Below are 115,343 nucleotides of genomic sequence, written 5' to 3'. Positions count from 1 at the left end.
TAACTCTATAGTGGCGGCAAGGGCGGGCAAGGATATTATATCCTCACTAGTTTCAGGCCTGCTTACAATAGGTCCGCGCTTTGGCGGCGCGATAGACGGCGCGGCGCAAAACTTTAAACGCGCGGTTGAGGCCGGGCTTACGCCTGAGCAGTTTGTTAAAGAAATGAAAGATAAAAACACCGCTATCCCGGGCATAGGCCACAGAGTAAAAAGCGTGACCAACCCCGATATGCGTGTAACGCTGCTTAAAAACTTTGTGCGTAAGAATTTTAAAAAGTCGCCTACGCTGGACTTTGCGCTTGAGGTGGAAAAGCTGACCACGCAAAAAAAGAATAATCTTATTTTAAACGTGGACGGCTGCATAGGCGTGTGTTTTGTTGACCTGTTAAAAAACTGTAAAGAGTTTAACGCCGAGGAGGCCGACCAGGTTATAGAGCTGGGCTGCCTTAACGCCTTGTTTGTGGTGGCCAGGTCAATAGGGCTGTTCGGCCATATATTTGACCAGAAACGGCTGAAACAGGGCCTGTACCGTGTACCCTACGAAGATATAGCGTACATGACAGAAGATTAAAAAATCCCCCGCTAAGGCGGGGGATTTTTTGCATAGGCCAAAAGACCTACACGCGCTTAGGCCTTTAGACCCTTTTTTACAACGGTATAAATAAATAAACTTTAGTATATGAAAAAATTACTTTTAACAATTTTATGCGCTTTAACCGCTGTTTCTATTTTTTCGCAAACGCTTGAGCAGCGTTACCAGGCTAAAAAGAAAAAACGCAGCTTTTCCGTTTCTGTGGAGGCTTCGCAAACATTCAATATCCCCAACGTGGCCGAGGAGCGCTATTATGCCGAAGGGGCGGAAACCGATATGTTTTGGGCGTTGCAAGAACTTAGAGCCGGCGGCACTCTTGCCAACGCGCCGTATATGGACAGAATGGGGTTTGTTACACGCATGACCGAAACCGTTACCGGAGAGAGTGAAGACGGCAGTATGACATGGTCTTTTAGAACAAATAAATACAGTAAAGAAGCTTGGAAAAAGGTAGCCGCAGAATTTAAAAATGTTAAAGGCCCCCAGTACTACAATAGCATGTCCTCGTTATCTTCACAAGATTTAGACCTTATATTGCAAATAGCTAACCGTCTTGAAGTTGTGCTTGACTATGATAAAGTAAAAAACGCCGCTTTAACGGCCGACCTTTTCAGCGTTAAAAACGGCGACAGGGCGGGGCTAAGGCAAGCTGTTAAAAATATATCGGACTATCATAAAGACGATTACAAATTTTTAAGTTTCTTTTCCGCGTTGGAAGACAGTATGTATGATATTGTGTATAGAGACGGCCCGCAGAAAGGTAAAGATTCTTACGACGTTTTTGGCGTTATAGATAAAGTACAGCTTATCGGTGAGGGGTCCCATTACGTGTGCCGCCACATAACGCGTTTTACGCAAGAGCTTATTATGGAAAGCGGCAGGTTTAAAAATATTTATATACACGGCCGCTCTAACCATACCGAAACTTTGGTAAAAATGAATGACGGTAATATTAACAATCTTTCCACCGCTACCTTACGCACCCCTTACCTTAACATGGCCGCCACGTATGACGCCAGGGGCCAGCAGCACATAACCAACTATATATATGACAACAAAGGCAAGCCTTTAATGTATTTTGAAAGCGAGTTCGGCCAATTGGTAAGACGCGCTTTTAATCATGACGAATACGACCCGTTGTCCTGCGGACAGGTGCCCAACAACATGGTTGTACGCGTGAATAACGCGGCGCTGCTGGTTGGTAAAACCAATGGATCGGAATTGGACACATATATTTTTGTGCTGGACGCTAAAAAAGCCGGTAAAAATTATTCCTACACAGCGGGCGGCTTTGCCGCTTACACCAAAAACGCCCAGGCGCAGACAGGGCGCAGCGCGGGTGTAAAATTAAGCGGCAGTTACAAAACGCCCGACATAAAATTTAACGATAAATTTAAAGCCGGGGTAGAAGCGCGTGGCGAGGGGATGTTTCAGGCAGGTAAAATTTTAGACGGCGAACAAGACCTTACTGACGCTAATATGATGGTTGAAATCAAACCTGTGGCCGAAATAGCAAACGTATGCGGCGGCAAGCTGGGCCTGGAGATTGCGGGCCAGTTTTACCCCGGGGTTAAAGACGTCGCCATTCAGGATAATGTTAACACCGTTGCGCTAAACTCTGCCTGGGCGGGCGCGAACTATGAGACCGAAAAAAATAATACCAAATTGTTTTCCAAGCTTATTGTAGGCACCGTGGCCAGGAGCGCTTTTGTACACGGCAGCGCGGGCGCGCAAAAAAAGCTGGATAATGATGACGAACTGTTGGTTATGATAGGCTACGTCAGCCCGGTTGGCAAATATGACCCTATTTTAGACCCTGTGGGCAAAGTATACGGCAAAGCAAGCTATAACAGTAAAAAGATTGAAGTAGACCTTGGCCTTTACAGAAACCTTGTTTTTTATGACACTATAAACAAGCCAAATAAGCTGCCGCAAATTACTATTTCTTCAAGATTTAATTTCTAGTTAACCATCCCCCCGCTTAGTGGGGGGATGGTTTTTTAACCTAATTAATACAGGCTGCTATTAACCGCTAAAAATGGGTATTTTATTTGATTGACTTCCACCATTTTATTCAATAGAATACCAGCATAAGACAGTTATTATAATAATCATTTAAAAGGGTTTATATGAGGATACAAACATTAGCCGATACTAGTATTGTAACCGTGCTTAATACTTTTAACGAGGCTTTTTCCGACTATGTTGTGCCTATGTGCGTGTCGCAGGAGCAGCTGGAGCAGCGCATTGTGGGCGACAGTATTGATTTTAATCTTTCCGCGGGCGCTTTTATTGAGGGCGAACTGGCGGGCTTTGTGCTGTTTGGCTTTGATATTATAAACGGTAATAAAGTTGCTTATAACGCTGTAACGGGCGTTATTCCAAGCGCCAGGGGCCAGCGGTTAACCACGCAGATTTATGAGCATATGATGCCGGTTTTAAGAACCTCCGGCGTTAAAAAAATAATGCTTGAAGTAATATCAACCAACGGCGCGGCAATCAAAATTTATAATGACCTCGGTTTTGGCACGGTAAGAAAACTGCTTTGTTATAAAGGCGTTTTAAATGTGGCTGGCCCGCACAACCTATATACCGTGGCAGAATTTGATAAGCACGACTGGACGCAGTTAAAATCTTTTTGGGATTGGGCACCATCATGGCAAAACAGCGTGACCTCGGTAGAAAAATCCAGAGATAATAATATTTTTGTGGGGGTGTACGACGGGGACGCATTGATAGGCTACTTGGTTTATAACAAAGTAATGCGCCGCGTTAACCAGTTTGCCGTTGACAAAGGCTACCGTAACAAAGGCGCGGCGGCGCTGCTGCTTAACTATATTAAAGATAATTATTCGCCTGAAATATCAATAACAAATGTAGACGGGGATTCTTGGAATACGGCTGAATTTTTACTGCATATGGGGCTGGAGGAATATGTAACCCAGCAGGAAATGAGCTTGCATTTATAAAAAATTAGGGTAATAACTGTAAGAAGTAAAAATTATAAAATATTTTACCGCCCGGTAAAATTTTGTATAATAAAAATATGAAAAAAATGTTACTTTTTGCCGTTGCTGGCGCGTTAATTTTGGTTGTGGGTTTTTTTGTATTTTCAACAGTTATGTTTGTGTATGTTGAGAATAAATTTAAACCTATCACACCAATAGGCACCATATATAATACCGCCACCTACCCCGATAAACGTTTTGACACTGTTCTTATGGTGCACCAGGTTAACAGCCCCCGCCGCGCCGCTTTTAAAGAGAAAACATTTAACGGCTTTGAGCTGGATATTATTACTGACGGAAACGGCAAGGTTTCTGTGGCGCATGACGACAGGCAGCTAAAGCACGACTACAAGCTGGAAGATATTTTTGCCGCTATGCAAGAGCCGCAAACACATTTATTTTGGTTCGACGTAAAAAATGAATTAACACAGCAGGATATAGACGCTATTTTGGCCGCCGCCGCTAAGTTTAACATACCCAAAAGCAATATGCTTTTTGAACGTACCGGCGGTGAAACATTAACCTTGCTTAACAAAAACGGTCTGCTTACCATGTACCAGATAATAGACTCTTTTGACAAAGACGGCGGAGACCCCGCCCGCAGAGAAGAAATTAACGCCGAGATGCAGGCCGAAATTGAAAAGTATAAACCCTTTGCCATTGTAGCCAGCTTGGGTAAATACCCTTACCTTAGAACATATTTTCCTAATATGAAAAAGGCTATACACTACAGCACCACCAAACGCCCCAGTATTAAAAAAATACTTATAGAGCGTAAAATGTTAAAAGACCCGAAAGCGGAGTTTTTTATGGTGGATGAGTACACCTACATTCCTTTGTAGCTTGTGGCTTCTATTCCTTATTGCACGGCATGCTAAGCTTCCAATTTTGGCGGATTTTGAATTTTTTCCAACCTCACCGTACAATTAAGTACTTGGTCGGCCGGAAGAAAATTCAAAATCCGCCAAAATTGGAAGCGACGTATAAATGAAGATTCTACACACTTCCGTTGTGGTTGCTATAGTGGCATAATTATTTACTATTACTTCTGTTCTAAAGGGCCTATGCATAAAATAGGTCTAAAGGCCCTTTCGTCCTGCATTATATAAACATAAAATTTTAGTATGAAAAAATATTTAATATTAATTTTAATGCTTTTATCTTTTATTCCCGCCAACGCCAAGCTTGTGCATAACGCCGCGTGGGTCACGCTGCTTACCAATATTGACTGGCCTACCAAAACTGGCCTAAGCGTAGAAGCGCAAAAAGCGGAGTTTATAAAAATACTTGATACCTTGCAGGCCACAGGCATAAGCACGGTAGTCTTACAGGTGCGCCCGTGTGCCGACAGAATATGGGAGTCAAAACTACCGGACGCCGAACCTTGGAGCCGCTACCTCACAGGCACCCAGGGCAAACACCCCGGTTACGACCCGTTAAAATTTGCCATAGATGAAGCGCACAAAAGGGGCATGGAACTGCACGCTTCATTCAATCCTTTTAGAGTTGGCACAGACAAAAAAGCGCCGCTCGCGGACGGCCACCCCGCCAAAAAAGCAGGCTGGTCAGTTATCTACGGCGACCAAATTTTTTATGACCCTGCCATAGACGCTGTAAGAGCGCACAGCGTTAAAGTAATAAACGAAGTTATACAAAATTACAATATAGACGCCGTGCACTTAGACGACTATTTTTATCCGTACCCTGTTAATGACCCTGCCACAAAAAAGGTATTGCCCTTTAACGATAAATACGGCGGCAAAAGAGACGCAGCCACAGATAATTTAAGACGTTCCCACATGACCTCATTTGTAAAAAGCCTTAAAGCCGCTATCGATACGCAAAACGCCAAAAAAACGACGGGCAAACCCAGAATACAGTTTGGCATAAGCCCCTTTGCCATTTGGAAAAACGGTACGGACCACCCCACCGGCAAAAACACTTTTGCCAGCTATGACGGCATGTTCGCTGATACAAAACTTTGGATAGAAAGCGGCCTGTTAGATTATGTTACCCCGCAAATATATTGGCACCACGCGCACAAAGCGGTTGATTTCCCCGCGGTGCTTAAATGGTGGGAAAATCTTATTAAGGCGCACAACGCCAAAGGCGGTAAAAAAGTTTCGCTTTACATCGGCTTAGCGGGGTTTAGGCACGGTACTGAAACCTGGGGCGGAAGCAAGCAGGAAATAGGCACCCAAATCGACAGGTGCAAAAATTCCCCTACGGTAGACGGCTGTATGATTTACAGCACCAAGCAACTTATGGACACAACCAATACACTCAGGCAAGAGGTGCGCACACGCTTTAAACCGTTAAAATAATTAGTTAATATCGGCACTAACCGATATTGTTACCATACTTTGAGCAGAGCGGCCCATATCATCAACAGCTTTTACGGTGAATGTGCCGCTTTTTGGTTTTATAAATAGGGTCTGGTTTTCTTTAGACTCGCCCATAAACTGCCCGCCCACAAACCAAAATACTTTACCTGCGTCGGCGTCAAGGTCCGCTTTTAGCGGGATAATAGGTTTATCGCTTTCATTGTCTTTGTATGTATAAATAACATCTTTCGTAGGCAGCAGAATTTCCGGCGCGTTGCCGGAGGCAGCCGCTTCCTCTATAGTGCAGCCCGATAAGTAGCGGGGCACGGCGCGGCGTATTATGCCCGCCTCTTTAAAAAGTGTTTCAATTTCAGATGGCCAAAACTCATATACTTCCGCCTTAGTGGTCACCGGGTCGTAGCGGCAGGCGCGCAGGCCGGTGGCTTTATCTATCAATATTTCTCTATGTATGTCAGATACTTTTATTGGGGAAACGCCCGGGATAAAATAGGATTTAAACGTGGCGGGGCAGTATTTTCCGGGCAAGTCCCCCGTGCCTTTGCATACGTCAACCTGCGTTATTTTTAGGCCGTCGGCGCTCAAAGGGCGGTAGTTAAAGCCGGGCTTATTTTTCTCCACGGTTTTTACTATGTCAAAAAATAAAGGTAATGCCGCCTGGCGGCCAAGAAAATAGTTGTTGCCCTCTCCGCTAAAATTGCCCGCCCATACCACAAGCGCGTAATCTTCAAATACTCCCGCAGTCCAGGCATCTTTGTAAGATGATGAAGTGCCTGTCTTAAAATAAACGGGAAAGTCTTTGCTCACGCTAAGCCTTAGTTTTTTATACGGGCGGGTATTGTTTTTTAACATATCCAGCGCGATAAAAGCAGCCTCCGGCGTTAGCAGTTGTTTGGGTTTGGAAGGGGGGGCGGTTTTGGTAAATTTAGGCTCACGGTACTCACCTTTATTGGCAAGGGCGGCGTAAAGGGCGGAAAGTTCTAAGGGCGATATTTCAAACGTACCCAGCGCAAGCCCCGTTGAATAATAATTACCGTTCTTCAGGCCCTTTACGCCGCCATCACGCAAGGTGTTAACAAAGTTATCATACCCGGTTTGCCTCAGCAGTTCTATGGCAGGTATATTGCGCGAGCGTGTAAGCGCGTCGGCAGCCAGTATCGGGCCCGCAAACATACGGTCGGAGTTTTCCGGCGAGTAAATGCCAAAACTTTTTTTAGTGTCTTTTAGTAATGTAGCCGGGTGTATGATGCCTTGTTCAAGCGCCTGCGCGTAAATATATGTTTTAAGCGTGGACCCTGCCAAACGCTGCGCGGCAAAACCGTTTACCTGACCCGCTATCTCGTCGTTCCAAAAATCGGCCGAGCCTACGGCCGCTTCCACTTGCATAGTTTTATAATTAAGCAGTACCACACTGGCATTTTTAAGGCCATGCGCTTTACTGCGTGATATAAACAGTTTTACGTCGTTTTCCAGCAATTGCTGCGTAGGCAGGTTTATGGTGGTAAACACCTCGGGCGTGTGCTCGCGCTGTAATAAATAATTAATAACATGCGGCACTAAAAACGGCAGAGTAGCCGGTGTTTTTACGGCCATGGGCATATTGAAAAAAGACTCAAGTTTTTTATCTTGCGGGTACTTTTTTATCCATTTGTTAAACAGTTTGTTGCGTGCCGCCTGCATGTTGGCAAAACCGTTTTTTAGGGCGGGGTTGCGTTTGTTTGGATTTTGGGGGATAACGGTGAGTGTTAGCGTTTGCAGTAAAGTAGAGTCCTGCACTCTGGTGCCAAAATATATTAAGCTGGCCGCGCCCACGCCCTCAATATTGTAGGAATAGGGCGCAAGGTTAAAGTAAGTTTCAAGTATTTGCTTTTTGGTATATCTAAACTCCAGCCACAGGGCGCAGAAAATTTGTTTTATTTTGCCGGGTATTAAAGTTGTATCCAGGTTGTAAACCATGCGGGCGGTTTGCATTGTTATGGTGCTGGCGCCCATACGGCGGGATTTTTTAATATAGGTTGTAAAAAAGCTTCTGGCCAGCGCCAGCGGGTTAACGCCGTAGTGCAGGTAGTACCACTTATCCTCATACATCATAAGCGCATGGCGCATATCGGCGGGGATATCCTTGTACGGCACAAACAGGCGGTATTTATCGTCGTGCGACAGTGTAAGGCGCAGCAGTGTGCCGTCGTCAGCGTAAAAAGCTTGTGAGAATGTGTAGCGTGAAAGCGGCGTTTTGCCGGAAAATAAATTAAAAATATTCGCGCTTTGGCTAAGCAGTATTATAAGCAGTAATAGCGCCGAAAGCAAAACGTAAATATTTTTAATTTTTCTCATGGGGTTATACGAACGGGGCACGCGTTGCCGCGTGCCCCGTAAATGTTAGTTAGCGGGTTTTACGGTTAATTTGCCGGCGGCAACATTACCGTAAATCTCTTTATCATACATGGCGACGGCGTGCAGCATAGGCACCGTGTAATCGCCGGAGGCTATTACTTTAACCTTATATCTTATTTCAGATATATTTTTATTAGCGCTTGTGTAAATTAAAGCGCGGTCTTCTCTTATGTCATAGTAATCTGTGTTGCCGGTAAGCGAGCCTGATACTATTTCAAACGCGCCGGGCAGTAAGTCCGTTATGGCAATATTGCTGGCGTATTCTGTTGTGCCGCTGGTTTTTATTTTTATGCTTACCGTAATGTCCTGGCCTACAGTAATATCTTTAGCGGGGTTGCCCTGCTCGTCCAGATATTCACGCACTATATCAAGGCCTTTAGACAGCGACTCATCAGCCGGTTTTTTGTCAAAACCCTGCGTGGTGAGTATGTAGTACAGGCCAAGCGGGCCAAGTTCGCTGTCCTCAATTGTAAGAGCGTTAATCTTAGCGTTAAGGTCCGCTTTCGGGAAGCCGTCTTTGGTAAGAGCGATATTTTCTTTTTCTTTACCTGTAACGCCGCTTAATTTTATTTTAGCGTCGTTATCCGCCGTGGCTTCTGAGTAAGCGGTTAAGGCCATAATGGTGTTGGCGCCTGAGAGCGTGTTGTAGTTATTTTCTATCACGGCGCTTACTAACGCTTTTATTATGCCTGAGTTTTTACTAAGCAGTTCCGGGAAGTGCTTGCCAACCAGGTACATATATTTGGCGTTGCGTATAGAAGAACTGTCGTAGTCTGAATAGAAAATATATTTTGTGCCCTCAGGCTTGAAGGAGTTAATTATATTTTTAGCTTTGGCCTCGTCTTTAAGTAAAGCGTAAGACGCGGCTATGTACGCGCCCGTCAGCGTTTCCTGCCAGTTCTTTTGGTTTTTGCCAAGGTACTCCTCTGTGCGTAAGAGGTAGTTGGTAACAACTTTACCGTTTCTGGCAAGCAGGTAGTTGGAGTAGGCAATAGCCTCGGCATTGGCGGCGGAGGTAGGATATTTGCTGGCGTAGTCGTCCAAGCGGCTAAGGCCTTTGCTAAGCAGGTTAGCGTCCACATTGTAGCCAAGCGCTTTAGCGTCAGTTAACATGTGCATGGTGTAAATGGTAACTGTTTGGTTCTCGCTGTTAGACGTGTCCCACACGCCAAAACCGCCGTAGTTAAGCTGGCGTTTTTTAAGGCGTTCCTGCACAATAGCAAAGCTTTGCTCGGTAGCTTTTCTGTCTACAATATTATTTTGCGCCAAGGCCAAGAACGGGAACACTTGGCTTGTAATTTGCTCCGTACAGCCGTGCGGGTATTGCCTGAAATAATTGGCAAGACCTTTGGCCACTACCAGCGGACTGTTTGATATATAAATATTACGTTCCGCGCCAAAGTCGTACATATCACGCTGGAAGTTATTTATTTGCGACGGTGTTTTAGTTACGTTATCCGTTTTAAGCACGGTAGCGTAAACACTTGCGGGGCGCACGCTGAGCGTGGCGTCGGCCGAGATAATGTCCTTAGGGTTTTGGTGCGTGGCTGTGTAAGTAAGCGTGGCGGAACCAAGGTTATCTAGGGCGCGTACTTTAAACCTAACAGTCTCTGAGCTGCCGTAAGGTATTGTTAAATCAAGCATTTTGTCGCCAAGTATCTCAAGGTGTTTAGATACGCTAAGCGCAATGGTTATCTTGCCATCCGCAGAATCTTTTTTGTTATTAGATACTCTTATGTTAGCGTCAAACACGTCACCCGGCGCGGCTGTAAACGGGTTGCCGGGCATAAGTATAACAGGCGCGCGTGATACCGTGGCCGTACTGGCCGCGCCCGCCGCGCCGCTGCTGGCGGCAACCGCCATTACTTTAAGCTCGCCGTTAAAATATGACGGTACTTTATATTTGTATGTGCGGGTGGTGCTGTCTGCCGTCATAACGCCGGACCAAAACACTACGGGCTTATCGCGCTTTCTGGCAAAGGGGTTAAGGCCGGTGTCTAGCATTTCTTTGCTGTAGGCCAGTTCTTCATCATCGCCGCCTGTGGCGCTGATGGCTTTAACCATTTTAAAGTCTGGCAGTATAAGGTCAATAATCTGGCGTGTTTTTACTTCTAACGCCATCTTTTTAAAGAAGTGGTTTAAAGGCTGCGGCAGCCTGTAGCCAGCCACCTGTAAAATACCCTCATTAACGCCGTACACAACTATTTTGGACGGTTTGTCTGTAGAGTATTTAACCTCCAGCTCGTCGCCGGGTTTAACCAGCGTTGGGGCGTCAAGGTTAATTTTAACTATCCTTTTATTTCTGGTTACGTAAAACGGTATTACGGCGTAAGAGTGCGGCGCGGCAAAAATTTCTTTAGAGTCAATGTCTCTGATAAAAGAAATATTTACGTATCCGTTGCCCTCAAAATCCGCCGGTACTCTTATACTTTGCTGTGAGCTGGTGGAAGTTGTGGTAAACCATTTTTGCGCGAACACTTTTTCACGCTCGATAGTAATAAGGCCCGAGCCTGTGTAAGGCGTGATAATATTAAGCGTAATATCGCTGCCCGGTTCTACCTCTTCACGTTCTATTGTTACCAGCAGTTCGGCATCCTTTTCAAGCGAGTACGTTAAGTTGGCGCTGCCCGCTACAAAGAAGTTTACTTTGCTTAGTTTTTGGTTAAACTCGTCGTACACTTCTAAAATATATTTGCCGGGCTCATTGGTGGGCAAAGTAACCGCCGCGCCTTTTGCGCTTACGTTAAGCGTGCCTGTACCAACCTCAACCTCTTTGGTAATTGACTGGTATTTATAGGTGCCGTTGTACTGCTTAATTAATGTGGAAACATACTGCACCTGTATTGTTTTTGTTTTAAGTTTAGACAGTTCAATTTGGTTAAGGTCAGCGTCCACAGCTACAAAATCTACGGTAGCTTTAGAATCTCTTTTTAAATAATTTAAGTTTGCCGTACTCTTAGAGCCAAGCAAATAGCGGTTGGGGGAAATTAACATAGCGTCAGAGCTGTACACGCTGGCGCCGCTTTCTTGCTCAAAGCCCTCGGCGTTAAGCGTAATGCGGTATGTGCCGCCCGCGTAGTCTTTAAGGTTAATATCTTTTTTGACGGTGCCCTTTTCGTCGGCAGTTGTGTCAAATAGAGATATTTTGCCGCTTTGCGGCGCGGCGTTAACCGTTCTGTAAGGGTCGTTAAAAGTGTAGTCTTTATATTTGTTGAAATAAAAGCCCACGGGGTTAATACTGAGGTCTGCCTTTATGCGATTGCCGGCGGCCGGGGTGCCAAAAAGGTTTTCCAGCTTTACCTGCGCCGTTAAACCCTCTAAAGGCTGCCAGCCCTTTTTATCGCCGCCTAAAATTTGCGTTGTTATGCGCAGTTTATCTTCCTGAAATTCTTCCACACGGAAGCTGGTGTTGCCAAGTGACACCGGGCGTTTTGCGTTGGTAACATCGTAAAAATAAGCGTAGTACGTGCCTGTGGGTGAGCTGGGCTCTGTAGCAATAGTAAAGTCCGCAAAGCCTTCCGCGTTTAAGCTTACCATGCGCTCAAAAATATTTTTTGATTTGGCGTCTGTCACCGTTATTTTTACGGGTACGCCCGCTAAGGACTTCCAGTCCGGCGTTTTTACTATGGCGCCTATATTTATACTGTCGCCGGGGCGGTAAATGCCGCGGTCTGTAAATAAGAAAGCGCTGAGGCCCTTTTCTTTATAAGAAGAATAGTACACGCCGGAGGTGTCAAAGCGGGAATAGTTGACGCTGCGGTCATAGGAATCCACAGGCATAAAAGATACGTCGCCGCCAAGCGTGGCTACAAAAGCTACGGGTTCTTTTTCATCATCAAATAAGCCCAAAGAGGGGAAGTCAACGTAGCCTTGTTCGCCGGTGTATTTTTTAAATAAAGGCAGGCCGTTGCGCCCTATAACTTCCACCTGCGCCCCTGCTACAGGCGCGCCTGTGGTAATATTCATGACGTAAGTTCTGATATTGCCGTCTATATCTTTTTTGGTAAGTAAACCTAAGTTTGTTACAAGCAAAAACCTGTTGAAAGAGCTTGTCATTGTATTTTGTGTTTTGGGATTGTATCCGTAAGCTTTTATAAGGAACAGGCCTGTTTTACCTGTTTTTAAAAACTTATCCATATTGAGCGAGGAATAGTCCGCCTTGTTTTGGCTTTTGTTTATAGATATAAAATCCATAAACATTTCAGAGATATCGTTCTCGTTAAAGTAATAAGAGTTTTTAAAGTACGGGTCTTGAAAATTGCCGCCTGTTTGTGATACAAAATGGTTTATTTTACCCGGCAGCACACGGGCGATTTCTACATTTATACCGTCCACGCCGCGGCTGACAAATGACAACTGCTTGCTGCCGCTAAGCGCCAGCAAACTGCCCGCGCCAACAATTTTAACTTCTTTGGGGTACGACGGCAGCCTTGTAATAATAGAGTTAATATCTTTAATTTTAAAACCGCTGGATGAGGTAAGCGGCGCGTCCACCCTTACATAAAGGTAGCGGGTGTAGTAGGAATCATTGTCGGGCACGTGGTAGCGGAAAGTGTGCAGTTTGTCATACTTGGCGGATGTTGGCAAAGCTTCCAGTTTAACTTCTTGTAACTGGGCAAGTATGGCGGGCGTGATGTCGGCGGGTATCCAGTCGTCATAGGACCTGTAGGAGCCCACGGCAACAATTTTGCGGCAAATTTGCTGGCCCACCGTGCATTCGTTCTCGCCGTCGCAGTCTTCTTGTGTGAGGTTAACGCAGGCGGTTTCTGTTTCCTGTTTGTCGGCCGGTTTGCGGTTTTTTTTATTTTTGTTTGTTACGGGTAAAAGGTAGGCTTTTACTTTGCCTTTTATAGCGTCTTCACTCACAGCGTCTGTAAAGTTAACAAAAAGTACTTGCTGCGGGTCGTCTTTAGCGTCGCGCACTATGTCTGATGAAACGCCTTCTAAACGGAAAAATTTGGAGCTGGAAGGTATGTCTAAAGTTTTTTCTATGGCGTCAGCTGTACTTAATTTGCTAAGCGCCAATACGGCAAGCTGGGGCGCCTCCGTTATTTTAACAGGTACCGATACTATGCTTGCCGCTCTTTTAAATTCGTCATAAACTATTTCGTAAGCAAGGTCTTTTTTGTCCAGTTTTAGTGATATTGTTTTTTCAAATTCCTCAGGTATTACGGGGTAGGAAAAGTTGAGCTCTGCAAGTACTTTATATATTTTAGGGTCCGTAGGGTCCTGGTACAGGCGGTAGGATTTAATTGTTCTTGTAAAAGCGGGAGTGTTAAAAGTAAACTCGTATTTGTCCAGTTTTAACGGGTTTTCTTTTTCAGATGTATTTACAATTTCTTTAGGTAATTTTACCGTATATTTTTGGTTTGCCGTCCAGTCTTTTTGCGGGGTGAACCTAAGGCTGCGGCTGCCGGCCCACTTCCACTCGCCTTGAAGGGCGGGGGTTGTAGATATTTTAGCTAAATTTTTATTATCTTTTTCTGACTGGAAGGATATGTCAGCATTAAAATTTATATATAAATTATCCGGCTTGCCCATGGTTTGTTTACCGTCGGAATCAGTATAAACTCTGGTGGGGTTTAAGGATGAAACCGTGTATGATACTGTAAAGGGTTGCGGTTTGGGCGCTTTAGTGGTTTTGGGCATGGAATTTAATATTACTTTAAGCACCGTACTGGCGGCTATTAAAACTAAAATTAAAATTATGGCGTAAACCATAGGGGTTTTTTTAATACTGGCTTTTAAGTTCTGGACGATTTTGTTCATGCGGCACTCCGGTTTTATGGATATATGACATTATTATTACAGCATTTTTTAGCCCTGTTGCCAAATAATGTATATAATAATCATATGACACTTACTAAACAACAAAAAATAGCTATAAAAATAACCCTTTCAATTGTGGGCCTGCCGCTGATGGCGGTGGTTTTCTTTTGGGCGTTTATACTGGCGGCTTTTGGCGGCGATAATTTTTATATTTTTACAGTTTTGGCTATGGCGCCGCTGACAGCTATCGCTTACCTTATGCTTTTGTTTTATAAGAGGGGCCGCGTGGCCACAGCGTTAATTTACGGCGGGCTTATTATTATATGCGCGGGTGTATTGGGCACACATGAGTATCTTGAACACAAATATTTCAGCACGCCGCGGCTTTCCGTGCAGGATTTTGACTTAAAAGACTACAGGCCTTTTGAAGGGGCAAAGGTTGCCGTGCTTGACGGTGTGCCCACAATTAAATTTGATAAAGACTGGCCTAAACTGGACGGCGCTACTGCCATGTACCCGATATATTCAGCCTTTGCCCAGGCTTTATACCCCAAGGATAAAGTGCTAAGCATGAGGCCCGTAACAACCCGAAGCCGCTACAATAACGGCGAGCTGGTAGAGTGCAGCAACACGCCCTACGCATATAAATCTTTAATAAAAGGGCAAACAGATATTATTTTTGTGGCGGGTCCATCGGAAAGCCAGCTTAAAGAAGCGCGTGACGCTGGCGTAACTTTTAACCTTACCCCAATAGGCAAAGAGGCTTTTGTATTTTTTGTTAATATCCAAAACCCTGTGGACAACCTTACCTTACAGCAGGTAAAAGATATTTACGCCGGACGCATTACAAACTGGCGTGAGGTTGGCGGGCCTAAGCAGCGTATAAGAGCGTTCCAGCGGCCTGAGAACAGCGGCAGCCAAACCGCCCTTGAAAACCTGATGAAAGGCGATAAAATAATGAAAGCCCCTACCGAGGACCGCCCGCCGGCATGGGCGGCATAATAAAAGAAGTGGCCGAGTACAGGAATTTTGAAAGCGCGGTAGGCTTCTCCTTCCGTTTCTTCTTAACCAGTATGGTGGCCGATGATAAAGTAAAAATGCTTAAGATTAACGGCGTTTACCCTTCTGAAACTAATGTAAAGAACGGCGTTTACCCGCTGTCGGCGGAGTTTTACGCGGTGACTACCGATAAGCTGGCCAACCCAAACGCGGATAAACTGATTAACTGGATACTCTCGCCGCAAGGCCAAGAGCTTGTGCGTAAATCAGGCTACACACCTATTAAGTAACTTATTATTTTGATAAACCCCCTCTAAATGCAGAGGGGGTTTTATTTTTAAGTAAGGACTTGACAAAAGCTTATTTATTTATAATACTAGTAATAGTTACTATTACTGATAAGGTGAGTTATGAGATACTCCAAACAAAGAGAAATAATTTTAGAAGCTTTAAAAGCCAACGCCGTGCACCCAACGGCGGACCATATTTACGGCCTGCTTAAACCAACCAACCCGGAGCTTAGCCTGGGTACGGTTTACAGAAATTTAAAACAACTTTCGGGGGAAGGAACGATAAGACGCATCAGCGGCTTGGGTAATAGTGAGCACTTCGATCATAACACATATGAACACGCGCATTTTATATGCGAGGAGTGCTCTACAATTTACGACATTGATTTGCCCGCCAACTTCGCGGCAGTAGTGAAAGAGGCGGCAAAGCAAGGTCTTAATATAAAGTCGGGCGAGTTTGTAGCCCGCGGTATTTGTAAGAATTGCGAAGAAAAAAAGAGGAGCTAACTATGAAAGAACTGAAAGGAACAAAAACGGAAAAAAATCTTCAAATAGCGTTTGCCGGTGAGTCACAGGCAAGAATGAAATATGGCTACTACGCCAAAAAAGCTAAGGAAGAGGGCTATATTCAGATAGCTAAAATTTTTAAAGAAACAGCCAAAAATGAGCGCGAGCACGCCAAGTTATGGTTTAAACTGCTGCACGGCGGGGATATCCCGGCAACATTAGCCAACTTAGAAGACGCCGCCAACGGCGAAAACTACGAGTGGACAGATATGTACGCCAATATGGCTAAAGACGCCAAAGAAGAAGGCTTTAACGACATTGCTTTCCTCTTTGAGAAAGTAGCCAAAATTGAAAAGGAACATGAGGAAAGATACAGAACATTGTTCAAAAATATTGAAGACGGCAAAGTGTTTAAACGCGACGGTAAAGAAGTATGGCAGTGCATAAACTGCGGCTTTACCTGCGAAACGCCGGCCGCGCCCGAAGTATGCCCTGTTTGCAAATACTCCAAGGCCTACTTTGAAATAAGAAAGATTAACTATTAAGTTTATTATGGAACTTAGTTAAAAGCCCCGCAATTATTTGCGGGGCTTTTTGTATGTAAAACTTTTATCTCCCGCGGCCGCCGCCACCGCCTCTGCCGCCGCCTGACCTTCCACCGCCGCCGCTGCCGCGCCCGCTGCTCCACCCGCCGGAGCTGGAACCGGAACTTCTGTTTTGCGCGTTTATATAGGAGCTTCTTGCTTTGCGCAGCGATGAGTATATGCCGTATGAAACAAGGCCTCTGCCTACATTTTTACCAATGCCGCGCCTGTTTACAACTTCTTGCACTTCGGCTGATTTTAAGATGGGCTCAAAGTGTTTATGCCATTTGCTTTCCATGTCCAGCGCTATTGCGTAGGGCAGGTAGTCGCAGTAAACCTCGGCGTTGGCGCGCAGGTCTGACTCTCTTATTCTGCCGCCCTCGCCAATTTCAAGGTAGTGTGCAAAGCAGTCTAAATCATACTTTACGTCCCACCCTGCAAGAGTGTATTTGGGCAGTGTATTCATAAATATAACCGCCGCAAAAACGTATACTATAAAAAATATTACCGGCGGATCTACAACAACGTAGCTGTTGGAAAAAGAGCTTAAAAACGCTAAAATAATACCCATTACTATAGCAACTAAAATCTGCATAGAATATGTTGTAAATACAGAGGTAAAAAGCTGTTTGTTTTCTTTGGTTTTGTAGTCAGCTTCTATAGCGTTATTAACCCTTTCAAAAGTCGGCCAGGATTTTTCTGCTATATCAAGCTCAATATTTTGCTTGAACATGATATTAAGAGCGGCCTTTTCATCGCTGCTGAGCATGGGTGCGTCGGGGTTTTTAAGTGTTATTTTTTTGTCAAAAATTTCCACGGCGCCTTTAACGGCCAGGCTGGTTATTATGGTGGATAATGTTGTCATGTCTGCGCATCTTTTGGCTATAAAGCGTGTGTAGCCCGCGCTCATGCCTGGCGGCGGTTCGTAGGCGGCTATTATGGGGCGCTGCTTATACGGGCGCCATATTTTCTTGTGCGCTATGCGGAAGTAAATAATAGAACATATCAGGAGTAGAAACGCCAACGCGCCTTTTATATTTGCCATTAACAGCATTGTGGATTTTTCTTTAAAAGACGGTTCCTTTATTATGCCTTTATAAAACGGTATTGCTACCGTAAGGCCGGAACCGGGTGGCAGCGGCTGCGTGGCCTGAAAAGATAAACTGCCTGTTCTTAAGTAATTGCCGTGGGTATTGCCGCGCGGGCCTGTGTAGACGGATATATCACGTTCTATAACCTCCGCCCCCTCAGGTAATTTTATTGATACCGCGGCGTTTTTTATACTAAAATTCCACGCGTTGCCGGTTACGTTAAAGTAAAGTTCGTCAAAATCCTTATGAAAACCTACCGTGTTTGTAACGGTGTAGTTTAGCACGTATGTGTGCATGCCTTTAGAGATATAATCGTCGTCGCCAAAGTTAACCGCTATAAACGCGCCTTCGCGTTCTATAAAAAACGGGTGGCGTGCGCCGTCCATGGTAAGCGAATTTATTTTATATTTTAAGCCGCCGTCCATAAGGCGGCTGTGTTTATATTTTAGAGGTAAGTCTCTTATGATGCCGCGCCTTATGTTAACGTGTTCAACGTTTAGTTTAATGGTTTCGGTCACATTGGCGCTGCCGTCAGTATTTACTTTAATGTCAGACTGGAACGTTTGTATATATTCCTGCGCGGACAGAGCTGTAGATATAAACAGCGTTAAAATAAGAGCTAATTTCCTCATTATTTCTCCATGGCTTTTTGTTTTAAGTTTTGCGGCATTTTTTCTATGGCGTAACGCAGGGCGGTGCGCGGCATAACGGCCTTGTGTTTTATAACATAATTAAAAACTTCTTTTTGGTGCGCCTGGCTGGCGGCCTTTAACATCCAGCCGTAGCCCTTTTGCACCATGTCGTCGGGGTCTGTAAGCAGGGTATCGGCTATTTCAAATATATCGGGCAGGAACAAACCCTTTCTGGCGGGTAAAATAAGAGTAACGGCTGCGCCGCGTTTTACCCAGCGGTTTTTGCTTTTGGCCCAGGTTTTTAAGTTTGTTATGTAGTGCGGGTATTTTTCCAGCAGGTCAGCCACTGTGTGGTTGCACAGTGTGTCGCAGGTGGCCCAGTTAGTCACGTATTTTTTAACCCAGCGGGCAAAGGTTTTAAAGTCTTTTTCTTCGTATTTATCTTTGGCGTAGTAAGACCAGTTGCAAGCGATAAAGGCCTCTTCCATGTAACCGCTTTGCCAAAGCTTTTCACATAGTTTGAAAATTGTGTTTTTGTTTAGGTTTTTAAGATGTTCTTTGTAGTATTTGCGGGACAGCAGGGTTACGGCGGATATTTTAACCCCGTATATTTTTATTTCTTCTTTAAAAAAGTTCTGCGCGCCGGCTATTGTTTTAGCGTCTGTCATGCTCTTAAGGTCTGCGCGCAGGCTTCTTAGAGTGTCTTCCATAACAATATTATATACAAAACGGCGGCAAATTAATATAGCAATACCCTCTACCTTTTAGGAAAAGTGAGGTAAGCCTGCCGAGCGTGTTAACTAGTTATTACCCTCTCCCTTTTAGGAAAAGTGAGGTAAGCCTGCCGAGCGTGTTAACTAGTTATTACCCTCTCCCTTTTAGGGGAGAGGGCGTGAGCAAAGCGAGCGGGTGAGGGTGATGTACACAAATATTCTGTTGTAAGGTTTATGTTGAAAAACTTATTGTATAAAACCAGTAATACCCTCACCTGCTTTTTTGCATGCTGCTGCGCAGCAAACAACGCAAAAAAACTTCCTCTGCATCTTTATATATGCATGCTACGCTATCCCCTAAGAGGGAGAGGAAATCTTAAATATAGGGACTTTTTATGTTACAAGTGAATAAGTTTTTCTTTTTCGTGCAGCGTTTTGTGTGAGTCAAACGCTTTAAAGTACGCTATAGCTTTTTCTAAGTTAGTCAACAGCGAACAATTGCACTTAACAGCCATTTTTCTTATAAGCGCGTTATACTCAAGCTCGCCAAGCTCCAAACTTTTGTGTACGTTAATTACAAAGTCTACTTTGCGCTCTTTAATAATATCCAGCGGGCTGGTGCCGTGGTGGTAACGCACTGCGGTAGCTTTGTAGCCGTGCTGGTTAAGGTAATCCGCCGTGCCTTTTGTGGCGTAAACAGGCAGGCCGAAGGCATAGACTTGTTTAATAACTTCCATGAATTTGATTTTATCTTTTTCACGCCCGGTGCTTAGCAAAATGCCTTTTTTGGGGCTGTTGATGTGGGTGGACTCCATGGCCAGCAGCATAGCCTCGTTAAAGTTGGCGCCTATGCAGCCAACCTCGCCGGTGGAGGCCATTTCTACGCCTAGCACAGGGTCCGCCCCGTCAAGACGCTGGAAGCTGAACATACTTGCCTTAACACCCGTAAAAGGTATTTCTGACTCGTCCACATAAATCTTGCTAACCTTCTCGCCGTTCATTACTTTGCAGGCAATCTCGGCCAGGTTCTGGCCAGATACCTTGGTGATAAACGGGAAAGAGCGTGAGGCGCGCGCGTTACATTCTATAACCTTAACGTCATTATCTTTGGCTATAAACTGTATGTTGAAAGGGCCGTTAAGGTTAAGCCCTTTGGCAATTTTACGCACTATGTCTCTGATAGAATTTGCTGTTTTGGTGTAGATTTTTTCAGCGGGGAAAACCATGGTAGCGTCGCCGCTGTGCACGCCGGCGTTTTCAACGTGTTCGGAGATGAACGATACCACAACTTCGCCGTTTTTGGCCACGCCGTCGCACTCAATTTCTCTGGCGTCCTGTATAAACTGTGAGAGCACCACAGGGTAGTCCGCCGAAATGTCTTTAGTAAGCGACAGGTAATGGTCAAGTGACTTTTGGTCGCTTGCTACGTTCATAAGTGTGCCCGAAAGCACGAAACTCGGGCGTATGAGCACCGGGAAGCCGACCGTCTTAATAAACGCGTCCACCTCACGCCTGGAGGCGGCGGAAGTCCATTTAGGCTGGTCTATATTTAAGGCGTCCAGTATGGCGGAAAACTTTGTTCTGTTCTCGGCTTTTTCTACTGTATCATAGCTGTGGCCCAATATGTTAACGCCCACACTGCTTAGATATGGGGTAAGGTTATTGGGATTTTGCCCGCCCATGCACGCCACTACGCCTTTGGGGGACTCTATGTCTATAATATCCATAACACGCTCAAAAGACAGCTCTTCAAAATACAAGCGGTCAGAGGTGTTAAAGTCAGTTGACACTGTTTCGGGGTTGCAGTTGATAATAATACTGTCGTCTTTTTGCTGTTTAAAATACCTGCTGGTCATGACGGAGCACCAGTCAAACTCCAAGCTGCTGCCTATACGGTAAGAGCCCGAGCCCAGCGTGACAACGCTTTTGCCTTTTTTAGGCGTGCTTATGTCATTGTGCGTGCCGTCGTATGTAAGGTAAAGGTAGTTGGACTTGGTGGCATACTCGGCAGACGTGGTGTCAATCTGTTTGACAACAGGAGTAACGCCGCGTTTTTTACGCAGGTTTCTTAGGCCCAGTGATAAAGCGTTAATTTCTTTAACGGTAAATTTCTGCTTGGGCATTACTGTTGTAAGAAAAACTTTTGTCAGCTGGTAGTCAGAAAACCCTCTGCTTTTTAAACGCCTTAGGTATTCGTTATCAGCGGCTGAGAAGTGTTTTTCTATATCTTTAGCCGTAAGTTTCTTTGGCACTTTAGCGCCTTTGAAAAATGTTCTTAACTCGCCCTCAAGTTTGGCCAAGTAAAAAAGATGGCTTAAAAACCAGGGTTCAATTTTACTTTTGTTGTGCACTTCCTTGGCGGAGTAACCCCTTTTAAAAAGTTCGTATATGGCGAATATTCTTAGGTTTGTAGGGTTAGAAAGTTCTTTAAGCAGTTCTTTGTCGGGGGAGCCCGTAAAAATATCTTTAGTTATGCCTTCTTCGTCTTCCTGCACCATGCGAAGGGCCTTTTGGGTAACCTCGCAAAAGTTTCTGCCTATGGACATTACTTCGCCAACTGACTTCATTTGCGTGCCAAGCTCCTTGGATACGCCGCTGAATTTTTTAAGGTCCCAGCGGGGTACTTTTAGGGTGACATAGTCTAAAGACGGCTCATAAAAAGCTGATGTTGTCTGCGTAACGGGGTTTTTAAGTTCCAACAGTTCAAACCCGCACACCACTTTGGCCGCCACAAACGCTATCGGGTAGCCTGTAGCCTTACTGGCTAAAGCGCTGGAGCGTGAAAGGCGGGCGTTAATTTCAATAACATAATATTCCAGCGTAAAAGGAGAGAGCGCGAACTGTACGTTACACTCGCCCACTACGCCTATGCTTTTAACAATGTTAAGCGCGGCGTCGCGCAGCATATTATTTTCTTTATTATTAAGCGTTTGGCACGGCGCTATAACTATAGAGTCGCCGGTATGTATGCCCATAGGGTCAAAGTTTTCCATATTACAAATGGTAATACAGTTGCCGCGTGAGTCACGCATAACTTCATACTCAATCTCTTTCCAGCCGTGGAGAGACTTTTCTATCAAAATCTGCGGGCTGGATGTGAGCGCGGAAAGGGCTAATTTTTCCAGCTGTTCCGGTGTTTCGGCCAAGCCGCTGCCCAGGCCGCCAAGCGCGTAGGCGCTGCGGGTAATAACTGGGTAGCCTATTTGCTTGGCTATTTTTAAAGCGTCGGCCACTGTCTCCACCGCTTTGCTTGGGGGGGTGGGTACCGCAATCTCCGCCATGCGTTTAGAAAATAAATCTCTGTCTTCAGACATTTCTAAAGACGGCACCTGTGTGCCTAAAACTTTAACGCCGTACTTTTTAAGTATGCCTTTATTTTCTAATTCTATTACGCAATTAAGCGATGTTTGCCCGCCAAAGCCCGCTATTATGGCTGCGGGGCGTTCGGCCTTAATTATCTTTTCTATCCAAAAGGGCGTAACGGGGTAAAGATAAACTTTTTTATTTGGCGCGGGGTTTGTCTGCACAGAGGCTATGTTGGGGTTAAGTACTATAACCTCCAGCCCTTCCTCTTCCAAGGCTTTTATAGCCTGAGAGCCTGAATAGTCAAACTCGCCCGCCTGGCCTATGGAAAGCGCGCCCGAACCAAGCAGCAGCACCTTTTGTTTTTTACCTTTTTTAGGTTGTAAGAAGTTTAAGATAGGCATATTATTTTTTACCCCTTTTTTAACTAGACCGATAAAGTCCTTAAGTATCCAGGCGGTGTCGTTAGGGCCGCCGGAGGCTTCCGGGTGGAATTGTGTGGACATAAAAGGTTTGGTTTTATGTTTTAAACCTTCTACGCTAAGGTCGTTAGCGTTTTCAAACCAAATAACCCAGTCTTTAGGTAAATGTTTTTTGTCTACCTCAAAGCTGTGATTTTGGCTGGTTATAAAAGCTTTTTTGGTTTTAACGTCAAACACAGGCTGGTTAAGGCTGCGGTGGCCGCGGGTAAGTTTTTTGGTTTTGGCGCCGGCGGCAAGTGCCAGTATTTGGTGGCCCAGGCATATGCCAAGCACCGGGGTTTTGCCTTTAAGCAGGCCTTTTACGCGGGCTATAACGTCGCCGGTATTAGCGGGGTCGCCGGGGCCGTTGCTAAGCACCCAGCCGTCTGTTTTAACTTTGGTTAAATCTGTATCCCACGGGTAAACCGTGACGGTGCAGCCCTGTTCAACAAGCAGGCGGATAATGTTGCGCTTTACACCAAAGTCGAGCAGCGCTATATTTGTTTTGCCTTTGCCAAGTTTAACGGGTTCTTTGACTGAGACTGACGGCATAAGATTGTATTTGGAAGGGTTAACAAAGTCCGTCTTTTTAAAATGCTTAAGAAAGTCAAACTTTGTATTGTTATACTCCGCTTTGCCCTCGGGCACGATGCGGCCGAACAGTGGGCCCTTGGAGTCGCGTATCATTTGTACCAGGTAGCGTGTGTCTACGCCCGCTATGCCGGGCACGCCGTTCTCGACCATCCAGGTTTGCAGGTTTTTGCCTTTTTCGTAGTGAAAACAGTCGTCAAACGTGTCTGACACTATTATGCCCTGCGTTTTTATACTTTCGCTTTCGTGGCCCGTAGTACTAAAAAAATCCCCTTCCGAAAGGGAGGGGATGCCGTAGTTTCCAATTAATGAAAAACTAAAAACTAAAATTTGTCCGAGATAAGAAGGGTCTGTCATGGCCTCGCTGTAGGCCAGCATACCGGTGGAAAAAACCATCTCACCGCTTACAGCAGCCGGGGCTCCTATAAGGCGTCCTTCCATCTTTATCCCGTTAGAAAGTTCTAACGTGGCTTTTTTATATTCTTTTTTAAGTTGTTTTTTCATAAGAAAAGATGTTTAAGTACTTATTACCTTAAACTTCCATATCTTAACAAATTTTTTACTATGTTGTAAAATTAACGTCTGGAAGATATTTTTAATTCGCTTCGCGTCCCGGCTATTTCGCTCTCTGCGTTCGCTCGGGTTTCAATAAGCGGAAAGGAATTTCTTCGGCCTTTGGCAAAATTTTGACTTTCTTATTTTCACCACACCCACCGTGTTGCCCGCACCAAGTGTGGTGAAAATAAGAAAGTCAAAATTTTACTCAAAATCCTGTGAAATTCAGTAACACAACAGCATTTATAAAGACAACGGCACTTATAACGGCATAAAAATTCTTACATAAAAAAACACCGGGGAGTGTGTGGCCCCGGTGTTGTGTGTGTGGTAGTCTTAACTTAATTACTTTCCGGCTCTCGCAACATTTATTTGTGCAACTTCAAGACCTGCGAAAATATTGTATTTAACCTTTTCATTGGCTTGCGCGTGCGCTTTCTCAACGCTTACAAAGATGTCTTTGATTTGTGTGTGTTTTACAATTAAGGCCGAGTGGTTTTTGTTGCCTGCTTCCGCGCGGTACGCGTTAAGTAAAGCGTGGTAAGCGGGGATAGCGGGGTTGGGGTTGGCCAAGCGGTCGGCCAATTTTGCGGCTGTGTTTAACGGGGCCGCTTCCTTTTCCGCTAAGAATAAAGCAACGTCTACTCTGCCGTCGGCAATCGCTCTTTCAAAGGCGGTTACTTTGCTTTGGGTGTCTTTGGTTGTGGTAAGAAATTTTTTGTAATTTCTGTAGGCGTCTGAAGTTACTGTGGAGTTAGCGGGCGCTCTGTCCTGGTAGCCGGCGTAGTGGATTCTTACATTTTTTTCTTCTTGTTTTAAATAGGCTGCTGTAAGAGCTTCTGCGGTGCCTCTATTTTTGGCTACGTGGAATAATGTCTGGCCTTTGTCATTTTTTGCGGTCGCTATATTAATAGAAGATAATATATCACCAAAGGCGGCGCCTGACGCTGCGCGTTCAAATGCTGTTTCAACGTTTCCTGCGAAAACGCTTGCGGCAACTAATGTTGCGGCTACTGCTGTCACTGTTTTAGCTATGATGTTTCTCATGTTTTGCTCCTCTGCGTTTTTAGTATATAAAGTAAAATTTAATTAACTTCATAGTTATATTATCCCATTTGATTTTACGTCGTGCAATAAAAAAGAGTGCCTAAAAAAAAGTCCTACGTTTTTATGTGTTTTTTATTTATTTTTAATTAAAAAGCCCCAGTTGTTAACCGGGGCTTTTTGCTATTGTTTGTAGTAAAGTATGTCCTCTCCCGTGAATGGCTCCCCGGAGCCTTTCATCATTGTTTTAAAGAACCTCGCGCCTTTTACAAGCACGTTTTCATTATTTTTTACACTTTCCTTTTTAGTGAAAACCTTTTTTATTTCAGGTTTATCCGCCAGGTCAGACGCTTTGCGGTTATAGTCATCTTTCATATTAATCTTGTCTGCGTACTTATTTACCAGCGCTTCATATACGGGCACGGTGTCCGCGCCTACTCTAAAGGATATATAGGCCGCCTCATGCAGCGGGTATACCTCATATTTGGCGTAAAATAAAGCAAGGTCAAACTTTTTGTTGGTTATAGCCTTCTGGTAAGGTGTAAGTGCGCTAAAGCTGGGTGATGATATTAAAGATTGCATTTCTTTAACGTCCGCAATAATCTTGTCTTTATACTTCTGCCCGGGTCTTGCGGGTCTTTTGCCCAAAAGTTCTGTATGTTTTTTGGCCAATTTTTCCGCTGTGTACGCGTTTGGCACCATGTGGTAGAGACTTTCCCCAAGTTTATTTTTTGTCCCAATGTTCTCCAGCGTAACGCTGTTGATAAAGTTGTCTCCGCCTTGCTTAGCAAGGGCAAACAACTGGTCTGTCGAGTTGGCGTATGACGCCGCGGCGGTAAGTAGCGTTATGCAAAGCGCCGCCAGTATCCCTTTTATTTTTTTCATTTTATTACCTCTTGGTTTTATGGATTACGTAAAATTGTTTACAGTTGTTGTATAGGGGGGAAATGCTGTTGTGATGCTTGTTGTATATATATTATTATCCCATTTTAGCCGCCGCCCTACAATAAAAAAGAGTGCCCAAAAAAAAGACCTATGTTTTTAGGTTTAATAATAAAATTAAATGACAGCAAATATTAAACTTTGCTATAGTTTATTTGTGCATAGACAGAATTGCACACTATAATGGAGAAGCTTTATTATGAATAAACAAGATTTACGTTTTTTATCAATACAATTTGCAATTTTTTTAAAGGAACCAGTAGAAGATAATATTTTGAAATTGGGTAATGATATGGAATCTTTGCTTAAAAAAGCTTTTGCTAAACACAATTTTATAGGTACAGTGCCTCCTGATGATAAAGATGCGCAGCCGCAGTATAAACAACTGTTATTTTTACAAAATACTGGAATAGATGATATTGATTCTATAAGATTAAGAGTTGCTAGCAGAAGAATTAATCTTGCAATAATAAAGAATGATGCTACGGTTAATACAAAGGAATTGGCGGAGTACTCTGAGCCAATTTCAGAGTTTATTATAAGTTTGGGAAATTGTATAGGTGGTTTCAATACAATTGAAAAAATGGGTAGTATTGTTGACTATATGGTATTTACAGATACTCCTGTAGAATATTTAAATCAAGGGATATTAAAAGGCAAGTTTAACAAGCCTGTTAAAGAACTTAAAACAAGCCGGGAATTTGATAGCCCGCGCAGGGAGAAGTATAGTGAGATAATGCGTGTGTGGGAAGCTTCGTACACTCCTGTAAGAAGCGCTGAAAAAAAGGAAAAAATACGCAATCTGGGTATACAGAAAGAACTTGTTTGTCCACCCAAAACTACGCAATTGTTTAGAGAAGAAAATATATTAAATTTTACACAGGAAAGTTTAGCATTCTTTAATACGCAAAACATTGTTGAGGATATAAATTTATATGCAGAATAATAGTGAGGCCGTAGATCTTTATCCCGATACTGCTAATGCTGGGGGCAGCGTTGCTTCTGCGCCGGACCCGGGCGCAGAGAAGGCGCTTGATAAGACGCATGTTGATCAGCTCTCTGGTAAAATAACTGAAACAAATAATAAGATTAATGACCTTTCTGGAACACTGTTTAAGACTAAACGTGAAATTGTAAAATTTAGAAGCTCTACAATACAAGGTTTGGGTATATTTGTAGCTTTTATAACTTTTATATCTGCCAACGTTACCATATTCCCAAAAGTAACTTCGGTTACGCAAGGTATTGTTTTTATGTTTTTAATGCTTTGCGCTATGATAATATTTCTATATTTTCTTGGTCTTGTTTTACATAGAAAAACTATGGTTTTAAAAACCAAAAGTATCATAATTCTTATTTTAGTTGCTGCTGGCGTAGGAACGGTTGGAGCATTGGCTTTTTTCTTTTTAGAAAAGAAATTTGTAAACACTTTTGAAACCTCAAAATTAGAAGAGCTTGTAAAAGAAAGGGTGGATAAAAAAATAGACGGTGAACTGGATAATATAGTTGCCGCGGTTGTTGAGCAATATAATATGCAAAACGATGCTAAAACACAATTTATTGTTAATAAAAGAAATGCAGAATTAGGCATTGTTATTGGCGATTCTGTTAAAAAAGAGTTTGAAAAAAGGGATTTGCAGATAAGTCAGGGCAGGCCGCGCTTAACAGTAAAAACCTCACCAAATAAATAAAATCACTACCTCCTTCTAGAAAACTCGCACCCGCAGTAGGTTTGATTATATATATTGTCTTCTTTTACAAGGGCGCGTCTTCTTTCTTCCAGGCCGTTTTTGCGCCAGTTGGTATTGTCGTAAGGTACGCCAAGTTCGGCGGCAATTTCCGCCGCTATCATGTTAACATCTTCCAAATTTTTATATTTTGACACGCCAAGCACGCTGGTAAACGTGTCAAACCCGTTTGCTTTTGCGTACGCCGCCGCGCGGGCCAGGCGGTAGCGGAAGCACTTGCGGCATCTTTCCCCGCGCTCAGGTTCGTTCTCCAGTCCTTTTATATACTCCAGCCAGGCGCCGTTATCATAATCTAAGTCTATAAACGGCACGCTGTACTTTTGGCACAGGCGCATGTTTTCCTGCTTACGTTTTTCATATTCTGTCTGCGGCATAATGTTGGGGTTATAAAACAGTACAGTAAAGTCTTTATTATCTTTATAAAGGCTTTCTATTACAGCGCATGAGCACGGCGCACAGCAGGAAAGTAAAAGTGTTTTAGGCATGTTCTTTTTTATGTTCCGCCCTTACTCTTTTAGGCAGACCCAGCACTATGGCGCCCAGCACCGCTATACCTAAGAAGTACGGGTAATATAAATATTTCATAATTTGTATCGGCGAAATAGCCGCCAGCGCCGCCGCCATAAGCAGCTGCGCGCCGTACGGTATTATGCCTTGCACAAAGCAGGAGGTTATGTCTAGCAAGCTTGCGCTGCGGTTGGCGGGTATTTTAAATTTTACCGCTATATCTTTTGCTATAGGCCCCGCCATTACCAGCGCTATTGTATTATTTGCCGTGCACAGGTTGGCAAAGCCCACCAGGCCCGCTATGCTTAGCTCCGCGCCTTTTTTAGACTGTATATGTTTGGTAAGTTTATTTATTATCCACTCTATACCGCCGTTGGCGCGTATAGCCTCAAACATACCGCCCGCTAGTAACGTTACTATAATAAGCTCGCCCATGCCCAAAATGCCTTCGCCCATGGCGCCCGTCCAGCCCCACAGGTTAAACGCGCCCGTAAGCACGCCTATCAGGCCCGCCAGTATTGTGCCTGTTAAAAGTACCAGCATCACATTCACGCCCATAATTGCTATTGCAAGCACCACAATGTAGGGTATAACTTTCAGCCATTCTATATTTTCAACAGTGTATGGCGTAAGCGAGTTTTTTGCCATAAAAAAGTAAATAATTGTTGTAAGTATTGCAAATGGCACAACTATGCGGAAGTTAGTTTTAAATTTATCTATCATCTTACACCCCTGCGTACGGGTAGCCACAATAGTTGTGTCTGATATAAAAGACAGATTGTCGCCAAACATGGCCCCGCCTACTACGGTTGCCGTCATAAAGGGTATGCTGATATCTGTTTTTGCCGCAATACCCACAGCCACGGGTACCAGCGCCACAATTGTACCAACGGACGTACCTACAGACATAGATATAAAACACGCCGCTATAAACAGTCCCGGCGCCAGCAGTGAAGGGGGCAGCGCCGCTAAAATAAGGTTAACCGTAGCGTTTACGGACCCCATATTTTTGGTTGTCTGCGCGAAGGCGCCCGCCATTATAAAAATAAGCACCATCAGCATAATATTATGGTTAGCCGCGCCTTGGCAAAAAACTTCTACCTTATCATTAATATGTTTGCCTCTTATCATTACTATAGCCACAACGCTGGCTATAAGGAACGCTACTGTTATAGGCATTTTGTAAAAATCGCCCGCTATTATTGAAACCGCAAGATAAGAAAATAAAAATACCGCCAGCGGCGCCAGCGCCCAAAAGTTTGGTTTAGGGGTAGAGTTTTCTGTCATAAAAATCCTTTATAAATGTTATATTCTTATATTATATAAATTAGCCGGGCCCGCTAGAATATTTTTTGATAAGCATTTATTACCGTAGAGGTGGAGCTTGTCTCCGCCCGCTGTCACCCGGCGCACTTTATTTTATGGGGTAGACATGAAGATAAAACCGCCTTTACACTCAGAAGTAGAAGCTCTTACAGGTAAAAAGCTTTACCCGTTGTGGCAAAGCGTAACCGCCTTTATGGAGGCTAACTATAAACTGGCGCCTGAGTGGCACACAGGGGGAAAAGCCGGCGTGTATGAACTTAAGTTTAAAAGCGGCGGCAAAACCGTGTGCTCGCTTTTCGCGCGTGAAAAGGGTATTGGTTTTATGGTTATATACGGCGCGGCCGAGCGGGCCAAGTTTGAGGCCGCAAGCGGCTTTCCGCCAGAAGTAACCGCCGCATACAACGCCGCAAAAACCTACCACGACGGCAAATGGATAATGTTCCCGCTGGACGCACCCGCCCAGGTGCCCGTATACCAAAAGCTTATACTTATAAAGAAAAATCCAAATAAAAAATAATACTTTACGGGTAAATAATGCTTGATATGTCAATGCTTGATATATCAAGCATTATTTTTTATAATTTACTTATGTTAACAAAAGAATTGCAAGATTATATAAAGCGCTTTAGACTGTTTAATGCGCAAACCACTTCGCAGCAGCGCTTTATACATGTGCTGGCGCTTATTTATAATAAGCTGGAAAAGCGGCTTAACACAAGCATGCTGGCCTTTGGTCTTACAACGCCGCAGTTTAATATTTTGGCAGTGCTGGCGCGAAGTGACGCCGCGTATATGACCCAGGTGGAAATAAGCAAAAGAATGTTTGTTACCCAGGGCAGCATTACACGTCTTATAGACAGGCTTTACCAAGACGGCCTTATAACCAGAACGGAAGACAAAAAAGACAGGCGTAACAAACTTATAAAACTTACAGTTAAAGGTAAAAAACTTTATGGCAAAATTTGGCCCGCGTATAATAAGGTTATTAACGATGCGCTGGACAATATAGCGGACAGTAAAATTGATGAGTCCAGCGAAGCGCTTATAGCTTGGCTTTATAAGATAGACAACGGGGGCAAAAATGCGTAAATGTGTTTTATTGTTATTAATGGCGTTAACGCCTTTGCTTAACGCCAAAGACTACAGCTTTGAGGCCGCCTTTGCCCGCGCCCTTACGGTGGACGAGCAGGTGCTCTCCGCCGCCAAAGAAGTGGAAAAATACCAGGCCGAACGTAACGCCGCCTATGGTTTGTATATGCCAAAAATAGGCGTAAAGGGCAGTTACACTTTTATTAATGACCCTATTGTCATAGACTTAAATGATGTAAGAAGCACTATACAGCCTATTTACGATTACCTTGGTATTGGGGTTACTTTGCCTGACTTTAGCATGCAGGTGCAGGACGACAGGTTTTTTAAGGCCAACGCATTTGCCTCGCTGCCGCTTTTTACGGGCGGCAAAATACGCGCGGCAAACCTGGCGGCCGTATCTTCCTTGGAGGAAAGCCTGGCACGTTACGAGGGGATAAAAAATAATCTTTTAGTTGACGTCAGTCAAAAATACTTTGGCGCACTACTCGCGCGTGAGGTGGTAAAAGTAAGAAAAGAGTTTTTAGGCAGCGCTAAAGAGCACGCTGGCAACAGCGCAAAAATGTTTAAAGCGGGCACAATATCTAAGGTAGAAAAAATGTCGGCCGATATTACGCTATCACAGGCGCAAAGAGATTATGATTCCGCCGTGAACGACGCTTCTTTAGCTGAAACACTGCTAAAAAACCTGCTTTCTGAGGGGGAGGAGATACAGTTTACCTCCGGCATGTTTGTATGTGAAGATGTTGAACCGCTGGATTACTTTCAGGTTTCCGCCCGCCAGTCTAACAGCAGCCTTAAAGTACTGGACGCTAAAGTAAAAATGACTGACGCTAACGTAAAAGCGCAAACCTCGCCTTTTATGCCTACGGTATATTTGTTTGGCTCGCGCGAGCTTTACGAGAATGACCTTACCCTGCTTGACCCGGACTATTCTTACGGCGTAGGGTTTGAGTGGAATTTGTTTGAAGGCGGCAGCAGTTATAACAAAAGCAAAGCCGCGCGCCGCCAGCGCGAAAGCGTGGTTCTGCTTAAAGAAAAACAGGTAAAAGATATCAATACCGCCGTTGAGTATTATTATAAAAAAATGCAAAACGCCGTGTATAAATATACCTCAGTACAAAGCGAAGTTTTGTTCGCGCAGGAATTTTTGCGCGCGCGTGAGGTCAGTTTTAGGGCGGGCGTGGGCACTTCTTTAGAGGTTAACATGGCCAGGTCTCAAAAGCTTAAAAGCGACGTGGATAACCTTAACGCGCAGTATGAGTTTGTAGTGTCGCTAGCCACAATTTTAAATCTTACAGGGGACGTAAAAAGCTTTGACCGTTACAAGGCCAACGCACAGAGGAATAACAAATGAAAATAAATTTAAAATCCAGACAAACACAGGTAAGTATAGTGCTTGTAGCACTGTTTTTAATACTGGTGTTAATACAAGTTTTGCCAAGCAAAGTTTTGTTACAGGGCGAGGTTGTTATCAGGCAAATAAGCGTATCGCCAAGAATAGCCGGCCGTGTGGAAGAAGTGCTTTCTCGCGAAGGTGATTTTGTAGAAAAGGGCGCGGTTATAGCCAAAATAGACTCGCCAGATATTATAGCCAAATCACAACAGGCCCGTGGCGCGGCAGCGGCGGCGGCAGCGCAAAAAGCCAAGGCCGAAAAGGGCAGCCGTGAAGAAGAAATTGCAGCCGCTTACCACCTGTGGCAAAAGGCCGCCGCCGGCGAGGATTTAGCGCAAAAAACTTATAACAGAGTTAAAGAACTTTTTGACGAAGGCGTAGTATCGGCGCAAAAGTTAGACGAAGCCTCCGCCCAGCACGCAAGCGCCTTGCGTGATAAAAACGCCGCCAAATCCCGCTACGATATGGCGCTTAAAGGCGCCAGAGACGAGGATAAAGCGGCAGCCACCGCCACCAGCCTGCAAGCCGCAGGCGCGGTGAGCGAGGTTGACTATTACGTGGACGAAACCACGGTAACCGCGCCGATAAAGGGCGAAATTTCAAGCGTGGTGGTAGAACGAGGTGAGCTTGTTGCCCCGGGCCTAAGCATAGTAACTATGCTTGACCTTGACGACGTGTGGATAACATTTAACATACGTGAAGACCTGTTAAAAAACCTAAGCATGGGTAAAGAAATAGAAGTAAAAATACCCGCCATTGATAATAAAAAGCATAAATTTAAAATTACCTATATATCAAAACTGGGCGACTTTGCCATATGGAGCGCTACCAAAACCAGGGGAGAGTTTGACCTTAAAACATTTGAGGTCCGCGCCAAGCCGGTGGACGCTATGCCAAACCTGCGCCAAGGCATGACGGTTATATTTAAAACCAAAAAATAACTATGGGTAAAATAGGTTATATAGTAAGACGAGAGCTGGACTTTATCTTCCGCAGCAGGAAGGTAATGGCGTTTTACTGTATAATTTTCCCGCTTATTATTTTTGGGTTATTGGTTGCCATTTTTTCGGCCAAAGTTATTGTAGAAGTGCCTATAGCGGTTGTAGACAACAGCAAGTCCTACGCCTCAAGAGAGCTTATAAGAACGCTGGATGCCAGCCACACCTTAAACGTAAAATACCACCCTCTAGACCATAAAGAAGCGGAAAAACTGCTGGAAAGGGGCCAAGCCTACGCCGTTATAAATATAGAACATAACTTTGAGCGTGATTTGCTTAACCTAAAAGGCGCAAACGTGGGCGCTTTTATTAATAACCAGTACATGCTTGTAAGCGGCAACGCAAGCAAGGCTATACTTGCGGCGGTGGATGATTTTTCGGCCAAATATAAAACCAAGCTGTACTTAAATTATCAGGTGCCGCAGTACGCTATGGAGGCTTACATGTCGCCCCTTTCCGTCAGCGAGAACACGCTTTTTAACCCTTACATGAACTATATTTATTTTTTGGTATTAGGCGCGGTGCCCGCCATACTGCAAATGTTTGTGGTGCTAAGTATAGTTTATTCTCTGCTGAGTGAACTTAAGACAGGCCGCGCCAAAGAAATACGCCGCATAATAGCGCAAAACCCGTTAAGGATTGTTAATGCCAAAATTTTTGTTTACATGCTTTTATACATGTGCGTGCTTACCGTCATGCTTATTACGCTTTTACTGTTTTTTGACTTGCCGCTTAACGGCCATATTTTAATAGTGTTTGCCGGCGGCGCGGCGTTTTTGCTTATGACGGCCACGACAGGCGTGCTGATAGCGGGTTGTACTAATAGTCTTAGAATGGGGCTTAGCTCGGCCGCTGTTTACTCGGCCCCGGCGTTTGCTTATTACGGCGTAAGTTTCCCCGTGGAGGCTATGCCGATGTTTGCCAGAGTATGGGCAGAAATTTTGCCCGGCACGCATTACAACAGAATATTGGTTAACGAGATTCTGCGCGGCGCAAACACCTGGGGCAGCGTTAAAGAAATTTTGTTTATGTTTGCCGTCAGCATGCTGTTTTTATATTTAGGCAGCAAGCTTTACAGCCGCTGGACGGCGGACGAAAAACACTGGGGGCCTAAAATATAATGAAAGAAATTTTAAGGCTTGTTTACAAAGAACTGCGCGCCATAATAAAAGACAAGGGTATTGTGCTGCTTGTTATAGGAGGGCCTATTTTGTATTCCTTCTTTTACCCTTTCCCGTATAAGGCCGACATTGTGCGTAATGTGCCAGTCGCCGTGGTGGACCAGGACAAAACTTATAATTCCCGCTCTCTCATACGCATGCTTGACTCTGCCGAAGAGCTGAGCGTAACTACCGCTTACCCCACGCTTGAGGCGGCCTACCAAGCGCTGACTGAGAGGCAAATTTACGGCATAGTTTACCTTGAGAAAGATTTTGAAAAAAATATCCTCAAACAACGCCCGCAGAAAGTAAAGCTTTATACAGACGGCAGTTATATTATCTACTACAAGCAGGTTACGGCCGCGCTTACCCGTGTGGTTAAAACAATGTCTGCGGGTGTGGAAATAAAAAAACTGCAGTCAAAGGGTACCGGCAAATCAGCCTACCGTTTACGCGCACCCGTAAGTTTGGTAAGTAAAAATCTTTACAACCCCGTGGGCGGCTATACCGGTTATATTGTGCCGGTGGTGTTTATCGCTATTATACACCAGGTGCTTATTATGGGCATAGGCATGCGCGCGGGCACATTGCGTGAGAACAGGCGCAAATACACAGGCGGCGTAAGGCCTTGGCATGTGCTGGTAAGCAAGGTGCTGGCGTACGGCGCGCTGGGCCTGTTTTACTACTTTTTCTTTTTTATTGTCATGTATAACTATTGGGGCCTGCCCGGCGGACGGCAAACGCTGACATTTTTTATTTATTATACGCCATTTATAATTTCTACCACGCTGCTTGGCGTGGCTTTATCGGGGTTGTTTAAAGAGAGAGAGGGGAGCATGATGTTTATTATAGTTACCTCGCTGCCTATAGTTTTTATGTCGGGTATTGTGTGGCCCGTTTATCTTATGCCTTGGTTTATAAAAGTTATGCGCCTGCTGTTCCCTTTGACATATGGTGCTACGGGTATTATAAGGGTATTTATTATGGACGCGCCTTTAAGCGTAGTAGCCGGTGATTTTGCCTGCATGGGCGCGTTAATTTTACTGTATGGTTATTTTGCCTATAAAGTTATCAAAAAACGCTTCCCCTACAAGACATAAATACCCGTTACAAAACGCTGTTTGTTATGTATAATTTCTTCAACGATATTTTTGGAGATAAAAATGAGTGACGATAAGGAGTCTGTTAAGGCGCCTTTTTTTAAGGCCCTAAAAGCGTTTGCCAAGACAAATGCCGATATGTGGAGCACGCCCGGCCACGCCGGCGGCAAGGGGTATAATGTAAACACTCTGGGTAAAGAGTTTTACGAGTTTTTTGGTAAAAACATCTTCCGAGCGGACATTTCCAGCAGCGTAGTATCCATGGGCACTATTTTAGACCACGAGGGCGTGGCGGAAGACGCCGAGAAGCAGGCCGCCAAAGTATTTGGCGCGGACACGACATTTTTTGTACTTAACGGTACCTCTACGGCTAATAAGGTGGTATTCTTCAGCTCGGTCGCGCCGGGCGATGTGGTGCTTGTCGGGCGTAACTGCCATAAGTCTATTATCCACTCTATTATTTTAAACGAATGTATACCCGTTTACCTTAAACCCGCGCAAAACTCCTACGGCCTTATCGGCCCCATACCGCAAAGCGAGTTTACGGCCGAAGCTATACGCCAAAAAATAAAAGATAACCCTTTAGTTACCAATAAACGCGCCAAAAAAGTGCAGCTTACGGTTATCACAAACTCCACCTACGACGGCCTTATCTACGACGTGGAAAAAATAAAAGATAAAATGGCCGACCTTACCCACTTTTTGCATTTTGACGAGGCCTGGTACGCCTACGCCCATTTCCACCCGCTGTACCAAACGCGCTACGCCATGAGCCCGTATGGCAAAAAACGCGGCCTGCACAGGGCCCCGGTGTTTTCCACGCAGTCAACGCATAAGCTTTTGTGGGCGTTTTCGCAGGGGTCTATGCTGCACTTTAAGCAGGGTACGGGTAAATACGAGCTGGACATGCAGGGGCTTAAAGAAGCCAGTTTAATGCACGCCAGCACGTCGCCTTTTTACCCTATGTTCGCGTCGCTTGACGTATCGTCCGCCATTATGGAGTCCGACGGGTATAAAATTGTGGATAGAGCGCTGACAGAGGCCATTAAATTCCGTAAAGAAGTTGTGCGGCGTTATAAAAAAAGTATTAAAGACGGCTCTTGGTACTTTGAACTGTGGCAGGCGGAAATGAACCTGCGGCACATGGGTAAAGATCCCGCCAACTGGGTTATAGACGGCGGCGAGCAGTGGCACGGATTCCATGGACTGGAAAACGAAAACGTGCTTTTAGACCCGCTTAAAGTAACCCTGCTTACCCCCGGTATAGAGGAGAACGGCGAGATGCAGCCCTTTGGCATACCGGCCAGCGTGGTAAGCAAGTTTTTGTCTGCGCATAATATAATACCTGAGAAGACGGGTTTTTATAATATACTTGTGCTGTTTGCCCCCGGCGTGTGGGAAAACAAAACAGAACGCCTGCTTAAAGCGCTTGATAAATTTAAAGAACTTTACGATAAAAACGAACCTATATTAAATGTGTTTCCGGAGTTAAATGTGGCGCACCCGGATATTTACCCGGCGGAAATGGGCCTGAAAGATTTGTGCGAACGTGTGCACGACTACCTGTACCAATGCCAAATATTTGAGATTATCCCAAAAGTTTACAGCGACTTCCCGGTTGCCGCGCTGCCGCCGCACAAGGCGGCCTATGGCCTGGTGGAGGGCAAAACAGAATACCTCGGCCTGGACGATTTGGACGGCAGGATATCCACATTTGTCATACTGCCCTACCCGCCCGGCATACCGCTGATAATGCCCGGGGAAATGTTTGAGCGCGGGCCTGTGATAGATTTTCTGCGTATTAGCGAGCAGTTTGATAACCTGTTCCCGGGCTTTTCCACAGAATTTCACGGCGTTAAAAAGGTGGAAGAGGACGGCAAGTTGCGCTACAAAATAAATTGTCTTAAAAAACGCAAGAATTATTAGTATAATCAATTTAGGTAAATTATAGGAAAGGGGAAAATAGTATGAGCGAACATATACTTACAGACGAAACATTTGATACAGAAATTGCCGCCGCCACAACACCTTTTATGGTAGAGTTTTTTGCCACCTGGTGCGGACACTGCAAAAGAATGGCGCCTATTATAAAAGAAGTATCGGCCGAGCTTGAGGGCAAAGTAAAAATATTTATAGCCGACGTTGACGTCGCCACCAAAAAAACAACAGACTTTGGTGTTTCCGCCACGCCCACAATGGTACTGTTTAAAGACGGTAAACCCGTTAAAGAAATTGTAGGCGAAAGGTCAAAAGAAGACTTAATAAAAGAATTAGAAGCGTTGTTATAATAGTAATATTATTTTAAAAGCCCGCTATATATGCGGGCTTTTTTTATTTTTTAAGTATAATGATATCATAAGCTTACAGGGGGTACTTATGACAAGAACATTTAAAGAAGCTGTTAAAAACAGACGCAGCTGCTACGCTATCACGGGTAAAAGCGAGATTACGGACAAACAAATACAGGAAATACTTGAGTTCGCTTTGCTTAACACGCCGTCCGCCTTTAACTCGCAGTCTACCAGAATGGTACTTTTGCTGGGTGAGCACCACAAAAAACTTTGGGATATAGTTATGGGCACTTTGCGCGCCCGCGTGCCTGCGGAAAAATTTGAACCTACAGAAAATAAAATAAATTCTTTCGCCGCCGGGTACGGCACGGTATTATTTTTTGAGGATGAAAGCGTGGTAAAAGGTTTGCAGGATAAATTTCCCACTTACGCGGGCAACTTTCCGCCGTGGTCAGAGCAGACTGGCGGCATGCATACATTTGTAGTGTGGACCATGCTTGAAGACGCCGGTTTTGGCGCGTCCATACAGCACTATAACCCCATTATAGACGAAGAAGTTAAAAAAACTTGGGATATAGCGGACTCCTGGAAGTTAAAGGGCCAAATGCCCTTTGGCATAAAAACAGAAGAGCCTGGCGAAAAAGAATTTGGCCCGCTGGAAACAAGGCTTAAGATTTTTAAATAAAACTACCCCGCCAAACGGCGGGGTAGTTTTATCTTTAAATTCGGTGCAACTTTTTTATTTAGGTTTAAAGCATTTGCGGCACCTGGCTTCGTACATACCGGCGGCGCCTACTAAAATTCTTGTTTTGCTTTTTACCATTCTTTGTGTTCTGCAGGCCGGGCTGCCGCATTTGTTGCATACGGCAAGTTTTTTGGTAAGGTACTCCGCCTTGGGCAGCAGCATAGCCATGGATTCAAACGGTTTGCCCATATAGTCCAGGTCCAGCCCCGCCACTATTACACGTTTACCTTGCTTTGCAAGTTCTTCACAAACATCAACAAGGCCTTTGTCAAAAAAGTTGCCTTCGTCTATGCCTACAACCTGGGTACCCGGATCAACCAGTTTTAAAATATCCTCGGCCTTTTCCACGCAAACGCTTTGTAAGTTAGATTTGTTATGGCTGGAAACCTGCCCCTCGCCGTAACGTGTGTCTAAAGAAGAATTAAAAATTTGTATTTTGCGCTTGCCAATTTTTGCCTTGCGTAAGCGGGCAATAAGCTCCTCGCTTTTGCCTGAGTACATGCACCCGCACAGTACCTCTATCCAGCCTTGTTTTTTAGTATAAGTATGCATCATATTGTTAATATCATACAAAATTTTAAAAGTAATAGAATAAAGCGTTTTTTTGGGGAAAGTAAGGGATAACGACGGGGAAAGGGCGGGATATTGGTATAAAAATATTACTTTAAAACTTTATTTTATATTAGAACAAAAAATAGAACATTGACATTTGTTTTAATTTTTCGTATTTTATTTGTAGGGCAGTATTTTGTATTGGAGGGATTATGAAATTACATAAAAACCAACAGTCTATATTAAAACTTTTAGAAAAGCATATCGCGGAGCCGCTTAGCATGGAAGAGCTGGCTAATGAGCTGGAAATATCCAGCAAAAGCGTTATCCACCACCACATAACCCAACTGGAAAAAAAGGGCTATATTATAAGGAACGCAACCAACCCGCATTATTATCAAATTAAAAATCCTGAAGAAAAGGTTTTATATTTACCAATGTACGGCATGGCCAAATGCGGCCCCAGCGGCACTATACTGGACGGCACGCCCACCCGCATTGTCCCAGTGGACCCTGCTATGGTGCAGTTCCCCATTAAGCGCGGGTTTATGGTGGAGGCTAAGGGCACTTCTATGGAAGACCTTATCCACGCCAAAGACTGGCTGATTGTAGAGCAGACCAACACACCCCGCCCTAACGATATTGTGGTGTGTGTAAATAACGAAGAAACTATGGTAAAACGTTTTGTTAAAGACGGGGGGTCAATACTACTGGTGTCCGATAACCGCAAATTTATACCAATAATTGCGGACCCGGACACCTTTAAAGTAGAGGGCATAGTAAGAAGCGTTATTAAAAAGAGTTTTTAAATGATTAAAAAGTGGACAGGTAATATAGAAGAGCTGTGGCCGCTGCTGCTATCGGCGGACCCTGAGAAAGCGGCGGTAAATAAGTATTTGCCGCGCTCGGACGTGTTTGTGTTGGAGCATTACAATAAGCCAATCGGCGTAATGTGCGTAACAAAAGAGTCTGACGGGTTTGAAATTAAAAACCTGGCTGTTTTGGACACTTACCGGGGCAGAGGTTATGGTAAAAAACTTGTGTGGCACGCGGCGTGTTACGCGCGTGAACTGGGCGCGGTTAAGCTGAGTGTAGGTACGGCTATTACGTCTGGCGGCAACCTTACTTTTTATGAAAAGCAAGGGTTTAAACCGGGGCGTATTATTAAAGATTTTTTTGTAAAAAACTATAAAAAACCTATCATAGAAAACGGTGAGCTTTGCAAAGATATGCAGTTGTTTGAAAAGCTTTTATAGTGCAAAGTTTGTATAAGGTTTTAACAGTTTATAAGTATATATCCCAATAATCATAAAAAATAGAATATAAAGTAATGAGACGGTTTACACTTTATATTCTATTTTTATTATGTTCTGCCTACAGTTTTGTTTTTACCTTACAGAGTGAAGTTTGGGTAACATCCAACACCTCTTACCTGCGCGACATCACCCCCGGCTTTACGTTTTTAAAGAATAATAACAATATTTCCTCGGCCAATAATCTGCGTTTGGGGCTGTCCGCTTCCCACGGTATTTTAAACGCTGATTTTATGGCGGCGGGAAAATATTTTTATTATGACGTTTACGGCGAACTTTCCGACAATCAGACCGAGGCCGACCTTTACGTGCTAACAGCGGGCATTAATACAGGCTGGGCAAGTGTAAAAGCGGGGCGCCAATTTCACGGCGAGCAAAATACATTACTGCCTTATTACGGTTTGTATGACGACTTTCTGCCGCACGGCGCAAGCTCGCTTGACGCTGTGACTTTGGGTTTTGACCCGCTGTCCTGGTTATCTTTCTACGCCATAGCAGGTAAAGAAACCGAGACTATTTTTGAAACCGAAAAGGGCGATTTGTATGGCGCCAGCATTACACTGCGCCCATTTAGCATATGGAGTATTACGCCATTCGCTTACAATTTAAGAAGTGATGACGGCAGCTCCAAAAGAAATATTTATGTTTATGGCGGCCATACCACGCTGGACCTGACGGAAGATACAAATTTATATTTCTCTTACGCCAAAAATAAAAACGGCGGTAATTATTCCAAGGGGCACGATATGTCGGCCGGGGCGTTTTTGCTTAAAGCCAACAGCCAGGGGGAAAATAAGGCAGGGTTTTATAAGCTAAGGTTTATGTATGTTAAGGCCGAGGGTATGGACGACTACGACGATTCCCCGGCGTTTGAAGGCATACACAACTATGTTTACCTCGGTTCTATTTTTACCGGGACGGATATTAACAATATAGGTGTTTTGCCTGACCAGCGCAGATATTCCACCGCCGGAAGCGTTAATAATATTACCGCTTACAACCTTGGCGCCACGTTTGTGCCGGGCTTTGCCAAATTTTTAAAACTGGATTTTGACATTTATTCTATAAGCGAAACAGGCATAATTTCAGACGGCTTGCATATAGGCACCGAAATGGATATTGCCCTCACCGTAACCCCGTTTAAAAATATGGACCTTACATTTATCTACGCACGCTTTAACCCCGATGAATACTACGACGCCCGCTACCCCGCGCCCGTAATAGTGCAGGACATCACACAGTACGCCTTCAAATTCAAATATAAATTTTAAAAACACAAACAATAAGAAAAATAATACCTGTAGGGGCGGACCTTGTGTCCGCCCTTTACTAATGAAATGCGGCGCCTTAAACGGGCGGAGACAAGCTCCGCCCCTACAAAAAATAATAGGCCTGCGCATTATTATAAAACATATTGCGGCGGTATTTTTAATTAGGCCTTGACAGTTTAATTATACATGTGTATAATTACTATACACTTGTATAATAAAAAGAGGACATATGGCAAGAAAAAGCACCGCCTTAGATGAAAAACTTATTAAAACAGCGCTTACGCTGGCCCGCAAAAAAGGGCTAAACGCCATCAGCGTGCGCGAGGTCTGCGCCAAGGCCAAGGTTAACCTTGGTATGTTTCACTATTATTTTAAAAACAAAGAAAACTTTGACGAGCAGGTGCTTAAACGCCTTTACGGCAGCATGATTCAAAACATAACCACCCACACGCCGCCCACCGCTATGCCGCGCGAAAACATCAAAAACATTCTTTTTGAAATTTCCGCCTTTGCAAGAGAGAACAAAATATTGCTTTCCGCTTTGGCGTCTGACGTTATGCAAGGTAATAAAAATATATTAGAATTTATTGCCGGGCACTTTACCGCGCATATAAGCATGCTTTTTAAAGAAGTAGCCCGTGCCGCTAAAAAACCGGAGGCCGCGCACCTTAATACGGAAAGCATAATAATGGTTTTAGTCATGCACATTTTTATGCCGCGCCTTATGGAGGGCACCTTTGAGCGCCTTGGCATGACGGTTAAGCTTGGCATAAAAGAAAGAAAGCCCCGTGTGGACGCGCAGGAGCACGACCGTATAGAATTTGTAATAAACAGTATTTTTAAGTAGCCGGCTGATTTAAATTAACCGGCTAAAACGGAGAACTATGAAAAAGTATATTTTATTTGCCGCGGCCTTGGCGCTGTGTTTGCCGCTGAAAGGGGAGCAGTACCTAAGCCTTAAAGCGTGCGAAGAAGCCGCGCTTAAAAACGCCCCGCAGCTGCGCGCGCTTGCAAGTGCGGCGGATGCGGCGCAGTTGGCGTATGACAGCATAAAGTCAACCATGTACCCAACTATAAATTTAGAGGCTGGGGGATCTTATACAACGGAAGTGCCTGAACTGGAGTTCGACCTGCCGGGTTTCAGCAAAAAAATGGAGTTTGGCGACAATTGGGGTTATTCCGCCGGGCCGGTGCTTCACTATACAATATTTGACTACGGCGCCCGCAGCGACCAGCACAAAAGCGCCAAGCTTATGTACGAGTCCAAACAGCAGGATTATGAATGGGGCAAAAAACAGGTTTTGCTTTCCGCCAGAACGGCGTACTTTAAAGTACAGCAGGATTTAGAAAGAATGTACCTGCTTACCAGCCAGCTGGAAGTGGCTGGCAAGCAGCTGCGTGACGTAAAGTCCGCCTTTAACGCGGGTGCAAAAAGCGAGTTGGACGTTACCATGGCCAACAAGCAGGTGCTTAGCGTGCTGTCGCAAATCAGCGCCATGCGCGCGGCCACGGCGGCCGACCTTAGAAGTCTTTTTGAAGTTACCTTAGATAATTTTGGCATTGACCCCGCCTATCCTATAGATTACCGCATTAAACCTACGGACGCTATTAAAGAAGGCTCAGCGGCGTTACGCACAGATAATGTGGACGACAGTTTACAGTATTTTGCCGTGTACAATTATTTTAGCTTTGACGAGTCTTCGCCAACATTACTTTCCGCCGACAGACTGGCCGAGTATTATGAAAAAATAGCTTCCAGTTATACCTCCGCTCTGTGGCCCAAAATTACCTTTAAAGCGGGCGCGTATTGGGAGTACCCCAACGGGCCTGTAATAGAGGACGTATTTTTGGGCAGAGGTTCGCTCAGTTTGGTTATGCCTTTGTTTGAGGGCGGGCGCACACGCTCGCAGGCCAAAGAGCAGCGTGCTTTTGCCGCCACGGCCCAGGCGCAAAAAGAGGTTACCTACCACAATATTAAAACTATGTTTGACTCTGCCAAAGACCGCCTTTATTCTATAGGTATAGAGCGCGACCTGGCGGGCAAAATTATTAAAGACGCCGCCAAAACGTCTGACCTTACGTACAGCTCATACAAAGCCGGCGCGGTAACTTTCCTGGAGGTGGACAACGCCAACTTCCGCCTTACTGAAAGCCAAATAAATTTAGTTGATTTAAAAATAGAAAATCTTACACGCCTTGCCGTTATAGCAAGCCTGGGGAAATAATATGAAAAAAATTATAGCAATAGTAGTAGTGGTACTTTTAATTTTAGTGGCGGTTGCGCTGATGTTTTTCCGCGCTACTCCGTTTAAATACAGCGGCGTGGTGGAGGCTGTGGAGGTAAACGTATCCTCACGCCTTACGCAGGAGCTTGTTAAAAATCACTTTACAGAGGGCGATATGGTTAAAAAGGGTGATATACTTGCCGAGCTTGACTGTAACGATATCAACCTCGCTCTCACAATAGCGGACAAAGAATATAAACGGGCGGCGCAGCTGTTAAAAAGCAGCGCGGGCTCGCAAGATAATTACGATAAAGCCAAGCATAATTATGACGACGCCGTACTTAAAAAAAGCTGGTGCACACTGGCAAGCCCCATTGACGGCAAAGTGCTTTATAAATATTTTGAAGAGGGGGAACTTGTATCCCCCGGCAGAAAGCTTTACACCGTTGCAGACATGCGTGAAATGGACGTATGGGTATATGTACCGCACGACGTGCTTAGCAAACTTAGCGTAAATATGAAGCTGACCGCTTACCTGCCTGAAGCGGCCCAAAACTTTGACGGCTATATAAGCGTAATTAACGATGAAGCCGAGTTTACGCCCAAAAACGTGCAAACCAGAAGCGAGCGCACCCGCTTAGTATACGGCATTAAAACCAAGTTTAAAAATGACGACAAATTTACCTTAAAACCCGGCATGACGCTGGAAGTAAATTTACCGGAGTAGGAATAAGGAACAACAAAAAAGATATGCAGTTTTATTTTTATCCCTCTCCCTCTTAGGGGATAGCGTAGCATACAGATATTAAGCTGTAGAGGTCGAGATGAACGAAGTGAATCCGGGTGAGGGTGCTATAGTTGTTATTCATAAAGGTATTTTATTTTATCACAGCATATATTGTGTACATCACCCTCACCCCGGCCCTCTCCCCTAAGAGGGAGAGGGGGAAAAATAAAAGAACAATGTCAAAACTAGGATTAATTATGTCTACGAGCGTAACCGTTAATAACGTTGATAAATATATGAAAACCACGCTTGCTTTGAGCGGGGTGTCAACGGAATTTAAAGATGATACTATTGACGGCATCATCGGCCCTAACGGCGCGGGCAAAACTACGCTTATAAGGCTGCTGTCCTCGCTGCTTACGCCTGCAAAAGGCAGTATTGAATACACTATAGACGGCGTTAAAATGGCGCCCGCGCAGGCTAAAAACGCAATAGCATACTTCCCGCAGGAGCCAAGTTTATATCCTGATTTAAGCTGCCAAGAGCACTTGGAATTTTTTAGGGATTTATACTCCATTAACGCGCAGGAATTTAAAAAACGCAGTGACGAACTTTACGAGGCCACCAGCCTGGGCAGGTTTAGAGACCGCAGGGCGGGGCAGCTATCGGGCGGTATGTATAAAAAACTGGGGCTTATGTGTGTGCTGCTCAACAGCCCGCGTGTGCTTCTTTTAGACGAACCTACCATAGGCGTGGACCCTGTAAGCAGGCGTGAGTTGTGGGATTTAGTTAACAAATTTTCGGCGGGGAATATGAATGTTATTATGAGTACTTCATATATGGACGAGGCCGCCCGCTGCGGGCGCGTACACGTGCTTGCGGCGGGCAAGCTTATTACTGTAGATACCCCGGCTAATATAATGAGCAAATACAAATTAAATAAATTTGAAGATATTTTTTTAAGGAAAGAAAATGACGCAGACAACGCAAAATGAAATTATAAGGGTGGAAAACCTGGTAATAGCCTTTGGCAGTTTTAAGGCTGTTAACGATATCTCTTTTGAGGTTAACAAAGGGGAGATATTTGGCTTTCTTGGCGCAAACGGCGCGGGTAAAACCACCACTATCAGGACAATCTGCGGCATACTTAACCCTACCTCAGGCAAAGTGTTTGTTAACGGGCGCGACGTATCGGCAGACACCAGCACGCTTAAGCCGCACATCGGCTACATGTCGCAAAAGTTTACTTTATATAAAGATTTAACGGTAAAAGAAAATATGGAGTTTGCCGGCGCGCTTTATGACATGAACCCGAAAGACGTGGAAAAACGCAGTAAAGAACTTTTTAAATTTATTGATTTTACTTATGATGAGGACACTATAGTGGCCTCGCTTTCGGGCGGGGTTAAGCAGATGGTGTCTTTGTGTGCCACGCTGCTGCATAACCCGGACCTTGTGTTTTTAGACGAGCCCACGGCAGGAGTATCGCCGCAGGTGCGCGTAGCGTTTTGGGGGCTTATACGCAATTTGGCTAAAGAAGGCAAAACAATTTTTGTTACCACCCATTATATGGACGAGGCCGCCTACTGCGATAGAATTGTGCTTATGAACATGGGTAAAATAGTGGCCTTTGGCACGCCGGCCGAGCTTACCCAAAAATACTTTCCGCATGATTTTGTGGAACTTGCTTTTAACGCGGACGCTGCCCGTGAAGATATTAAAAATAAAATTAACCAAGCGGGTTTTGCCAAGGCAGAGTCTTACGGCCTTGAGGTACGCGCGGAGATAACGGACAAAGCGGCCTTTGATAAATTTGCCGCCGAAAATAAAAATATTTTTACGGTAAAAGATTCGCCCGCCACGCTTGAGGACGTATTTTTAAAAGTAGTCAGCAATAAGGCGGTGGAAGCATGAAAACATTTTTAACAAGAGTGCGCTCTATAGCTATAAAAGAGTTTCGCCATATAGTGCGCGACCCTTTTACCCTTGCCGTCGCGCTTGCGCTGCCTATTATATTTGTAGGCTTTTTTGGTTTTATTATTGACCTGGACTATAAGCATATGCGTATTAATGTACGTGATAATGATATGAGTATGGAGTCACGCAGGTTTTTATATATATTTTCCGCCTCCGGCTATTTTGACGTTACGCCCGTGCATACGCCGCTGGAGGCCGACCAGTCGCTTGAGCGAAATATTTTCCCGGGCTTAATGATAATAGAAAAAGATTTTGGCAAAAGAATAAAAATGGCCGACCCTGACCGCCCCGCCAAGGTGCAGCTTATGATAGACGGCAGCGACAACGGCAAAGCGGGTATTATGATTCAATACGTTAACGGCATAGTGCAGGAGGCCGCCAAGGTTTTTGCCGACAAATCCGCCCCGCCGCAACAGGGGCTCAGCGCCGATCTGGTGCGTACAAGATTTTTGTTTAACCCCGAGCTTAACAGCCACTGGTTTGTGGTGCCCGCATTAAGCACTATTATTATAGGTTTGCTGGCTATTTTACTCACTGCGCTTACGGTAGCTAAAGAGTGGGAAAACGGGTCTATGGAGCTGCTGCTGTCCACGCCTGTAAACCCTATGGAAATTGTGGTGGGCAAGCTGGCGCCGTATTTTGTGCTTAGTTTTTTTAATATTTTACTTGTATTCGCAATTGCGGTGCTGGTATTTAAAATACCGTTTGTGGGCAGCTTTTTGCTCTATTTAATAGCGTGTACTATTTATATTTTAGGGTCTTTGGCGCTGGGTATTTTGATATCCATTGCCACACGCTCTCAGCAAGCGGCTATACAGTTTGCTTTTGCCATAGGGCTACTGCCGGCGTTTGTGTTCTCCGGCTTTATTTTCCCTATAGAAAATATGCCTGTGTTTTTTAGGGCGTTTACATTCATTTTCCCGCAAAGGTGGTTTTTGCAGGCAAGCAGAAGTTTGTTTTTAAGCGTGGACAGCTTTAACGCGCTTGCAATGCCGTTTTTGTGTTTAATTATATTTTCAACGCTGATGGTTTTTATGAGCGTAAAAAGATTTAAGACGGACGTGGAGCCATAAAATGCGTAAAAATATCATACTCGGTTTTTTTAAAAAAGAATACAAGCAAATAAAACGCGACCCAAAGATGATCGCGGCCATATTCTTTGTGCCCGTACTGCAAAGCGTGCTGTTTGGCCTGGCGCTTACAAGTGAGGTTAAAAATATAGAGTTTGTTGTAGTAGGCAAACCTACCCGCATGACAGAGCGCGTGCAAACCCGCGCCATAGCCAGCGGCTGGTTTAAAGAAGTAAAACATGTTGACCCTTACAGCGTGTCTAACCCCGCCGACCTGCTTATTTCACGCAAAGCCGAGGCCGTGCTTGTTGTGCCTAAAGAGGGCGCGGAAGCAGCTGTGGAAAAGGGCGACAAACCCTTTCAGCTTTTAGTAAACGCCACAAACGCCATGCGCGCGCAGCAGGTGGACGGCTACATAAAAAGTTTGCTTATGGAAGTAGTGGCCGAGGAGTACCCGCAGGCGGCCGCAGCCGGGCCTATACGGTTAGACACCCGTATTATGTTTAACCATTATATGAGCACGCCGTATTTTATGATACCGGCCATCATGGCCATGAGCGGGTTTGTAGTGCTTATGGTAGTGTGCAGTATGGCTGTGTGTAAAGAGAAAGAAATGGGCACTATGGAAAAGCTTATTTCCTCGCCCGCTACCTCGCTGGAAATTACCGTGGGCAAAACTTTACCCTACTTTTTTATGGGGCTGATAATAGTGGCGTTTATTATGATAATAGGCGTTACTGTGTTTGCCGTGCCGTTTAGGGGGCATTTGCTGCAGCTGATTGTTACGGCGGTGCTGTTTGTGGCGTCGTCACTGTCGGTCGCTCTGCTTGTTTCTACCATAGCGTCTAACCAGCAGCAGGCTATGATGGGCTGCTTTATGTACCTGCTGCCAACTATACTTTTGTCGGGCACGTTCTTCCCGGTGGAAAACATTCCCGCCGCTGTGCGCTGGCTGTGTTATGTGCACCCTATGACTTACTCTGTAACTAATTTTAGAAACATTATGCTTAAAGGCGGCGACATGGTTAACTTTATGCAGTATTCGGGAGTGCTGCTTTTCTTCGCCGTAACGCTAAGTATTATTGCTTACAAAAACTTCAAGTCCAAGCTTAATTAATTCTCCCTCCCATTCTTCCTTGTTGGACGAAAAGCGAGACAAGCCTGTCGAGGGTATCAATAGGCCCATCCCTCTCCCTTGTTGGACGGGAGAGGGAAGCGAACGGCGTGAGCAGGGAGAGGGTGAATATGAGTAGTAATCTGCGTACAATGTTTATTTATAAATCCCCGCCCAATATTACAACACGACAATATGTGCCGTAGATTTAAGCGGAAGTTCTATGCGCAGCATACTACTCATATTCACCCTCACCCCAACCCTCTCCCATCCAACAAGGGAGAGGGGGAACAGCGTTTTGCCTAAATTGTTATAATATAAATATACTTATTTAGGCTGCGCCCAAGCATGCGCGCGCCTGGGAGACATGATGATAAAACTAACAGACATATTTAAAAACCGCGGGTTCTTTGGTTTACTGGCGGCGCATTTCTTTGGTATTTTTAATGACAATATATTCAGGACGGCCTTTGTATCCTTTGTAGTTTATAAGATTTACGCTTTAAGCGCGGCCGACCAGTGGTTTTGGATGTTTTTGGGACTGTTCTTTTTTATAGTCCCGTTTTTTATTTTTTCCGCTTTCGCGGGCGAAGTGGGCGACAAAATAGGCAAAGACACCGTTATCAAATACGCCAAACTTGTTGAACTTTTTGTTTTTGTACTCTTTGTAGTCGGCCTAAAACTGGCCAGCGTAAAATTTTTAATTTTTGTTTTGTGCTTAAAAGGTATGCAGTCGGCGTTTTTCAGCCCTGTTAAATACAGTATTCTTATGGATGTTGTGGGCAAAGACAGCCTGCTTGGCGCTAACGCCAACTTTACTGTGTTTTCCTGCATAGCGTTATTTTTTGGCATGGTGGCGGGGCCGTATTTGGTAAATACTAATATTATTATTTGGCTGATGGGGCTTTCCGCCGTATTAGGGTTACTCTTCTCACTTTTAGTGCCGCCTGTGCCTATAGCTGACCCGGGGCGCAAAATAAGCTTAAACTTTATTAAAATTAACCTGCTTAACTTCCGCCTTGCTTTCCACTCCAGAGATATTTTTTTATGTACGCTTGGCATAGCGTGGTTTTGGCTGTGTTCCAGCGTGCTTGCCACGCAATTGCAGGCATTTACAATAGAGGCCTTTAGCCCCAACAATAAAATATTTTCATACTTACTGTTAGTGGCGGCCGGCGATTTAGCTTGCGGCGCGGTGGGCGCGAAAGTACTGCTTAAAGGCGAGGTTAATACCAGGTTTGCCCCGCTTAGCGTAGTGCTTATGACAATATTTGTAGTAGACCTTGCCGTCGCGCTTTCTAATGTGCTGCCACACGCGGGTGTTTATTATTTCTCACACTTTTTTTGGAATTTTGGCAAGAGAATTTGCCTTGATATCTTTTTAGCGGCGTTTTTTGGCGGTATTTTTATTGTGCCTATTAACGCTATGTTGCAGGCCGTTGCCAAGCGCAAGGTGCGCACCCGTATGCTGGCCATGTGTTACCTGGCTATAACGACATTTGTTGTGGCGGGCGGCGTGGTGTCTTATTCTTTTATCAGCATGGGTTTTAGCAGCAGTTTTATTTTAAGTATTTTGGCGCTGATGAATGTACTGTTCTCAATAGGCATAGTTATGCTGCTGCCTAAGCATATTATACGCTCCGTCATTACCACGGTGCTGGACTTTATGTACGGCATTGAAATTAACGGCCTTGAAGAGTTTAGGGCGCATAAGAAAAACGCCGTTATTGTTGCTAACCAGAACTCGCTTTTAGACCCGCTTATTTTGGCGGTATTTTTACCGGGCAGGCCGTTTTTCGCGGTGGAAACGTCGGTAGCTAAAAAGTTTTGGATACGCCCATTCCTCAGCCTCATACGCTACTACACCGTAGACCCTACCAACGCCATGGCCGTTAAAAGTATTATAGACGAAGTTAAAAAAGGCAACAAGGTTGTCGTATTCCCAGAGGGCCGCGTAAGCACCACCGGCGGCGTTATGAAGATACACCCCGGTCTTGCCTTAATAGCTGAGCGCAGCGGGGCCGATATTATACCTATATCTATAGAAGGTTCACAGTATTCCGCGTTTGCCAACCTTGGCACTAATTTAAAAAATAAAGGCAAAACCAAAATCACGGTTAACATTTTACCCGCGCGCAAGCTTAAAATTAACGAAGGTTTAAAAAGCTCCCAGCGCCGCGCCGCCGCCGAAAACGAACTTTATGACATAATGACATACATGAAGTTTAAAAGCAGTAAGACAGACCAGACTATCTTTACCAGCCTCATAGATTCCCGCTACAGAATGGGCTACCGCTTTAAGTTTATGGAAGACATAGGCAGGAAGGAAATTTCCTTTGGTACTGTTATCACAGGCGCCTTTGTGCTGGGTAAAGAGATGAGCAAAAAAACCGCGCCGGGTGAATATGTTGGCGTAATGCTGCCCACTACCAACGCCTGCGCAATAACGTTTTTAGGTTTGCACGCGTTTTCCCGCGTGCCTGCTATGATTAACTTTTCCACAGGTGTTAAAAACGTGTGCGATTCCTGCGCTACGGCGGGTATTAAAACGGTTTATTCAGCTAAAAAGTTTGTGTTGCAGGCTGACATGCAGCCTATGGTAGACGCGCTGCGCGCCAGCGGTGTGGAAGTTATTTATTTGGACGAACTTAAAATAAGTATATTTGCCAAGCTTACGGGTCTGTTGGCTTCATTCTTTCCAAGAATGTATTACGCTTTTAGAAATAATATCGCCAGCCCTAACGACCCCGCGGTACTCCTTTTTACCTCAGGTTCAGAGGGTACGCCTAAGGCGGTCGCGCTCAGCCACAAAAATATTTTGTCTAACGCTTCACAAGTTTCCAGCGTTATTCCGTTTAACTATGACGACAGAATGTTTTGTTGTATGCCGCTGTTCCACTCTTTTGGTTTAACGGGCGGGTTTATGGTGCCGCTTATGTGCGGGTTTAAGGTTTTCTTTTACCCTTCGCCGTTGCACTATCACGTTATCCCACAACTGGTGTATGAGACAAGTTCAACCATACTTTTTGCCACAGATACCTTTTTGGCCGGGTATGCTAAAACCGCGCACCCCTATGACTTTTACAGCGTGCGCTATGTAGCCATAGGCGCCGAGAAATTGAAAGAAGAAAACCTAAATACCTGGGCCCGTAAGTTTGGCATAAGAGTATTAGAACTTTACGGCGCGACGGAAACCTCGCCCGGTATTTCCGTAGCCAGCCCTATGCATTACAATTACGGCAGCGTGGGCAGATTGCTGCCCGGTTTAGAATACCGATTAGACCCTGTGGAAGGTATTGAAGAGGGCGGCCGCCTGGTTGTAAAAGGCGACAACGTAATGTTAGGCTACATTCTTTCTGATAACCCCGGCGTAATACAACCGCCCAAAGACGGCTGGTATGACACCGGCGACATTGTAGATGTGGATGAAGACGGCTTTATTTATATTAAAGGCCGCGCCAAACGCTTTGCTAAAGTGGCGGGCGAAATGGTGCCCATGCTGGCGGTGGAAACACAGCTTTCTAACCTCTGGCCTGAAGCGGGGCACGCCATTATCTCTATCCCAGATGATAAACGCGGCGAGCAGCTGGTGCTTTACACCACGCAGGCCGGGGCCGCGAGGGCCGATATTCTTAAATACTTTAAAGAAAAGGGCCTGCCTGAGCTATTTGTGCCCAAACTGGTAAAAATTATAGACGCTATACCTTTAACAGGTTCGGGTAAAACAAATTATGTTGAATTAACGGAGAAAGCTAAGCAGGAATTTGGCGCTTAACTTTTTTGTTAAGGAGGGTATATGAAAGTAGTATTTTTTAACGTAACAAGCGTTAAGCCGGACCTTAGTATTTTTGACGCTTCTAAGGTAAAAATAGAAATAATACAGACGGAAAAAAGCCCGTTTGAAATTACCGAAAGCGACAATATGTACGACGCCGACGCTATAACGGTATTTGACATGAACAGAAAGTTGGACGCTAAAGAACTGGCTAAATTTCCTAATTTAAAATTTATCGGCTGCCGTTCAACCGGTTATGATAATTTGGATTTGGAATACTGTAAAGCGCATGGTGTGCGTGTGTTTAACGTGCCTAATTACGGTGAAACCACGGTGGCGGAATATACAATAGCCTTAATTCTTGCGCTTACCAGGTTTATAGTGCGCGCTAATAATGATATGAAAAACGGCCTAAAAATTGACTTTAACAATTATATCGGCCGTGACCTTTCCGCCTGGACGCTTGGTGTTATAGGCATGGGCGCCATTGGCAGAAGCGTGGCTAAAAAGGCTATTTCGCTGGGGTTAAAAGTGGTTGCGTATGACCCGTACCCGTCTAAAGATTATGAAATGCTGTTAGGCTTTAAATATGTGTCACTTGAAGAGCTTATAAAAACCTCTGACATAATTTCACTGCACAGCCCGTCTACTAAAGAGAACTACCATTTACTGTGCGAAAAGACTTTCGCTATGATGAAAGACGGCGTTTATATTATTAACACCGCCCGTGGTGATTTGATAGATAACAAAGCGCTTTATGAGGCCTTGCTCAGCGGTAAAGTTGCCGGCGCCGCGCTTGACGTGCTGGAAGACGAGGGGCTTATTATTAAAAAAGATAATCTTGAACAAATAAAAGAAACCAGCCGGGAGGAGCTTATAACATTCTCCGTTAACACCAAACTTATGGACCTTAAAAATGTTATCGTCACCCCGCATATTGCTTTTGATACGCTCGACGCCAGGCAGAGGATTATGAACCAGAGCTGCCATAATGTGCTCTACTATTATAACCCAGACCTGGGCAAACCCAGCGAACCTAAAATATAACTGCAACAACTTAGCCCCGCCATACGGCGGGGCTTATTTCTCTTCGCGTCTCCGGGTGTCGCTCCCTTCTTCGCTTGGTTTTCATCAGCGGTTTAAATTTTCATCGGATTTTGGCGGATTTTCGTTTTTCTTTGCACTCACCGTACGCTTCGCCTTAAGTACTTGTTCGCACAAAGAAAAACGAAAATCCGCTCAAACTCCTGTGAAAATTTTCTTATATAACGGCATTTTTAACAACAAAGATGAATGCTGCTCCACGGCACAAATTTAATTCCTCTCCCTCTTAGGGGAGAGGGGAGGGTGAGGGTGATATACACAAAATATTGTTGTTCATTTATTGTGACAATACGGCTTTGATAAATATATAATAAAAGTAAGGGGATTCTAACTTAAAGGAGCGTTTATGAAGTTTACAAAATGGCAGGGTTTAGGTAATGACTTTGTTGTTATAAATAACCTGGGCGGTGAGCTGCGTGACGCGGCCGAACTGGCCAAAAGAATATGCGACAGGCACTTTGGCATAGGCGCAGACGGCCTTATATTAATAGAAAACAGCGCTCTGGCGGACTTTAAAATGCGCATTATAAACGCCGACGGCACGGAGCCTGAAATGTGCGGCAACGGCCTAAGATGCGCAGCTAAGTTTATAGACGAGTACGACCTGACGGGCAAAACTAAACTAACCATAGAAACTCTTGCCGGTATAATGGAACCTGAGATTTTAAGTGACGGCCTTATACGCGTTAACATGGGCGTGCCCAGGCTAAAACGTTCTGAAATACCCGTGGCGGGTACGGACAGCGAGTCCGCCCAAAACATTGTACTTAACATAGGCGGGCACAGCGTAACGGGCACGGCGGTGTCTATGGGCAACCCGCATTTTGTAATTTTTACCGAACACCTTGAGGACGAGGTTATCCGCGGCGTAGGCCCGCTGGTGGAAGAGCACGAGATGTTCCCCAAAAAAACTAACGTGGAATTTATAAAAATTATAGACCGCAAAAACATACGCATGCGCGTGTGGGAGCGCGGTGTTGGCGTTACGCTTGCCTGCGGCACCGGCGCTTGCGCCAGCGCGGTGGCGTGCATTTTAGCGGGGGAAACTGACAATGAGATAACCGTTAAGCTTGACGGCGGCGGCCTGCTGATTGCCTGGAACGGCGAGGGCCAGCCCATATATATGACCGGCCCCGCCATAGAAGTTTTTACAGGGGAATTTAACTGATGACTAAATTAAATGAAAATTACCAAAAGCTTGAAAACAATTATCTTTTTGCCGCAATAACAAAAAAAGTGGAAGAGTTTAAAGCCGCTAACCCGCAGGCGGACATAATACGCTTAGGCATTGGCGACGTTACTCTGCCATTGCCACACGCATGTATTGAGGCTATGAAGCGTGCTGCCGACGATATGGGCCGTATGGAAACATTTCAAGGTTACGGGCCGTACGAGGGGTACGATTTTTTAAGAAATAAAATCGCGCAGTTTGACTATAAAGAGCGCGGCGTAAATATTGAGGCGGACGAAATTTTTGTAAGCGACGGCGCCAAGAGCGACACCGCCAACTTTCAGGAACTTTTCAGCATAAAAAACACTATCGCCATTACCGACCCTGTGTACCCCGTTTACTTAGACAGCAATGTTATAGCGGGCAGAACGGGCATTGCCAAAAACGGCAAGTACGGCAAAGTTATTTACATGCCGTGTACGGCCAAAAATAATTTTTCGCCGGACTTACCTAAAAAGCACGCCGACATTATTTACCTTTGCAGCCCCAATAACCCCACAGGTACGGCGTTAAGTAAAGACGCTCTTACAGCCTGGGTAAATTACGCCATAGAACATAAAAGCGTAATTATGTATGACTCCGCCTACGAGGCGTTTATACAAGACCCGTCCGTGCCGCGCAGTATTTATGAGATTGAGGGCGCCAAAAAGGTGGTGGTAGAGTTCCGCTCATTTTCAAAAACAGCGGGGTTTACGGGCACACGCTGCGCCTACACCGTTATCCCCAAAGAACTTGTTGTAGAAGTGGAAGACGGCAGCAAAAAAGATTTAAACTCAATGTGGCTAAGACGCCAGGCAACCAAGTTTAACGGCGTACCCTATATAATACAGCGCGGGGCCGAGGCCGTGTATAGCGAAGAGGGGCAAAAAGAAGTTAAGGCCAACATTGCCTACTACCTTGAAAACGCCAAAATTATAAGGGACGGCGTAAGCAAAATTAAGGGCATTAAGGCGTACGGCGGCGTTAACGCGCCGTATATTTGGCTAAAACTGCCTAAGGGCGTAACTTCTTGGCAATTTTTTGATATGCTGTTAGATAAGGCGCATGTTGTGGGTACGCCGGGCTCCGGCTTTGGCCCGCACGGGGAAGGCTACTTCCGCCTTACGGCTTTTAATACAAGAGAAAGAACGCTTGAAGCTGTTGAAAGAATTAAAAATATGACTCTGTAAACAGGAGGACTTATGAAAGGGAAAATGAGGGTAGCGCAATACGGCTGCGGTAAAATGGCCGTATACAGCATGAGATATGTGTATGAGAAAGGGGGGAGATTGTAGCCGCTTTTGACATGAACCCTAAAGTAATAGGTAAAGACATAGGCGACATTATTGGCGGCGGCAAAAAAGGCGTAGTAGTGCAGGACGCTAAAGACGCCGATAAAACGCTTGCCGCGCTTAAGCCTGCGGCCTGCATAATAACAACTACCAGTTTAATAGGGGAAGTGGAAGACGCTTTTGCCGTCTGCGCCAAAAACGGCGTTAACGCTATTTCAACTTGTGAGGAAGCGTTTTTCCCGGGCAACTCTAACCCGGCGGTAACAAAACGCCTGCATGATTTAGCTAAAAAAAATAATTGCACGCTGTGCGGCAGCGGCTACCAGGACGTGTTTTGGGGTAACCTTATAACCACGCTTGCGGGCGCCACGCATACAATTAAAAAGATTAAAGGCAAATCCAGCTACAACGTAGAAGATTACGGCATAGCGCTGGCAAAAGTACACGGCGCGGGGTTAGACTTAGGCGCTTTTGATAAAGAAATAGCTTCCGCAGACAGAATATCAGAGGCTGACAGAAAAAAGATTATAGACAGCGGCAAATTCGCCCCGTCTTATATGTGGAATGTAAACGGCTGGCTGTGCGAGGCCCTTGGCCTTACAATAGTAAGCCAAACGCAAAAGTGCGTACCGCAAACTTATAAGACTGATTTAAAAAGCGAGACGCTTGGCATGACAATAACCGCCGGGCACGCCACTGGTATGTCGGCCGTGGTTACCACAACCACAAAAGAGGGGATAGTGATTGAGGCTGAGTCAATTGGCAAAGTATACGGGCCAGACGAGTTCGACCAAAACGACTGGACGCTGGAGGGCGAGCCTAATACACAGGTAGTAATTAACCGCCCTGCCACGGTGGAGCTTACCTGCGCAACAGTGGTTAACCGCCTGCCTGATTTGATAGCGGCGGAACCAGGTTATACCACAACAGACAAAATGCCCACCCCAAGATACAGATTAAAAATATAAGTGGAGTAAGCCCCGCTCATTCGAGCGGGGCTTGTTTTATGATTTTTTCTATTCCTTATTCCATGGCAATCTAGCTTCCAATTTTGAGCGCTTTTTTATTTTCCAAACCTTGCCGTACGCTTCGCACTAAGTACTGTCTGCGGTCTGGAAAATAAAAAATCACTTCAAAATTGAAAGCGATGTATAAATGAAGCTTATCACACTTCCGTTGTGGGTTCTATTTTTTACGACACTTATTTTATTGTGGTGTATATAAAATCCCCTCGCTCCATCGGGAAAGTGAGTAAAGCCTTGCGACCGTATCAATTGGTATTCCCTCGCCCCACCGGGGGAGAGGGCGTGAGCGTAGCGAGCGGGTGAGGGGGTATTTTTTAGTTATAAAATTTTATTAATTTATAAATATTAGAGAGTACAGTCTGTAGAGGCTTTTGTATATGATATTAGATAAAACCCCCCGCTCATTTGAGCGGGGGGGTTGCTTCGCAAAACTCAGATTTTGAATATTTCGGACTATCCAAAATAAAAGACTTTCAAAATCTAACTTATTGATACGGCCGTCCGGTTGGGCGGCCTTTTGTTTTAAAACTTATTCCTGGCCGAAACCTTCAAAGTTTTTGCCGCCGTGTTCTATAACACAGTTTTTAATTATTAACGAAGCGTTTTCTGCGTTGGTAAGGTTGAGTGTACCGCCTTTAGCCTGGGGGACATCCTCAGCCGCCGTACCTTTGAAATACGTGTCCACGCCTTTATCTATAGCTTCTACATTTGATACTTCAATTTCTTTACCGTCGATTGATAATTTACCTTTAAACATAAGCCACCCCTTTAATAGTTTTTACTTACACCCCTATTATAAAATAATTATTCTGTTTTGTGACATTATTTTTAATATAATTTTTATATGAAAAGATTACTTATAGCAGTTGGCGTTATTTTTGTAATATCCACCCTTTTCTTAGTGGCGCAGATAAGAAGAGTGTTGCCTAAGCAAAGCCTGCCGCAGTCGGTTAAGGCGGAAGACGTTTTTGTGCCCGGGCCGGAAGCTGAGGGCGCAGACGGCAAAAAAACCCCAAAGCGCACGCTTATTTTTGTGCCCGTGCTAAACGCTGTTATGCCAAACGGCGTTAACACCGTGTACGCCGCGCCGTTTCAAATAGCGTGGGAAAATTTAAAAAATAATACGGTTAAAGAAAGTATTTCACTTTACGGCCTGCCAAGAGTAACTGATTTTTTAAACAGAGAAATGAACAGTAAAGACCTTTTGATACCGCCCGCCTACTTTGCCGCCGCGGATTTTAAACAGGAAAACATTGAAAATAAAGTTGCCTCCGCCGCGCGTAAAAATAAAAACCCTTTAGAAAAAGATGATATAGCCGTTACCAACCCGTTAGACATTGTGGCCTATGGCCATATGTTTAGGGATATTAAGTTTGACCCTAATTTTGAGGAGGGTAAAATAACTTTTAACCCGTCGCAAGGTACCCCGTGGGAAGTAAAGGCCTTTGGCATACACAACTATGACCCGCGTGATAACGCGCAGGCCGAAATGGCGGCGCAGGTTGGCGTAAATTATTATAAAGATGATTCCTACATTTTGACTATTAATGACGCAAACACAATAACCTACAACGGCAAAGAATACGGCAACGAGGTTATTTTAGCCATGCTCCCGCGTGAGCGCACGCTTGCCGCAACCGTATGTGTGGCGCTTGACCTTATGAACAAGCCCGAGCCTTTATCCGCCTGGGACCAGTTTTTAGCGCCTGAAATTGCGTTTAACGATACGCAGCACTATAAAGAACTTGAAAGCAGAAAGGTTTTAAATACCAAGTTTATAACGCAAATGCCCGGCTGTGACTGCGCCGGCACAATATGCAATGGCTGTGAAGCTGTTGTGGGCAAAGCGTTACAGACAACAAAGTTTATTTTAAACGCCGAGGGCTCTTCACCTAAGGCCGCTATGGCGTCCGCGCCGTCTGTTACCGTGCCCGAGCAGCAAAAAAATCCTATCTACAGGACAATGTACTTTGACCGCCCTTTTCTTATTATGATGAGGGAGCCGGGGAAGGAGAGGCCGTATTTTGCGATGTGGGTAGACAATACCGAGCCAATGAACAAAATTAAACCTAAATGAGTTAATCCCCCGCCGTTACGGCGGGGGATTTCTTTTTTAATTTTTCTATTCCTTATTCCACGGCTTTCTAGTTTCCAATTTTGAATGAAAACGATGTATAAATGAAGGTGCTACACACTTCCGTTGTGGTTACTATCTTTTTTGAAAGCACTTATAATGTCAAAATAAAAAAAACATACTAAAGTTATAAAAAAATAATAAAATAAATTATATTTTAATTCTACCGATGGGTAGAAAAAAGGGTAAAATTATGACCGATAACAATCAAAAAGAAACCAAAAAATGGTACGCCGCCACGGCGCAGGACGCGCTTAAAGAACTTGGTGCCGACATGGAACACGGCCTGACGGAGGCCGAAGCCGCGGCCCGCCTTACAAAACACGGCGGCAACACTTTGCCGCAGGGTAAAAGAAAAAGCCCCGTACTGCGTTTTTTAGCGCATTTTAACGATGTTCTTATATATGTGCTTATGGTGGCCGCCGTTATCACCGCTTTGCTTGGCCATTATGTAGATACCGCCGTTATAATTCTGGTAGCCGTAGTAAACGCCTGCATAGGCTTTTTTCAGGAAAACAAGGCCGAGAAAGCTATTGAAAGTATAAAGAGTATGCTCTCACCAAAAGCGCAGGTAATAAGAGACGGCGCCAGGCTTGAAATTGACGCGGCCGAACTTACCATCGGCGACATTGTTATTTTATCTGCCGGCGACAAAATACCCGCTGACTTACGTTTGCTGCGCAGTGAAAACCTTAAAATAGAAGAATCCGCCCTTACGGGCGAGTCTCTGGCTGCCAATAAAAAGCCTGATGTTTTGCCAAAAGACACCATGCTTGGCGACCGCAAAAACATGGCGTTTAGCGGCACCAGCGTGCGCTCAGGCAGCGGGTTAGGCGTTGTAACCGCCATAGGTAAAGATACCGAACTTGGCAAAATTAACCAAATGTTGTCCTCTGTAGAAAAGGTTACCACGCCGCTTATCAGGCAAACGGCGCAGTTTGGTACAACCATATCTATAGCCATAGTTGTGATAGCGGTTGTAGTATTTATATTCGGCTACTTTTTTAGAGACTATGAAACCAGCGAGCTTTTGCTTTCCGTAATAGGCTTAGCCATAGCCGCTATACCTGAGGGCCTTACCGCCATACTGTCCATCATACTCGCCCTTGGCGTGCAGACAATGGCTAAACAGAAGGCAATTGTACGCAGTTTACCTTCTGTGGAAACGCTGGGCTCGGTATCGGTAATATGCTCGGACAAAACAGGCACTCTTACCAAAAATGAGATGACTGTGCAGGCTGTGCAAACCAAAGAAAAGTTTTTTGAAGTAACAGGCACAGGTTACGCGCCCGAGGGGGATATTTTATACGAAGGCAATAAAATAGAACAGGTTAAGTTTGAGCAGGACGAAGTGCTGTGCAAACTTATTAACTGTTTTAACGTGTGTAACGATTCCGCCCTCGGCCTTGATAAAGAAGGCCACTGGAGCGTAAAGGGCGACCCTACCGAGGGCGCGCTTATCACGCTTTACCAAAAAGCCAAAATGGAGCACCGCAATACTCCGCGCCTGTCCACAATACCGTTTGATTCCGAATATAAATACATGGCCACTCTTATTAAAGGGGCTAAAGGTAAAAATATTATTTTTATAAAAGGCGCGCCTGACCGTCTGCTTAACATAGCGCAAAAAGATATTACCTCTAAAGGCGAAGAAGCTTTTGACAAAAAATTTTGGGAAGATAAAATAAGCGAGCTTGCCGCCCAAGGCCTGCGCCTTATTGGCGGCGCGTATAAGGTAGTGGATGAAAATGTTGAGCATATACACCACGATGAAATGCACGACGCTACAGAGTCCGGCAAATATGAGGGCGTAATATTCCTAGGTTTGGCCGGCATGATAGACCCGCCCAGAGAAGAAGCCATAGAAGCCATTAAAGTCTGCCACGAGGCCGGCATCACCGTCAAAATGATAACAGGCGACCATGCCGATACAGCCAAAACAATAGGCAAAAACATGGGCATAGGCGACGGCACCAAAGCCCTGCAAGGCAAAGAGCTTGACGCTATGACTGACGAGGAGTTGGAAGAAGCGGTAGAAAAAAATAATATTTTCGCCCGCACCAGCCCAGAAAACAAACTCAAGCTTGTGCAAGCCTTACAAGCCAGAAAAAAGATTTGCGCCATGACGGGCGACGGCGTTAATGACGCGCCCGCCCTTAAAAAGTCCGACGTAGGCATAGCCATGGGCATAAAGGGCACCGACGTTACCAAAGACGCCGCGGAAATTGTGCTGGCCGACGATAACTTTGCCACCATAGTAACGGCGGTAAAAGAAGGCCGCAGAGTGTATGACAACCTTAAAAAGACTATTCTCTTTATATTGCCTACAAACGGCGCGGAAAGTTTTTTAATTATAGCCAGCATACTTTTTGGCACCATGATGCCGCTGAGCCCTGTGCAAATACTGTGGGTTAATATGGTAACATCGGTAACAATATCGCTGGCGTTGGCCTTTGAAGGGGCGGAACCTGGCATTATGAAACGCGGCCCGCGCGACCCCAATACGCCGCTGCTTGGCGGATATTTTATATGGAGGATTATGTTCCTCTCCGTGTTTATAGGCGGCGGTACGCTGTTTATTAATGTAAACCTGCTTGCCGCGGGCGTGGCGGAAGAAGTGGTAAAAACCATTACACTGCAAACCATAGTTATAACGCAGGCGTTCCACTTGTTCAACAGCAAGAGTATACGCAACTTCGCTTTTAATAAAGACTTTTTTAAAAACAAAGCGGTGTTTGGCGTGTGCGTGCTTATGATGATATTGCAGCTTGGCGTTACGTATATACCGTTTATGAATAGTTTGTTTGGCACCGTGCCGCTGCCGCTGGGCGCGTGGAAGTACCCGGTTGTTTTTGGCGTAATTGTTTTTATAATTGTTGAAATAGAAAAAACAATCATGCGCGCGTGGGACCGCAGACAGGCCGCAAAATAAAAAAATCTAAATTTAAGGCGGTCTGAAAAGGCCGCCTTTTTACGTCTAAAAAATAATAATTTCTATTTAGCGGTCTAGTATAAAGGACCTATAGGCAAAATAGGTCTTTTGGCCCTTGTGAGTGTTTTTGCATAAATATAAAATTTAAGAGTACAAAAAGATTTTAAAACAATAATGGAGACTGAACCATGAAGAAGATAATAGCAATAGTAGCATTAGTATGCATGAGCGCGGTTCTTTTAAACGCCGCCCAAAACCAAGAAGTAAAAACCAGAGTTCTTGATTTAACAACAGAAGCTAAGAACTATGAGCACGGCGCTACATATATTTATAATGTAATAAACCGCCATCTTGAATTTAGAAAAAATATTGTCTTTGAAATTCCTTTCAGCGACGCGAATGTGAATTACACAGGTTATGCTGTTTTTGAATTTAAACAAAAAGTCACTACGGACAACAGGTTTATTGAGTTAAAAGTAAAAACTGTTGATACATATGTAGACTTTCCTAAAGCTAAAATTTGGGTAGAAGAAAAAAGCGATTATAATGAAAAGATGGATACGCTTGACGTGTTTTTCCAGTTTAAAGGACAGGCGACGCCCAAGCGCATGAGAATCATGCTCAAAAAATAATTTACCGCTAAATATTTATAAATAAAAACTCCCCGCAAAACTGCGGGGAGTTTTTTTGTAATCTGTTGAACCTCATACGTTTACGCATGATTCCGTAATGCGCTACTTATGAGCGGTCCATTTGTTGTTAAAAAAGAGATATTGTTTTTTGCCGTTCCCTCAGCGAAGCGTGAGGGTCCCAAGCAATTTAGTGTGCGTGGCGTACATAGGTGTTGTTGCCGCGCACGGCACTTATATTTTGGCTACGCCATTGTGCTTTAGACCATCTGCGCTACACCGCGCGATGGAACGGCATTTATTAAACAAATTATATAGTTGCGAAACTGCCTTTAGTAGTTGGCGGTGAAGAGGGGCGGCCCCGCAGCCCCCCGGCATAGCCGGGGGATATTTATTATTGTTAAATAAACAATTACTTATTTATCTTTTTCGTCCAGCTCTTTGTGGCAGAGCCACCAGTCAAGGTACTCATAGCCGCGGGCTTTGGCCGTTTCTTTGCGCTTTTGTATTTCTTCCATCGTTTTAGGCGCGGGTATGATAACATGGTTTTTGCCAAGAATATCATTGTTAGGCCAGTTGGCCGGGGTAGCCACTTTGTAAGTGTCAGTTACCTGCAGGGCTTTTAATACGCGCAGTATTTCTTCCATATTGCGGCCAACTTCCTGCGGGTAGTATAAAATAAGCCTTACTATGCCTTTGTCGTCCACTATAAATACGGCGCGTACTGTTGTTGTGCCTTTGCCCGGGTGTATAAGCCCCAGTTTGGCGGCTACGGCGCCTGTATCGGCTATAATGGGGAAAGTTATATCAACTTTAAAGTTGTCTTTTATCCATTCCACCCACTTTATGTGTGAAAATACCTGGTCAACGCTTAAGCCTATAAGGTCGCAGTTAAGTTTGTTAAACTCCGGCACCAGCTTTTCAAACGCGGCAAACTCCGTAGTGCAGACCGGCGTAAAATCAGACGGATGGCTGAAGAGTATAAACCACTTGCCCGCGTAGTCGCCCGGCAAATTCTTTTCCCCGTGGGTGGTTTGTACTGTCATTTGTGGGAAAGCGTCCCCCAGCAGCGGCATATTTTTTGCTTCACAATTTTCCATATAACCCTCCATAATGTTCTAGAAAAACATCTTAATTTATATTATAATTTTTTAATAACAAAATCATGTTTCTGTTTTTAACGGGCGTAGCCCGGTAATAATAGAAAAATAATTACTTTATATTATCATTATTTAATTATTGGCTACCACCCTCATTTTCTTCCAATTTTGCTACAATATTATTAATAATATGAATTAATATAAATGATTACATTGGCAAATGGTTTGGCGTACTTAATAAGTTACGGATTTTATATATAAAAAACCCCAATAGGATAAGGAAGGGAATATGGCAAAAGATAAAATACTTATCGTCGACGACATAGAAGTAAACCGTGAAATATTAGTTGAGATTCTGCAGAAGGATTATGAGTTAATCCAGGCTAAAGACGGTATAGAAGCTATAGAGAAAGTTATGCATAACGCGCATGACCTGTCTTTAATACTTCTTGACATAATGATGCCTGAAATGGACGGCTATGAAGTGTTGGAAACACTGTCAAGAAGCGGCTATACAAACAAAATACCCGTTATAATAATTACGGCCTCCGGCGGTAATGAGAACGAGGTTAAAGGCCTTGAAGCCGGCGCCGCTGACTATATTACCAAGCCTTTCTACCCCCAGAGCGTGCTTTGCCGCGTAGAAGCGCAGCTTGAGCTTAGAAAGCACAGAAGACACCTTGAAAAACTGGTAAACGCCAACGTTAAAAAAGTTGTTGAAATGCGTGATACAATGGTAGACTTTTTAGCCTCTATCATTGAATACCGCCACGTAGAATCCGGCGCGCACGTTAAAAGAACGCGTTTAATGGCCGAGGCCCTGCTTAAAGGGGTGGCGGCATCTGGCAAGCTGGACAAAGAAATGGCCGGCGTTGATATGGAAACGGTTTCCAAAGCCGTCGCACTGCATGACGTGGGTAAAATAGGCATACCGGACAATATTCTTTTAAAACCGGGCAAGCTGACGGACGAAGAGTTTGAAGTTATTAAAACACACACCACAATAGGCGGGCAGATTGTCAGCCAGATTGAGGGTGTGCACGATGAGTCTTACTTAAAAGCCTGCCGTGAAATATGCCTGTACCACCATGAACGCTGGGACGGCAAAGGTTACCCGGAGGGCAAAGCCGGGGCGGATATACCTTTGGCCGCGCGCGTTATGGCCGTGGTGGACGTTTACGACGCTCTTACAACTGAAAGGGTATATAAACCCGCTTTTTCGCACGAACAATCTGTAGACCTTATTACCAAAGGTTCCGGCACGCAGTTTGACCCTGTGATAGTAGAGGTTTTCTTACAGAACCAGGAAGCGTTTCGTAAAATAGCAACAGACCCTAAGATGAAATAGTTTTACTTTACAGGCAGCAAACAATACAATAGGATGCCTTTATGACCCAACAGAGAAGTTTTTCTGCATTTTTAAAGGAAGTCGGTGTTAAAAAGATCATAGGCACTGTGGCGGTAGGCGTGCTTATTGTATTGTTTGCTGCTTTTGCTAATTCATATATCACGGCCGCAAGGTATATGGATTTTCTGATTTTCTCAGAATCCACAGCCTTTGAAGGCATGCTTTCCGCCTCTTATAAAGATACAAAAGACCTTACCAAAACCCTTACCGAGGTAGAAACAGATTTGGCTGCCTACCCGGTGCCTAAAATGGATAAAAGAACAAAAACAATGTTCTTTATTCTTGAGGATTCCCAGGCGCGGATCATCTATTCCTCCGACAGTGAATTTTTAAAAAAACCCCCGTATAATATTTTAAAAGATAATGTTTTTAACGCCGCTAAAAAAGCTAAGGCAAGCGGTAAGCCGTACACCTTTTTTCACGTTGGCAGAATGGGGGAATTGGACATAACGTCTATTTCCGTTTTTGAGTTTGAAGGGCGGTGGTTTGGCGCCAGAGACATTGTTTCTCTTAAAGATATTTTTACTTTTTCTTCTTTAGCGGCTTTTGTACTTTTTATTATGGGGCTTTTGGTGCTGTTTTTTGGCATATCATTTGTTGTGGGCCCTATGATGGCCGCCTTACAAAAAGACCGGGAGCAAATGTATAACCTGCTTAACAGAACAGGTGTGGGTATAAGGGTAATAGAGCAGAAAACAAAAAATATACTTTATTCTAACGAAAGGCTTAAAGAGGACTTGGGCGCCCTGGCCGCCGCGCCGTGGCAGGCGATATGGAATACAAAGCCTGAATATGATTATATTTGCATGAGCTGCCCGCACGATATAAACAAATATACCGTATACAGTAAAGAATTAGACAAATGGTTTGAGTGTTACCTGTCGCCCATCAAGTTTTCCGATGGCGTAAAAGGCATTATAGAAACCTATATTGATATTACCGAAAGAAAAGCTATTGAAAAGCAGATGCTTATGCAAATAGCTATTATTGAAAACAACAACAGCTTTATAGCTGTTACAGATTTAGACAAAAATGTTATGTATTCCAACCCCGCCGCGTATAAAATGACAGGCTACCCCGCGGACAAACCTTTACCGCGCGAGCAAATTACACCGTCGCGCTGGCTTAAACTGCTGGATGAGGTTGGGCGCCCTACCGCAATAAAAGAAGGTTTTTGGGAGGGTGAAACCGAGATATTGCGCGCGGACGGCAAACTTATTGAAACCTTGCACCGTATAATATCTCTTAAAGACGAGGCCGGCAAAGTGTACGCACTGGCAACTGTGATAGAAGATATAACCGAAAGCAACAGCGCCAAAAGACAATTGCAAATACAGTCCGCAATCAGCACGTCCAGCATTAACGCTATTATATCCATGGATTTAGACGGCAATAATATATATATGAACGACGCCGCTTTCCATATTATGGGGTACGAGCCGGGGGAAGAGTCTTTAAGTACGCTTACCGCTTTTGTGGCGCATTCTAAAGATAACGCCCAAAAAGTAATGGAAGCCGTTAAGAAGGTTGGGCAAACACAGGTTCCTATAAGTTTTGAAAACGACGTTATAAAGAAAGACGGCACTATTGTTAATGTTTTACAGCACGTTTTCCCGGTTAAAGATGAAAAAGGGCGTTCTATAGGCGTAGGTACAATTTTAAATGATATTACCGCGCAAAAGCGCGCGCAACATGAAGTGGCCGAGACTAAGGAACGTTTGGAAATAGCTTTAAACAGCTCTAAAGCGGGCGTATGGGAAATTAATTTTGAGGATAATACTATTAAGTATGACGCTGACTCCGCGCGTATATTTGATTTGGACTATACCCGCAATATCATGCCGCTTGAAGAGGCCTACGGCATATTTCAAGAAATATTAGCCGACGATAAAGGCAGGCATTTTCTTAATTCTTTAACTTCTAAAAAGCTGACGGTGGACTCTTTGTCGCACGAGTTTAAAAAGGTTAAACACCTGGACGGTACTATTACTTATGTTAATTCCTACGGCCACCCTGTTATAAAAAACGGTAAACAGGTGGGCGCCGTGGGTATGTCTATGGATGTTACAGACCGTTTTGAATTAGAAGAAGAATTAAGAGAGGTTAAAAACCGTTTAGAAGCCGCGCTTAGAAGCTCCCAGGCCGGCGTATGGGAATTTGATTATATTAACCGTAAGGTTAATTATGACTCTATGGCGGGCGAATTGTACGGCCTGCCTAAAGAGATAAGCACTGTATCTTTTGACGACCTTGTGGAGATGATTGAAAACACAATGGACGGCAATGGCATAGATATTTGGCTGGATTCTTTAAGATACGGTATGCCAATACCTGACAATTTGGCCAGCAGAGAGTTTAGGATACGCCAGGCCGACGGCTCTTATAAATACGTTGACGTTTTTGGCCACACCTTATACGAAGACGGCAAACTCAGCCGCACGGTGGGCATGACTATGGACGTTACCGCGCGCCATAAGATGGAAAAGGATATTATAGAAGCCAAAGAAGCGGCGGAGGAAGCGAATAAGGCAAAAAGCCAGTTTCTCTCTAACATGAGCCACGAAATCCGCACCCCTATGAACGCTATTATAGGTATGACAAAAATTGCCAAGGCTTCTAACGATGTGTCCAAAATCAGGGAGTTTTTGGGGAAAGTGGAAACCTCGTCGGACCATTTGCTTGATATTATTAACACAATATTAGACCTGTCCAAGATTGATTCCGGCAAGTTTGAGCTTTATAACGAAGAATTTGACCTGGAAAAGACATTGGTTGACCTTATCAGCGTAGTATCGGTTAAGTCTGATGAAAAACACCAGGAGCTTTTTGTAAAAATAGATAACAATGTTCCGCGCACACTGTTTGGCGATTCTACGCGCCTTGCGCAGGTTCTTATGAATTTGCTTTCTAACGCGGTTAAATTCACTCCTGACAGCGGTAACGTACAGCTGGCCGTGACCGCCAAAGGGCGTGAAAGCGATACTGTTGAACTGGAATTTTCTGTTTCGGACACTGGTATAGGTCTTACAAAAGACCAGCTTAAAAATCTCTTCCGCGCGTTTGAACAGGCCGACAGCAGCATTACCAAGCGTTACGGCGGCACAGGGCTTGGTTTGGCTATTTCTAAGAGAATTGTTCACATGATGAATGGTGAAATAGGCGTAGTAAGTGACTATGGCGTGGGAAGCGAGTTTAAATTTAATGTCTTTATTAAGGTAGTTGGCGACGGCAGCGACCATGTGGGCGATATTATATCCAAGCAGGACAGGCGCAAGATAAATATACTTGTGGTGGACGACTCTCACGAAATACTTGAATATATGGAAAATATTCTTGGCGCGCATAACCTGCCGTGCCAGACGGCCGACAGCGGGGAAAAAGCTTTAATTAAGGTAGAGCAGGCCATAAAAGACCAAAAACCGTTTAATATAATCTTTATGGACCTTAAAATGGAAGGTTTGGACGGGCTGGAAACAACTAAAAAAATTAAACAAATACGTGACGATAACTCTGTGGTTATCATGATGTCTATGTATGAGATGGACAAAATAGAGACGGCCGCCAGAAGAGCGGGCATAAGTAAGTTTCTCTCTAAACCTGTGTTCCCTTCTACAATTATTAATACAATTAATGAGATTGTGGGCGGTAACAGCGTAACTAAAAAAACGGTAAAAGAGAAGAAATATAACTTTAACTTCAAGAGCGTTCTTGTTGTTGAGGATATGGAAATTAACCGTGAGATTTTAGCCAATATTTTAGAAAGCAGCAAAGTTAAGGTTGCCATGGCGGAAGACGGCCAGGAGGCCGTTGATATGTTTAAGAAAGACCCTTACGCCTTTGACCTTATACTTATGGACGTGCAGATGCCTAAGATGGACGGTTACACCGCTACCAGGGTAATACGCGGGCTGGACGAAGCGCGCGCTAAAGATATACCCATAATAGCTTTAACCGCTAACGCTTTTAAGGAAGATATAGACGCCGCGCTTAACGCTGGCATGAACGGGCACCTTACCAAGCCTATCGACGAAAATAAGCTGTTTGAAACACTTAACTCTTATTTAGGCGCAAAGGTGGAGGATACTGGCCCGCAATCAATTAATAAAGACGAGGAAGGTAAACAAATGACAAATGAAAACGCTGATTTAACCGGAGTTAACGCTGCCGAAGGGTTAAAAATACTTAATAATAACACCAAGCTTTATGTGCGTTTACTTAGCAGTTTTGTTGACAACGGTTTAGTGCCGGAATTTTTGGCCGCGGTTGAACGTAAGGACGTAAATACCGCCGCGTTAAAAGCACATACGGTAAAAGGCGTAAGCGCTAACCTTAGTCTTGACCTTCTTAACGAATTTTCCGTTAACTTTGACGCGCAGTTAAAGCAGGGTATTATGCCTGATATCAACGGCGACCAGATAAAAGCGTTTAAAGAAGCTTATGATAAAACTATAAACGCAATAAACGCAATTGTCCAAAACCCGGCTTTATTAGATAAATTTAAAAAATAGGCGTTTTTAATATGTTCGCACCCCCGGTATTATACGGGGGTGTTTTTATTGTACAATGTACACTTAAAAGGGGGGGATATGAAAATATTTTATTTTACCGCCACGGGCAACAGTCTTTATATAGCCAAACAGTTTGGGGGGGAGCTTTACTCCATACCACAACTTTTAAAAAGCAATGAGCTTGTGTTTGAAGATGATGTTATAGGCCTGGTATTTCCGTGTTACGGGTTGGCGGCGCCGTATTTAGTGCGGGAATTTATAGCGCGCGCCACGTTAAAAAGCCCCTATATTTTTACTGTTATGACATATGGCAACACTTTTGGCGACTCCGCCGGGTGGTTTAAAGATTTTGCCGCTAAAAACAATGTAAATATTAATTACTGCGACGGTATTTTAATGGTGGACAATTACCTTCCCATGTTCGACATAGCTAAACAAAAGGCGGAAGATAAACATATACCTGCAAACCTTGCCAGAATTTTGGACGATATAAAAGCCGGGAAAAATTATATAAGAAAAGGCGGCCTGGGTGACAAACTGTTTTCTTTTGCCGTGCACACGTATTTGGGGTTTAAGCCGTCCTCCTCGCTTGTTAAAGATTTTTATGTAACGGACAAGTGTAACAGCTGCAAAACATGCGTAAAAGTGTGCCCTAAAGACAATATATGTGTGCCCGAGGGCGGCAAGCCCATATACTCTAACCACTGCGAGTTTTGCCTGGCGTGTATAAATTTGTGCCCGCAGCACGCTATAGAGTTGCCAGTGGAAAAAGACCCCGCCCGCGGACGTTTTAAAAACGAAAATATTAATCTTAAAGAGATTATAGACGCTAATAACTGAAGTCAATTTACATGTAATTAAATCCGCCCCCGTATTTTTGCGGGGGCGGGCGTTAGTCTACAAGTTTAAAACTGTGGTGGTTAACAATCTCATCTTGGTATATGTCCACCCAGTCGTCCAGTTCTTTTAGCAGGGCGGCGGTGGTGTCTGTAAGTGTTTTTTTATCTTTTATTTTATCACGGTATATAATTTCTTTAGCCAGTACGCCCAGGCGGCTTGATATATTAAATATATGTTCAATTTCAGTATTGGCCAGCACGTTGGTCCCGCCGCTTGCCAGGCGGGTTAACTTTTCTTTATCAGCCTGTAGGTTTTTACCGGTGGTATCGTCCATTTTTATATTCTTTTTTATATTGGCGGCGTCCATATTTAGAAATATATCCAGTTCTTCAGGGCTAAACTCATTGGTTTGTGACAGCAGCGTTCTAAGGTTGGCTATTATATTTAATATAGTGTCGTTAATATCGTTAAGCAGGTGGCGCTGTAAAGAATCTTTGAGTTTCTTATTAGACAGATTGTTAAAAACCTCATAGGATATAAACACAAGCGGTATACTCATAAGCCCGGCCGCTATATTTACGTTAAGGTCGTTTAAGGCCGAGTCTTTAAGGTATATACCGCTAAGCGCGTAAATAGTTATGCCAACGGACATTGATATTACATACGGCATTATTCTTATAAAAAAATTTTTCATATAACCCCTGTTTCTGTTTAGTTAACATGATTATAACAATTATCCTGTATGTTAAAAAGCCCCGCGTTTTACGCGGGGCTTTTATGTTTATTTCTTTTTGGATTTTGTTTTGGCTTGCTCATACTGCAGCGTTTTGGTTGTCATATCGGTTACCGCTGACGGGCCAAAATACTGTATGGGGCCCGGGAATATGTAAGATTCCGTCATCGCCCACATGTCTCTGTTTTTAACAAGCTGTTTAAAAGGTTCGCCTTTAAGCTCAACTAACGCTTTTCTGATAACAGGCTTTTCTTTGCCTTTTCTTCTTTCAATGTTCATCATCATTGTTAAAGGTATACCGCCGCATTCCCAGTCTTTAGGGTTTTTAACAAGGTTTTTAACTGATGACAAATAACCTGAGCAGTTGTTCAATGCCAGTACCGCGGCGTTGTAGCCCAGCGCGTAGGTATAGTTGGCGTCAAAGTTAGACGGCGCGCCGCAGCGGCCCTCGTAACCAAAGAAATGCGTTATAGCGGCAAATTTGCCTTTGTATTTGTTAGCTTTTCTCATTTGGGCAAGTTTGGCGTGCAACATTTCAATTAACAGTTTTTCTGTTTCGATAAGCGATACCTGTACGTTGCCGTGCGGGTCTCTGTCCAACATTAACTGTGACGCTATGCCCGCCGGTAATGACTGCATAAGCTTAGAAAGTTTGGGTGAAAGCTTAGTGAAAATAAACTGCTTTTTCTCTTCAATGCCGTGCATTTTGGCAAGCGCGGTTTCGTGGTCGGCCAGCAGGTCGTTAAGGGCGGCTATAAGCTCTTTCATTTCAGGTATAAACTCAATAAGGCCTTCGGGTACAAGTATTACGCCAAAGTCTTTGCCTTTTTCAGAGCGGGCCGCTACAACTTTTGCTAAGGAGTCTATAATCTGCGCCAAGGTCATTTTTTTAGACAGCACTTCCTCGCCTATCATAACAATGTTGGGTTGTGTTTTAAAGCCTACTTCTAAGGTTATGTGTGAGGCGCTTCTGCCCATAAGGCGCACAAAGTGCCAGTATTTCTGGGCGGAGTTAACGTCGCGGCAGATATTGCCGACGAGTTCGGCGTAAATTTTGGTGGCTGTGTCAAAACCGAAGGAGGTTTCGATATGTTCGTTTTTAAGGTCGCCGTCAATTGTTTTGGGTACGCCAACTACGCAGGTTTTTAAATTATGCTGTTTAAAAAACTCCGCTATTACGCCGGCGTTAGTGTTAGAGTCGTCGCCGCCTACTATTATGAAGGCGTCCATTTTATTTTTTAAGATATTGCATTTGGCTGTTTCTAACTGTTCGGGCGTTTCAATTTTGGTTCTGCCTGATTGTATAAGGTCAAAACCGCCGGTGTTTCTGTATTCGGCCATTAAGGCGGGGGTAATTTCTTTAAGCTTATTTTCAAGCACGCCGCCGGGGCCTTTTAAAAAACCGAAAAGCCTGTTTTTGGGGTTAGCTTTTTTAAGACCGTCTAAAATACCGGCTATAACGTTGTGCCCGCCCGGTGCCTGCCCGCCGGAAAGCACTACGGCTACTTTAATAGCGTCTTTGCAGCCTGCTTTGTTATTGCCTTTGATAAAAGAAACTTCGGGCATGCCGTAGGTGTTGGGGAAAATCTTTTTTACTGTAGCTTGGTCCGCTACTGATTTGGTAGCTTTGCCAGCTTTTGCTTTTACGTTTGCGGGGCCGTTTTTTAAGATGTTTGGAAGTACCGGCTTAAATTTAAGTCTTTCTACTTGAAGTTCTGAACAATTTCTTGTCTTACACGCCTTTGCCATAAGTTTCATCTCCTGGGGTTAACATCATTTATATATACATTATATAAATTTTGTATAGAGAAAACTAAGGCAAAAACTACTGCTTTATTTTTTTGTAAGAAAGCGCGGTGGGATACGTTATAAGATAGTCCGCCGGTCTTGCGTTATACGCTTTATTATTTTCCTGCCCTTGCGGGATAATTTTTAATATGGCGGGTTTTTCAAAGTATTCTTTAATTTGCCATTCCACAAAGTTCTCCGCGTCCGCCGGGCCGTTGTAGGTTGTATAATCCTGCGGTTCTAAAACAAAGCGTGTAAAAATGGATTTTGAGTGGTGCCAACTTCCGCCGGAATGCAATACTACGGTAAATTTTTTGTTTCTAAAGTGTTCCTGCGCCATTTGGGTAAGCGTTCTACTGTTATCTTTCCAATCTCTGTAATAAACATGCTGCTGTCCGCCAAAAAATACTGATTTTTGGTTTTTTACCATAGCTTTGGATATAGGCGCAAACATAGCGCGGTTTCTCATGTCAAAACCAAGCTGCTCTTCCAAGCGTACATTTGTGTTTTTTATATACGACACACTCTTGTCATGGTCTAAATCTATAAACCATATTTTAATACCTTCTGCTAAAACTAAGCACATGGTTTCCTCTGGCACATGTATGTCGTTTTTAGAGTACTGTTTGCAATATTCCGTTTTTTCCTGCGGTGACAACGGTTCAAGTCCTGCAGCTATAGCGTCTATTTTATATTGAAACGATTCGTCTTCTTCATAAAAAATATTTATTATAGGGGCACCGGGGTGCTGGCGGTTATATTTCATTATCATTTGCATGGTTTTATAGCGCGGGTAAGGGTATGTATGAATTTCACCAAAAAACACCATGTCATGCGCGGCCAAAATTTTTGAGTAAAAATTAAAAAGTTCTTCATTGTTGGAATAGAATTTAGCGTTTTTATTAAAATAATCTGAAATGTTCTCCGCTGCCATAGTGTACCAAGGCGCGGTATAAGCGGGCGTGGCGGCAGCGGCGGGCGCGTTAAGCTGCGCACGCGCGGCGTCTATTTTTTTATTGGCGTCCTTTATAAAAGACTGGCCAAATGAAGACTGCGCCAATATAAATACAATTAAAATTAAAAAATATTTTTTCATATATAAATTGTAGTTAAAAAGCGTGGTAAATACATGGGCCAAAAGACCTATAATTGTATAGGTCTTTTGGCCGTATTAATGAGGTTATTTATTTGTTTCTTTTTCTGTTTTTAAAGCGGTAGTAGGCTGTGGACAGCAAAATAAACGCGGCCATAAGCCCGCTGATTACAAAGCCCAGCAATCCTATCACGGGGATGCCGTAAAGTTTGGGCGCTATGTCAGCGTGTACCATTATAGAAGAACCTATAATTAAAGACCCCATTGCTATGCCAAACACAAGCGTGCGGCTGGCCTCGTCTATAGTTTGCTGCAGGCCGCCCAGTTTGTGGTGTTCAAACTCTATTTTCATATGGCCTTGTTTGGCTTTGTTTAAAATCTCACGTATGTCGCGCGGGGCGGACTGTATAAGCTTGGCCGTTTCCAACAGCGATATAGCGGCCGTGGCGGCCATGTGCCTGGGGTCCAGGCGGTTACGTATAATGGTTTTAGAAAACTCTTTTATAATAGCCATTGTTTTAAACTCAGGGTCCAGCTGGCGGCCCACGCCCTCAATGGTGATTAAAGACTTTACCATAAAAGAAAAGTTAGCCGGCATTTTAAGTTCAAACTTAGCTATAAGTTCTGTTAAGGCAAGCAAAAGTTCGGCTATATTAACCTCTTCTAAAGGCAGGTCAATGTAACGCTCAATAAGCTTTTGCACGGCGTACTCAATCTCACGCGCTTGGGGGTGGTCTGTGCGGTTAACAATGGTTAGCAGTGTGCTGGTTACCAGGTAAGAGTTGCGGTACATCAACGCTACTATTAATGTGCCCAGGTCGTCCTTTTGCGATTCCATCAGCGTGCCCATCATGCCAAAATCTATAAAGCATATTTGGTTGCCGGGCATTATCATAATATTGCCCGGGTGCGGGTCAGCGTGGAAAAAGCCGTCTATAAAAATTTGTTTTAAAATTATTTGCGCGCCGTTTTTAGCTATTAACTGCCTGTCATAGCCTTCCAGGTTGTCTTCGGCAATTTTGCTTACCTTTACGCCGTCAATAAACTGCATGGTAAGCACGCGCTTGGAGGAATACTCTTTATAGGCACGCATGGCGTAAACGCGTTCGTCGCTTTCAAAGTTTTTGTGAAAGCGTTCTATATTAAACCTTTCACGGTTAAAGTCCAGTTCTTCTTTAATGTGTTCGTCAAACTCGTTAATAAGGCCGGTGGGGTTAAAGTATTTGGCCTCGGCAATATTATCTTCTATTAACTGCGCAAGGCTGTGCAAAATTTCTACGTCCACCTCAACTGTTTTTTCTATATTTGGGCGCTGCACTTTAACGGCCACTTTTGTACCGTCAGGCAGCTGCGCCTGGTGCACCTGCGATATTGAGGCGGCGGCAACCGGCTTTTTATGAAAGTGTTTAAAGTTGGCGTTAAGCGGGGCTTTAAGCTCGTCTTCTATTATTTTTACCGCTTCTTCGTAATCAAACGGGGGGACGGTGTCTTGCAGTTTTTCTAGTTCTTTAATTAACGGCAGCGGCACAATGTCGGGGCGGTTGCTAAGCATTTGGCCTAACTTTACAAATGTCGGCCCCAGTTCCTCAAGCGCCATGCGTATATCTTCCCATTTGCTAAATTGGTAAATAGGTTTGTCTTCTTTATGAGGGAGTAAGTTTTTTACTATAGGGAATTTATCCGCCAGCTCTAGCGAGCGCACAATATCGCCCATGCCGTACTTTACAAGCACGCTTAAAATTTCGCTGTAACGCTGAGTGTGGCGGATAGTTTTAGACACAATTCCCATTTTAATTTCCTTTAATCAATTATTTCTTTTTAGCCGGTTTTTTGCTAAGTTGCGCTTTAAGCTTTTTAATTTCGTTTTTAAGCTGGTCGGCTTCTTTTTTGCTTACGTAGCCCATTTTAGAGGCTGTTTGTTTAACGGTGGCGTCAATTTGTTTGGCCAATTCTTTTTTAGCGTCCTCGGCGTGTTTAACGGCGCTTGCAACAAACGCTTTGCCCTCTTTGGCGTCCATTTTGCTGTCTTTGGCAATTTGCTTTGCCAGCTGCTCTACTTTGGCTTTGCCTTTTAAGGCCATGCCAATACCTGCGTAAAACATATTTTCAAGGTTTTTCATGTTAGCGTCCCCCTTTAATTTAGGTTATACATCCAATATATCAAAAACAAACTTAAATATCAGTATTTTTAATAAAGTATAATTAAGGTACTGTAGTTAAAGGAGCCTGAAAATGGATAATGAAATACTTGAGCAGCTTAAAACAATAAACACGCAGTTAGAAAAAATAACAAAACTGTTGGAAGAAAAGAAATCTTTCGGGCATAGAAAAGGCGGCTTTGGCGATAAAAAACCCTTTGGCGACAGAAAACCTTTCGGTGATAGAAAACCCTTCGGCCGCGGCCGTGACGATGACCGCCCCCGTTTTAGCAAGACAGAACGTTTTAACGCAGACGGCTCACCCAGAATAGTGGCCGACGGGCGCGGCGGTTCGGGCTTTCGCGGCAAAAAAAGAGATTTTTAATTTAAGCGCAAAACCTTGCGCGGGCAGCAAACCTACACACCATGCGCAAAATAATACATATAGATATGGACGCGTTTTTCGCGTCCATAGAACAACGTGATAACCCGGCCTTACGCGGCAAACCCGTCGCTGTGGGTTACCCTGGCGTGCGCGGCGTTGTGGCCGCCGCCAGTTACGAGGCCCGCAAATACGGCGTACATTCCGCCATGGCTTCTAAGACGGCTATGGCCAAATGCCCCGGTCTTATTTTTGTACCCTCCCGCTTTGACGTTTACAAAGAAGTTTCCGCCCAAATAAGAGATATTTTTCTTGATTATACTGACCTTGTGGAACCCCTTTCCTTAGACGAGGCGTACCTTGACGTTACCGTAAATAAAAAGGGCAACCCCTCGGCCACGCTAATAGCAAAAGAAATTAAAAAACGTATTAAAGAGGTTACCGGGCTTACGGCCTCGGCCGGTGTATCTATAAATAAATTTCTTGCCAAAATAGCGTCAGACCAAAACAAGCCCGACGGTATTTACGTAATAACGCACAAAACGGCCGAGAAATTTACCGAGAGCCTTAAGATAGAACGCTTTTGGGGTGTAGGCAAAGTAACGGCTGAAAAAATGCGCGGCCTTGGCATAAAAACAGGTAAAGACTTAAAACGTATGACGGAAGCTGACCTGGTAAAACATTTTGGCAAAGCGGGGCACACCTATTACCTTAATGCCCGCGCCATAGACAACCGCGACGTAGAGCCCGACCGTGTACGTAAATCAATAGGCGCGGAGACAACTTACCTTACCGATATCCACGACATGGCCGAGTTGGAAGACCAAATAAAAGAAATTGCCCCAGAGGTCTGGCGCCGCGCCGCTAAACGTGACTTTGAGGCGCGTACAATCACACTCAAAATAAAATTTGCTGATTTTAAGCAGATTACCCGCCGTAAAACCCCGGGGGGATATATATTAAAGTATGAATCTTTTCTAAATACCGCCCTTGAACTATTGCACACGCCCGGTCTGGCGGCAGAGGTTAAGGCTAAAGGCGTGCGCCTTGCCGGTCTTAGCCTGGGCAACTCCGGCACGCAGGAGCAAAGCAAAAGCAACCAGCTGCAGTTTGATTTTGGCCTTTAGACCATATTGTGTTTTGTTACGTTAAGAGGTATCATTTAAGAAACGATAAAACAGGATGAGATATGCCTTTGGATAAAGCAAAGTATCACGGGTTTTCTGTAGTAATAATAATTTTTGGTCTGCTGTTCTTTTTAGGCAGCGGTTTTTTTGTGTATATGTCGCTCTCTCCTATGACGGTGGATTGTAAGTTTAACGGGCCTGCGGCAAAGTGCGTTAAGTATGATAATTTCTTTTATAAAAAAGAAATGATTAATGTTCGTACCACACGCCTTGAAGAAAATTACCGCAAAGGCAAGCACGTTTACACAATAGCTTTTGTTGCAGAGCATGGCGCGGTTTACGGGGCGGACGGCGGCGGCAATATAGGAGTAGGGCAAATTAGAGAGGCAGAGGCGCAGCTTAAAAAATTATTTGCCGCTAAAGAAGATTTTGTTTTTAAGTACAGAAACACTGCCTTAACATGGTTTGGCATGGTTTTTGTTTTAATAGGTTTTTTTATTACTGTGTTTGGGTTGTGGATATTTTTCTACGGTAATAAAAAGCCGCAGCCGCAAATAGCGGGCGGAGACAGCGCCGCAGCGCCCGATGACGACACTCCTGAAAATTCCGTAAAATCCACTATAAAACATTATTACGTGCTTAAGTACGCGCCCGCCAGGCTTACGCTTGGCAAACCCGCCGCCGCTAAAATAGCCGGGCTTGTGGCTATAACATTTTTGTTTTTTATTGCCTTTTTGTTTGGGCGTATAGTGGGTAGTATTATTGGCGTGATTAGCGTAATATTATTTATCAAAACGCTTTTTAATAAATATGATCTTATAGATATTGATAAGGTAAGCGGTAAAATAATATTCTACCCGCTTGACGGAAAAACCAAATATGCCGATGAATATAAAATAAATGAAATTGAGTCTATTGATTTTTACGAGGCGGACAAAGAAACCGCGTTTAACGCTTTTTCTGACTACATTAAAGAGTTTTGCATAAGAAAAGGCTGTGGTACGCCAGGCTCTTTAAAACTGCAGACGCGCGCGGTTAATGCCGGCGTATCTAATGAAGAACACGACGGCAGCTACTTGGCAGTTAAAATAAGAAACCATAACCCGGTTTACCTGCAAACTTCTGTCTGGCTTGTAAAGCCGGACGACATAGCGGAGCTGCGTAAATTTATATCAGAAAGATAAAGTTTTTGTTTTAATAATTTGCAAAGGCCCTCTTATTAAGTGGGCCTTTTTTACCGACGGTCAGCCCGCCTAATTATGCTAAAATAGCATTTAGACACTTGGAGACTTTATGCAAAATTCTTTAAAAATAGGTTTTTGGGGCCTTACAGGCCTGGTAATAAGCGCTATGATAGGCTCTGGCGTATTCGCGCTGCCGCAAAATATGGCGGTGGGGGCGGGGGTTGGCGCTATATGTATAGCGTGGCTGATAACCGCTGTAGGTATGTTCTTTTTAGCAAATACACTTAGGGTGCTGTCCATTGTGCGCCCGGAGGCGGCGGTAAGCGGTATTTATATTTACGCTAAAGAGGGGTTTGGTAATACCGCGGGCTTTTTTACGGCGTGGGGGTACTGGGTGTCAAACGTGTTTGCTATTTCTGCTTTTGCTACTGTGCTGACAGAATCTCTTAATTACTTTTTTCCGCCGTATTTTAAAGGCGGCAATACTATTTACGCTTTACTTACCGCAAGTTTAGTTATATGGGGTTTTTATTTTTTAATACTGCGCGGTATTAAAAAGACGGCCGCCATTAACCTAGTTGGCACATGCTGTAAGCTGGTGCCGTTGTTTTTCTTTATGGCGGCGGTGTTTGTAGCGTTTAATTTTGACACGCTTAAAACCGCTTTTGTTAACAGTTTTTCTTCTATGGCGGTGGGTGGCGTGCCGCTGATGGCGCAAATAAGAAACACCATGATAATAACTTTGTGGACATTTATAGGCATAGAAGCCGCTATAGTTTTATCTTCAAAAGTACGTGAGCAAAAGCAAATTGCCCGCGCTATTTTGTCCGCTTTTTTACTGTGCATAATTATGTATATCATTGTTTCCGTTCTGCCCTTTGGCATACTTACCAGAGAGCAAATAGCCGCCATGCCCAACCCGTCCACGGCGGGCATTTTGGAGCACATTATAGGCCCCGCCGGCGCGGTGCTTATGAACGTGGGTATGATAGTATCCGTATTGTTTGCCACTCTTTCTATGATAACCATTACGGCCGAGGTCCCCTTTGCCGCCGCTAAAGAAAAGTCTTTCCCCAAAATATTTACTAAAGAAAATAAAAACGGCGTGCCAGGCTTCTCGCTTTTATTTACGGTATGCGCCGTGCAGCTGGCGCTGTTTATAGGGTTTTTTATGGAGAACGCCTTTCATACGCTTCTTACCATAACGGCTGTAATGGTAATGCCTGTTTATTTTATAACGGCGTTGTACCTGGTAAAGCTGGCAAGCCCCAAGCGTTTTCCCACGGGTAAAGGCGTGGCCATAAAAACAGCTTTTTTTACCGGGGCGCTGGGCACGGCGTACGCGGTGTGGCTGGTATACGCGGCCAATTTAAAATATTTATTGCTTGCCGTAATTTTCTTTTTACTGGGCGCGCCGTTTCTAATAATGTCCCGCCGACAGAAAAAAGTATTAGATTGATAAATAAAAAAGCCCGCTCTTTTGAGCGGGCTTTTTTGCAAGCAAAAAATAAATTTTGAAAGTTTTGATTTTATCAAAACTACAACGTATCAAAATTTTTCTTATTGATACGGCCGTGCGGTTGCGCGGCCTTTTTTGCAAGAGTTGTTTAACTTAACGATAGTCAAATTCTTTGAATATCATTGTGGCTTTTGCGCCGTTTGCGTCAACGGTGCTAAGTTTAAGCTGGCCTTTTTTTACTTCCCATTTGTTTGCCTTTTCCATAAGCTGGAAATATTGGTGTTCACTTAAGCCGTTAGGCACTTTTATGCCCATCATCATTGTGCTGGCAAAGTGTTTGAACGCTATAGCGTTGTTTTCACCCAGTGTAAAAGGGCCGTTGTATCTGTTAGGCGCGGCTTTACCGTTTACGCGTTCTTTATCAAACTGCAAGGTATAGATGTCTTTAAAAAACTCATCTTGCCCTAAAGCGGCGTGTGAATATGTGGCTTTGCCGGCGCTGTTAAGCACCTGGGAAAGCTGCCATACTTTACCGTTAACGTCTGTTGTAAAATCGGCCTTAGCTGCTGTGGTAGCGCAAGCTGCCAGTAAAATGCTGCAGGCCGCTACGGCTACTGTTAATATACTTATTTTTTTTGTGTTCATATTATTCACCCCTTATTGGTTATTGTGATAAATACATTATATAACTTTAATAAATATAAAGCCAAAAAGCCCGCTCATATAAGCGGGCTTTTTTGTTTTTACGAAGTGTATTAGAAAGCGTATTTTGCGCTTAAACCTATCATCTGGCTGCGGGCGCCCTCGTACTTGGCGGGGTTGCCGTGCTCTGTGGTGCCGGTTAAGTCGCTTACGTACATGTAGGAGTAAGATACGTCTATCCCCCAGGTGTCAGTGCTGTAGCCTACGCCTGTGCTAAAGATATGGCGGTCGTCAGCGGGGACCATGGTGTCCATGTACTTGGGGTTGATGGGGGACTCGTCGTATACATAACCAAGGCGTACGTCCCAGTTTTTTGTTAAAGAGTATTCCGCGCCGAAGGAAAGGCGGTAAACGTCTTTGTAATATTTGTATTCGTTAGAAAATCCTTTGGAAAGGTCGTCATAGTCTAACTTAAGCTGTTTGTAAGAACTCCAAAAAACACCTGTAATACCGGCTTCCATAGTTACTTTATCAGACGGGGTGAAAGAGATGCCAAACGCCAATTGGTCAGGCAGGGCAAGGGCGGCTGTGGCGTCGCCCGTAGCGGGGGAATAAACGCCGTGGCCTTTAAGTTCACCGCTGGCTAAGTGCCTTGTTTTGGTGCGGTAGGTAAGCGCGGCGGCCCATTTTTCGGCCCAGTTGGGGGCGTAGTAAATGCCAAAGTTTGCGCCCCAGGTTATAGAGTCGCCTTCAATTTCTATTTTGTTAGCGCCGCCGGGGCCCTTTTCTTCAACAAGGCTGGCGTACATAATTTCCAGCCCGCCCGCTAAAGAAAGCTCGTCCGTTATTTTTGACGCCATAACAGGGTTGAGTGAGTAGGTTACAAGGTCCATTCTGTAAGACTGCCTTTCCGCTATAGCGGGTGTCCAGTTGCCGTAGTTTTTATATTTGCCGCCCAGGCCAAAACGGGGGAACAGGCCTATACCTAAAAATATATGCTCCCTCATTTGTTGGGTGTAGTAGAAGGTAGGCAGATAGAAAACGCCTGTTTCCAAATCTCTTTTTTGGCCGGAAATAGAGGTAGAACCCTCTACTATAACCGCCGTTATGCCCGCCTGTATGTGCGAGCCCGGCAGCTTGGTAATAAGCGCGGGGTTAGTGGCTATAGAGGCAGGCTCGGCTTTGTTTGCCAATACTGCCCCGCCCATGGCGTTGCCTCTGGCACTAAACTCATACAACGCAAAGCCCGCGGCGTTTAAAAAAACCGCGTGCATGCACAGCGCTGTTGCCAGCGCCGCTTTTTTAAATGTTTTTATGTTCATAATTATCCTTATAGTTTTAGTAATACTGTAATACTGCGCCTTACTTACAGCTTGTGGCTGTATAGGGCGGGCCGCCGCCTTTTGGCAGCGCTTAGACGTATACTTTTAGGATAATAACTAAGCGGGGGTATAAAACGCTTTTAGGAAGTTAAGCTCTTCCAACAAGGAAATCTTTGCTAAGTTATCCTTAATGGCGGAGTTTAAGATAACCGTGCTTTTGGGCGCCAGTTTCTTTTTGGAGGATAAATACGGGAAAAAGTATGCCAGCACCTTTTTTATTATAAAAGGCAGCAGCATTACAATAAGACTGATTATAGTTAGTAAAATAGCTTCCATGTATTAGCTCCACTTTTTATTATAACAAAATGGGGGGAATTTACAGCCTTATAATTTTTGTTTATTTTTGAAATATGTTTTTTAAAGTGGTAAAATATATACAGCCAGTTGTTTTTGGCTTCTCATCTGTTACCCGGCAAATGTGCATAGTGTTCGTCACAAGTGCTAAGGTGTGTTGTGCACACCGCTTACGGGAATTTACACACTAAACTGAAGTGAAATGAACTCTAATAAAAATACGCATTCAAACGTTGCTATTAAAAAAGCGGCCAAGATGCCTTTCTTTATTTCAGGCTTCTTAACTGCCGCCTGGGCGCCGCTGGTGCCTTACGCTAAAAACCGCTTGCAGCTTGACGAGGCCTCTTTAGGCTTGCTCTTATTATGTTTGGGGGCGGGTTCTATATCGGCAATGTCTTTTACCGGGGTATTTACGGGTAAGTACGGCTGCCGTAAGGTTATTATATGCGCGGGAGCGACAGGCCTTAGTATGCTTGTGCTGCTGTCTTTTGTGCCTTACTTATACGCTATGGCTTTGATATTGTTTATATTTGGCGCGGCGGTAGGTATACTTGACGTTGCGCAAAATATTCACGCTTCGCAGGTTGAAAAACTGGTTAAAAAACCGCTAATGTCAGGCTTTCACAGTTTTTACAGTATTGGCAGTTTTTCGGGCGCGATAGGCCTGAGCCTGCTATTGGCGTTTGGCCTGCTGCCGTTTTGGGCGGCTGTCTGCATTGCCATGTGCGTGTGCGCGGGGCTGTTGCTTTTCGCGCCTAAACTGTTGGCGGATAAAGGCACAGGCGGAAAAAAAGCGGCTTTCGCTTTTCCTACCAGAATGGTGTTGCTGCTTGGCACTATGTGCTTTATCTTGTTTTTGATGGAAGGCGCGCTGCTGGACTGGAGCGCGATTTATCTTTCCACCATAAGCAAAATGGATATACGCTTTGCGGGTATGGGGTACGGCTTATTTGCGATAGCGACTACAGCGACCCGCTTTATGGGCGACCGTTTTATGGCTAAACATAAAAACCTTATACTTATGGGCGGCAGCGTTTTAGCATGCTGCGGGTTGCTGTTGGTAGTATTTGTGCCCGCGCCCGCGGCGGGGCTGGCCGGGTTTGCGGCAATAGGCGTAGGAGCGGCAAATATTATACCTGTGTTATTTTCAGAAGCTGGCAGGCAGAAAGCTATGCCTGTGTCTATGGCTATATCGGTGGTGTCTATGATGGGTTACAGCGGTATTTTAGCGGGCCCGGCGCTGATAGGCTTTGTTTCGCACTCAATCAGCTTACAAGGCGCGTTTTTACTGTTGGCGCTTATGATACTGCCGGTAGGCTTTATACTTAAACTATTGTTTAATAAGCCGCAGGCGGCACAGGAAGTTGTTGACCCTGAAGAGATTTTACAGGCGCCTTAAGCTTAAATTAAAAAGCCCGCCGTTAATGGAGGGCTTTTTAATTTTAGAAGTAAAACCTTATTTGCACCGCACCGCTAAAGCCCTCAAGGTCAAGCCTTGTATCTGTAGATATTTCTCTTTTTACTTTACTGTCAAAATCTATATTGGGCGCAAAGTTATACCTGCCGTCTATCCCCCAACCTAAAACATCTGTTACGCGCCACTCAACGCCTGCGTTAAGGTGTAAAAAAGCTTTATTTTTTTTAATTGAATCATCAAACGAGGGGGCGCCCGGAGTAGTAGAGTCATATTTGGCAAAAAGTAAAGAAAGCCCCGCCCCGCCGTAAGCGTTTATATATTTTGAAAAATTGTATTTATAGTACGCGCTCAGCGGTACGGTTACGCTTTGTATTTTAAACGTAAATTCCCTGCCGGGGACAACTTCTGCGTAGGTTTCGTCTTTTTTTATGCTGTCCACGCCTATCTTTAAGCCTATAAAACTATTGTTATTAAGCGCGTACTCGTAAAATACTTCCGCGCCATAAAGAAACTTAGAAGTGTTTACAGATGACGGATAACTGCGCGCGTCTATGGCGCGGTAAAGATTGTTAAAATTTGTATCTTTTTGCGCCGCGCCCAGCCTTATGCCCAGGCCGTACTGGTCTGCGGCCGCGCATAAGGGTAACAAAACTACTGCCAGTAATGCTGTAATTATTTTTTTCATAGAGATATTATAACAAGTCTTATTGTTTAGTTGAAATCTATAATTTTCATTTTTGTTTAACACAGTTTTAAAAGTAAATATATTATAAAATTAACTTATGGAGGGGAAACATATGTTAAAAATATTTAAACTTATTGTGGCGGCGCTTTTAATTGTAGGCGCGATTGCATGCGCTAGAAAAGAAATGCCCGCGAAAGAAAAAGAAACCCCGGCAAAACAGCAAATTGCTAATACACAGGAGAACAAAATGTACGTAAATTTAAAAACCAGTAAAGGCGATATAGTTATTGAACTTGACGCTAAAAACGCCCCTAAAACAGTGGAAAACTTTGTCAAATATGTTAAAGACGGACACTACGACGGCACCATCTTTCACCGTGTTATAAAAGATTTTATGGTGCAGGGCGGCGGTATGGACGCCGGTATGCGCGAACGCAAAACCCGCGCCCCTATAATGAACGAGGCTAACAACGGTCTGGATAATAACAAATACACAATAGCTATGGCCCGCACCTCTGACCCGGACTCCGCCTCCGCCCAGTTCTTTATCAATACCAATAATAATGATTTCCTTAACTTTAAAGCGCCCACCACACAAGGCTGGGGCTACGCTGTGTTTGGTAAAGTTGTAAGCGGGCAGAAAGTTGTTGACGCTATGCAAGCGGTTCTCACCGGCAGAAAAGGCTATCACGACGATGTGCCCGTAGAAGCCATTGTAATTGAAAAGGCGGAAGTGCTGGAAAATTACAAACCCGCAGCAAAGTAAGTTTTATAAAAAAGATTAACATTATAAAAGCCCGCTTAAAATAAGCGTGCTTTTGTCTAAAATGCTTCCCCGTACTTTAGAAATTTAAGGGGTATTTTTGCCTGTTATTTCTTTGGATTAGAAACTTTTTTCGCCCATATCAAACTACATGTGTTACAGCGGTATGTAAATTTGTTTTTCCCTGTTTGCTCAGGGGAAATGGTTTTATTGCACTTTTTGCAGGTATCTGTTGGAAGGCTCATTGTTGTTTAAACTCCTATGTGTGGATGATATATGCGGGGAAAGTTTTTCCTGCATATGGACAAAGATTATTTATTGCCATTTTTCATATATAAAGTATATATTTTTTTGTTTGATTATATACTAAAAGTAGGATTTAGCGTGGCTTTTAAACAATACTTCTACCACATTTTACGCCACGCTTTGCACTCTAGAGTGCTTTAGAATAGACTATCGGTTTACGTCTTAAATAATACCCTCCTTCTGCTTCATAATTTTTATGCATATCTTGAGCTATAGGCCATTTTCATTTTTTGTGTTCACAAATAAAGTAAACTAATAGTTTACTTTTATATACTAATGGTATATAATATTATCATGAACACACTAAAAATAAAAAAAACAGCGCTAAGCACAGTTTTATGTTTAGCTATAGCTGCAGTTAATGCTAATGCTTTTTCTGCCGGGGCGGGGGATATTTCCAATACAGTCCGTATAATAATGAAAGTTATAATTTTTACCCCATTCCGGTAGTTAAATATGATTCAAAATATTTATACTTAAACAGCCCTTACGCGGGGGTTCATATTTTTAAGACAGAAGGCTTTGAGTTAAACCTGCAGGGTGAATACACTACCTTAAATTTTAAGGCTAAAGACCACAACTCAAATATGCGTTATTTAGATAACAGATACGCTGCAATAACAGCGGGGCTGGAAAGTATTGCGTGGGGAAAATACGGTATAGTTAAGCTCAATGTTTCGGCAGATGCATTGGGCAACTCCGGCTTTCAGGGCAAAGCTTCTTATATGCTTATGCAAAATATCGGCAAAAGTATAGTTATATTTCCGGAGGCGGGGCTTAGATACTACTCAAACAAGCACAACCGTTATTTTTTTGGTGTTTCGCAGGAGGAAAGCCTAAATACAGGCTTTAACCAATATTCACCTTCTGCCTCCATAACTCCTTATGTTGGTGTGTCGGCTGTTGTCTCTATTAATAAAAATGTAAAATCCGTATTAATGGGGCACTACGGGATACTTCCTTCAAAAATTAAGGACAGCCCGATAGTGGACAAAGATAAAGAATTAAGTTTTTATATAAATTTAACATATGAGTTTTAAGGATAAATATGACAAAACAAAAAATTAGAGAAGCAAAAAGAAATGTTGTTATTGAAAGTATTATAGATATTGCGCAAACGCTTTTTTTCTCAAAAGGCTATGAGGCAACCACTATTGATGAAATAGCAGCGCACACAAACCTGACAAAAAAGACAATATACACATATCTTGACAGCAAAGAAGAGATTTATGACAGAGTGGCAATGCGCGGTTATAAAAAACTGCATGAATATTTGCTGGGTATTGAAAATAAAAATAAAGACCCGCAAAAGGAACTGGTTGATTTTTTTGAAAAAGCATTTGAGTTTGCGCAAAAGCATGCAGGGTATACGCAAATAATAACGCAATACCATGTTCGTATAAATAATAAAATTTTGGACAATCCTTCGTATAAAATTATAAATGATATGGATAATGACATTTTTAACATATTGGAAAATGTGCTTGCAAAAGGCGTTAAGCAGGGGGTGTTTAAAAATAATCTTGATATTAAAATAACATCAGCTTATTTTACGTCGCTTTATATGGGTACGCTTGATATGGTTTATAATAAAGCGCACTACCTTAAAAGCAGAAAGGTAACCCCCAAACAACTTATTGCCAAAAGTATAGAGTTGGCTGTATCCTCGGTCAAAAGAGATGGGATATGAAATTTAAATATATATCCGCCCTGGTTTTAGCTGTATTTATTTTTGCCTGCAAAGATATTGCGATAGAAAAAGACCTCAAAACTGCACAGAATTTAAATGAAGATTTAAAAAATGTTCTCTACTACGCGTCCTTAGCGCCAAGCGGGCATAATACGCAAATGTGGCAGGTTGTTGTTAACGATAATGAATGGCTGGTAAAGTTGGATTCTTCGCGCCTTTTAAAAGAAGTGGACCCGCAAGGCCGGGAATCGTTAATATCAATAGGCACTTTTATTGAAAACATGCGCTTAGCATTTAACGCATATGGATATAAAACAGATTTACTAATCAGCAATGGTCCTTTTGATATTATTGCAAACCCCGTTATAGCACAAATAAAATTTGAGGAATACAACACACTTTTACCAAATAAAGAAATGCTGGAAATAATGGAAAAACGCCATACAGATAAGCGTAATTTTCTTCCCGTTGCGGTGGATAATGATATTGTCGCCTCTCTTAAAAACGAGTTTAGCGGAAATTTGTTGTATTTCCCCAAAGGAAGCAGAGAATATAAATATATTAAAGAAAACACTTATAAAGCAAATGAGACGCAAATGTTTTCAACAAATAAAGCGGACGAACTTGCAAAGTGGCTTAGATTTTCAAATAAAGAAGCTGTTGCTTTGGCAGACGGCCTTCCCGCGGAACAATTGGGAATTAAAGGCGTTAAAAAGTTTTTTTACTATCTTATTATGAATAGAGAAAAAGCTAAAAGCAAAAAATTTGCTGAACAAGGCTTAAAAATGACGGCTGAAAAACTTGAAAATTGCGCGGGTTTCTTTGTTATCTTAGGCGGTGATACGGATACAGAGTTTGTGCGCGCTGGTATAAGAATGGAATCGTTTTGGCTTAAAGCCACCCAAGCAGGCGTCTCTCTTCATCCCATGAGCCAAATATTGGAAGAAGATGGATATAAAGAAAAATTAGAAAATGAGTTGAATGCAAACACACCTGTACAAATGGTATTTCGTGCGGGGTATGTAAAAAATTATGGTAAAAACAATAAAATCAGAAGGCCGATAAAGCAATTTATTGTTTACTAAAAAACAGAAAAAAGCAAATTAAGAAACAGGGTGAAAAAGCCCGCTTAATATAAGAGGGCTTTTATCTTTTAAAATGACTCCCACGTATGAGTATGATACAAAAGAACCATGCTTTCGAAGTAATGTTCTTTCACATGCTCAAGGGCCCCGTGGATAAATTAAGCAGCCTTGTTACGTATGCCTGCGGGCCTTGTATAGCATTGCTAAAGAACAAATTTATGCTAAAATAATTACATGAAAAAAGGCTTCACATTAATAGAGTTATTGGTAGTTGTTTTAATTATAGGAGTGCTTGCAGCTATAGCGGTTCCGCAATACCAAAAGAGTGTATGGAAGAGTAAGGCGGTACAATTGCGGACTCTTAGCACCCAACTGGCCCAATCAAGGGAAAGATATTTTCTGGGAGCAGGAAAACACGCCACAAGTTTTGATGATATAGATGTTTCGTTCCCATCGCTTACCAATGTTGGTACAGTTAAGGCGGGCGCAGGATTAAACACGCTTGCCGCGTATAACGATGATATTGAACTTATTTTTATGACTTATGGTAATTCAAAATATCTTTCTATGGCTTTGTTTAAAACGGGTCCTTATAAAGGATCGGGCTTTGGTTACTCCCATATAGACCATCAAAATGTGTGTGTAAATGGTTCCGGGAACTATTGTATAAAAGTTCAAGGATTGAAATATAACAGAATTAATAACTGGACCGGCACGGGATTGATAGCTTATCCTATTTAGCTTTTATATTTAAGATGCATCCAAAAAAAGCCCGTTCTTTTTAGAACGGGCTTTTCTCTTTTGAAATGGCTCCCTCTGCTTCAGAAATTTTATGAGTACCTTGAGAGAGGCTAAGTTAGAATTCCCCACGTAACATTTGTTCTAGGCGGGCATTGACCTCGTTATTTTTGTTTGCTGATCTCGCTGCATTATTTATTGCTTTCCAATATTCCTGAGATAAAAAGATGGCAATATCTCGTGCCTCTGTGAAAAAGGTTGGTATGGTGCGGAATGTAATCATATATAATTGCTCTAAAATATTCATACTCGTAGAAACTATGTGCATGAAATCTTTGTAATAGCACATAACCTCATCTTCATAGTTGATATTATGACAATATGAATCTCGAAAAGCTTTCATGCGTTTTGTATGCTCAGAGTTGAATAATTTATCAAAATCCCCAGAAACATATGCTTTTTCTTTTTCTGAAAGTAATAAAAAATCTGGTTTTGTGACCAATTTTACGATTGATTGAATCGTAATTTTATCATTACCTTTACCAGCAGGCTCTATTAGTTTTCTCACAGACAGGGTCGCTCGTTGGCGTATGGCATAAAAAGTGTATAAATAGACCTGAGTGTGCTGATTTTTATGTTTATATGCTACTGGAAACATAAACATATGTGTATCAATAAATGCCTGGACTGTGGCACTGCAAAGAATTTTTAATTGACGTTCTAGTTCTTTATGATATTTTTCTTGAAGTGTGTTCATGATTTGGTTAACCGTTATGTTTTATTGATTATTGTATCTATTCCTTTTGAAGTCCAATTAATGACATTATAATTCTTTTTAGCTATAATGTGGAAAAGAATGATCAAAATATCTAAAGTGCCAAAAATACCACTATTAAAAAAAGAACTCGTGAGGGAAATACTCAAAGGGAATGTAATTGCTTTTATAGGGGCTGGATTTTCTATGGTAGGAGGGGACCGTCTTGGTTGAAACTTGCCCATTCTTATGTAGATAAACTACTAAAATCCGAGGTCATTAGTTATGGCGAGTCAATTGCTCTTAAAAAAATTAAAGATAATCGAAAGCTTATTACTATTTGTATCAATAAGGATATAAATAGAATTCTTACTTTGAGAGAATTCTTAAATAAAGAAGAATGTTATGACAAGTGTAAAGAGCTAGAGGAAATGTGCTTTGATTTATGTCGCTTGCAATGTGGTATGATAACCACTAATTATGATAATGTCTTGGCTGGCGTGCATAATAGTGCTAGACCTGAATTCTCTAGCAAAAAACCTTTTGTTGTAAATCGTGAAACAAGCTTTCAAAGCTTCCTAGAAGACCCCAAAAACAAAGTTTTTCATTTGCATGGGCACATTGATGATGAGGGGACCATTCTCACTACGAGTGAATACATGAAATTTTATAAAACAGATGGTCCTGGCAGAGCTTACTTGTCCGACCTGTTTTCCTCCAAAACTATTCTATTTATAGGGTTTGGAATTGAAGAGTTTGAAATAATGGAGCATGTTCATGTATTTAGTCGTCCTGGAAAAAGAAAACATTATGCTCTGTTTTCATATTTAGAAGGAGATCCCGATTCCTATTTATTGAAGGAATATAAGGAGTATTATAAAAAATGTTTTGGCATAGAGATTATTGAATATAATATTTCCAAAACAGGATATGACTTAATGGCAAAAATTTTAAATGTCTGGGCCAATAAAATAGAGGGTGAAAAAACAAAAAAAACAGCCGATGATGATGAAAAAATTCTTCAACTTTTCGAGAAGGGTGTTGTATGAGCGATAAATTAACGAATGAAGATATAAAAAAAATCTTAATTCTTATTAAAGATGTTAAATATAGACGTGATTTCCTTATTACGGCTAATAATCCTATATTTCTACAGCCTTTATATAAGAATGGTTTTTTTGATCCCCAAACACTTTTAGATGATAAAGATATGGGGTGGTTTCCTATCTTCTTTCTATATTCAGCGACACTTGCCTTAAGAGATAAAAAAGATAAGTTTACGGCGTTGCAAATTCAAGAATATACTTTATTGGTGGTAAAAATAATAAAGGAACTATATAAATTTGTTTTTGAATCATCAAAAGCACAAAACTCAACAGATAAAAGGACATCAATAATAATAAAAACTATTGAAACAGTATCTTTGATAGATCCAACATATATAGACTCGGAATTGAGGGAGTGCATCTCACAACTTATTGGCTTGTACGATAAACAGGACTTTTGGTTCTACTCCATTGTTAAGCTTTTTGATGCTTCAATGGAAAAGAAAGACATAAAAACGGCCCAAACAATACTTCTTTCATTTGTTGCACATACGTTCACAAGGAATAAGGATATAATTCTTAACAATAACGGTTATTCTTATATGCAGGATAGAATAACGGGTGAAGAAGACATTCACTCACTATTTAGTGATGATTTTCTTATTAGATTATTAGAGCTTGTTGAACAACTAACTATTCGCGACAACTATAAGTTAGATAAGAAAGAATTTCTTTTGGATATCTCCATTCATAATAATTATAACCTTTCTGTTAGAGTTGACGCTAGCGAGAAGAACACTTCTTTTGTTATTAAAAATACCCCATTTATCCAAAATGAACTATTCAAGAAAAATATCTATAAGCATCTAGAAAAATTAAATATAGGTAAAGATCTTTCTAATGATATAGTGGAAACTCTTTTCTATTTATACTTTGGTCCTCTATGGAATAAGTATAATTTTTTAATACTGGACTCTTTTTTTAATGAAAAGGACAATGACTATTCTGACGCGTATGATAATATTATCAAAATGATAGCCAAACAGCTTCTCTTAAAGGCTCAAAAAATGACCGTGTCAAGATTTAAAGATATATATATATCAAAACTAAATAATTTCAAGGAAGATATTTTTAAAAGAATATTACTTTATATTTATGGTAGTAGTTTCTCTTCCTATAGAGAGGATTTATTTATTTATTTGAGAGAAAATGCTGGTTTATTATTTGCCAATAGCTATTATGAGGCCGAGCTTCATGGCGTATTAGAAAAAAATGTTCTTAATTTGAACGCAACAGAAAGAAAAGAAATAGAGGATATTATTATAGGGGGGCCATATTACCCACACGACAAGGGTAATAAACGTTATAAGAGATATTTTGAAAAAAAGTGGTATTCAACTTTAAAAAAACTACCATATTTTTCTGCTAAATATGAAAACTATAGTGACTTGGAGCAAGAACATTTTAATTTTAATTCCATTACCTTTAGAACATATACACCTAAATCTCCAATTTCAGAACAGGAGTTATTCACAATGTTTCAGAATGAGCCGGCATCAATTGTGGGGTATGTGAACGATTTTCTAGATAAGTTTAATAGTGACGATTCTTCTGTGCATATAACTGATGAAAAGCCTACTGCTGAAGGGTTGGGTAATGTATTTAGAGATTTAGCAAAGAATAATCCTCAAATAATTATAAAAAATATAGATGCTCTTCATTTTTTATCTAGAGGTGTTATGGCGAGTATTTTTTGGGGGTTCAATGATGGCAAAAAAACTATAACTCAAGAAGATTTTTTAACAATTCTCACCTTCCTATATAGATATATTAAAGAGGATTTGTTCTGGATTAAAGATGATGAAAAAAAACTTTATCCTGATACAGTTGTACTACCAATGACATTCTTCTTATCCTCTAAAATAAATGAAATTGAGTTAGTGGTAATTAATACATATGAACTTTTTTCAAAAATACTCAAATATCTATATTCTAAAAATAGAGGCTATAATTATTTGATTAATATGAAAGAAGATATTCTTACAGGGGCACTAAACTCTTCTTTAGGGAGGATAATAGAATTAACGATAGATGTCGCATACTCCATTAGTAAAAATAAAAATGATATTTCAGATAAGCAATCCCAGTTAAAGGGTGAATTGAAGGCAATAGTTGTGGAGGCTTTTGAAGACAAGATTCCTGAGTTTTTCATATTTCTTGGCTATAAAGCGGCAGTTTTTTTGCAAATAGATAGAAAATGGACATTAGACATAATAAACTCATTAGATAAAGGAACTGAGAATTGGTTTTATTTTTTCGATACATATATAACAACTCAAGGATGTTATTTAGATATGTATGACGACTTGAAGAATGATTTTCTTGTAGGGTTAAAATCTTACAAAACACAAAAAGATAATTATAAAAAAAGATTTGCCGACCATATTGCAATTTATTATTTACATAAGAAAGAGGAATTGCAAAGCGGATATATATTTAAAAATATTTTTGAAAATAGCAACTGGGATGTTGTAGAAAATATAATACGCTACTTATCTTGGCTTTCAGAATATAGAGTAAATAGTAAAAAGGAAACAAAAAATGATATTTCAAAGGACGATGCTGTTTTATTTAATCATAGGATAATAGAATTTTGGAAATATTGTTATGCTGTTCTAAGTGTTAGGGATACTGAATTATTATCAATCAAAGAGAAAGAAATTCTTGTTGATTTACTCGGCTTGGTATATAGTTTGAAAGAACTCGATGCAGCCAATAAAAATATGATTGAGTTTTCATTGTCTTTTATTACTAAAGCTACACATGATTTTGAAGATTTGATGAAAGGTCTTATTCTAATAAGTGAACGAGAAAATGCAAAGTCAGAAGAAACAACAATGTTAGGGGAAATTTTTCTTAACTTCATAAAGAAGCATGGAAGTGAAGACTACTTCAACTATTTTAATCAGAGCTATATTTATGATTACTTGGTCAACCATAAAGAGAAAGAAGTATTGAATCAAATTAAAATTGCTTATAGCTCTATGGGAGATTTAATAAATATGAGAAAAGTCATATCATATATAAAGAAAATTGACGCCTCAATTGTTGATAGCTGATTAAAACTTATATAATAACTTTAGGAGTATTGTAGTTGAAATTTTAAGACTGATTTTTTAGAGCCGGTAGGACCGGCACGGTTTTGTTGAGAAATTAACAAAATAGTCTAGAAGCTAAAAATGATGTCGCTTTTTGTCATATCCTTTCGAGGATATGGCGGGCGATTGTCATTTGAGCGTTTCTAGACTCTTATTTGGCATCGCCTTTTTTATTGGTTAAAAGGGGTGAGCAGAGAAAGGAGACCAATAAATGAAAAGAATAGTATTAGTAGTATGCTTGTTAATAACTTCCCTAATCGCTTCCGCAGGGCTAAACCCTTATATTAAAGGCAAGTGTTATAAAGTATAAAGAAAAGATAAGTCGAAAGATGGAGGATAAAGTCGTAGATAAAGGTATTTGGAATAGAGAAATTTCAACGCATCATTTACTTTGTCTTTTAGAAGAGGCTCAAAAAGAGCTTGAAATAAACGGCCTTACAAAATCCACTGTAGCCGGACTAATAAACAGCGTTAAAGAACTTAATAAGCTCTATGGATTAAGCAACCCACCCAAGAACTTCAACAATCTGCCACAAATAATTTTCACGGGGAAGATAATATTCTGGCATAGACTAAACTACTTCTGTATAATGTAAAAAAGAGATAGAGGGTCTTTATGTATAGAGTTTGTTCTCCAGAATTTCGTAAAGTCGTGGTTGCCGCTTCAAAACATATTCCAATAAATGAGCTGGCTAAAGATTTTGGAATAAGTAGGGGCACAATTTGGCGTTGGCGGCAAAGAGCAGCTTACTCAAACACTAAAGAATTCTTACGGCAGGACAGAAAAATTGACATAGAGAAATTAAAAGAATTTACAAGGACATGGCATTTTACCAGAATGAGTTATAGATTGATGGCAGTTCATTTTAAAGTAAGTGTTTCATCCATTCACAAAAGAATCCAAAATCTCAGAAAGAGCGGGTACATAACATCTGTTCGCTCCAGAGATACTTTTCCTATAGTAAAGCGACGAATAAAGAAATATTAAAAAACATATAACTTAACCGAAATACACTCTTAATTAAGACAAAAGAGTGTATTTTTTTGCTTTTTATGTTCGCTTAGATATGCAACATTTAATAATAGATTTAAGAAGAAAAATGTTATTTTTTAAAAGTATTTTTGTACATACTTCGTATATGTAAGGGTGGAACAAAGCAGAAGCGTAAGTTTGGATAATGCGGTAATAAATGGAAAAACAGACTTGTTCGAGGCCGAAACAAGAAAACTGTGGGAACCAATATTACAACGCCCCCTTAGTAATGAGGACTGTGAAAATTTAAGTGCACAATTTGTAGACCTTATTATCTTTTGGGATGACAATATGAAACAAGATTGTTCAAAAGTGGATAAAGGAGCAACCGCATAGTAATGTAGAAATCAATACACAGGAGAATGTTAATGGAAAAGAAAAGCATAACAGCAGGAGAAAAGCTAGTAGAAGGGATAACTAAAATTATTACAAATTGCATCGCACAGGAGGTGGAGAGCATCTTATTAAAACGTTTGAAAAAATAGTATTAACAACTCTAAAGGGGTATTTTGTTAAATATTAATGCCCCTTTAGAAAACACAGTAAAAAGTGTTTCTACGTGGTAGGATATATGAAAAATATACATATAATATAAAAAAACAGGAGATGTAATTATGAGTAGAAATATAGACTTCACACAAATAAGTAATAAAGCCGTAATATATGCTAGAGTATCAGACCCAAAGCAGGAGAAAAGCGGTGGTGCGTGTAAACTTGGACAGTGAAGCAGGGACGGATGTAACAAATAAGGGTTTTACTCTTACGCCCGGGGCATTCTTCCTGGCAGGTAAAGATATAAACGTGGGGTTGGGCGCACGGTTGGTATATTGGAATAGGTTTGGCGCGGGGGGCGGCGTAAGCTTTAATTTGAGCGATAATGAGAAGATTGAGCCTTTTGCCTTTGCTGATATGCGTTTAACGGATATTGGTTTGAATAATACTGCAGCTGGGTTATTTGTTAAGCAAAAAAGCATTGGTGTGAGTTTCGCTGTTTATTTTAAATAGTGCTTCTACCACATTTCTACCACACTTTACACTCTAGAGTGGTTTAGAATAGTCTACTTTAGACTATGGTTTTACGTCTTAAAAATAGCAAAACCCCTCTTAGTACGTCTAAGAGGGGTTTTGTATAGCGAACTCCCCGGGCTGGATGTCTTCGACGGGAGTGGTTTTTGAGAGGATGAGGTGTGTTTTTTGTTGATTTTACGTCGGACAATAAAAAGCAACTGGTGTTGTCTTGTGTTGCATAATTAGGGCTGGTAACTAGCACAGTTACTAGCACAGTTTGCTATTTGATTTTTGGTAACTTTTTTATAGCGTCTTGCAGTGTGCGCGGGTTTAGGTGTGCGTAAATTTCTGTAGTTTTTATAGATGTGTGACCCAGCAGTTTAGAAACTGAATATAAGTCTACCCCGTTTTGTACCAGGTGACTGGCAAAGGTGTGACGCAGTTTGTGTGTAGACCCGGTAAGACCTGCCTCTTCTATAAGTTTTGTTAGATAGCCTGATATGTAATCCTTGCTAAACCTTGCCTTGCCTACATTTATTACATAAGGACTTTGTACCTTTTTGGGATAGGACTTTAATTCTGCCAGTAAATCTGCTGGAATTGGCACAAAACGGCCCTTTTCTGTTTTGTTGGGGGCCACATATATATGATTGTTTTTAAAGTCAATATCGGCCCATTTAAGCAGTTCTATTTCGCTTCTGCGTAATCCTGCACGCGCGCCTAGTAAAACAACTAAGCGCCATTCTTTCTTGCAGGTTTTAATAAGTATTTTAAGTTCTTTTTCTGAAAAAAACTCTAGTCTGCCTTTGTTTTCCTTAAGTTTTGAAACTTCTTCCCAGTTTTGTTTAGGGACTAAGCGCCAGGTTTCGGCTTGTCTCATCATTGTTTTGAGGGCGCGGATACTTCTGTTAAGCCCGGCGTTACCTATAAGATGTTTGTGAGGGTCTTTGTTAATGTATTTTTGTTTAAGCTTTTGTAAAAGTTCCGGCGTTATCTCAGAAAGCATTTTAACGTCTTTAATAGTGTTTAATTTTTTGACTGCGGTATTAAAAACGACTAATGTTTTTTGGCTGCGTTCTGATTTTAAAAAATCTTCATAACGGGTTTTGAACGCGGTAAATGTAGTGTTGATACCAGGGGTATCTTCAATAGTTTTTTTGCGTAGAATGTCTGAATATTTGACCTCGGCGACGCGCTTTTCTTTTGTTTTTAGAGAAGCGCGAACGTGCCTGCCATTAATGTAATAGCTTGCATACCATATGCCGTTGTCTTTGCGTTTTACTAAGCCCATAATAAGAGTGTTAATTTGGTTTATATCTGTTATTTTTATTTTTAAAATTAATGAAAAGATATTTTGTTAATTTAAGTGTGCCCCAATAAGCGAAAAAATAAAAAGAGAGTAGTAATAATATAAAGAAAATTGAAGTTATATCCCCATGTAGAGCATGCAAAAAATGTTTTGCTAATTTTTGAAAATAATTGAAAGTAAGGTTGCCGCTAAAAAAAGATTTTTTGTTTTTATTGTGTGTTGGAATAGTTAATAGTTTTGCCTTTGTCTGCCGGGCTTTGTTTAAGGTTTCGTCTATGTTTTCACCCGCAATCTCCTGTTTTGCAAGTATGGCACCGGTAACGCCCAAATTTCTTGTTAAATACGCTGTTTTTACTCCATTTACTAAGCTTTCACAATATCTGCTAAAAAGATTGCTTTTATCGTAATAATCTTTAATATATGGTTCTATTTTTAAGTTCGCCATATATTTAAATGTTGAAGGGTTTGCAGTGTGAGGCTTTGATTCTTTTTTATGTCCTATAACTACTACGCTTAAAAATAAAATTAAAAGAAAAATTAAAAAAGCAATTACTCTGCAAATAAGAAGATTTGCTTTGGATAATGATATTTTGTTTTCTGGAGAAGATATTTTTATGCTATTCATATTATTTGTTTTCTTTGTATTATTTCTGTGGTTTCCAGAAAGCATTAATTTCTTCGGACAGATTATCAAATACTAATGATTTGCAGAAAGAGCATTGTTCTGTCCAGCCTGTGCGTGTAAATGTCGCAACAACTTCATTGTTGGTTATGTCTATAATATCAACAGAGATTCTAACAGCGTGACTGTCGTCATTTGAAAGGCAATAACCCCTATAATCGGCTTTTGTTATTTCAATGGCATAACTGGCGTTTGCTTCAACATATCCTTGAATTTTATCGTTAGATACGGAAATCGTATCTGTGCCCGCAAATCTTAGCACTTTAAAACCTTGTTCCCCTAAGGCGGTCCTTAAGTTGGAGGTGTATTTGGATGTGCCTATTAAAATAACTGTTTGATTTTTGGGGTTAAAATCTTGTGTGAATATTGATTTTTTAGCGTTTGTAGAATAGCACATAGAGCAAGCGGATAAGGAAAAGATTAACAGGCATAAAGTTAAATGTTTTTTCATTGTCATACCTCTTTTGTTTAAACCAATCTCTGTACGGAAACAACTCTTCCCAAAATATTTATATTTTTTGCGGGAATATCTTTTTTTGTTTTGCCTATTGATATCGTGACCTTATCTAAGTATTCATGGCATTTAAAAATAAACAAATCTTCTTTTATTTGAATTAGATAATATTTATCGTTTAATCCTGGTTCTATTCTGCGTATTTTTATTATTTGTAGAGTTTCTGCTTCTTTGAAATCAGGAGAAATGCTGTCGTCTTTTACAATTATGCTAAAAGAGTCGGGAGAAAAAACATTGTTTGGAGTAGGAATATCTTTATCGTTTAGAAAGGTTACCTCCCCCTTTTTAAGCATGCCAATAGTTTTAAATATAGATTGTGGCATGTCTGGATGTTCTAAGGAATTATTTTCAGAATCTCTAACCTCAGAAGTCATTATTGTTTTGTTTGTGGAGAAAATATTGTCTTCGGTTTGATAAAAAAAAGATAAGGGCTGGTTAAGTTCCTTTGCAATTCTTTCTAAAGTTTTTGGCCTCGGGGTAAATTCCCCACTCTCCCATGATACTACTGTTTGTTGCGATTTTTCTACAGCATTTGCAAGGTCATCCTGTGTCATTTCAGCCAATATTCTAGCTTTTTTTATGTTCCTTCCAATGATTGTGCTTTCCATAATTATCCTCGTAAAATCAAAAAGGTCTTGACAAATTAAGGTTAAACTTTATAATATATCAAGGTAAACTTTATTAAGTTAAAGTTTTACTTTATAATCGTGGGCAGCGGTTAATAGTGTGTAGTAGCGGGAAAAAGGATGTAAAAATTTAGTCCGTCCAATCTTTTAGATTGGTGGCTATTACACACAAGTCAAGTTGTTAATAAAGCCGTATAGAAGAATCTGCCCGATTTTTGTCTATACGGTTTTATTTTACCATAAAAAAGCAACTGGTGTTGGCTTGTAGCGTATAAGAACAAAAAAAGAAATAAAGAGGGTGCATATGCGTCTGGTTGAACAAAAGTTTTTGATAGAGAGAATTAATGAAGTTTTTGGGGATAAGGAGTATGCCAATGTTGTAAAGGTGGCAAGGCTTTCGCCTTTTAGCGCATATTGGCTGCGTATGAAGTGCAAGGCAGAAAAGGTGCATTGCTCGCAAGTGGGGCCTAAATACTATTTTACGCGGGACCAGGTGTGGGCGAATGTGCAGTGTAACTGGTGCAAAAACTAGGGGATATTATGAAAAAGAGAATTAAAGAAATTATATTGAAAATAAAAAAAAGATTTTTAGAATGGCAGTTTGCCCGCCAGTATCACGACGACTTTGCTGATGTTGTGCTGGACGGCGCAGGGCGCGTAAAGACAGTAACTATTTTTGACAAAAACTACTATTCCGCCACCAGGCTGCAGTATAAACGCGGCGTGCTGAAAGTAAAAAGTATTTATGACAATGAATGCTGCCCGACAGAGCAAAAGGCGTTTTTTGGTAAGGACGGGAAAGTTAAATACTTACTTTCTGACGGGGGCTATGACGCGGGGTATGAACAGGTGTATATGTGCCCGAGCGGGGTAATAAAGAAAAGCCGTACCCCTATTTATAAGGGTGACTACCTTATAGGCTACACAGAAAATTAATTATGCCAAAAGACCAGGAATGGCTGCAGCGTATAAGCTGCGAAGAAATGAATTTGGAGCAGCACCGGGCTGTGGTGCAGGAGCATAACAGTAAAATAGACAGCGTTTTGTGGCTGGAAAGCTTGAAAGGCAGGGCGATTGACGAAGATTTTGTAAGGCGTAATATTGATAGGTTGCTTGAGGAAATAAAAATATTAAAAAAACGACTTGGGGGTGGACTATGAAAAGATTTTTTAAAAAAGAAATGCATGTTTTGAAAGAGGTTATTTGGATACTTAAAAACAGTATTAATGCGGCCATAAAAAAGATTAATATTAGCGCTTTGGTTTGTGCGGAGGATTATGAGAGATTTTTTCATGATAAGGAAATTTGGAAAATAGACGAAATAAAGAAAGGTATTTATGAAATTGTTTTAAAAACCTCACCACGCGGGTATGACGAGTTTGTAAGTCTTGCGTATATAAAAAACAACAGGGTTTTTCATTATGCTGAAATGGCCGGGTGCGGAGCACCGGGGTTTGATTTTAAACATATAGAAACTTATAAATACAGAGATGGTAAACTGTATAAAAAAATTTTTAGGTCATATAAAAACGGTTGTGTGGAAAAGAGGGAATACTCCGCAATAGACGCTTGGGAAATGGCAAGTGTAAACGGTAGCCGTTATTTTATAAACGCCTTATGAAAACATTTCTTTTTATTGTTAACAGCTGGGTTTGGGGAAGCTGTTTTATAGAAGTATGGTTTTATATTTTTGATTTAAACCAGGTTATTTATTAGGGGTGTATATGGCAAAGGATTTAATATACGAAGTTTGTGACAGGCACGACGCTTTGGAATGCGGGCAGATTGTAGTTTGGGGCAAGCATTATTTTAATGAGAGCGAGCAAAAGATATTGCGTGACGTGGTAATAAATGTGCGCTGCGCCTGGTACTATAACGAATATAAAAATGAACGTAGCGGAGCATTGGCGGCCTTTGATTACTTTTTTAACGATTTGAGAAAGAACAGTATTAATAACCTTGGCCGTATAACTTTGCAGCCGGGTGAAGAACATTACGCGTCTAAGTTGCTTATGTTGGCGCTGGCGCGTAGGGCTGTAGAAGAAACTGTAAGGCTAATTAGTGAAACCTCAACCCCCTCCTGCCTGGCGCTTATTACCCCTAAGTGCCAGGCCCGGGCAGCGCAGTAATGCGCCGCCCGGCAAGGGGGTTTTTATGTTTATGAAAATATTAAAAATGTTAAACAAAGACATATTTAAAAAGAGGAAAAATTTAAACCTGATTAGAGAAATTAATAACTCTAACAAAATGATACGGCATAAAAAATATGGAAAAAATAATTTTTGATTTAGACGGAGTGCTTGCAAGCGATAAGACGACACGCCACTTGGTGGAGTGTGCTAAACCGGACTACGCCGCGTTTAATAACGCTTGCGGCAACGAAAAGCCTAACCCCGTTACCGTGAAAATGGCGCAGCAGTTTTACCGCATTGGCTACGAGGTGCGCGTGCATACCGCGCGCAGCATTAAGGTTTATAAAAAAACACGCGAGTGGTTGCATAAAAACGGACTTGATTTTGTGTTTTTGGTTATGCGCCCGGACTGGAACACGCAGCCAGCGGCCGAACTTAAAGCCTATATGGCAAAGGTTGCGCGCCCTGTGCTGATTTTTGAAAATGACGCGGCGTGTATAAAGGAATATAAAAAGTTAGGACTAAGTGTTGTTAAGACGTATTTTGGTAAATAGATTTTGGGAGTGCGGTGGAATATAAGCAGAAAACCATAAAAGGGGAAAGATTATGAAAGATATAACGAGACTTAATAAAGTGCAGAGAAAAGCGGTAAAAAGGTATGTTAGGGATATTTTTAGGGCAGAAAAAAATGGCAGCGTGATTGTTTTGAACACAAGAGAGGATATAATAAAAATACTTCAGAAAAAATATTAGCAAATCCATTCCAGTTTACTAAAAAAGCTGACTTCCGTTATTTGAAATATTTGGAATAGTTCACCAGCTAATACACTTCCCACGGGATTGTTACTTCAACCGCAACAGGGAAGTTTAATGAAGTAACGGGGGCTGTTTAAATGCTTTCAGCCCTTGCAAATTTGAAGAATTTGGGCGCGGCAACTTACTCTAAACCCGTACCCCGCGCCCATGCAGTAGGCAGTTATTTTAAAACAGGACGGTGTTTTATGGATAATCAGCATAGACAGATAAAAGGTTATAGGGAGTTAGACGCAAAAGAAATTGCCTTAATGAATAAGGTAAAAGAGGTGGCCGAACTTGTGGGTGATGTGGTTGCTGAAGTAGAGTCCGAAAGTGCGGGCGCTGATAAAAGGTGGATAGCTATAGGCAAAACACAGTTGCAGCAGGGTTTTATGGCTGTAGTGCGCAGCATTGCGCAGCCGGATAGCTTTTAAATACTAACCCCTGCGTTATGGGCGCAGGGGTAATATAAAAAATAAGGAAGGTGGAAATATGGAAACACGTGATTTTTCTTGGGCATTAAGACTTTTGAAAGAAGGTAAAAAAGTTGCCCGTGAAGGTTGGAACGGGAAGGGGATGTGGATATCTCTAGGGAGCGGTCACCCTGCGCAGTCTGCCGCTGCTTTTTGGAATAAGCATACGAGGGAGTTTGCAGAAAAAAATGGCGGCACTGCGGAGGTGTTGCCGTATATATTATTCAAAACTGCAGATAATAAAATACTTATGGGCTGGCTGGCAAGCCAAACGGATATGTTGGCTGAGGACTGGACTATTGTTGAGTAGTTTGAAAACCCCGGAATTATGGGCCTGGGGTTTTTTGAATATTTAATATTTTTTAAGCAAAAAATAACAAAACTTAACACTTTTATTACGTTAAACATGCTTTTTGTTACAGGTTTTTAAAGATTTGTTACATGATTTTTGGAAAGAGGTGAGAATATGTGTACACCAGCTGGATTAATAGGCGTGAGTATGGGAGAAGTTAAGCTGCAGCAGGGTTTTATAGTTGATTATAGAAAACCCGGACCGGATTGGGAGTTTATAATTCTCATTATTGGCGTTTTAATTTTAGCTGCAGCCATAGGTATGGGTATTGTTAGTGGTGTTAAAAGCGCTGAAAAAAAACAAGCTAGAGAAGAAGCTTTTTGCGCAAAAGTTGAAGTTAAGTACCCGCACTATAGGTCATTTTGTAAATATTTTGATTGCAGCTGCAGAACTTTAAATGAAGACGAGGTTTTGCAGAAGTATTATTACAAATATGTAAACGCGGAAGTTGACCTGGTTAATATAACTACAAACAAAAAACTTAAAGAAGCTGAGCGTAAGGCTGACGATAACGCCGCACTGCTGCCAGTGGGTGTTTTGCTTGGTTTGTCTATGGGAAGTATATGAAAAAGCTTAATTGTTTTTGCGCGGAACTTTGCAGGGTGCAGGGTAATATTTGTGTAGCCTGCAGTAATGGTTTAAGCAGGAAAGAGCGCAACGCGCAGCAGCGCAGAATAAGCGCCTTAAAAAGGCTGCTTGAAGCGGAACATAGGAAATGGGAGGGGGCATATGAAAAAAACTAAAGGAGAGGTGTTTTTAGACAGTTTTTTATGTTGGCAAAAAGCTTTTGGGTTGACAGATTGGAAGCTGGTTTGGTGTAAGTATATGCCCAAGCTTAAGGTTTACGCCACTATTAAGTATGACCCTGACGCACACCACTTTTACCTATATCACAATATGCAAGGCTGCGCTAACCCCGCCGCCGTGGGGCTACATGAAGCGCTGCACTTGCTGCTTGCCGACGCGGGGATAAAAAGCAATAGAGTAGAGCATTCTATAGTCTACCGTTTGGAAAATTTGTTACAGGAATTCTACGAGTATAAGAGAGGATAAAATGCAAAGAGTAGCTGATGTTTTTAATCAAGTAGCAGAACAAAAAAAAGATATGCTGCAGGCGGCTAAAGATATTGAGTTTAGAAATTCTAAAAAAGAATTTTTAGTAGATACTTTTGGCTTGTCTAGTAATCGTGCCGACCGTCGTAAATTAGCTAAGCTTAAACGCAAGCATTTTAAGAGGTAGGTTGTAAATGAAAAAGAAATGTCCTGAATGTGGATATTGGATGACAAATTTTAATATCTATAACGGTGGTATTGGAAGCATTTTAGTGGTTTATTTTTGTGATAACTGTCAAAAACGATTCGAAGAAAAAATTTAATGAGGTCCAGCTTATGCAGAACACGAAAAACAAAACGCTTAATTTAGTTTTGACGCATAAATGGTTTGACGAGATTGCTTTTGGACGCAAGCAAGTTGAATACCGCAGGGGTACGCAGTATTGGCTTACCCGAATAAGGAAAATGCGGGACTGTGATTTTGTTGTTTTTCATAGGGGGTATACAAACCAAACAATGATACGCCTGATTACACGAATAGAGTATATCAACGGGCGTGATGTTCCGGCTGAAGAAAGAAAGTATTTAAACGTATATAACGATAATACCGTTATAGCTATACATTTTATATAGGGGTCTAATTTTATGCAAAACACAGAAATAACAAAAACAGCTATAAATGACGCAATAGAAAAACTGGGGACGCTGCGCCATGCGCTTTGTGGAGACAGCTTTCCCGACCATACAGACTATATTCTTGAAGTAATAGAAATTATGGGCCAGTTTTTGGCCGGATTAGAAAAGGGGCTATATGCAAAAAAAGACGAATAAAAGCAAGGAAAAACGCAGTTGTAAAAAATGTGCTTTTAACAGTATCTGTCTTGTAAAAAAAACAGGTTTATTTTGTTCAGACTATAAAGAATAAGAGGTAAAACAAAATGACAAAGCCGAGGTATGAACCATTTGGGTATATGAGCGAGTTTGTGAAAAAATATCCCCGTATTATTTGGGGTAGGCGGCATTGGGGTAAGGACTATGTTCGCCTATGTATTTTGCGAGAGTTTGAAAAATCAGACATAAAAATATTTTAACAAGGAGAAAAATCTATGAGAAAAGAAGAAAAGATGACGGTTAGACCCGGGTTGGAAAAAGATTATGCGGAATATGTTGCTAAAAACCAGGACTGGTACGGCAACCATGTTATAGTGCGCGCGGCCGCTGCTGGCAAAGCACTGGACGCTGGCAAAAGCTGCGAAGACGCTGAGGATGAAATAGGCGTAGGCGGGACAAGCGGATACCAGGCGGGCGCTATAGCCGCAACCATAAAATATTTTCATCCCCGTGGTGAAGATTTTAGGAAATTCTGGAATAAAAAATGCGGCGGCACCGGGAAAGAAAAAGGCACAATTAACCCCGCAATAATAACTTTAAAGGGGAAATAATATGCCTGAAATAGAAAAATATGTAGCGCTTTTAAAAGTATGCCCTGCGCCGTGTTTAAAAAGCGGCAACTGTACAGGGGCCGACAATGTTCTATGTAGGGGAGATTTGAAACTTTTTAATAAAAAAGCTTTTACTCTTAATGAAATTATAGCACGTGGAACACAGTCAATATATGATGCATTTCCTAAGACGTTTTGGGGAAATTTTGCGGATTGGGCGGGCAGAGATATATCTGAAAGAGCCGCCGAGGCATTCGCTAAGAGGTTTTTGAAATGAAAATAATTACAGGCGCTAGGGCTTCAGGAAAAACTACAGAACTTTTAAGAAGGCTTCCCATTGAGGGTAATGGGTATATTGTTGTCCGCAGCAAGCAGGTGGCAAAAATTATATTCGAATATGCACAAAGTTTTGGACTAGAAATAAATTTTCCACTTACATTTAATGAATTTATTGAAAACAGGTATTGGGGTAAGCGGGTAGATTGGATTGTGATAGACGACGCAGAGGCGCTGCTGCAATATATAGCACACCCTGGAGTGGCAATATATTCAATTACCATAAGTGGAGAAATTATTGATTGTGGAAAATCTAGATTAATAAAAAACTATTGGGGAGAGGAAATATGACTCATATTGAATTTGGCGGTAGACAGCGTAGTAAGGAGTTTTTGCGCCGCCAGGAAGCTTTGGCTTGGGTCCGCTCTGGATTTAAGGTGATAATGTTTAGGCGCGACGGTAAATATATTTTAAAAGCAGACGGTAGCATGGAAAAAGTAAGCGAATATTGCTGTGGGCAAACCCCGGAACGGGGTAGCATGTGGGAATTTTAGAGAGTTCCCGCCGCTGCAAAAACACGAGGATAGTATTGATTGCTTACTGTATGCCGCGTGGAGCGCAACCTACTCAAATAAAGACTTGCGCTGCGCCGCGCGTATTATGTCCACAGAGGGCAAAAAGCTAACTAAGTGGTGGCTGCTTAAGTTTAGGATAAAAATTAAAATACGTGCAGTTTTGCGCGGTATAAAGAGGGTGTTATGGAAAAAGATATAGAAATAAAAATGACAAAAGGGGAAGCGGAAAAAATGCAGATGGCGCTTTCTGATGTTCTTTGCTGGGTAAAGGGAGCGGAATCTGTTGTAGAGGATCGGGGCAATAGCCCGTTTCTTGTAATGTTCCGCGCGGCAGAGGATTTGATTGACCTTAATATAAAGCTTAAGAATGAGCTGAGAAAAATTGAAGCCAGCAAACTTTTGGTTTCAAGGTTTGAGGAGGCAGCCTGACAGGGTTGTAAAAGACGTGTTAACCCCGTCACCTATATTAAAGGACTTAAGAAAATATGACAAAAGAAAAGCCAGCAAGAAAAAATTATAAGACTGCCGTTGATAAAGCCTGGGCGCAAGCAGATAGGCTAAGCAGCGTGATAATGAGACATTTGATAGCGGTTTTGAACGCGGCAGAGCGTGACGCTGTGCTGTATGGTGCAGGCGCGTATAAGGCGCATATAGAGAATATGAAGATATATATAGAACATATACCTGTTGAAGAAATTCGCGCGAGAAGAAAAGAACCTGGCGTTACGGTACTGGCGCTTAAAAGTGACGGGCTGCACATCTACGGGCAAAGCCCGGCGGTTAAAATAAGGGAAATGACATGACATAAAGCTGAAAATTAAAAAACACTAAGTTTAGACGTGAAAACAAACGCTTTTAAAAAGATGTTAGCGGTAGCTTTAGCAAAAAATACGGGGCAATTTGCATGGAAAAAGATAAAAAAGGCTGGGTGAAAATAAGCCGAAAAATTGAATACAACGGGATTTGGAGTGATACTACGGTTTTTGGCCTGTGGGTAAAAATGCTTGTGATTGCGGACAGGCGCGTAGCCGCCATTGAAATGCCTGTGCGTAAGCTGGCGGAGCGGTTAAACGTGAGTGTTAACACGCTGCGTAAGGCGCTGGCGTTTTTGGAAGAAAGCGGCTCAATCAAATACCAAGACGGGCGCATAGAAATAATTAACTACGGGAAATACCAGGACGGGCTAAAAGCGTTTGAAGACTTTGACGCGCCGGAAGACTTTACACCTGGTGAAGCCGGGGAAAGCGGCGAGAGTGAAGAAGATGTGTCAAATTTTGACACAGAGGAAGCGGAAAAAAAAGAGGGTTTGTGTCAAAATTTGACACAGGCATATAAGGAATACAAGCATAAACAAGCAGTTTACAAGAACCCCTATAGTCCCCACAGGGGACGTGCGGATTTTATGTTTTTTTTGCAGCACTACCCTAACAAAAAAACTGCAGAAAAAGCCGGGGAAGCGTGGGAGAAATACAGCCCTGACTTGGGTGAGGTAATAAATGGCCTGTGCTGGCAGGTTATGCTTAGGGACTGGCATAGAAATAACGGCAGATATGTACCTACCGCCGTTAAGTATATTACAAAAAGGCTGTACAAGGACGAAGCGCCGCAAGGGGAAGTGTTTTATATTTTAGACGTACTTAACCCGGTAACTGAAAAAGAAAAACTGGTTGCCTGGTGGCTTGGGGAAACGAACACAGAACTTTTAAGTCTGGGTGATAACATGAAAATAAACGCGGCTTTTGAGCCTGATAGGGAAGTGCTGGAACGCATGGCGGTACGTTGCGGCGGGGACCTGGAATTAACGCGCAGCGTGCTTGTTAAGGGCTGGCTGGCCGGGTGTAAGAGCCTGGCTGCGATAGAGCAGCGCGCGGTGTCTTACATACAAGAAATTAACAGCGAAAAATACGGAGGGAGATAGGGGCTATGGCAAATTATTTAAACTCACAAAAAAGCAGTGAAAAAACTAAAGCGGCGGCGGTAAGCGCTGAGGGCGCGGATAAAAAACAGTCTTGCGCTTGCGGGTGTTTTGACTTGATTTATGTTGACGTAACGCTTAATGACGACCCGCCAAATTACAGCAAAAATATAATGAAAATTTGCACTAAAACGGTGTGCGCGCAGTGCGGCAAGGTTTACGCGTACCACGGGTGGCACAGCACCCTAGCGCCGCACTCTAACGACTTGAAAACATGGAAAGAGCTGATAGCCGCTAACCCAAGGGTAAATACGTTTAGCTGCTACTTTTTTGCGAAAAAAGAGGAACACCCGGACCTTAAATTTAGAAAAGGCGAAAGACTGAGTGAGTACAATGAAAGAGTGTACGGCGGTAAACCGTGGTAAACACTTGGGGTAATTAAAAAAAGACTTGTAAAAAATGGAAATTTAGTTTATACTAGTCATGTGTGTAATGGGCCTAGGGGCAATTAGTTTTTAATTGCCTGCATAATCTATCAGATAAACCAGTGGACGGACTGGGGAGTCTGATTTTTTTATGCCCAGGCACGTTACACAAGGTGATAATATAGCTGAGGAAGCGCAGAAACACTACCGCGCTTCGTCTTCCCATAACCTTACCAAACTAAAACCGCTTACCATAAAGCGCGATAACTTCTGCATAGAGTACGCGACGCATGGTAACGCAGCCGAAGCATACCGAAAAGCGTTTGACACTAACGCAAAACCCTCAACAATATATTCCGAAGTAAACGAACTTTTAAAAGACCCCACAATAACCCTTAGGGTTAAGCAGCTAAGAGCGCTTGGAATAAGTAAAAGCGTTTTGGAAGCTAATGAAGTGCTGGAAAACCTGTCAGAAGTGGCGCGTATTCCCATATATGACGGGGACGGTGATTTGATTTGTACCAAGCAGCAGCGCGTTATTATAAAGGCCAATGAGTTAATGGGTAAACACTACGGCATTTTAGGCGCGGATAACGCTTTTGAAATACCTGAAAACGCCGTACTTAATGTACGTTTTGTAGACGGTAAAGCCCCCCAGGCTAAAGGGGGTGAGCAATGACATTTGCCGATATTAACGAAGCGTTGAAAAACGTTGTAGTGGTTGAAAAGTTTAAACCGTTTTTTGTGCGCGGGCAATACCGCGTAAAAGTTGCGCACGGCGGGCGCGGCGGCGCTAAGAGCCATAATATTGCGCGTGCGCTGCTAATACTGTCCTGCCAAAAGAAAATGCGTATTTTGTGCGCGAGAGAACAGCAAAACTCTATAGCTGAGAGTGTGCACCAGCTTTTTAGCCAGATAATAAAAGACGCTGAGATTGACGGGTTTTTTGATATTACAGAAAACACTATACGTGTGTTTAACGGAAGTGAGTTTGTATTTAAAGGGTTTAAGGGCGATATAAGCAAAATTAAATCATTAGAGGGGTTTGATATTTGCTGGGTTGAGGAAGCGCACAACATTAGTAAAGACACCATTGATATTTTAATGCCTACTATACGTAAGGGCGGCAGCGAAGTGTGGTTTACTTTCAACAGATTTGAAGAAAAAGACCCTGTGTGGATGTATTTTTGCGAACACCCGGACGATACAACGCTGGTGCTTGAAGTGCAGTGGTATGATAACCCGTTTTTTACTGACGCTTTAAACATTGAACGTTTGCGCTGTTTAAATGAAAGGCCGCAGGACTATGACCACATATGGTTAGGAAAACCGCGCAACAGCAGCGGGCCTAACGCGTTTTTTCCGCGTGAACTTGTAACGGCGGCGTGCCAGCGTAATATTAATGATTACGACGTTAGGCACGCCGCCGTTGTTTTAGGTTTGGACCCTAACGGCGGCGGTGACGACCGGGCGGTAATTGCCCGCAGGCAAGGGTTAAAGCTGTACCCGCTGCTTGAATTTAAAGACTTGGACCCGCTGGGCCTGGCCAACCGTATGGCTATTGAAATGCGTGATAAGAACGCTGACGGCGCTTTTACTGACGCAGCTTTTGGTGAAGCTGTGGTAGCTATATGCAGCGGCCAGCTGCACTTTAATATAACGCCTGTGCATTTTGCGTCGTCCCCCCTTAAAGATATTTACAGAAATAAACGCGCTGAGATGTACGGCGAAGCTTTAGAATGGCTGCGCGCTGGCGGGTGCTTGCCCGACGACGCTGATTTGCGCGAAGAACTGGCGGCCATAGAAATAGACCCCAGGAAAAGTGAAGCCGGGAAGATATGCCTGATAAGTAAAGAAGAAATAAGGCAAAAGATAGGACGCTCACCCGATAAGGCGGACGCGTTTGTTTTAACTTTTGCCATGCCAGTACAAAGCAGGGCGCAGACAGAAGTGTTAGGCGGGTTTGGAATGAGACGTACAGTAAACAAGCTTAAAGATTATGACTAGAGGTGAAGAATATGTGTGAACCAGTTTCGGCGGGGATTATGGCGGGGTCTGCGCTGATAGGCGCGGGTGCCACAGCTTACGGCGCGGTAGAGCAAAAGAAAGCCGCTAAGGAAGCAAGCAGAGAGCAAAAACGCGCTAATGAAGAAGCGGAGCAAGCGCTAAAGGAAAAAACACCGGGTGAGACGCAAAAATATACGTCTACCCTGGAAAGTGACCGTATGAATGCGGTACGCGCAGGGTACGCAAGCACTTTTAAAACAAGCAGACAAGGCGACTTGGCCGCGCCTGCTACAACTGGCGGCGGGATGTATGTGTCCGGCACTAAAAAAACTTTAGGGGAATAGCCAATATGATTAAAGATATTACCGACGCTAGGAGAATAAAAGAACAGCTGGAAGCTGTAAGAGCGCCTTTCTTTAAATCCTGCAAAACTATAGCTAAGTATACAATGCCATATTTGGGAAATTGGGGAACGTCAAAACAGGACGGAGACCTGATTGACCATAAAACATTGCTGGACAGCGACGTTGAGAATGATATTAATGACTTGGCCGCCGGAATGCAAAACGGTTTAACCAGCCCAAGTAAAAGGTGGTTTGAACTTACGGTTGACTACCCGCGCTTTTGGATACCTGCGGCGGTAAAACAATGGCTTGAGGATACCTGCACGCTGATTGAGTTGATTATGCAAAAAAGCAACCTTTACCGTGTGCTGCACGCGCTTTATATAGAAACCGCTATCTTTGGCACAGGCTGCTTTTTTATTAAAGAAGACGCTGAAAAAATAATTGATTGTGAGTTTTTAACGTTTGGAGATTATTACCTGGGCCTTGGCAAAAACGGTAAGGTGCAAATATTTGCCCGTGATATTGTTAAAACGGTTTTGGAACTGGTGGAGGAATTTGGGCTGGAGAACCTGCCTGAAACAGTGAAAGCTGCTTATAACGGCAAATTATATACACAAGAATTTACAATAACGCACCTTGTTTGCCCCAATGAAAACTATATACCCGGCAGTAAGATAAGTAAACATTTTGAGTATGCCAGTTTTTATTTTATGGACGGGAAAGAAGAGTTTGTAAGTGTTGGCGGGTATGACTACTGGCCTGTGATAAGCCCGCGCTGGTTTACCAAAAACAAAAGTATGACTTACGGAAAGGGGCCGGGCTGGTTTGCACTTGGCGACCTTAAACAAATACAAAGAATGGAACGTAAAAAAATGAGTTCTACGGGTAAGAAAGAAGACCCGCCGCTTTTAGTAAGCAGCAGCGTAACAGGGCCTATTGACGTAAGCGAGGGCGCTGTAAACGTGGTTAACGGGCAGGTAGAAGGCGCGGTAAGGACTATGTACCAGGTAGACATTGACAATGAAAAGCTTACGCGTGACCAGGCTGTAAAAAAAGAAAGCGTACGCAAAAAGTTTTTTGCTGATGTGTTCCACTTATTTACCCCTGAAAACGTGGGCAAAATGCTGGCTTATGAAATTAACCGCCGCGAAGTTGAACGCCTGTCTAAAATAGGGCCTATACTTAACGTGCTTAACGACGAAGCGTTGATACCGATAATAGAAACTATTTTCTATCTGCTTAACAAACATAATATTGTTGACCCCGCGCCGCAGGAACTGCAGGGCAGGAATTTGAATATTAACTTTGTTTCCATAGTAGCTATGGCGCAAAAAGCCAGCAGCTTAAATACCTACGAAGACGCTGTAAGAAGACTGTTTGAACTGGCGCAAGCCAGGCCCGAAGTTTTGGACAACATAGACGCTGACAAGTACGCCAGGCTGATAGGTGAAAAGATTGGCGCAGGCTTGATTTTTAAAGACGAGGAAGTTGTGTCGCAGGAAAGAGAGCAACGCGCCCAGGCCGCGCAAATGCAGCAACAGGCGGCTAACGCGCAGGCGCTTTTGCAAGGCGCAAAGACCGCAAGCGAAATACCGTTAGGCAATGACAGCGCGCTTGACACTGTGCTTGAAAATACCGGAATGGCGGCGTAATTATGAGCGATAAGAAAAAAGAAAAACAAAAACTTTCTGACCGTCAGATAAAAAGGAATAAAGACGACTGGGCGAAAGTATTAAGTATGCCTGAGGGCAGGCGCGTAATATACTCAATACTTTTAAATTGCAATGAGGATGTAAATACATTTGACCCGGCCAACCCCTACAATACCGCATACCAAAACGGCAAAAAAGATGTAGGCGAAATAATTAAAAAGAAGATTAAAAACTCTAAGCGTGAGGCGATATTCCAAATGGAAGACGAGTATAAATCTGACGTTAAGGAAACGCAAGAGCAAATAAACCAAATAAATAAAGAAAGAGAGGATTAGTTTTATGGACCCTAAAACAACACAAACAACAGAACCTGTGGTAGTGCCCGCGGTTGAAAATGCAACCCCGGCCACAGCGCCTGCGGTAACAACAGAGCCGACAGCCGTACCTGTAGCCATTACAGAACCCGCAGCTGCGCCGCAGCCAGCGGCCGGAACACAGGAGCCTGCCGCTGCAGGCAAAGAAGATTTGGTAGGGGGTGACGGTACGCAAGCCGCCGCAACCGAGAATAAAACCACTGACGGGGCGCAACCTGGCGGTGAAGAAGTACAGAGTGCTGACTTATCTAAGTTAAGCATACCAGAGGGTTTTAAATTAGACGGCGAAAAAGCCGCCAAGTTTGAAGCCTATATAAAAGACAACAAATTAGGACAAGAACAGGCCCAGGCTTTGGTAGATATGCACACTGAAACTGTTAAAACCGTACTTGATACGGGTAAACAGGTAAAAGAACAGTGGCGTGCTGAAGCTGCAGAGCACTTTAAAGGTAAAGATATGACCATAATTAGCGCTGACGTTAACAAAGCGTTAGACGGTGTGGGCGTAGAGGGCTTTAAAGAATTTATGCAAGACCTGGGCGCAACCGAGCATAAGGCATTTATTGAAGTGTTTTCAAAACTCGGTAGAGAAGTATTTGGCACGCACAAGTTTGTTTCTGGCGGTGCCGGCGCAAGCGGAAGACCTAGGACGCTTGCTGATATTTTTAAACCAAAAGAATAAGAGAGGATTTTTATTATGGCTAACGGAACAGGACTTCCGAATTTATCGGACTACGCTAAATCTATTGACCCTAACGGTGATGTAGTACCTGCAGTAGACAGATTGGCAGAAGAAAATGAAATTATAAACGATATGCCAGTTATTGAGGGCAACCTAGATACTGGAGACGTTTATCTTGCTTCTACAGAAAGACCCGCTGCAAGTAAGAGAAGAGTTAATAGTGGCGTGGAAGCGACAAAAGGCAAAAACGAGCAAATTGTTGAAGGATACGCCCACTATGAGCAGCGCTCAATAGTTGACAAAAGGTTAGTACCCGCACAGGCGAAGATTGAGGATTTTAGAGCACAGGAGCTTGGCAAATCTATATCTGCGCTTGGTGAGGGGATGTCCGGCGAAATCTTTTACGGTGACGCAAAAGAAGACCCTGACGCGTTTAACGGCTTTGCCGTGAGATATTCTGACCCTAAAAAAGCGGGCAGAACATTAATTGACGGTAAAGGTACGGGGACACATCTAACATCTATTTATCTTGTTTGTTGGGATAAAGAGGTTGGTGCGTACGGCTTTGTGCCTAAAGGCGCTAAAGTTGGTATTAACGTAACGGACTTAACACCCGGAAATAAGCCCCATAAAATTGAGGACGCGAAGAAACCTGGCGCTGCGTTTTTGGGCTATGAAACCTTTGTTGAATGGGACCAGGGTATTGGTGTTAAAGACCTTAGATTTTGCTCCCGTATCGCCAATCTTGACCTTGACAGCATTTCTGACGCTGAGCTGTTAAAGCTGCTTAGACGCGCCACAAACATGGTTCAGACCCTTAATAAGGGCAAGTTCTGCTGGTATATGAACAGATGGGCCACTGACCGCGTGGAAGGCGCTTTGGACGCAAAAAACAATGTTCAGTTTACCAATGAAAGCCCCTCGCTGCTTAAGCTGAGAACATTGCACCGCATTCCTTTAAGAATGTGCGACGCTATCAAAGGCGGCGCCGCTGAAAGAGAAGGCGAAACGCTGGTTAAGTTTAACTAATCAGTTTTTAGAAATTTAAGGAGACTTGGAAAATGATTAGAGATAATGAAGAAATATTATCAGAAGAACAGGAATTAGCTGCCGGGACCAGCTATTCTAAAGTGTTCAAGTTTGGTAAAGGAGATGCTTATGTTAATCCGTTTGCGTGTGTTTCGCAGGGAAAAACTAAGTTTGCCGTAGGTGCTAAACTAACCGCTTCGGTGGAGACATCAGAAGACGAGGTGTTTACTACGCCTAAAACACTGTTAAGCTCAGGAGAAGTTGTTGCTACAGCTGACGGATTTGCAGATTTTATCTTAAAAGCAAGACTTGCAATAGGCAATCTTGAATATTTGAGATTTAAATTTGTGACTGACGGTGCGGGCACAGTTAATGCTTATTTGGCGCCTACAGTT

General features: G+C 42.8%; 110 protein-coding genes and 2 pseudogenes (2 of these 112 cut by a window edge). 86 read left to right on the top strand and 26 right to left on the bottom strand.

The genetic code is table 11. From position 1 onward, the window contains the following. From AAIR98_RS07750 to AAIR98_RS07730, 5 genes are all read left to right on the top strand, one after another. Positions 1–571, top strand: the final stretch of a protein-coding gene (locus AAIR98_RS07750; RefSeq protein ID WP_423971621.1) for a citrate/2-methylcitrate synthase. Its footprint begins 1,259 nt before the window's first position; only the last 571 of its 1,830 coding nucleotides appear in the window; its start codon lies beyond the left edge, outside the window; it ends in the stop codon at positions 569–571. Positions 572–679: 108 nt separating this feature from the next. Next, the gene (locus AAIR98_RS07745; protein WP_423971620.1) at positions 680–2,557 is read left to right on the top strand and encodes a hypothetical protein; all 1,878 of its coding nucleotides are present in this window, start codon (positions 680–682) and stop codon (positions 2,555–2,557) included. Positions 2,558–2,721: 164 nt separating this feature from the next. Next, positions 2,722–3,561, top strand: coding sequence for a GNAT family N-acetyltransferase (locus AAIR98_RS07740; RefSeq protein WP_423971619.1), 840 nt, complete (start codon positions 2,722–2,724; stop codon positions 3,559–3,561). Positions 3,562–3,638: 77 nt separating this feature from the next. Next, positions 3,639–4,442: a hypothetical protein gene (locus AAIR98_RS07735; protein ID WP_423971618.1), complete on the top strand. Its 804-nt coding sequence runs from the start codon at positions 3,639–3,641 to the stop codon at positions 4,440–4,442. 282 nt (positions 4,443–4,724) lie between these two features. Beyond that, on the top strand, positions 4,725–5,924 hold the full coding sequence (locus AAIR98_RS07730) for a glycoside hydrolase family 10-like protein (protein ID WP_423971617.1): 1,200 nt from the start codon (positions 4,725–4,727) through the stop codon (positions 5,922–5,924). Here AAIR98_RS07730 and pbpC read toward each other — a convergent pair whose 3' ends face one another. After that, complete coding sequence (pbpC, locus tag AAIR98_RS07725) at positions 5,925–8,276, bottom strand: penicillin-binding protein 1C (protein WP_423971616.1); 2,352 nt, start codon at positions 8,274–8,276, stop codon at positions 5,925–5,927. A gap of 45 nt (positions 8,277–8,321) precedes the next feature. Continuing rightward, a complete protein-coding gene (locus AAIR98_RS07720) occupies positions 8,322–14,105 on the bottom strand; it encodes an alpha-2-macroglobulin (RefSeq protein ID WP_423971615.1) in 5,784 nt (1,927 codons plus the stop codon). Between the two features lie 84 nt (positions 14,106–14,189). On the opposite strand from AAIR98_RS07720, the gene AAIR98_RS07715 reads away from it, so the two are divergent. The 4 genes from AAIR98_RS07715 to rbr all read left to right on the top strand — a co-directional run bounded on the left by AAIR98_RS07715 (position 14,190) and on the right by rbr (position 16,446). After that, a complete protein-coding gene (locus AAIR98_RS07715) occupies positions 14,190–15,107 on the top strand; it encodes a PstS family phosphate ABC transporter substrate-binding protein (protein WP_423971614.1) in 918 nt (305 codons plus the stop codon). Further along, positions 15,095–15,394 carry a type 2 periplasmic-binding domain-containing protein gene (locus AAIR98_RS07710; protein WP_423971613.1) on the top strand — a complete coding sequence of 100 codons (300 nt, stop codon included), beginning with the start codon at positions 15,095–15,097 and terminating at the stop codon, positions 15,392–15,394. Before AAIR98_RS07715 ends, AAIR98_RS07710 begins: the two co-directional genes overlap by 13 nt. Before the next feature lie 120 nt (positions 15,395–15,514). Further along, on the top strand, positions 15,515–15,901 hold the full coding sequence (locus AAIR98_RS07705; protein WP_423971612.1) for a Fur family transcriptional regulator: 387 nt from the start codon (positions 15,515–15,517) through the stop codon (positions 15,899–15,901). Positions 15,902–15,903: 2 nt separating this feature from the next. Then, positions 15,904–16,446, top strand: a complete 543-nt coding sequence (gene rbr, locus AAIR98_RS07700) for a rubrerythrin (protein WP_423971611.1) — start codon at positions 15,904–15,906, stop codon at positions 16,444–16,446. Positions 16,447–16,510: 64 nt separating this feature from the next. Here rbr and AAIR98_RS07695 read toward each other — a convergent pair whose 3' ends face one another. The 5 genes from AAIR98_RS07695 to AAIR98_RS07675 form a co-directional block, all read right to left on the bottom strand. Continuing rightward, positions 16,511–18,208, bottom strand: coding sequence for a DUF2207 domain-containing protein (locus AAIR98_RS07695; protein ID WP_423971610.1), 1,698 nt, complete (start codon positions 18,206–18,208; stop codon positions 16,511–16,513). Further along, complete coding sequence (locus AAIR98_RS07690) at positions 18,208–18,918, bottom strand: DNA alkylation repair protein (protein WP_423971609.1); 711 nt, start codon at positions 18,916–18,918, stop codon at positions 18,208–18,210. Before AAIR98_RS07690 ends, AAIR98_RS07695 begins: the two co-directional genes overlap by 1 nt. 401 nt (positions 18,919–19,319) lie before the next feature. Then, positions 19,320–23,780, bottom strand: a complete 4,461-nt coding sequence (carB, locus tag AAIR98_RS07685) for a carbamoyl-phosphate synthase (glutamine-hydrolyzing) large subunit (protein ID WP_423971608.1) — start codon at positions 23,778–23,780, stop codon at positions 19,320–19,322. A 396-nt stretch (positions 23,781–24,176) separates the two neighbouring features. Beyond that, a complete protein-coding gene (locus AAIR98_RS07680; protein WP_423971607.1) occupies positions 24,177–24,878 on the bottom strand; it encodes a hypothetical protein in 702 nt (233 codons plus the stop codon). Positions 24,879–25,058: 180 nt separating this feature from the next. Then, on the bottom strand, positions 25,059–25,760 hold the full coding sequence (locus tag AAIR98_RS07675; RefSeq protein WP_423971606.1) for a hypothetical protein: 702 nt from the start codon (positions 25,758–25,760) through the stop codon (positions 25,059–25,061). Positions 25,761–26,016: 256 nt separating this feature from the next. Between AAIR98_RS07675 and AAIR98_RS07670 the strand changes: the two genes are divergently transcribed. Beyond that, positions 26,017–26,763: a hypothetical protein gene (locus AAIR98_RS07670; protein WP_423971605.1), complete on the top strand. Its 747-nt coding sequence runs from the start codon at positions 26,017–26,019 to the stop codon at positions 26,761–26,763. After that, the gene (locus tag AAIR98_RS07665; RefSeq protein WP_423971604.1) at positions 26,753–27,508 is read left to right on the top strand and encodes a hypothetical protein; all 756 of its coding nucleotides are present in this window, start codon (positions 26,753–26,755) and stop codon (positions 27,506–27,508) included. Before AAIR98_RS07670 ends, AAIR98_RS07665 begins: the two co-directional genes overlap by 11 nt. Before the next feature lie 5 nt (positions 27,509–27,513). On the opposite strand, the gene AAIR98_RS07660 is transcribed toward AAIR98_RS07665, so the two are convergent. Together AAIR98_RS07660 and AAIR98_RS07655 are read right to left on the bottom strand one after the other, a co-directional pair. Next, positions 27,514–28,050, bottom strand: a complete 537-nt coding sequence (locus AAIR98_RS07660; protein ID WP_423971603.1) for an epoxyqueuosine reductase QueH — start codon at positions 28,048–28,050, stop codon at positions 27,514–27,516. Further along, complete coding sequence (locus tag AAIR98_RS07655; protein ID WP_423971602.1) at positions 28,043–29,359, bottom strand: Na+/H+ antiporter NhaC family protein; 1,317 nt, start codon at positions 29,357–29,359, stop codon at positions 28,043–28,045. The genes AAIR98_RS07660 and AAIR98_RS07655 overlap by 8 nt, the downstream gene beginning before the upstream one ends. Positions 29,360–29,504: 145 nt before the next feature. Here AAIR98_RS07655 and AAIR98_RS07650 point away from each other — a divergent pair, with 145 nt between their 5' ends. The 9 genes from AAIR98_RS07650 to AAIR98_RS07610 all read left to right on the top strand — a co-directional run bounded on the left by AAIR98_RS07650 (position 29,505) and on the right by AAIR98_RS07610 (position 38,117). Then, positions 29,505–29,915 (top strand): DUF3788 domain-containing protein, encoded by a 411-nt coding sequence (locus AAIR98_RS07650; protein ID WP_423971601.1) that lies wholly within the window; start codon positions 29,505–29,507, stop codon positions 29,913–29,915. A gap of 71 nt (positions 29,916–29,986) precedes the next feature. Continuing rightward, a complete protein-coding gene (locus AAIR98_RS07645; protein ID WP_423971600.1) occupies positions 29,987–30,487 on the top strand; it encodes a MarR family winged helix-turn-helix transcriptional regulator in 501 nt (166 codons plus the stop codon). Further along, entirely contained in the window at positions 30,480–31,844 is a 1,365-nt protein-coding gene (locus AAIR98_RS07640; protein WP_423971599.1) for a TolC family protein, read from the top strand. Before AAIR98_RS07645 ends, AAIR98_RS07640 begins: the two co-directional genes overlap by 8 nt. Further along, complete coding sequence (locus AAIR98_RS07635) at positions 31,841–32,824, top strand: HlyD family secretion protein (protein WP_423971598.1); 984 nt, start codon at positions 31,841–31,843, stop codon at positions 32,822–32,824. The genes AAIR98_RS07640 and AAIR98_RS07635 overlap by 4 nt, the downstream gene beginning before the upstream one ends. A gap of 2 nt (positions 32,825–32,826) precedes the next feature. Further along, a complete protein-coding gene (locus tag AAIR98_RS07630; protein ID WP_423971597.1) occupies positions 32,827–34,002 on the top strand; it encodes an ABC transporter permease in 1,176 nt (391 codons plus the stop codon). Then, positions 34,002–35,141, top strand: coding sequence for an ABC transporter permease (locus AAIR98_RS07625; RefSeq protein ID WP_423971596.1), 1,140 nt, complete (start codon positions 34,002–34,004; stop codon positions 35,139–35,141). Before AAIR98_RS07630 ends, AAIR98_RS07625 begins: the two co-directional genes overlap by 1 nt. 63 nt (positions 35,142–35,204) lie before the next feature. Beyond that, positions 35,205–37,067 (top strand): Orn/Lys/Arg family decarboxylase, encoded by a 1,863-nt coding sequence (locus AAIR98_RS07620; RefSeq protein ID WP_423971595.1) that lies wholly within the window; start codon positions 35,205–35,207, stop codon positions 37,065–37,067. Positions 37,068–37,108: 41 nt separating this feature from the next. Further along, positions 37,109–37,429 (top strand): thioredoxin family protein, encoded by a 321-nt coding sequence (locus AAIR98_RS07615; protein ID WP_423971594.1) that lies wholly within the window; start codon positions 37,109–37,111, stop codon positions 37,427–37,429. A gap of 88 nt (positions 37,430–37,517) precedes the next feature. Then, entirely contained in the window at positions 37,518–38,117 is a 600-nt protein-coding gene (locus AAIR98_RS07610) for a nitroreductase family protein (RefSeq protein WP_423971593.1), read from the top strand. 54 nt (positions 38,118–38,171) lie between these two features. On the opposite strand, the gene AAIR98_RS07605 is transcribed toward AAIR98_RS07610, so the two are convergent. After that, positions 38,172–38,732, bottom strand: coding sequence for a thymidine kinase (locus tag AAIR98_RS07605; RefSeq protein ID WP_423971592.1), 561 nt, complete (start codon positions 38,730–38,732; stop codon positions 38,172–38,174). Between the two features lie 209 nt (positions 38,733–38,941). On the opposite strand from AAIR98_RS07605, the gene AAIR98_RS07600 reads away from it, so the two are divergent. The 15 genes and pseudogenes from AAIR98_RS07600 to AAIR98_RS07530 all read left to right on the top strand — a co-directional run bounded on the left by AAIR98_RS07600 (position 38,942) and on the right by AAIR98_RS07530 (position 56,775). Next, a complete protein-coding gene (locus tag AAIR98_RS07600) occupies positions 38,942–39,538 on the top strand; it encodes a LexA family protein (RefSeq protein WP_423971591.1) in 597 nt (198 codons plus the stop codon). Further along, the gene (locus tag AAIR98_RS07595; RefSeq protein ID WP_423971590.1) at positions 39,539–39,985 is read left to right on the top strand and encodes a GNAT family N-acetyltransferase; all 447 of its coding nucleotides are present in this window, start codon (positions 39,539–39,541) and stop codon (positions 39,983–39,985) included. 74 nt (positions 39,986–40,059) lie between these two features. Further along, complete coding sequence (locus tag AAIR98_RS07590) at positions 40,060–41,313, top strand: hypothetical protein (RefSeq protein ID WP_423971589.1); 1,254 nt, start codon at positions 40,060–40,062, stop codon at positions 41,311–41,313. 229 nt (positions 41,314–41,542) lie between these two features. Further along, positions 41,543–42,160, top strand: coding sequence for a TetR/AcrR family transcriptional regulator (locus AAIR98_RS07585; protein WP_423971588.1), 618 nt, complete (start codon positions 41,543–41,545; stop codon positions 42,158–42,160). Positions 42,161–42,197: 37 nt separating this feature from the next. Then, a complete protein-coding gene (locus tag AAIR98_RS07580; RefSeq protein ID WP_423971587.1) occupies positions 42,198–43,538 on the top strand; it encodes a TolC family protein in 1,341 nt (446 codons plus the stop codon). A gap of 1 nt (position 43,539) precedes the next feature. Continuing rightward, positions 43,540–44,265 carry an efflux RND transporter periplasmic adaptor subunit gene (locus tag AAIR98_RS07575; RefSeq protein ID WP_423971586.1) on the top strand — a complete coding sequence of 242 codons (726 nt, stop codon included), beginning with the start codon at positions 43,540–43,542 and terminating at the stop codon, positions 44,263–44,265. Between the two features lie 236 nt (positions 44,266–44,501). Then, the gene (locus AAIR98_RS07570) at positions 44,502–45,260 is read left to right on the top strand and encodes an ABC transporter ATP-binding protein (protein ID WP_423971585.1); all 759 of its coding nucleotides are present in this window, start codon (positions 44,502–44,504) and stop codon (positions 45,258–45,260) included. Continuing rightward, a complete protein-coding gene (locus AAIR98_RS07565) occupies positions 45,238–46,179 on the top strand; it encodes an ABC transporter ATP-binding protein (RefSeq protein WP_423971584.1) in 942 nt (313 codons plus the stop codon). The genes AAIR98_RS07570 and AAIR98_RS07565 overlap by 23 nt, the downstream gene beginning before the upstream one ends. After that, on the top strand, positions 46,176–47,315 hold the full coding sequence (locus tag AAIR98_RS07560; protein WP_423971583.1) for an ABC transporter permease: 1,140 nt from the start codon (positions 46,176–46,178) through the stop codon (positions 47,313–47,315). The genes AAIR98_RS07565 and AAIR98_RS07560 overlap by 4 nt, the downstream gene beginning before the upstream one ends. Position 47,316: 1 nt before the next feature. Then, positions 47,317–48,429, top strand: coding sequence for an ABC transporter permease (locus tag AAIR98_RS07555; protein ID WP_423971582.1), 1,113 nt, complete (start codon positions 47,317–47,319; stop codon positions 48,427–48,429). A 367-nt stretch (positions 48,430–48,796) separates the two neighbouring features. Then, entirely contained in the window at positions 48,797–52,201 is a 3,405-nt protein-coding gene (locus tag AAIR98_RS07550) for an acyl-[ACP]--phospholipid O-acyltransferase (protein WP_423971581.1), read from the top strand. Between the two features lie 21 nt (positions 52,202–52,222). Continuing rightward, positions 52,223–53,248, top strand: coding sequence for an NAD(P)-dependent oxidoreductase (locus AAIR98_RS07545; protein WP_423971580.1), 1,026 nt, complete (start codon positions 52,223–52,225; stop codon positions 53,246–53,248). A 403-nt stretch (positions 53,249–53,651) separates the two neighbouring features. Further along, entirely contained in the window at positions 53,652–54,473 is an 822-nt protein-coding gene (dapF, locus tag AAIR98_RS07540) for a diaminopimelate epimerase (protein ID WP_423971579.1), read from the top strand. Then, positions 54,473–55,705, top strand: a complete 1,233-nt coding sequence (locus AAIR98_RS07535) for an LL-diaminopimelate aminotransferase (protein WP_423971578.1) — start codon at positions 54,473–54,475, stop codon at positions 55,703–55,705. The genes dapF and AAIR98_RS07535 overlap by 1 nt, the downstream gene beginning before the upstream one ends. A gap of 12 nt (positions 55,706–55,717) precedes the next feature. Next, positions 55,718–56,775 (top strand): annotated as a pseudogene (locus AAIR98_RS07530) (NAD(P)H-dependent amine dehydrogenase family protein). 586 nt (positions 56,776–57,361) lie between these two features. Here the strand turns inward: AAIR98_RS07530 and AAIR98_RS07525 are convergent. Further along, positions 57,362–57,589 (bottom strand): hypothetical protein, encoded by a 228-nt coding sequence (locus AAIR98_RS07525; RefSeq protein WP_423971577.1) that lies wholly within the window; start codon positions 57,587–57,589, stop codon positions 57,362–57,364. An 87-nt stretch (positions 57,590–57,676) separates the two neighbouring features. On the opposite strand from AAIR98_RS07525, the gene AAIR98_RS07520 reads away from it, so the two are divergent. The 3 genes from AAIR98_RS07520 (at position 57,677) to AAIR98_RS07510 (ending at position 62,530) form a co-directional block, all read left to right on the top strand. Further along, positions 57,677–58,909: a hypothetical protein gene (locus AAIR98_RS07520; protein WP_423971576.1), complete on the top strand. Its 1,233-nt coding sequence runs from the start codon at positions 57,677–57,679 to the stop codon at positions 58,907–58,909. A 250-nt stretch (positions 58,910–59,159) separates the two neighbouring features. Next, positions 59,160–61,898: a cation-transporting P-type ATPase gene (locus tag AAIR98_RS07515; protein ID WP_423971575.1), complete on the top strand. Its 2,739-nt coding sequence runs from the start codon at positions 59,160–59,162 to the stop codon at positions 61,896–61,898. A gap of 188 nt (positions 61,899–62,086) precedes the next feature. Further along, positions 62,087–62,530, top strand: a complete 444-nt coding sequence (locus tag AAIR98_RS07510; protein ID WP_423971574.1) for a hypothetical protein — start codon at positions 62,087–62,089, stop codon at positions 62,528–62,530. A gap of 413 nt (positions 62,531–62,943) precedes the next feature. Here AAIR98_RS07510 and AAIR98_RS07505 read toward each other — a convergent pair whose 3' ends face one another. Continuing rightward, on the bottom strand, positions 62,944–63,627 hold the full coding sequence (locus tag AAIR98_RS07505; RefSeq protein ID WP_423971573.1) for a peroxiredoxin: 684 nt from the start codon (positions 63,625–63,627) through the stop codon (positions 62,944–62,946). A gap of 289 nt (positions 63,628–63,916) precedes the next feature. Between AAIR98_RS07505 and AAIR98_RS07500 the strand changes: the two genes are divergently transcribed. The 3 genes from AAIR98_RS07500 to AAIR98_RS07490 all read left to right on the top strand — a co-directional run bounded on the left by AAIR98_RS07500 (position 63,917) and on the right by AAIR98_RS07490 (position 70,383). After that, entirely contained in the window at positions 63,917–64,975 is a 1,059-nt protein-coding gene (locus AAIR98_RS07500; RefSeq protein WP_423971572.1) for an HD-GYP domain-containing protein, read from the top strand. A 41-nt stretch (positions 64,976–65,016) separates the two neighbouring features. Next, positions 65,017–69,543 carry a response regulator gene (locus AAIR98_RS07495; protein WP_423971571.1) on the top strand — a complete coding sequence of 1,509 codons (4,527 nt, stop codon included), beginning with the start codon at positions 65,017–65,019 and terminating at the stop codon, positions 69,541–69,543. 78 nt (positions 69,544–69,621) lie between these two features. After that, on the top strand, positions 69,622–70,383 hold the full coding sequence (locus AAIR98_RS07490; protein WP_423971570.1) for an EFR1 family ferrodoxin: 762 nt from the start codon (positions 69,622–69,624) through the stop codon (positions 70,381–70,383). A 52-nt stretch (positions 70,384–70,435) separates the two neighbouring features. On the opposite strand, the gene AAIR98_RS07485 is transcribed toward AAIR98_RS07490, so the two are convergent. The 5 genes from AAIR98_RS07485 to AAIR98_RS07465 form a co-directional block, all read right to left on the bottom strand. Continuing rightward, the gene (locus AAIR98_RS07485) at positions 70,436–71,077 is read right to left on the bottom strand and encodes a hypothetical protein (RefSeq protein ID WP_423971569.1); all 642 of its coding nucleotides are present in this window, start codon (positions 71,075–71,077) and stop codon (positions 70,436–70,438) included. An 87-nt stretch (positions 71,078–71,164) separates the two neighbouring features. Then, a complete protein-coding gene (locus AAIR98_RS07480; RefSeq protein ID WP_423971568.1) occupies positions 71,165–72,865 on the bottom strand; it encodes a diphosphate--fructose-6-phosphate 1-phosphotransferase in 1,701 nt (566 codons plus the stop codon). 76 nt (positions 72,866–72,941) lie between these two features. Then, the gene (locus tag AAIR98_RS07475) at positions 72,942–74,000 is read right to left on the bottom strand and encodes a hypothetical protein (protein ID WP_423971567.1); all 1,059 of its coding nucleotides are present in this window, start codon (positions 73,998–74,000) and stop codon (positions 72,942–72,944) included. Between the two features lie 88 nt (positions 74,001–74,088). Further along, positions 74,089–75,786: an ABC1 kinase family protein gene (locus AAIR98_RS07470; RefSeq protein ID WP_423971566.1), complete on the bottom strand. Its 1,698-nt coding sequence runs from the start codon at positions 75,784–75,786 to the stop codon at positions 74,089–74,091. A 19-nt stretch (positions 75,787–75,805) separates the two neighbouring features. Beyond that, positions 75,806–76,117, bottom strand: a complete 312-nt coding sequence (locus AAIR98_RS07465; RefSeq protein ID WP_423971565.1) for a phasin family protein — start codon at positions 76,115–76,117, stop codon at positions 75,806–75,808. A 112-nt stretch (positions 76,118–76,229) separates the two neighbouring features. Between AAIR98_RS07465 and AAIR98_RS07460 the strand changes: the two genes are divergently transcribed. The 4 genes from AAIR98_RS07460 (at position 76,230) to AAIR98_RS07445 (ending at position 80,287) form a co-directional block, all read left to right on the top strand. Then, entirely contained in the window at positions 76,230–76,520 is a 291-nt protein-coding gene (locus AAIR98_RS07460) for a hypothetical protein (protein WP_423971564.1), read from the top strand. 41 nt (positions 76,521–76,561) lie between these two features. Continuing rightward, positions 76,562–77,644 (top strand): DNA polymerase IV, encoded by a 1,083-nt coding sequence (gene dinB, locus AAIR98_RS07455; RefSeq protein ID WP_423971563.1) that lies wholly within the window; start codon positions 76,562–76,564, stop codon positions 77,642–77,644. A gap of 62 nt (positions 77,645–77,706) precedes the next feature. Continuing rightward, positions 77,707–78,828, top strand: a complete 1,122-nt coding sequence (locus AAIR98_RS07450; RefSeq protein WP_423971562.1) for a hypothetical protein — start codon at positions 77,707–77,709, stop codon at positions 78,826–78,828. Positions 78,829–78,937: 109 nt separating this feature from the next. Continuing rightward, positions 78,938–80,287 (top strand): basic amino acid/polyamine antiporter, encoded by a 1,350-nt coding sequence (locus AAIR98_RS07445; protein WP_423971561.1) that lies wholly within the window; start codon positions 78,938–78,940, stop codon positions 80,285–80,287. A 153-nt stretch (positions 80,288–80,440) separates the two neighbouring features. Here the strand turns inward: AAIR98_RS07445 and AAIR98_RS07440 are convergent, their stop codons facing one another. From AAIR98_RS07440 to AAIR98_RS07430, 3 genes are all read right to left on the bottom strand, one after another. After that, on the bottom strand, positions 80,441–80,932 hold the full coding sequence (locus AAIR98_RS07440; protein WP_423971560.1) for an META domain-containing protein: 492 nt from the start codon (positions 80,930–80,932) through the stop codon (positions 80,441–80,443). A gap of 110 nt (positions 80,933–81,042) precedes the next feature. Beyond that, entirely contained in the window at positions 81,043–82,251 is a 1,209-nt protein-coding gene (locus AAIR98_RS07435) for an OmpP1/FadL family transporter (protein ID WP_423971559.1), read from the bottom strand. A 117-nt stretch (positions 82,252–82,368) separates the two neighbouring features. Beyond that, positions 82,369–82,587 carry a hypothetical protein gene (locus AAIR98_RS07430; RefSeq protein ID WP_423971558.1) on the bottom strand — a complete coding sequence of 73 codons (219 nt, stop codon included), beginning with the start codon at positions 82,585–82,587 and terminating at the stop codon, positions 82,369–82,371. 220 nt (positions 82,588–82,807) lie between these two features. On the opposite strand from AAIR98_RS07430, the gene AAIR98_RS07425 reads away from it, so the two are divergent. Beyond that, positions 82,808–84,004, top strand: a complete 1,197-nt coding sequence (locus tag AAIR98_RS07425; RefSeq protein WP_423971557.1) for an MFS transporter — start codon at positions 82,808–82,810, stop codon at positions 84,002–84,004. Positions 84,005–84,047: 43 nt separating this feature from the next. Here AAIR98_RS07425 and AAIR98_RS07420 read toward each other — a convergent pair whose 3' ends face one another. Beyond that, a complete protein-coding gene (locus AAIR98_RS07420; RefSeq protein WP_423971556.1) occupies positions 84,048–84,707 on the bottom strand; it encodes an outer membrane beta-barrel protein in 660 nt (219 codons plus the stop codon). Between the two features lie 112 nt (positions 84,708–84,819). Here AAIR98_RS07420 and AAIR98_RS07415 point away from each other — a divergent pair, with 112 nt between their 5' ends. The 5 genes and pseudogenes from AAIR98_RS07415 to AAIR98_RS07395 all read left to right on the top strand — a co-directional run bounded on the left by AAIR98_RS07415 (position 84,820) and on the right by AAIR98_RS07395 (position 89,292). Next, positions 84,820–85,473 (top strand): peptidylprolyl isomerase, encoded by a 654-nt coding sequence (locus AAIR98_RS07415; protein WP_423971555.1) that lies wholly within the window; start codon positions 84,820–84,822, stop codon positions 85,471–85,473. Between the two features lie 704 nt (positions 85,474–86,177). Next, a pseudogene (locus tag AAIR98_RS07410) lies at positions 86,178–86,816 on the top strand (MipA/OmpV family protein); the annotation flags it as partial. An 8-nt stretch (positions 86,817–86,824) separates the two neighbouring features. Beyond that, the gene (locus AAIR98_RS07405) at positions 86,825–87,466 is read left to right on the top strand and encodes a TetR/AcrR family transcriptional regulator (protein ID WP_423971554.1); all 642 of its coding nucleotides are present in this window, start codon (positions 86,825–86,827) and stop codon (positions 87,464–87,466) included. Next, positions 87,463–88,551, top strand: a complete 1,089-nt coding sequence (locus tag AAIR98_RS07400) for an Acg family FMN-binding oxidoreductase (protein WP_423971553.1) — start codon at positions 87,463–87,465, stop codon at positions 88,549–88,551. Before AAIR98_RS07405 ends, AAIR98_RS07400 begins: the two co-directional genes overlap by 4 nt. A 234-nt stretch (positions 88,552–88,785) precedes the next feature. Continuing rightward, a complete protein-coding gene (locus AAIR98_RS07395; protein ID WP_423971552.1) occupies positions 88,786–89,292 on the top strand; it encodes a type IV pilin protein in 507 nt (168 codons plus the stop codon). 115 nt (positions 89,293–89,407) lie between these two features. On the opposite strand, the gene AAIR98_RS07390 is transcribed toward AAIR98_RS07395, so the two are convergent. Next, complete coding sequence (locus AAIR98_RS07390; RefSeq protein ID WP_423971551.1) at positions 89,408–90,046, bottom strand: hypothetical protein; 639 nt, start codon at positions 90,044–90,046, stop codon at positions 89,408–89,410. Between the two features lie 227 nt (positions 90,047–90,273). On the opposite strand from AAIR98_RS07390, the gene AAIR98_RS07385 reads away from it, so the two are divergent. The 5 genes from AAIR98_RS07385 (at position 90,274) to AAIR98_RS07365 (ending at position 96,285) form a co-directional block, all read left to right on the top strand. Next, a complete protein-coding gene (locus tag AAIR98_RS07385) occupies positions 90,274–91,092 on the top strand; it encodes an SIR2 family NAD-dependent protein deacylase (protein ID WP_423971550.1) in 819 nt (272 codons plus the stop codon). Then, on the top strand, positions 91,089–94,208 hold the full coding sequence (locus AAIR98_RS07380; protein ID WP_423971549.1) for a hypothetical protein: 3,120 nt from the start codon (positions 91,089–91,091) through the stop codon (positions 94,206–94,208). The genes AAIR98_RS07385 and AAIR98_RS07380 overlap by 4 nt, the downstream gene beginning before the upstream one ends. 368 nt (positions 94,209–94,576) lie before the next feature. Beyond that, positions 94,577–94,843, top strand: coding sequence for a hypothetical protein (locus AAIR98_RS07375; protein ID WP_423970244.1), 267 nt, complete (start codon positions 94,577–94,579; stop codon positions 94,841–94,843). A 20-nt stretch (positions 94,844–94,863) separates the two neighbouring features. Then, positions 94,864–95,235 (top strand): IS630 transposase-related protein, encoded by a 372-nt coding sequence (locus tag AAIR98_RS07370; protein ID WP_423970245.1) that lies wholly within the window; start codon positions 94,864–94,866, stop codon positions 95,233–95,235. A 708-nt stretch (positions 95,236–95,943) separates the two neighbouring features. Further along, on the top strand, positions 95,944–96,285 hold the full coding sequence (locus AAIR98_RS07365; RefSeq protein WP_423970246.1) for a hypothetical protein: 342 nt from the start codon (positions 95,944–95,946) through the stop codon (positions 96,283–96,285). Positions 96,286–96,568: 283 nt separating this feature from the next. On the opposite strand, the gene AAIR98_RS07360 is transcribed toward AAIR98_RS07365, so the two are convergent. Genes AAIR98_RS07360 through AAIR98_RS07345 form a run of 4 tightly spaced genes read right to left on the bottom strand, consistent with a single transcriptional unit; the run spans position 96,569 to position 99,401 of the window. Beyond that, entirely contained in the window at positions 96,569–97,579 is a 1,011-nt protein-coding gene (locus AAIR98_RS07360; RefSeq protein WP_423971548.1) for a tyrosine-type recombinase/integrase, read from the bottom strand. A gap of 10 nt (positions 97,580–97,589) precedes the next feature. Continuing rightward, a complete protein-coding gene (locus tag AAIR98_RS07355) occupies positions 97,590–98,222 on the bottom strand; it encodes a hypothetical protein (protein ID WP_423971547.1) in 633 nt (210 codons plus the stop codon). Positions 98,223–98,241: 19 nt separating this feature from the next. Continuing rightward, positions 98,242–98,730 carry a hypothetical protein gene (locus tag AAIR98_RS07350; RefSeq protein WP_423971546.1) on the bottom strand — a complete coding sequence of 163 codons (489 nt, stop codon included), beginning with the start codon at positions 98,728–98,730 and terminating at the stop codon, positions 98,242–98,244. 17 nt (positions 98,731–98,747) lie between these two features. Beyond that, the gene (locus AAIR98_RS07345; RefSeq protein ID WP_423971545.1) at positions 98,748–99,401 is read right to left on the bottom strand and encodes a helix-turn-helix transcriptional regulator; all 654 of its coding nucleotides are present in this window, start codon (positions 99,399–99,401) and stop codon (positions 98,748–98,750) included. Positions 99,402–99,723: 322 nt separating this feature from the next. Between AAIR98_RS07345 and AAIR98_RS07340 the strand changes: the two genes are divergently transcribed. From AAIR98_RS07340 to AAIR98_RS07195, 30 genes are all read left to right on the top strand, one after another. Next, positions 99,724–99,951, top strand: a complete 228-nt coding sequence (locus AAIR98_RS07340) for a hypothetical protein (RefSeq protein ID WP_423971544.1) — start codon at positions 99,724–99,726, stop codon at positions 99,949–99,951. A gap of 8 nt (positions 99,952–99,959) precedes the next feature. Then, positions 99,960–100,355, top strand: coding sequence for a hypothetical protein (locus AAIR98_RS07335; RefSeq protein ID WP_423971543.1), 396 nt, complete (start codon positions 99,960–99,962; stop codon positions 100,353–100,355). Positions 100,356–100,357: 2 nt separating this feature from the next. Further along, complete coding sequence (locus tag AAIR98_RS07330) at positions 100,358–100,579, top strand: hypothetical protein (protein ID WP_423971542.1); 222 nt, start codon at positions 100,358–100,360, stop codon at positions 100,577–100,579. Next, entirely contained in the window at positions 100,576–101,040 is a 465-nt protein-coding gene (locus AAIR98_RS07325) for a hypothetical protein (RefSeq protein WP_423971541.1), read from the top strand. Before AAIR98_RS07330 ends, AAIR98_RS07325 begins: the two co-directional genes overlap by 4 nt. Before the next feature lie 103 nt (positions 101,041–101,143). After that, the gene (locus AAIR98_RS07320; protein ID WP_423971540.1) at positions 101,144–101,548 is read left to right on the top strand and encodes a hypothetical protein; all 405 of its coding nucleotides are present in this window, start codon (positions 101,144–101,146) and stop codon (positions 101,546–101,548) included. 137 nt (positions 101,549–101,685) lie between these two features. After that, positions 101,686–102,105: an HAD family hydrolase gene (locus AAIR98_RS07315; RefSeq protein ID WP_423971539.1), complete on the top strand. Its 420-nt coding sequence runs from the start codon at positions 101,686–101,688 to the stop codon at positions 102,103–102,105. A gap of 52 nt (positions 102,106–102,157) precedes the next feature. Beyond that, positions 102,158–102,304, top strand: a complete 147-nt coding sequence (locus AAIR98_RS07310) for a hypothetical protein (protein WP_423971538.1) — start codon at positions 102,158–102,160, stop codon at positions 102,302–102,304. A 140-nt stretch (positions 102,305–102,444) separates the two neighbouring features. Then, positions 102,445–102,780 carry an Acb2/Tad1 domain-containing protein gene (locus AAIR98_RS07305; protein WP_423971537.1) on the top strand — a complete coding sequence of 112 codons (336 nt, stop codon included), beginning with the start codon at positions 102,445–102,447 and terminating at the stop codon, positions 102,778–102,780. Positions 102,781–102,838: 58 nt separating this feature from the next. Next, positions 102,839–103,129 (top strand): DUF2829 domain-containing protein, encoded by a 291-nt coding sequence (locus tag AAIR98_RS07300; protein WP_423971536.1) that lies wholly within the window; start codon positions 102,839–102,841, stop codon positions 103,127–103,129. A 156-nt stretch (positions 103,130–103,285) separates the two neighbouring features. After that, the gene (locus AAIR98_RS07295) at positions 103,286–103,738 is read left to right on the top strand and encodes a hypothetical protein (RefSeq protein ID WP_423971535.1); all 453 of its coding nucleotides are present in this window, start codon (positions 103,286–103,288) and stop codon (positions 103,736–103,738) included. Then, complete coding sequence (locus AAIR98_RS07290; protein ID WP_423971534.1) at positions 103,735–103,914, top strand: hypothetical protein; 180 nt, start codon at positions 103,735–103,737, stop codon at positions 103,912–103,914. Before AAIR98_RS07295 ends, AAIR98_RS07290 begins: the two co-directional genes overlap by 4 nt. Beyond that, positions 103,901–104,224, top strand: a complete 324-nt coding sequence (locus tag AAIR98_RS07285) for a hypothetical protein (RefSeq protein WP_423971533.1) — start codon at positions 103,901–103,903, stop codon at positions 104,222–104,224. Before AAIR98_RS07290 ends, AAIR98_RS07285 begins: the two co-directional genes overlap by 14 nt. A gap of 1 nt (position 104,225) precedes the next feature. Next, positions 104,226–104,411, top strand: a complete 186-nt coding sequence (locus AAIR98_RS07280) for a hypothetical protein (RefSeq protein ID WP_423971532.1) — start codon at positions 104,226–104,228, stop codon at positions 104,409–104,411. Positions 104,412–104,560: 149 nt separating this feature from the next. Further along, a complete protein-coding gene (locus tag AAIR98_RS07275; RefSeq protein ID WP_423971531.1) occupies positions 104,561–104,857 on the top strand; it encodes a hypothetical protein in 297 nt (98 codons plus the stop codon). 12 nt (positions 104,858–104,869) lie between these two features. Next, positions 104,870–105,055 (top strand): hypothetical protein, encoded by a 186-nt coding sequence (locus AAIR98_RS07270; protein WP_423971530.1) that lies wholly within the window; start codon positions 104,870–104,872, stop codon positions 105,053–105,055. Between the two features lie 275 nt (positions 105,056–105,330). Next, a complete protein-coding gene (locus AAIR98_RS07265) occupies positions 105,331–105,666 on the top strand; it encodes a hypothetical protein (protein WP_423971529.1) in 336 nt (111 codons plus the stop codon). Positions 105,667–105,939: 273 nt separating this feature from the next. Continuing rightward, the gene (locus AAIR98_RS07260) at positions 105,940–106,293 is read left to right on the top strand and encodes a P-loop NTPase family protein (RefSeq protein ID WP_423971528.1); all 354 of its coding nucleotides are present in this window, start codon (positions 105,940–105,942) and stop codon (positions 106,291–106,293) included. Beyond that, entirely contained in the window at positions 106,290–106,496 is a 207-nt protein-coding gene (locus AAIR98_RS07255) for a hypothetical protein (RefSeq protein ID WP_423971527.1), read from the top strand. Before AAIR98_RS07260 ends, AAIR98_RS07255 begins: the two co-directional genes overlap by 4 nt. 204 nt (positions 106,497–106,700) lie before the next feature. Continuing rightward, complete coding sequence (locus AAIR98_RS07250) at positions 106,701–106,946, top strand: hypothetical protein (protein WP_423971526.1); 246 nt, start codon at positions 106,701–106,703, stop codon at positions 106,944–106,946. Positions 106,947–107,002: 56 nt separating this feature from the next. After that, positions 107,003–107,320, top strand: a complete 318-nt coding sequence (locus AAIR98_RS07245) for a hypothetical protein (protein WP_423971525.1) — start codon at positions 107,003–107,005, stop codon at positions 107,318–107,320. A gap of 101 nt (positions 107,321–107,421) precedes the next feature. After that, positions 107,422–108,435 carry a DeoR family transcriptional regulator gene (locus tag AAIR98_RS07240; RefSeq protein ID WP_423971524.1) on the top strand — a complete coding sequence of 338 codons (1,014 nt, stop codon included), beginning with the start codon at positions 107,422–107,424 and terminating at the stop codon, positions 108,433–108,435. A 5-nt stretch (positions 108,436–108,440) separates the two neighbouring features. Next, the gene (locus AAIR98_RS07235) at positions 108,441–108,857 is read left to right on the top strand and encodes a hypothetical protein (RefSeq protein WP_423971523.1); all 417 of its coding nucleotides are present in this window, start codon (positions 108,441–108,443) and stop codon (positions 108,855–108,857) included. A gap of 151 nt (positions 108,858–109,008) precedes the next feature. Continuing rightward, the gene (locus AAIR98_RS07230; RefSeq protein WP_423971522.1) at positions 109,009–109,536 is read left to right on the top strand and encodes a terminase small subunit; all 528 of its coding nucleotides are present in this window, start codon (positions 109,009–109,011) and stop codon (positions 109,534–109,536) included. Beyond that, positions 109,533–110,864, top strand: a complete 1,332-nt coding sequence (locus AAIR98_RS07225; RefSeq protein WP_423971521.1) for a PBSX family phage terminase large subunit — start codon at positions 109,533–109,535, stop codon at positions 110,862–110,864. Before AAIR98_RS07230 ends, AAIR98_RS07225 begins: the two co-directional genes overlap by 4 nt. An 11-nt stretch (positions 110,865–110,875) precedes the next feature. Beyond that, positions 110,876–111,208, top strand: a complete 333-nt coding sequence (locus tag AAIR98_RS07220; RefSeq protein WP_423971520.1) for a hypothetical protein — start codon at positions 110,876–110,878, stop codon at positions 111,206–111,208. Positions 111,209–111,213: 5 nt separating this feature from the next. Beyond that, complete coding sequence (locus AAIR98_RS07215; RefSeq protein WP_423971519.1) at positions 111,214–112,863, top strand: portal protein; 1,650 nt, start codon at positions 111,214–111,216, stop codon at positions 112,861–112,863. Positions 112,864–112,865: 2 nt separating this feature from the next. Further along, positions 112,866–113,198, top strand: a complete 333-nt coding sequence (locus AAIR98_RS07210) for a hypothetical protein (RefSeq protein ID WP_423971518.1) — start codon at positions 112,866–112,868, stop codon at positions 113,196–113,198. A gap of 4 nt (positions 113,199–113,202) precedes the next feature. After that, the gene (locus AAIR98_RS07205) at positions 113,203–113,919 is read left to right on the top strand and encodes a hypothetical protein (RefSeq protein WP_423971517.1); all 717 of its coding nucleotides are present in this window, start codon (positions 113,203–113,205) and stop codon (positions 113,917–113,919) included. Positions 113,920–113,934: 15 nt separating this feature from the next. Further along, complete coding sequence (locus AAIR98_RS07200) at positions 113,935–114,948, top strand: major capsid protein (protein ID WP_423971516.1); 1,014 nt, start codon at positions 113,935–113,937, stop codon at positions 114,946–114,948. Positions 114,949–114,980: 32 nt separating this feature from the next. Then, positions 114,981–115,343: the 5' portion of a hypothetical protein gene (locus tag AAIR98_RS07195; RefSeq protein ID WP_423971515.1), read on the top strand. 18 nt of this gene lie beyond the right edge of the window; the window shows 363 of its 381 coding nt (coding positions 1–363); it begins with the start codon at positions 114,981–114,983; its stop codon lies beyond the right edge, outside the window.

Source organism: Elusimicrobium simillimum, assembly GCF_049639735.1.
Lineage (GTDB): Bacteria > Elusimicrobiota > Elusimicrobia > Elusimicrobiales > Elusimicrobiaceae > Elusimicrobium > Elusimicrobium simillimum.
This window is presented reverse-complemented; position numbering and strand designations above follow the sequence as displayed.

What these genes read in the sequence shown, in the direction of transcription:
- AAIR98_RS07745 (WP_423971620.1), top strand. Translation starts at nt 680, where the DNA reads ATGAAAAAATTACTTTTAACAATTTTATGCGCTTTAACCGCTGTTTCT.
- AAIR98_RS07740 (WP_423971619.1), top strand. Translation starts at nt 2,722, where the DNA reads ATGAGGATACAAACATTAGCCGATACTAGTATTGTAACCGTGCTTAAT.
- AAIR98_RS07735 (WP_423971618.1), top strand. Translation starts at nt 3,639, where the DNA reads ATGAAAAAAATGTTACTTTTTGCCGTTGCTGGCGCGTTAATTTTGGTT.
- AAIR98_RS07730 (WP_423971617.1), top strand. Translation starts at nt 4,725, where the DNA reads ATGAAAAAATATTTAATATTAATTTTAATGCTTTTATCTTTTATTCCC.
- pbpC (WP_423971616.1), bottom strand. Translation starts at nt 8,276, where the DNA reads ATGAGAAAAATTAAAAATATTTACGTTTTGCTTTCGGCGCTATTACTG.
- AAIR98_RS07720 (WP_423971615.1), bottom strand. Translation starts at nt 14,105, where the DNA reads ATGAACAAAATCGTCCAGAACTTAAAAGCCAGTATTAAAAAAACCCCT.
- AAIR98_RS07715 (WP_423971614.1), top strand. Translation starts at nt 14,190, where the DNA reads ATGACACTTACTAAACAACAAAAAATAGCTATAAAAATAACCCTTTCA.
- AAIR98_RS07710 (WP_423971613.1), top strand. Translation starts at nt 15,095, where the DNA reads ATGGGCGGCATAATAAAAGAAGTGGCCGAGTACAGGAATTTTGAAAGC.
- AAIR98_RS07705 (WP_423971612.1), top strand. Translation starts at nt 15,515, where the DNA reads ATGAGATACTCCAAACAAAGAGAAATAATTTTAGAAGCTTTAAAAGCC.
- rbr (WP_423971611.1), top strand. Translation starts at nt 15,904, where the DNA reads ATGAAAGAACTGAAAGGAACAAAAACGGAAAAAAATCTTCAAATAGCG.
- AAIR98_RS07695 (WP_423971610.1), bottom strand. Translation starts at nt 18,208, where the DNA reads ATGAGGAAATTAGCTCTTATTTTAACGCTGTTTATATCTACAGCTCTG.
- AAIR98_RS07690 (WP_423971609.1), bottom strand. Translation starts at nt 18,918, where the DNA reads ATGGAAGACACTCTAAGAAGCCTGCGCGCAGACCTTAAGAGCATGACA.
- carB (WP_423971608.1), bottom strand. Translation starts at nt 23,780, where the DNA reads ATGAAAAAACAACTTAAAAAAGAATATAAAAAAGCCACGTTAGAACTT.
- AAIR98_RS07680 (WP_423971607.1), bottom strand. Translation starts at nt 24,878, where the DNA reads ATGAGAAACATCATAGCTAAAACAGTGACAGCAGTAGCCGCAACATTA.
- AAIR98_RS07675 (WP_423971606.1), bottom strand. Translation starts at nt 25,760, where the DNA reads ATGAAAAAAATAAAAGGGATACTGGCGGCGCTTTGCATAACGCTACTT.
- AAIR98_RS07670 (WP_423971605.1), top strand. Translation starts at nt 26,017, where the DNA reads ATGAATAAACAAGATTTACGTTTTTTATCAATACAATTTGCAATTTTT.
- AAIR98_RS07665 (WP_423971604.1), top strand. Translation starts at nt 26,753, where the DNA reads ATGCAGAATAATAGTGAGGCCGTAGATCTTTATCCCGATACTGCTAAT.
- AAIR98_RS07660 (WP_423971603.1), bottom strand. Translation starts at nt 28,050, where the DNA reads ATGCCTAAAACACTTTTACTTTCCTGCTGTGCGCCGTGCTCATGCGCT.
- AAIR98_RS07655 (WP_423971602.1), bottom strand. Translation starts at nt 29,359, where the DNA reads ATGACAGAAAACTCTACCCCTAAACCAAACTTTTGGGCGCTGGCGCCG.
- AAIR98_RS07650 (WP_423971601.1), top strand. Translation starts at nt 29,505, where the DNA reads ATGAAGATAAAACCGCCTTTACACTCAGAAGTAGAAGCTCTTACAGGT.
- AAIR98_RS07645 (WP_423971600.1), top strand. Translation starts at nt 29,987, where the DNA reads ATGTTAACAAAAGAATTGCAAGATTATATAAAGCGCTTTAGACTGTTT.
- AAIR98_RS07640 (WP_423971599.1), top strand. Translation starts at nt 30,480, where the DNA reads ATGCGTAAATGTGTTTTATTGTTATTAATGGCGTTAACGCCTTTGCTT.
- AAIR98_RS07635 (WP_423971598.1), top strand. Translation starts at nt 31,841, where the DNA reads ATGAAAATAAATTTAAAATCCAGACAAACACAGGTAAGTATAGTGCTT.
- AAIR98_RS07630 (WP_423971597.1), top strand. Translation starts at nt 32,827, where the DNA reads ATGGGTAAAATAGGTTATATAGTAAGACGAGAGCTGGACTTTATCTTC.
- AAIR98_RS07625 (WP_423971596.1), top strand. Translation starts at nt 34,002, where the DNA reads ATGAAAGAAATTTTAAGGCTTGTTTACAAAGAACTGCGCGCCATAATA.
- AAIR98_RS07620 (WP_423971595.1), top strand. Translation starts at nt 35,205, where the DNA reads ATGAGTGACGATAAGGAGTCTGTTAAGGCGCCTTTTTTTAAGGCCCTA.
- AAIR98_RS07615 (WP_423971594.1), top strand. Translation starts at nt 37,109, where the DNA reads ATGAGCGAACATATACTTACAGACGAAACATTTGATACAGAAATTGCC.
- AAIR98_RS07610 (WP_423971593.1), top strand. Translation starts at nt 37,518, where the DNA reads ATGACAAGAACATTTAAAGAAGCTGTTAAAAACAGACGCAGCTGCTAC.
- AAIR98_RS07605 (WP_423971592.1), bottom strand. Translation starts at nt 38,732, where the DNA reads ATGATGCATACTTATACTAAAAAACAAGGCTGGATAGAGGTACTGTGC.
- AAIR98_RS07600 (WP_423971591.1), top strand. Translation starts at nt 38,942, where the DNA reads ATGAAATTACATAAAAACCAACAGTCTATATTAAAACTTTTAGAAAAG.
- AAIR98_RS07595 (WP_423971590.1), top strand. Translation starts at nt 39,539, where the DNA reads ATGATTAAAAAGTGGACAGGTAATATAGAAGAGCTGTGGCCGCTGCTG.
- AAIR98_RS07590 (WP_423971589.1), top strand. Translation starts at nt 40,060, where the DNA reads ATGAGACGGTTTACACTTTATATTCTATTTTTATTATGTTCTGCCTAC.
- AAIR98_RS07585 (WP_423971588.1), top strand. Translation starts at nt 41,543, where the DNA reads ATGGCAAGAAAAAGCACCGCCTTAGATGAAAAACTTATTAAAACAGCG.
- AAIR98_RS07580 (WP_423971587.1), top strand. Translation starts at nt 42,198, where the DNA reads ATGAAAAAGTATATTTTATTTGCCGCGGCCTTGGCGCTGTGTTTGCCG.
- AAIR98_RS07575 (WP_423971586.1), top strand. Translation starts at nt 43,540, where the DNA reads ATGAAAAAAATTATAGCAATAGTAGTAGTGGTACTTTTAATTTTAGTG.
- AAIR98_RS07570 (WP_423971585.1), top strand. Translation starts at nt 44,502, where the DNA reads ATGTCAAAACTAGGATTAATTATGTCTACGAGCGTAACCGTTAATAAC.
- AAIR98_RS07565 (WP_423971584.1), top strand. Translation starts at nt 45,238, where the DNA reads ATGACGCAGACAACGCAAAATGAAATTATAAGGGTGGAAAACCTGGTA.
- AAIR98_RS07560 (WP_423971583.1), top strand. Translation starts at nt 46,176, where the DNA reads ATGAAAACATTTTTAACAAGAGTGCGCTCTATAGCTATAAAAGAGTTT.
- AAIR98_RS07555 (WP_423971582.1), top strand. Translation starts at nt 47,317, where the DNA reads ATGCGTAAAAATATCATACTCGGTTTTTTTAAAAAAGAATACAAGCAA.
- AAIR98_RS07550 (WP_423971581.1), top strand. Translation starts at nt 48,797, where the DNA reads ATGATAAAACTAACAGACATATTTAAAAACCGCGGGTTCTTTGGTTTA.
- AAIR98_RS07545 (WP_423971580.1), top strand. Translation starts at nt 52,223, where the DNA reads ATGAAAGTAGTATTTTTTAACGTAACAAGCGTTAAGCCGGACCTTAGT.
- dapF (WP_423971579.1), top strand. Translation starts at nt 53,652, where the DNA reads ATGAAGTTTACAAAATGGCAGGGTTTAGGTAATGACTTTGTTGTTATA.
- AAIR98_RS07535 (WP_423971578.1), top strand. Translation starts at nt 54,473, where the DNA reads ATGACTAAATTAAATGAAAATTACCAAAAGCTTGAAAACAATTATCTT.
- AAIR98_RS07525 (WP_423971577.1), bottom strand. Translation starts at nt 57,589, where the DNA reads ATGTTTAAAGGTAAATTATCAATCGACGGTAAAGAAATTGAAGTATCA.
- AAIR98_RS07520 (WP_423971576.1), top strand. Translation starts at nt 57,677, where the DNA reads ATGAAAAGATTACTTATAGCAGTTGGCGTTATTTTTGTAATATCCACC.
- AAIR98_RS07515 (WP_423971575.1), top strand. Translation starts at nt 59,160, where the DNA reads ATGACCGATAACAATCAAAAAGAAACCAAAAAATGGTACGCCGCCACG.
- AAIR98_RS07510 (WP_423971574.1), top strand. Translation starts at nt 62,087, where the DNA reads ATGAAGAAGATAATAGCAATAGTAGCATTAGTATGCATGAGCGCGGTT.
- AAIR98_RS07505 (WP_423971573.1), bottom strand. Translation starts at nt 63,627, where the DNA reads ATGGAAAATTGTGAAGCAAAAAATATGCCGCTGCTGGGGGACGCTTTC.
- AAIR98_RS07500 (WP_423971572.1), top strand. Translation starts at nt 63,917, where the DNA reads ATGGCAAAAGATAAAATACTTATCGTCGACGACATAGAAGTAAACCGT.
- AAIR98_RS07495 (WP_423971571.1), top strand. Translation starts at nt 65,017, where the DNA reads ATGACCCAACAGAGAAGTTTTTCTGCATTTTTAAAGGAAGTCGGTGTT.
- AAIR98_RS07490 (WP_423971570.1), top strand. Translation starts at nt 69,622, where the DNA reads ATGAAAATATTTTATTTTACCGCCACGGGCAACAGTCTTTATATAGCC.
- AAIR98_RS07485 (WP_423971569.1), bottom strand. Translation starts at nt 71,077, where the DNA reads ATGAAAAATTTTTTTATAAGAATAATGCCGTATGTAATATCAATGTCC.
- AAIR98_RS07480 (WP_423971568.1), bottom strand. Translation starts at nt 72,865, where the DNA reads ATGGCAAAGGCGTGTAAGACAAGAAATTGTTCAGAACTTCAAGTAGAA.
- AAIR98_RS07475 (WP_423971567.1), bottom strand. Translation starts at nt 74,000, where the DNA reads ATGAAAAAATATTTTTTAATTTTAATTGTATTTATATTGGCGCAGTCT.
- AAIR98_RS07470 (WP_423971566.1), bottom strand. Translation starts at nt 75,786, where the DNA reads ATGGGAATTGTGTCTAAAACTATCCGCCACACTCAGCGTTACAGCGAA.
- AAIR98_RS07465 (WP_423971565.1), bottom strand. Translation starts at nt 76,117, where the DNA reads ATGAAAAACCTTGAAAATATGTTTTACGCAGGTATTGGCATGGCCTTA.
- AAIR98_RS07460 (WP_423971564.1), top strand. Translation starts at nt 76,230, where the DNA reads ATGGATAATGAAATACTTGAGCAGCTTAAAACAATAAACACGCAGTTA.
- dinB (WP_423971563.1), top strand. Translation starts at nt 76,562, where the DNA reads ATGCGCAAAATAATACATATAGATATGGACGCGTTTTTCGCGTCCATA.
- AAIR98_RS07450 (WP_423971562.1), top strand. Translation starts at nt 77,707, where the DNA reads ATGCCTTTGGATAAAGCAAAGTATCACGGGTTTTCTGTAGTAATAATA.
- AAIR98_RS07445 (WP_423971561.1), top strand. Translation starts at nt 78,938, where the DNA reads ATGCAAAATTCTTTAAAAATAGGTTTTTGGGGCCTTACAGGCCTGGTA.
- AAIR98_RS07440 (WP_423971560.1), bottom strand. Translation starts at nt 80,932, where the DNA reads ATGAACACAAAAAAAATAAGTATATTAACAGTAGCCGTAGCGGCCTGC.
- AAIR98_RS07435 (WP_423971559.1), bottom strand. Translation starts at nt 82,251, where the DNA reads ATGAACATAAAAACATTTAAAAAAGCGGCGCTGGCAACAGCGCTGTGC.
- AAIR98_RS07430 (WP_423971558.1), bottom strand. Translation starts at nt 82,587, where the DNA reads ATGGAAGCTATTTTACTAACTATAATCAGTCTTATTGTAATGCTGCTG.
- AAIR98_RS07425 (WP_423971557.1), top strand. Translation starts at nt 82,808, where the DNA reads ATGAACTCTAATAAAAATACGCATTCAAACGTTGCTATTAAAAAAGCG.
- AAIR98_RS07420 (WP_423971556.1), bottom strand. Translation starts at nt 84,707, where the DNA reads ATGAAAAAAATAATTACAGCATTACTGGCAGTAGTTTTGTTACCCTTA.
- AAIR98_RS07415 (WP_423971555.1), top strand. Translation starts at nt 84,820, where the DNA reads ATGTTAAAAATATTTAAACTTATTGTGGCGGCGCTTTTAATTGTAGGC.
- AAIR98_RS07405 (WP_423971554.1), top strand. Translation starts at nt 86,825, where the DNA reads ATGACAAAACAAAAAATTAGAGAAGCAAAAAGAAATGTTGTTATTGAA.
- AAIR98_RS07400 (WP_423971553.1), top strand. Translation starts at nt 87,463, where the DNA reads ATGAAATTTAAATATATATCCGCCCTGGTTTTAGCTGTATTTATTTTT.
- AAIR98_RS07395 (WP_423971552.1), top strand. Translation starts at nt 88,786, where the DNA reads ATGAAAAAAGGCTTCACATTAATAGAGTTATTGGTAGTTGTTTTAATT.
- AAIR98_RS07390 (WP_423971551.1), bottom strand. Translation starts at nt 90,046, where the DNA reads ATGAACACACTTCAAGAAAAATATCATAAAGAACTAGAACGTCAATTA.
- AAIR98_RS07380 (WP_423971549.1), top strand. Translation starts at nt 91,089, where the DNA reads ATGAGCGATAAATTAACGAATGAAGATATAAAAAAAATCTTAATTCTT.
- AAIR98_RS07375 (WP_423970244.1), top strand. Translation starts at nt 94,577, where the DNA reads ATGGAGGATAAAGTCGTAGATAAAGGTATTTGGAATAGAGAAATTTCA.
- AAIR98_RS07370 (WP_423970245.1), top strand. Translation starts at nt 94,864, where the DNA reads ATGTATAGAGTTTGTTCTCCAGAATTTCGTAAAGTCGTGGTTGCCGCT.
- AAIR98_RS07365 (WP_423970246.1), top strand. Translation starts at nt 95,944, where the DNA reads ATGCTAGAGTATCAGACCCAAAGCAGGAGAAAAGCGGTGGTGCGTGTA.
- AAIR98_RS07360 (WP_423971548.1), bottom strand. Translation starts at nt 97,579, where the DNA reads ATGGGCTTAGTAAAACGCAAAGACAACGGCATATGGTATGCAAGCTAT.
- AAIR98_RS07355 (WP_423971547.1), bottom strand. Translation starts at nt 98,222, where the DNA reads ATGAATAGCATAAAAATATCTTCTCCAGAAAACAAAATATCATTATCC.
- AAIR98_RS07350 (WP_423971546.1), bottom strand. Translation starts at nt 98,730, where the DNA reads ATGAAAAAACATTTAACTTTATGCCTGTTAATCTTTTCCTTATCCGCT.
- AAIR98_RS07345 (WP_423971545.1), bottom strand. Translation starts at nt 99,401, where the DNA reads ATGGAAAGCACAATCATTGGAAGGAACATAAAAAAAGCTAGAATATTG.
- AAIR98_RS07340 (WP_423971544.1), top strand. Translation starts at nt 99,724, where the DNA reads ATGCGTCTGGTTGAACAAAAGTTTTTGATAGAGAGAATTAATGAAGTT.
- AAIR98_RS07335 (WP_423971543.1), top strand. Translation starts at nt 99,960, where the DNA reads ATGAAAAAGAGAATTAAAGAAATTATATTGAAAATAAAAAAAAGATTT.
- AAIR98_RS07330 (WP_423971542.1), top strand. Translation starts at nt 100,358, where the DNA reads ATGCCAAAAGACCAGGAATGGCTGCAGCGTATAAGCTGCGAAGAAATG.
- AAIR98_RS07325 (WP_423971541.1), top strand. Translation starts at nt 100,576, where the DNA reads ATGAAAAGATTTTTTAAAAAAGAAATGCATGTTTTGAAAGAGGTTATT.
- AAIR98_RS07320 (WP_423971540.1), top strand. Translation starts at nt 101,144, where the DNA reads ATGGCAAAGGATTTAATATACGAAGTTTGTGACAGGCACGACGCTTTG.
- AAIR98_RS07315 (WP_423971539.1), top strand. Translation starts at nt 101,686, where the DNA reads ATGGAAAAAATAATTTTTGATTTAGACGGAGTGCTTGCAAGCGATAAG.
- AAIR98_RS07310 (WP_423971538.1), top strand. Translation starts at nt 102,158, where the DNA reads ATGAAAGATATAACGAGACTTAATAAAGTGCAGAGAAAAGCGGTAAAA.
- AAIR98_RS07305 (WP_423971537.1), top strand. Translation starts at nt 102,445, where the DNA reads ATGCTTTCAGCCCTTGCAAATTTGAAGAATTTGGGCGCGGCAACTTAC.
- AAIR98_RS07300 (WP_423971536.1), top strand. Translation starts at nt 102,839, where the DNA reads ATGGAAACACGTGATTTTTCTTGGGCATTAAGACTTTTGAAAGAAGGT.
- AAIR98_RS07295 (WP_423971535.1), top strand. Translation starts at nt 103,286, where the DNA reads ATGTGTACACCAGCTGGATTAATAGGCGTGAGTATGGGAGAAGTTAAG.
- AAIR98_RS07290 (WP_423971534.1), top strand. Translation starts at nt 103,735, where the DNA reads ATGAAAAAGCTTAATTGTTTTTGCGCGGAACTTTGCAGGGTGCAGGGT.
- AAIR98_RS07285 (WP_423971533.1), top strand. Translation starts at nt 103,901, where the DNA reads ATGAAAAAAACTAAAGGAGAGGTGTTTTTAGACAGTTTTTTATGTTGG.
- AAIR98_RS07280 (WP_423971532.1), top strand. Translation starts at nt 104,226, where the DNA reads ATGCAAAGAGTAGCTGATGTTTTTAATCAAGTAGCAGAACAAAAAAAA.
- AAIR98_RS07275 (WP_423971531.1), top strand. Translation starts at nt 104,561, where the DNA reads ATGCAGAACACGAAAAACAAAACGCTTAATTTAGTTTTGACGCATAAA.
- AAIR98_RS07270 (WP_423971530.1), top strand. Translation starts at nt 104,870, where the DNA reads ATGCAAAACACAGAAATAACAAAAACAGCTATAAATGACGCAATAGAA.
- AAIR98_RS07265 (WP_423971529.1), top strand. Translation starts at nt 105,331, where the DNA reads ATGAGAAAAGAAGAAAAGATGACGGTTAGACCCGGGTTGGAAAAAGAT.
- AAIR98_RS07260 (WP_423971528.1), top strand. Translation starts at nt 105,940, where the DNA reads ATGAAAATAATTACAGGCGCTAGGGCTTCAGGAAAAACTACAGAACTT.
- AAIR98_RS07255 (WP_423971527.1), top strand. Translation starts at nt 106,290, where the DNA reads ATGACTCATATTGAATTTGGCGGTAGACAGCGTAGTAAGGAGTTTTTG.
- AAIR98_RS07250 (WP_423971526.1), top strand. Translation starts at nt 106,701, where the DNA reads ATGGAAAAAGATATAGAAATAAAAATGACAAAAGGGGAAGCGGAAAAA.
- AAIR98_RS07245 (WP_423971525.1), top strand. Translation starts at nt 107,003, where the DNA reads ATGACAAAAGAAAAGCCAGCAAGAAAAAATTATAAGACTGCCGTTGAT.
- AAIR98_RS07240 (WP_423971524.1), top strand. Translation starts at nt 107,422, where the DNA reads ATGGAAAAAGATAAAAAAGGCTGGGTGAAAATAAGCCGAAAAATTGAA.
- AAIR98_RS07235 (WP_423971523.1), top strand. Translation starts at nt 108,441, where the DNA reads ATGGCAAATTATTTAAACTCACAAAAAAGCAGTGAAAAAACTAAAGCG.
- AAIR98_RS07230 (WP_423971522.1), top strand. Translation starts at nt 109,009, where the DNA reads ATGCCCAGGCACGTTACACAAGGTGATAATATAGCTGAGGAAGCGCAG.
- AAIR98_RS07225 (WP_423971521.1), top strand. Translation starts at nt 109,533, where the DNA reads ATGACATTTGCCGATATTAACGAAGCGTTGAAAAACGTTGTAGTGGTT.
- AAIR98_RS07220 (WP_423971520.1), top strand. Translation starts at nt 110,876, where the DNA reads ATGTGTGAACCAGTTTCGGCGGGGATTATGGCGGGGTCTGCGCTGATA.
- AAIR98_RS07215 (WP_423971519.1), top strand. Translation starts at nt 111,214, where the DNA reads ATGATTAAAGATATTACCGACGCTAGGAGAATAAAAGAACAGCTGGAA.
- AAIR98_RS07210 (WP_423971518.1), top strand. Translation starts at nt 112,866, where the DNA reads ATGAGCGATAAGAAAAAAGAAAAACAAAAACTTTCTGACCGTCAGATA.
- AAIR98_RS07205 (WP_423971517.1), top strand. Translation starts at nt 113,203, where the DNA reads ATGGACCCTAAAACAACACAAACAACAGAACCTGTGGTAGTGCCCGCG.
- AAIR98_RS07200 (WP_423971516.1), top strand. Translation starts at nt 113,935, where the DNA reads ATGGCTAACGGAACAGGACTTCCGAATTTATCGGACTACGCTAAATCT.